This is a genomic window from Mesobacillus harenae (genome assembly GCF_013343715.1).
GTDB classification, from domain to species: domain Bacteria; phylum Bacillota; class Bacilli; order Bacillales; family Cytobacillaceae; genus Mesobacillus_A; species Mesobacillus_A harenae.
On sequence record NZ_JABUNR010000004.1, the window covers coordinates 1 to 112,287 of the forward strand.

Consider the following 112,287-nt stretch of genomic DNA (forward strand, 5'->3'; position numbering starts at 1 on the left):
TGAGGGAACAAACCTCAAAATAGTCTGGTGGCGATAGCGAGAAGGTCACACCCGTTCCCATACCGAACACGGAAGTTAAGCTTCTCAGCGCCGATGGTAGTTGGGGTTTTACCCCTGTGAGAGTAGGACGCTGCCAGGCTGTAATATCGTTCCGCAGTAGCTCAGTGGTAGAGCATTCGGCTGTTAACCGAACGGTCGTAGGTTCGAGTCCTACCTGCGGAGCCATTTTATGGAGAGCTGTCCGAGTGGCCGAAGGAGCACGATTGGAAATCGTGTATACGCTAACCGCGTATCAAGGGTTCAAATCCCTTGCTCTCCGCCATTACCTTTTCAAATTTGTATGGCCCCTTGGTCAAGCGGTTAAGACACCGCCCTTTCACGGCGGTAACACGGGTTCGAATCCCGTAGGGGTCACCATTTTCTTATTTCGGAGGATTAGCTCAGCTGGGAGAGCATCTGCCTTACAAGCAGAGGGTCGGCGGTTCGATCCCGTCATCCTCCACCATTTCTATATTATTCTTTTATCGTCGCGGGGTGGAGCAACAAGCGTTACTTCATAGAATTATCTGCGAGTTGTACCGATCGAACAGCAGCTTGAATAGGCTATATAAGATCGGGACAGTTAGTTGTTCACTATGAGCATAACAGTAACTTTTTATTAGTATCGTCGCGGGGTGGAGCAGTTCGGTAGCTCGTCGGGCTCATAACCCGAAGGTCGCAGGTTCAAATCCTGCCCCCGCAATATGGTCCCGTGGTGTAGCGGTTAACATGCCTGCCTGTCACGCAGGAGATCGCGGGTTCGATTCCCGTCGGGACCGCCATTTTGGCTCAGTAGCTCAGTCGGTAGAGCAAAGGACTGAAAATCCTTGTGTCGGCGGTTCGATTCCGTCCTGAGCCACCATTTTTAAATTAAAAAGGATTATTTCTAGAAATTTATTTTACGTAAGAAATGATCATGTTATAATGGAGGGGTAGCGAAGTGGCTAAACGCGGCGGACTGTAAATCCGCTCCTTCGGGTTCGGCAGTTCGAATCTGCCCCCCTCCACCATCATAATAGGGGTATAGTTTAAAGGTAGAACAGAGGTCTCCAAAACCTCCAGTGTGGGTTCAATTCCTACTACCCCTGCCAATGATTATGGCGATTGTGGCGAAGTGGTTAACGCATCGGATTGTGGTTCCGACATTCGTGGGTTCGATTCCCATCAGTCGCCCCATAAATCATAAACTTAGTGCGTCTTGTTTCTATAAGATCATGCGACTTTTCAATGGGCTATAGCCAAGCGGTAAGGCAACGGACTTTGACTCCGTCATGCGCAGGTTCAAATCCTGCTAGCCCAGCCATTCGCGGAAGTAGTTCAGTGGTAGAATACCACCTTGCCAAGGTGGGGGTCGCGGGTTCGAATCCCGTCTTCCGCTCCAATCTGTTGGCGGCATAGCCAAGTGGTAAGGCAAAGGTCTGCAAAACCTTTATTCACCGGTTCAAATCCGGTTGCCGCCTCCATATTTATCTAAAGCACCTGACCCTTTACATTGAGTATATGGAAACTGAAGATGCAAAAGTCTTCACTATCATAATAGGGCCTGCTACAGCTTTAATGTCCTAAGCTTTTCAGTTTAATATGCCGGTGTGGCGGAATTGGCAGACGCGCACGACTCAAAATCGTGTTCCTTCTGGAGTGTCGGTTCGACCCCGACCACCGGTACCATCTTTATATAGTATGCGGGTGTAGTTTAGTGGTAAAACCTCAGCCTTCCAAGCTGATGATGTGAGTTCGATTCTCATCACCCGCTCCATACATACCTTTGTTTATAACGCAGTGTTTCATTCTTATGAATGAAGTATTGCGTTTTTATTTTGGTATGAAAAAGCTGTTCTTTCTTTGAGGAAAAAAAGCATAAGCACTTTGAACTACCCCGACAAATCATAATGTGAAGCCGGCTGTTTAGCTTCGAAAAGCGCTGGAGGGCCAGAAGGTGAAGTCGTTCTATGACTTCATCAGCTGGACCGAAGCTACTCGAAGGTGTAGGCTCTGGAGCTAGACAGTAGCCAATGTTAAAAATGTTATACTTTCTTTATCTGAAATAAAAAGGATGCTGTCATTAGCACCCTTTAATATTAAATGAAGCCTCGCCACCATGAATTTGTGTGAACATATTCATCAACGATTCAGTCATTTTTATGTTATTCTCTGAACCATTTGAAGGTCTTAGGTAGATAATTTGAACTGCATTCTTTGTCTCTTCCGAAACAGAGGTCCGCTCTGAATCGACAAAAGGGCTGCCAAAAGGGCCATTCTTATCTGAAGATACAATTAAATTATGGAGCGAGTTTACGCGTCCATTTAACCCTGTATACTCTTCATGTTCTTCTCCAATCCTTATAATCGTATCTCCAGCCAGTGTGTCACGGTCATAAATTCCGATTGGTATCTGGTACTCTAGAGAGAAAAAGTTGTTTAAATCAATTGCACTATGTACAGGCTGAAGATAGTTTTTTCTTTTTATCCTTCTGAGTATTGCTTCTGCAGAATGACGATATCGATTGGGGTCCTTTCCGGTCTGTTTAAAAATTTGTCTCCATTCCTGTATACCGTCAAATTCGGTTATATTTTTGTCTAGAAGCTCAAAGTAAATGGATTCCTGGAATAGCTGCAGCCTGCCCTTTAGCATTTGTGGTGAACTTGCTATTTGAATGTCTTTATATTCAATTATTCCAATCGTGAATCCGGGAACCTTCCTGCAAAGTTCAGTAGATATGAGAATTTCCAACGATTCCACCTCCCAAAGTATTCAAAAATAGTTTATCATATAAACCGTGAAGATTTATAATTGGTGATTTTACATTAATATAATGGGAAGGAGGGATAGAGTGAACATTCATGAATTAAAAAAGGACATAGTTGAATACAGTAAAACAATCGGGATCGATAAAATTGGATTTGCTGCCCCCTCTGCTTTTACTGAAATGAAAAATAGGCTATATCGCCAACAGGATCTAAATTATCAGTCAGGCTTTGAAGAGCCAAATATTGAAAAGAGAACAAATCCTAAGCTTATATTTGAAAAACCACATTCAATTATTTCGATTGCACTTGCCTATCCCTCCAGAATGAAGGTTAGGGTTGAAAGTAAGAAAGGGGAGAGGAGAGGCATTTTTTGTCGTGCATCCTGGGGAACAGACTACCATGTTGTTTTAAAGGACCGTCTTAAAAAGCTAGAGGAATATATTATCTCAAAGGTGCCAGAAGCGAAGTTTAAATCAATGGTCGATACAGGTGAATTAGTCGACAGGGCTGTTGCACAACGAGCGGGCATAGGATGGAGCGGGAAAAACTGTGCGATTATAACTCCTGAGTTTGGATCATATGTTTACTTAGGAGAAATGATTACGAACCTGCCTTTTGAGCCTGATACACCTATTGAGGATGGCTGCGGCTCTTGTAATAAATGTGTTGAGGTTTGCCCAACCGGAGCCCTGATCCAGGGAGGTCAGCTTAATGCACAAAAGTGTATTGCTTTTCTTACCCAGACAAAGGGTTTCCTTGCTGATGAATACCGTGAGAAGCTAGGGAACCGGTTATATGGCTGCGATACCTGCCAAACCGTATGCCCTGAAAACAAGGGAAAGGATTTCCACTTTCATGATGAATTGGAGCCAGATCCAGAGATAGCGAAGCCGTTATTAAAACCAATGCTTCATATGAGCAATCGTGAATTTAAAGAAAAGTTCGGACATATTTCAGGATCCTGGAGAGGGAAAAAACCAATTCAGCGCAATGCTATTATTGCTTTAGCCCATTATAAGGATGATACCGCTGTGCCTGATTTAATTAAGGTTATGCAAGAAGACCCGCGTCCCGTGCTCAGAGGTACAGCTGCTTGGGCTCTCGGGAAGATTGGCGGGGAACCGGCAAAGGCGGCCTTATTAGCAGCTGAACAAAATGAAATTGATGGAGATGTTTTAAAAGAAGTACAGAAAGGTCTTGAGTACTACGAAATTTCTTAAGATATGAGCGGATGGAGTAATCCATCCGTTTTTTCTATGCCTTAAATAAAGCCCACTTTCATAAGAATGGTAAGAAAGGGGTGATTGCTGATGCGCAAACAACTTCAACACTTGCTTGAGGAACGGGTACAACAATGTGTTTCTGATAAACGGAACCCTGTCCATCATTGTAAAGTGATTGAACAAAAGAAGGAAAGTAATAGTAAAAGGTCTGCTGAAATAGTAAAAGCAAAAGCAATAGGGAAAATTAACTCTAAAATGGAGGGCGAAGAATTTACGGAGGTTTTTTATAGTGTACATTATCAATATTTGATTAAACAAAAAAATCAAATGTATATAGAGGAGGAAGTAGAAAAAAGAAAAGCTAAATTCTATAAAGGGGTTTTAGTTGAAGATTTTCATGTATATCCACAGAGCCTGGATTCATTAAAAACTACTTCAGAAGACCGAGAGGGAGGGGAAGAGCTAGAGGAAAGGCAATCGTATCGTTATGATCGGTTAAAGGCTGTTCGTTATGCCGAGAGATGGTGGAATGATTATAATCCTGCCTATAAGCAGTTTGATGTGGATTGTACCAACTATATTTCCCAGTGCCTTCATTCTGGGGGAGCCCCTATGCTAGGCTATCCGAATCGCAGTAAGGGATGGTGGATGAGAAGTGATAACTGGAGTTTCAGCTGGTCAGTTGCCAATTCAATGCGCTGGTATCTTCCAGGTGCAAAGACTGGTTTAAGGGCGAGGGAAGTCGGAAGTCCAGAAGAGTTGTTATTAGGGGATGTGATTTGTTACGACTTTCAGGGGGATGGACGGTTTGATCATACAACAATTGTTACGGGAAAGGACGGAAATGGGATGCCTCTCGTTAATGCTCACACAACAAATAGCAGGATGAGATATTGGGCGTATGAAGATTCCACTGCCTATACAACGAATATAAAGTATAAATTCCTAACTATTGTAGACGACCAAAAAGACGGCGCTAAAAAGTAATAATCGCCGTTCAGCCCAATATCAGAACAACCTGCTTGAAGGCCGGCGCCATAGTGGTATAATATCAGGTATAGTTTTTAAATGAGGTGAAAGTAAGTGTCAGTGCATGTAGTTTTATATCAGCCTGAAATTCCATCCAATACAGGAAATATAGCTCGTTCTTGTGCAGCAACTAATACAACTCTGCATTTAATTAGGCCGCTCGGCTTTTCCACAGATGATAAAATGCTGAAGAGAGCAGGACTTGATTATTGGGAACATGTTAATGTAATCTACCATGATTCCTTGGAAGACTTTTTTAAGAGCAACGAAGGTGGAGAGTATTTCTACCTTACCAAATATGGGGAGAAGACTTATACATCCTTTGATTACAGTCAGCCTGAAAAAAATTACTTTTTTATCTTTGGCAGGGAGACTACTGGTCTGCCTAAGGATCTTCGCGAAAAAAATAAAGACCGAAGTTTGAGAATTCCAATGACAGAGCATGTTCGCTCTCTCAACCTGTCCAATACAGCAGCGATTTTGATTTATGAGGCGCTTCGGCAGCAAAACTATCCGAACTTAAGGTAACTCAGCCTGAAGAAATTCAGGCTTTTTACATACTTTAATTTTTACCAAGGAGGGAGCATATAATGAATTCGACCATTGAAACAATGTTAAACCATCGGTCAATCAGAAGTTTTGATGATAAGCCTCTTACAGACGAACAAATCGAGGCAATTGTAAAGAGTGCTCAGGCTGCTTCCACATCAAGTTATGTTCAGGCTTATTCTATTATTGGTGTAACTGACAAAGAGAAAAAGCGACAGCTTGCTGAGGTCGCAGGGAACCAATCCTATGTTGAGGAAAATGGACATTTCTTCGTGTTTTGCGCTGACCTTTACCGTCACGAATTAATGGGCAGCTTCGAAGATAAAGATGTTATACCTGCGGTTGAAAGCACAGAAAAGTTTATGGTCGCACTCATTGATGCGTCACTAGCTGCGCAAAATGCAGCTATCGCAGCAGAGTCTTTAGGTTTAGGGATTTGCTACATCGGAGGGATTAGAAATAATCTTAATGAAGTGGCAAGCATTTTAGGGACACCGAATCGGGTGATTCCATTGTTTGGAATGGCAGTTGGTTATCCAGGAAATCATTCGAGCCAAAAGCCGCGACTGCCAATGGAGCATGTTTACCACCAAAATGTTTATCAGCAGGATGAAAAGCAGTATATAAACCAGCTTAAAGATTACAACGAAGTTATTTCTGCATATTATCAAGAACGGACCGGCGGAAAAAGGAATGATAGGTGGACAGAGCAAATAAGCCAAATGCTTGAAAAAAAATCAAGAATGTATATGAAAGAATTTGTTGAAAGCAAAAAGATGAATTTGAGGTAAAAATAAAGAAAAAGCTGCTGATAGCTATCAGCAGCTTTTATATTGGGGGCTCAAGGCTTCTCAATTACTTATTTTTCACGCCTGGCTTATCATCGTAACCACCAGTGAAGATAGCGGCCAGAAATGTGACAGATACTGCTAGAATTAATAGTAAACCCATTTATGTAAGCCTCCTTTTAACTGCAAATTATACATATAGAGTTATTATAGCCTATAAACTAAAAACTGTGAATGGATAGGCACAATAAATTTCAAAAAGGAGTAATATTGAAAAAGGACAATCCTTCTGTCACAGTTTACGCATGTTCAATTTCCCTCGTGCATAGATTATATTAATCGTCTCTGATAATGCTACGAGGGAGGTCCTTATGGATATATTAAAGAAAATTGAAATGTTCCGAGAGGAAGAGGCTAAGCTTAGATGGGAAGGGACGTTCGGGGAGTATTTAGAGATCGTAAAAGAACAGCCATGGGTAGCTCAATCAGCACATTCACGAGTTTATAATATGATCAGAGACGCGGGAATTGAGGATGACAAAGGTAAGAAAAGCTATTCTTTCTTCAGTCCACAGTTGTTTGGACTGGAAGAAGCCTTAGAACGCCTTGTTGAAGAGTATTTTCATCCAGCAGCCAAACGGCTTGATGTAAGAAAAAGGATTCTATTGTTAATGGGACCGGTCAGTGGAGGTAAATCGACACTCGTCACGATGTTAAAAAGAGGATTGGAAGCATATTCGCTTACAGACCGAGGGGCAATTTTCGGCATAAAAGGATGTCCAATGCACGAGGATCCGCTGCACTTAATTCCACAGAATTTACGTGGTGAATTTTATGATGAGTATGGAATAAGAATTGAAGGGAATTTATCTCCGCTAAACATGATGCGCCTAGAAAAAGAGTACGGGGGCCGCTTAGAGGATGTTCTTGTTGAAAGAGTCTTCTTTTCAGAGGATAAACGGGTTGGCATTGGTACATTTAGTCCGTCAGATCCTAAATCACAGGATATCGCTGATTTAACCGGCAGTATTGATTTCTCAACCATTGCCGAATTTGGATCTGAATCTGACCCGCGTGCCTACCGCTTTGATGGCGAGCTTAACAAGGCAAATCGGGGAATGATGGAGTTCCAAGAAATGCTGAAGTGTGACGAGAAATTCCTTTGGCACTTGCTTTCTTTAACCCAGGAAGGTAATTTTAAAGCTGGAAGGTTTGCGTTGATTTCTGCTGATGAACTAATCGTTGCGCATACAAATGAAACGGAATATCGGTCGTTTATCTCCAATAAAAAGAACGAAGCTTTACATTCTCGGATTATCGTTATGCCAATTCCTTATAACCTTAAAGTGACCCAAGAAGAAAAAATATACGAAAAAATGATTCAGGAAAGTGATGTGTCTGATGTACACATTGCTCCGCACACTTTAAAAGTAGCAGCAATGTTTTCTATTTTAACTCGTCTTAAGGAGCCGAAAAAGGGAGACATCGACCTTGTTAAAAAGATGCGTCTCTATGATGGCAAGAATGTGGAAGGGTACAACTCTGCGGATGTTGACGAGCTGAAAAAGGAATACCAGGATGAGGGAATGAGCGGGATTGATCCACGGTATGTGATCAACCGGATTTCTTCTACTATCATTCGCAAGGAAATTCCTTCACTTAATGCTCTTGATGTGCTTCGGTCACTGAAGGAAGGCTTGGATCAGCATCCTTCGATTACGAATGAGCTGCGTGAGCGTTATTTGAACTTTATTTCGCTGGCAAGAAAAGAATACGACGATATTGCTAAAAAAGAGGTCCAGAAAGCGTTTGTGTACTCTTATGAGGAATCAGCCAAAACGCTAATGGAAAACTATCTTGATAATGTAGAAGCCTATTGCAACAAAGCCAAAATGCGTGACCAATTAACAGGAGAAGAAATTAATCCAGATGAGAAATTAATGAGATCGATTGAAGAGCAGATTGGCATATCAGAGAATGCTAAAAAGGCCTTCCGTGAAGAAATTCTGATTAGGATTTCTGCCTATGCGAGAAAAGGAAAACGATTTGACTACAATTCACATGACCGGCTGAGAGAAGCTATTCAGAAAAAGTTATTTGCTGATTTAAAGGATGTAGTTAAAATTACAACATCGAGCAAAACACCTGATGAACAGCAGCTGAAAAAAGTAAATGAAGTAGTCGCCCGGTTAATTGACGAGCATGGCTATAATTCTACTTCCGCGAATGATTTACTTCGGTATGTGGGCAGTCTGTTAAATAGATAAAACACAAAGGACCTGGCATACCTCCAGGTCCTTTGTTTAGTTACTCATGGAAGGGGTATAAAGGTAGTCAGAGGTGATATAGAATGGATAAGAAGACGGAGTTTGATAAAGACTATGTTCCTAAAAATGGATCCATGGCACCGAATGAAAAAGACATGAAGAACCTCGGAAAACAAATGGAAAATCGGCGAACGAACAAAGAGTTAAAACAGGATTACGACAAGTATCCTGACCCGATCCAATATGATTCAAATAAAAAGTAGCCCTTGCAAAGAAGCAAGGGCTTCTGTTTTTTATAAAATACAAAATAGCGCAAAACCTGTCCATTTTAATAGACCTACATCTAATTGTCTAAATTATTTGTAAATTATTTCGCTTTCCCGCATAGGATAGAGTAATTACAGTTTCCCTTATCTATCCAAACACTCGGGATATCATATGCATGGAAATTGTAAATGTGAAAAAATTAAGGAGGGGTATAAATGACCGATGAAAATCATCATCAATTTGTAATTTCCCAGGAAGATTGGTCCCTCCACCGCAAAGGCCATGATGACCAGCAACGTCATCAGGAGAAAGTCCAGGACGCCATCCGAAATAATCTCCCTGATCTTATTACGGAAGAAAGCATTGTGATGTCTAACGGGCGAGAAGTTGTGAAAATACCAATTCGTTCTTTAGACGAGTATAAGATCCGCTATAACTATGATAAAAACAAACATGTTGGCCAGGGAGACGGAGAAAGTAAACTCGGCGACGTTGTAGCACGAGATGGGTCTAGCGGCAAAAAAGGACCTGGAAAAGGGCAAGGCGCTGGAGATCAGGCAGGCGAGGACTATTTTGAAGCTGAAGTTTCTATGATGGAGCTTGAAGAAGCTTTGTTTAAACAATTAGAACTGCCTAACCTGCAGCGTAAGGAACAGGAAGAACATTTGGTAGAAAATATTGAGTTTAATGATATTCGTAAGACAGGATTAATGGGGAACATTGATAAGAAAAGGACAATGATGTCAGCCTACAAACGAAATGCGATGACAGGGAAGCCTAGTTTTCATCCAATATATAAAGAGGACCTTAAATTTAAAACCTGGAATGAAGTCGTCAAGCCAGATTCCAAAGCAGTGGTGTTGGCGATGATGGATACGAGTGGCTCAATGGGACTTTGGGAGAAGTATATGGCACGCAGCTTTTTCTTCTGGATGACTAGGTTTTTGAGATCAAAATATGAAACAGTAGAAATTGAGTTTATAGCTCATCATACAGAAGCAAAGGTCGTTTCAGAGGAAGACTTCTTTTCGAAAGGTGAAAGCGGCGGGACGATATGTTCATCTGCCTACCGAAAAGCACTTGAGCTTATTGATGAAAAATACAGCCCGCGCAAATTTAATATTTACCCGTTTCACTTTTCGGATGGAGATAATTTAACATCAGACAATGCTCGCTGTGTGAAGCTGGTCGAAGAACTTATGAAGGTTTCCAACATGTTTGGTTATGGAGAAGTTAATCAGTATAACCGACACTCGACTCTAATGTCCGCGTATAAGAATGTCAAAGATGAGAAATTCCGCTATTACATCCTCAAGCAAAAAGCCGATGTATTCCATTCAATGAAAAGCTTTTTCAAGCAAGAAGAAAAAAAGCTTTATGCATAATTGAGAACCAGCCGTGGAGGCTGGTTTTCTCAATCGTTTAAGAAATCATAGAAATTACACTTTGTGAGAAATAGTGTACATCCGGATACGGGTGCCAGTGACTAGTATTTTCACCCGCTTCTTTACAAGACCGCGGTAACTCTTGTATTGAAGCTTTTGAGCAGGTGTTTAGGTCTTTTTGTCGAAATAACATTAGAATAAGGCCTTAGCGAAATGATTATGATTCCTATAATAAAAGCTCTAGGCGTTGGCAATTTAATTCATGCGTAAGTTAATTAACCTTGGTCAGGAAGTCTTAGCATTTATCTAGAAAGCAGTCAATTTAGTTTAAACTAATAACTTGGAAATGAGATTAAGATGAATAAGAAAAAAAGGATTTGGCTGCTGTGCAGTTTAGCTGTTTTGGGATTCCTGTATGTAGCTGCTCTACAATACAAGATCTCACAGCATTGGGAGTCGGAAGCACCCCAGAACGCGGATTATGTGATTATTCTTGGTGCCAGAGTCAAAGGGACTGTACCTTCCCTGGCGTTAAATAGCCGGATACAGGCGGCAGTTGAATATCTTGAAGAAAACGAAGAGGCAATTATCATTGCTTCGGGTGGAAGAGGTCCAGGAGAAGATATTTCCGAGGCGGAAGCAATTAAGAGGGAATTGATAAAGCAGGGAATTAATGAATCGCAAATTTTTTTAGAAGAAAAATCTACAGACACATATGAAAATATAAGAATGTCCAAGGCCTTAATATCTGATCATTCTCAAACAGGTATAGTCGTGACGAACACCTTTCATGTTTACCGCTCGGTCCAGATTGCTAAGGACGAAGGCTTAACTATTGCAGGCCTTTCAGCTGAAACTCCAAGTCAGGCTGTACCTAAGTCTTATATCCGAGAGTATATGGCCATTACTAAATACTATTTGATAAAATATCTTAACAGGAAGGAATAGACTGATTAGGCTTGTTAAAGGGAAAGATTCAAACAAGGAAGAAAATGATCAAATCGAAGCAAACTATGCAAAGCATCAATTTCGAGGAGATGAGCCAAGTGGATGAAAGAACATATAATTGAAGTTCTAAAACAAATTGAAAAAGACTATGAAGTGAAAATCCTGTTTGCATGTGAATCGGGAAGTCGAGCCTGGGGGTTCCCTTCAAAGGATAGTGATTTTGATGTAAGGTTCATCTACATACAGAAGGTTGACTGGTATCTTTCAATTGATCCAAAACGTGATGTGATTGAGATTCCCACCCGTGACTCGCTCTCCAGGCCGGTGCATGAGTTACTGGATGTAAGCGGCTGGGAACTTACAAAAGCACTAAGATTATTCCGAAAATCAAATCCGCCCTTACTCGAATGGATGCGATCAAACATCGTCTATTATAAATCTTATTCAACAATCGAAAAGATGAGTCAGCTGGCTTCAGAAGTATTTGTTCCTGCATCAGGCTTGTATCATTACCTCAATATGGCAAAAGGAAACTTTCGTGACTATTTGCAGGGACAAGAGGTGAAGGTTAAAAAATACTTTTACGTCTTGCGCCCGATCTTGGCTGCAAGGTGGATTGAGCAATTTAATACCATTCCTCCAATAGAATTTGATATTCTGTTAGATGAGCTGCTGCCCGAAGGAGAACTTAAAGAGCAGGTTCGAACTCTCCTAATTCGAAAAAAAGCAGGCGAGGAATTAGATCTGGAGCCGAAGATTGAAATCATTAATCAATTCCTTAACAAAGAAATCGAACGTATAGAAAAGTACGCCAAGATTGCAAAAGTCCATAATGCAGATCCTACAGAACAGCTTAACAGACTCTTTAGAGAAACCTTGAATGAGGTTTGGCGCTTGCCAGAGAAAGGAACTCTAAGTTTGTTATAGTTTTGGACCTATATCAAGACAACATGTATGGGCACGAATCAACCAAAGAAAGATAGGGTTCGCTGATGACTAAAAATATGAAAATTGCATTTTTTACACCGTTCATTAAACAAAATCGAGGAAATGCTACAACAGCAAAAAGAATTATAGCTGGACTACAGTCTGCACAGATTGAGGTAACCGTTTATGCATACGAGGAAGACAAACTTACAGCAGAGAAGGCAGCAGAGCTTCAGGCATGTTCTGTTTTTCATATTCTGCACATAACGAGATTTCTGCAGTGGAAGAGTGCCCACCAATTCGATCTGAATAAGCCGTACATCATTACGAATGGGGGCACAGATGTTAACCATGATTTGCTTAAAGTTAATGATGGCTCTCTGCTTGAATTTTTAGAGAGAGCCTCGGCGATATGTGTATTTACCGATGATGCGAAAAAAAAGATCTCAAATTTAATTGAGCACTCTAATATCGTTACTATTCCTCAGAGCGTGTGGTTTCCTGAAGAAACAACAAGTTTTCAGCCCCCAAGTAAAGACGGATATCCTAAGGTACTCTTGCCAGCAGGACTTCGAAAAGTAAAGGATGTCTTTTTCTTAGTTGAGGAATTAAGTAAATTAAGATCGATATATAGCAATATGAGGTTTGTTATCGCCGGAATCTTAATTGAAGCTGAGGTTTATGAAGAATTAATTCAATACCAACAGAAGTATCCATGGCTGTCTTTTTGTGAAGATATCCCTCTAGATGGAATGAAGAAAATGTATGAATGGGCTGATGTGGTTCTTAATACGTCTATTTCTGAAGGACAGGCTTCTTCTATTTTGGAGGCAATGAAAATCGGTTCTGTTGTATTTGCGCGGCGGAACCCGGGGAATGAAAGTGTAATAACGGACAATGTTAATGGCTTTCTTTTCTCAACGAAAGATGAATTCTTTCAAAAAATAAGAGCGCTATTAGAGAATCAGGCAAAACATCAGCAAGTTATTGAAAAAGCAAAGGATTATATAGAAAGTCACCATAGCCACAGCAGTGAAGTTCAAAGATACATTTCTGTGTACCGCCAATCTATAAGGGAGGCAAATTTCAATGACTAACCCATGAGTAGTGACTGAAAAGGTCGTGTACGATCTCGAAGATGATAGATGGATGAAAAATCTTATGAATCATAAGCCTGATGAGGGTAGAGTAGTGTTAACATTTGACGATGGACCAGGACGCCATTTAGCTGCCATTCTCGATATTTTAAAAGAGAAAGCGGTCCCTGCAGTTTTCTTTTGGAATACAAGACTTTTGTATGATCAAAGGCCGTGGAGACGAGTCATAGATGAGGGACACCTTATCGGTTCGCATTCCCATAAGCATGTTAATCTGACAAGTTTAAATCAGCAAAAGCAATATGATGAAATTAAAACAAGCATAGACAGGATAGAAAGTATTACTGGTCAAAGGGTGAGGTATTTTAGGCCTCCATTTGGCCAATTTAACGAAGATACGGTTGCTGTCTTGAAAAGCCTGGATTTAACACCTGTAATGTGGGAAATAACCTCATATGATTGGGAAAACAAAGCTGAACCGGGTAAGACGGTTTGCAATGTTATCGACCATGTGAAAGCTGGCTCAATCATCCTTCTGCATGAACTAGAACAGACAGTTGAAGTCCTTCCCGAACTGATCGATAGACTCAGAGAGGAAGGATATGATTTCACCTTAATTTAATAATCTTTAATGAATTTTGTGTTAAAGATATTACGCTATACTTGATGAAGGGCTGGCAAGGATTGAACTGCCTCTGATCCCTTCTTCATACTTGGGAGGGAAACCAATGTGCCTAGTCTTGTTTGCCTATAAGCTTCACCCCGAATATAAACTAATTGTTGCAGCAAACCGTGACGAATTTTATGGCAGGCCTACTGCACCTGCCCATTTCTGGCAAGATCAGCCTGAAATTCTTGCTGGGCGGGACTTGAACAAAATGGGCACATGGCTGGGTGTTACCACCACTGGTCGTTTTTCCGCGCTGACAAATTACCGTGATCCAAATGAAAAGTCTGAAGGAAAGCGATCTCGTGGAGAACTGGTCGCAGACTTTTTAAGAGGTGAACAGACCCCTTTCCAGTACATGGAAAGCGTGGCCGCTGATCGGGATCGCTACCCGGGGTATAATTTGTTAGCCGGAGATAATCAAGATCTTTACTACTATTCAAATATACAAAATCAAATCACAAAGGTTGAACCAGGAATTTATGGATTGAGCAATCACTTTTTAAATACTGAATGGCCTAAGGTGGAACAAGGAAGGAAAGGGTTATCAGAGATTGTAAAAGGCACTGAGGATGAAATGACCGAAAAGATCTTTAGCCTTTTGCAGGTTACAGATCCTGTCCCAGATGAAAACCTTCCACAAACAGGAGTATCGCTCGAATGGGAGCGAATTCTCTCCCCCATGTTCATTAGAGCCAATGGGTATGGTACAAGGAGCTCTGCAGTCTTAATGGCGACAGACGAGATTATTCAGTTTACCGAAATGGAGTATATTGACAACAGTGCAAATCGCCAACAATTCAAAGTACATATTGTATAGCCAAATTCTCCTTCAAAGTTAATTACGTTTTAGAGAAAACAGTCTACAGTAAAGTAACAATTCGATAACAATCTGGTAACAACAGAGCTGCACAACAACAATTATGTTACAATCAGGACTAGCTAGTGAAGGGGGAGAAACAGATTGAGTAAACGATTCTTATCCATTTTTATGGTGATTGGTATAAGTCTGCTCGTACTGGGTGCATGCAGCAACTCGGGCGAAAAGGGACAAGAGACAGAAGAAAACAAAGCTGTTGCAACTGTAAACGGGGAAGAAATTCCACGTTCCGAATATGAATCTCTTCTAAAAGATACTGAGGCGATGTATGCTCAGCAAGGAATAGATGTGGATAGCATGACTGAAGAGATGAAAGAGGAAATGTCCGTACAGGTAGTAGACCAGCTAGTTAATACAAGCTTATTGCTTCAAACTTCTCAAGCTGAAGGCATTGAGGTAGATGAAAAAAGTGTTGACGAAAGAATGGAACAAGTCAAAGGACAATTTGAGGACGAAGAAAAATACCAAGAGGCTTTAAAGGAGTCTAAGTTGGATGAAGAGACTCTGAGAAAGCAAGTCCAGGAAGATTTATTAATTACCCAATATATTGACACGAAGGTTGGGCAAATCGAAGTTTCAGAAAGTGAAGTTCAGACTGTATATGAACAATATAAAGAAATGGCCGAAAGTCAGAAGCAGGAAATTGGCGAGTTTGAAGAAATGAAAGCAGCGTTGGAACAGGAAGCAATTTCTGCTAAGAAACAAGAGAAAACAATCGAGATTATAGAAAAACTCCGTGAAAAAAACCAGATTGAGGTTTTGATTTAGTAATTGACCGTTAAGAAGAGTTGCCAGCTTTTTGCTGCTGGCATCTCAGACTGTAGACAAACTCAAAGAATTGAGTTTGCCTACGGTCTTTTTTATTTTAAAATTAGGATAGAATAACCAGTATAGTTGGATGTCCACTTCGGTGGACGCTTTCCCAGGCGTTCCCTCGCTACGATCAGTCCAGGGGAAAGACTGTCCCGCTTTTCCCTCCGTAGTCGCCACCCTCCGCTCCAATCCACTTTATTAAACTTATCAATAAATAATTACCTAGAGGTGACCAACTACGATAACCAAAAATCAGTCCAAACGTTACTTAACGGGCGCTTGCGTATTTGTCATTGCCTAATTTAATTCGGCTTTCAGAGAATGGATAGCATCTATTACCCTTTTAAAGTTTTCCTTATTATTCATGTTATTTCTGGCATGAAGGAGGACTGGACGGACAGATTCAACTGATCGCCCAAAAGAATTCATCCACTCATAACGAGGGAGCATCCAGGTATGGAAATGATGGGTTGTATCTTCGTTGTAAAAATAATATACATACTCGATTCCTAAAACTTCTCTTTGTACCTTTCTGATTTTTGCCATTAGATTTATATAATCTGATCTTTCGTTATCGTTTAACTCATCCAAGCACTTCAAATGTCTCTTGGAGGCGACAATTACCAAACCTTCTATTGGATAGGCGACATCCTGATGAGCATGAAAAAATTGTGTTTCGGTGATGACTCCGCCGTCAGGAGCTATAACACCGTTTACCAAAGCGCAGCTAAGACATTCAACTTCAACACTTTGCCCATTTGCTAGAGTGATTTTTCTCATATATTCCTCCATGGAGCTTTTTATTTTATTTTCATGGTATCATATTATCTCGTACTTGTTCATTCATGCTCAGAGGCTGGCTGTCTAACCATATAAACTGGAGGGGCATCCGGACTGCTATCGAGTGTGCCCAGTTAAATGGATATATCAAACTAAATTACTGCGTAAAGGTTACAGTGCCGCTTTAGACAGCTCGAATTATCTGTAATTGCCCAGGCTATATCAAATGCTGGAATTAAACAATTAAATCTCCCAGAGGATACTAGAATTTACTTACCTTCATCCTTAGATTTAAAAACAAATAGGAAACCTAATAGCTGTATCAAGTTTTTTTTGTTGACAATCATATCGTATCCTCATAAGATTAAAATATCTTATGTAGCGTTCCTAAAGGGGAGTAGCTTTTACAGCAAAGTCGTCATTCCGGAGTTTATCTCTCGGCTTTGTTGGCAACATTCGTTGTTAGCAAGACCTTTACCAGCTGGTAGAGGTCTTCTAGTTTTAAGGGCCTTTGCTGTTATTCAGTAAAGGCTCTTTTAATTGCTAATCCGCAGACCGGTCGCTCCCATGAGAAGGGGAAAATTAGATAAATGATTGGACACGGATAGGTATTAGGGAAATATTGAGAGAATGACAAGCTGCCATTTATCGAATTTTAACAGTAAGACATTAATTCTTTCTAAGGTGAGGAGGACTTTTCATGGAAATAGGAATATTATTAGAATATGGTTGGGTTTTGCTGGTGCTTATCGTATTGGAGGGGCTGCTTGCTGCAGATAATGCCCTTGTTTTGGCGATAATGGTTAAAAACCTGCCTGAAGAACAAAGAAAAAAGGCGTTATTTTACGGTCTTGCCGGTGCGTTTGTATTTAGATTTGCTTCCCTGTTCGCTATATCTTTCCTAGTCGATGTCTGGCAGGTACAGGCTATCGGTGCGCTATATTTGTTGTTTATGGCTATTAATCATATAGTCAGAAAGTTAATTAAACACAAACCTGAAAAAATAGAAGGCCATACTGGGATAGACAAAAAAGAACTAAAGCAGGCGGGCTTTTGGACAACTGTATTAAAAGTAGAACTTGCAGATATCGCGTTTGCTGTTGATTCAATTTTGGCCGCTGTTGCACTTGCTGTAGTGCTTCCTAATACCCCGCTTCCGAATATTGGGGGATTGGACGGAGGGAAATTCCTCGTTATCTTCGCAGGAGGTTTCATTGGGCTGGTTATTATGAGATTCGCGGCTAACTTTTTCGTTAGGTTATTAGAGGAAAAGCCTGGCTTAGAAATTGCTGCTTTTATGATTGTCGGCTGGGTAGGGGTAAAGCTTGCTGTGTATACCCTTTCCCACCCAGAACTGGCTGTTCTTCCGGAAGAATTTGCACATTCAACTGCCTGGAAAGTGACTTTCTATGTTGTATTGGTATCAATCGCAGTTGGAGGCTGGTTTTTATCTAAAGAAAAGAATGTTGCTCGAGAAGAGGGACTTTAATCATTATAAGGACCTTCACCACTATGGTGAAGGTCCTTATTTTCAATGCGCTGGGTGCCCAATCTTTGTCCTGGGGATTACAAGGCCAATCCAAGGGAGACCCAACCTGAGCCTTTTACCGCCGAAGGTTGTTAAAAACTGGGGAACTGGCAAGTGTAACATAGCCATTTGTTATCCGGAATGGTCCTATGTATTGTCACTGGTTTAATGCTTTTCAATCTCAGATTTTTTTGCTATGCTTCACTAGCATACAAAAGGACGGCAGCTTAAATAGAATGAACTTCAGGAAATATAGGACGTGTACATAGGGGAGGTGGTGTTTTTTTGTGAGCTATGCGGTTAAAGCAGTTTTCATTATCATTGGTACTATTTCTATTTTATTGGGCATTTTAGGCATTATAGTTCCACTCCTTCCAACCACTCCTTTTCTACTGCTGGGTGCAGCCTGTTATGTTAGGGGATCTGAAAAGCTGTATCTTCTGCTCATAAAGAATAAGTGGCTTGGGGGATATATAGAGGACTTTCGGGTTCGAAAGGGCATATCACAAAAAAATAAAATCCTAAGCCTTTCTGTGCTATGGGTATCTGTTGGAAGTTCTCTATTCTTTGTGATAACAAGCGGTGTTGCAGCAGTCTTTCTTGTCATTATTGCAGCTGCGGTCAGCGCTTATCTTCTTTCATTTAAAACGCTCTAAGGAAAAGAAAAAGCTGCCAGTGTCTCCTGGCAGCTCTTTTTGTCGTTTAAGAAATATTGTATTTACTATTTACTACGCTGCTTTGATAATAATTTCATCTAGATCAACGCTCTTTATACCGTCTTCAAAAATAAGCTTTGTTTTAAATTTATAAGATCGTTCTTTATTAGAAGGATATATCGATTCTGGAAGCTGAAAAGAAAAGGTAATTGTATTTGATTCCTGTGACCGGATTAACTTTGAGGTTAATATTGTTGATGTTTCAACAGTTGTTTCCGACTCCAAATCGTGATCAATACATACAAGATCGCATTCAATTCGTTTCATCTTCTGCTCAAAAAGGCCTCCATTTATTAAAAATCTCCCTTTAATGCTTTCTCCGGGAACGTATTGTTCTTTGTTAAGCAAGAGATCAATTTTGGCTGAACCTATACCTAACCGGCACATGTATTTTTTTAGCACTGGTTATTCCCCCCTGAAGCTGCAGTAAAAGTAGAATGTAGCTGCATCTGTACATAAAGTATTTCTCTGGACGTAAATAAGAATGCCATAAAGGTAGCATTTTGTACAGAGGCTTACTGAAAAAAATTATGAAGAAGGCTGACCTGAGTTTTGAGGATTTTATTGTCTAAAGGCTTGTAAAGGTTCCGTCCACTTATAAAATTATCATTTTTAAGCCCAGTGGTAACAAGAAGCAGGATTTTCTGATTTTGAAAAGCATTCTCACGTGATTAAATTAAGGATACATACCCGTAGGATATCCCCATAAAATAATTGGTTTTATGGATATACCCTCCAAATTTGGCTAGTAAATACAATGTTCCCTTCTCTAACTAAAAAAAAACTTATAAGGAAAATTACTATAAGTTTGTAGCCTAATTGTAACAAAATGTTCATTTTTTTCTGTTTTCAAATGGATTTAAGATTAAAACATACTATATGATGGAATAAGAATACTATGGTACGAATTGACGGGGTACGATTTGCGCTTTTTGTTCATCATTAGACCCTAGCGACCAATATACTTAGCCCATCCACCTAAACAAGCCAGCATTGTAAATTTCTCTCTTTATGTTTACTATGCAGTCGATGTGCCCCAGGCCATCGACGCTAAACGGGCGCTTACGGGATTTGTAATAGGTAATGAAAAGTTAAATGACTAAGAGGTTAATCTTCGCGGAACGAGCATTTGTTTGCTTGTCCGAAGGTGCTTACGCTTTCAAAAAGATAATGGCAGACAAAATAGCATATGCTATAATCACTTTAACTCAATATTAGAATAGGGGATATATATGACACTTCAAAATGATATTGCTTGGATTACAGACAGTACAGCTTCACTTTCAGAAGAGTTCATAAAAAATAATCACATATATGTTGTTCCTTTAAGTATCATTTTTGGTGAAAAGTCTTTCCGAGAAGGAATTGATATAAAGGAAGAAAGTTTTTATCAAATGCTGGCAGAATCTAAACAGCTCCCAAAAACTTCACAGCCGGCTATTGGCGAGTTTGTGGAATTGTTTAAGGAGTTGAAAGAAAAGTACAAGCATGCTATTGCCGTTCATGCATCCAGCTCCCTGACTGGGACATATCAAGGGTCTCTTACTGCTTCCAGTATGGTTGAATATGATGTAGATGTCATTGACTCTAAAATTGGCTCTTACCCACTAGGACGAATGGTTGAAAGAGGAATAGAGCTTCAGAAACAGGGTAAAACATACGAAGAAATCGTATCTTATCTAAGGACACTGCCTGACAAAGCTCGATTAGTCATGTCACCAGGCAGTCTTGAACAGCTCCACAAGGGAGGAAGGCTTTCAACCACGCAAGTTTTTATTGGAAGCTTGATCAAATTAAAGCTTATTGTTCAATTTGATGATGGAAAAGTAGTGCTTTTTGATAAAATAAGAACTGAAAAAAAGGTAAAGGAACGTTTATTTAATATCTTTAAAGAAGCTTCCCACCTTGTAAAAGAGGCTAGCGTGATCCACGCTAATATAAAAGAAACGGCAGAGGAATGGCGCAGCGAACTGCAGACCTTGTATCCGCATATTTCTTTTACGACTACGATGTTCAGCCCTGTCCCTGGAACTCATACTGGTCAAGGAACCATTGGCCTCGCCTGGATAAATGAATAAGTGTACTTATTAAAGTCTAGCTAACTTATTAATAAGTGATTATGTTAAAAATCTACCCAGCAGAACGAAAACAAACGAACCCAGCTATTATAATGATGGCTGGGTTTTTCTATGGACAGAATTCTGTCAAAAAGATATGAAGATTGCGTGACACAAATGGCAAGAGGCCTTCAGTATGTTTCAAATACACTATAATGATGATGTATAACAAATGGAGGTGCCTTATGAACGTGCTAACTATCGTGGAACTGGAAAACCGGGAAGTTGAAGAAATGTCAGGTGCTAAGCTAGTTTTCATTCAGGAACAAATAGATTCTAATATTATTGAAACTTGTGTTGAATGCTTTAAATATGAAGGATCTGATGAATGTATCCCAACAGAAGACGCCATGCAGACGGTATTTAACAAATTGAAGGAAAACGGGACTATACCTGCACATATAAAGGACTTTTCCTATGAAATGCCATCGTGCGAAAGATTAAAAAAAGCTGTTTATGATGATGCAGACATGCCGCAAAAGGTAGTTTTCTCTTTCGTTTTCTAAAAAATGTATTTGAATCTCCAATACCTGCCCTTCTTTTAAGCTTTCTGCCGTTTTCATGAAGAGAATTTCAGCCTTAGGATTTAACAGTTATACTGAAAAATGAAAATAAACATTGATTAGTGATTCTGTTGTGAAGGACAAAATACGAATTCGTATAGAAAATTTGCACCTGAGTTAAAAAGCAAATTGGTAAGTAAATTAATAAAGAAAATGCTTGGAGATATATGCTCCAAGCATTTTTTATGCAATCTTATGGAAGGTAAGCATCCAAGATAGTCTTATTACGATTCATAATTCCTGCTCTACCCCAACCATAAAAAAGCGAATTCTCACTGACCAGAGGAGGGAATCTGCATGGTTGATAAATAAGCGGAGAAATTCCTCTTATTTAGAAAAAGCATGAAAAATAGCTTAAATAGAGGGAAAGGTTCCGCCTATTTGCTCCAAAAACATGAAAATCGATCATTTTGTTTTACTTAACGGGAAAACTTCCGCTTATAACCCAGAACCGAGCTCTATCCTGCAGTATAACGGAGAATTCTCCGCTTATTTTATAGATCACTGGTTACTGAATTAAGGATAAGCATAGCAATTAGCATATAAACTCTACGATGACAAAGATTCATGCCCAATAGACTGCTAATTGGTGTGCTAATCATTTTTCTATTCGAAAACCGAACCCGTTAGTCATCATTTCGATCAGCGTTTTATTTTTGGATACCAACCATATCTATGATAAATGGGACAGCGGCTAAGAGAGAGTCGGCGGAAGCATCAGCTGCTGATTCATCTGTTCCGATAAAAACTGTCTTGCAGCCAGCCTTTTTTCCTGCTTCAATATCCCGCTCATGATCGCCAACCATTACACTTCCGCTAAGATTAATATCATAACGCTTTGCTAGGTCAATTAGCATACCAGCATTCGGCTTACGGCATTCGCAGCCTGCTTTGGGTTTATGAGGACAGTAAACAATTTCTTTAATCTTACCCCCGCTCTGTCCCAGAAGTGATGACAAGCGATCATGAATTTTCAGCAGGTTTTTTTCCTTTAAAAAGCCAAGACCCACACCGCCCTGGTTGGTGACTATAAAGATATCGCAGCCAGTTTCGCTAAGGATTGCCACCGCTTCAGCAGCCCCCTCTAATAGATAAAGTTCTTCAGGCCGATTAACAAATTTAACACGGCTTGTTAAAACCTCATTCAACACACCGTCCCGATCGAGAAAAATAGCATTATTCAAGGTTGCAGCTTCCTCCAGTCATTTAGATTTCTGTCCTAAGCCAGGAACATGTTTAGGATTCTCTTGTTATTATTGGCTTTCTAGGTTTTTCTAAAACTGCCAGTTTTCTCATCCCAATGAAGAATTGCATCAGCCTGTTTATGTCTCGAAACGAAAGAATTGTCTGTGAGCCAAAAACGCCATGGATAATTAACCGCTTCTCCTGAATTTTCAATACCAATACGCTTACCTTGGGAAATGGACTGAGGCTTAAAACCTGCTGTTATATAAAGAGGTGGCTTTGTAAATGCGCGCCCGTAGTCTGTCATATTTATGCCCAAAGCCCTAGTCAGCTTGCCAGGACCGTTTGTAAGGCTTTTTAAATCAGAAATACCTCTGCGCTGCTTCATAAGATCAATTCCGGCTAAAGGTTCTAAAGCTCGGATGAGAACTGCTTCAGGGTGATTTTTAAACCCGCTTACAACATTTACGAGACAGTGGGTATGCATTAAATAGGTATAGGACATTCCCGCGTTTTGGAACATAACTTCCGTTCGTTTTGTCCGCCTGTTATTGAAGCTGTGTGCAGCCTGATCCTCAGGCCCAATATAGGCTTCTGTTTCAACGATAATCCCTGAAGTAAGACCTGCTTCTGTCTCTTTTACAAGCACAGTGCCTAGGAGAACCTGGGCGAGATCTAATGTAGGCAACAGATAACATTCCTCTGGAATCGGGTTGGAACCTAATTCCCTATTTTCTTTATTAGTATCTTTCATAATCTTCCCCCTTAAAACAGATCCAGTAATGGTTTACCCTATTTTCAAGAATGAAATTGCAAAATGGTCCATTTTTGTTTTAATTGGAGCTGTTAAGTATAATTACACTGATTAGTTTACATAGGAGGTTAACAGATTGGGAGAAAAACAAGTCGGCTATATTGGCTGCGGTAAAATGGCGCAGGCCATGATTGCTGGAATGATTAAGTCAAAGGTCTACAAACCGGATCATATCATGGTGAGCGCACTGACTGATCACACATTAGCATTGGTAAAGGAACGCTTTACCATAAGAGTAACTAGGGATAATAAAGAGGTTGCACGTGAGTCGGATCTAATTATTCTTGCTGTTAAGCCTGGTCAGTACGAATCTATTCTATCTGAAATTAAGGATGAGATTGGCCAGAGCATAATTATCACGATTGCCGTTGGTGTAACTCTGGGCCAAATAGAAAATCATCTTGGCAGAGAGGTAAAGGCTGTTCGAACAATGCCCAACACCCCTTCACTTGTCGGTGAGGGAATGAGTGCAATTTGTCCGAATCAATCGATGACTGCGGAAGAAACCAAGGATGTACTTAGGCTTTTTAACTGTTTTGGCAAAACCGAAACTGTAGTTGAAAAGAATATGGATTTAATACCGGCTATCAGTGGGTCTTCACCTGCTTATGTTTATATGTTCATTGAGGCTATGGCAGATGGCGGTGTCTTGCAAGGAATCCCTAGAGACCAAGCATACAGGCTTGCCGCCCAGGCAGTACTAGGTGCTGCAAAAATGGTCTTGGACACAGGGGAGCATCCAGCAAAACTAAAGGATGATGTGTGTACACCTGGAGGGGCGACAATAGAAGCAGTAGCCTCATTAGAGAAGACAGGATTCCGCACTTCAGTTATTACAGCTATGGAAAAATGCACGGAAAAATCGAGCAGACTACATAATCAAGCTGAAAAAGGGTCATAGTGCTACAGCAGGACATCACCCGCCAGCATAGAAAGAAGAAAAAGAATGAGGGAATAGCTGTTTTTTATATCAAAAATTTAATAACGGGTTTATAATCTTCTTATCTTTAATCATTCTAAGGTTAACAAGGAGAATAAACATTCGTGTGGAAAAAGTGGAGTTTACTGGCGATAGCCGCAGCGTTAGGACTGTTCATTATACCCTATAGCTTTCCGTTTATATTTGCATTCTTGACAGCAATTATGTTCGAGGGAACTGTACAGTTTTTCAAGAGTAAAATCGGGTTCAGAAGATTGCATGCTGTTACGTTTGTGTTTATTAGTTATGTTGTGCTGCTGTCCGTGCTAGGTTTTAAATTGATTTCAGTAATTGCTGAACAGGCCGTAACACTGTCCCAGCAAACGCCTTTCCTTATCAGGGAACTTAATTTGTCTGTTATCAAGCCCCTAATAAGCGAATGGGAGTTTTATTCAAAAAGCTTACCAGCGGATGTTAGCCAATCTGTAGAGAACTCTATTCAAATGAATATCGAATCGTTCGAACTTTTCGTTCAAAGCGCCCTTCAAACTCTTTTAAATATGATTGCAGGAATTCCAGGGTTTCTAATTGAGTTTCTTATATACCTGATCGCATTATTTTTATTCAGTAAGGAACTGCCTCGTCTTAAAGAAAAGGTTTCTTCTTTTATGACAGAACAGACTAGGAGCAGGGTGTTTTTAGTTGCCAGGCAGCTGAATAAAGCAGGGATTGGGTTTATCAAGGCCCAAATTATTTTGAGCTTTATTACTTTTGTTATGGCATTCACTGGTTTAAGTATATTAGGCGTTTCTTATACTGTCATTCTGTCTTTACTCATTGTTGTTGTCGACATTTTGCCTATTCTAGGAACAGGATCTGTGCTGGTTCCCTGGGCGGTTGTTGCAATCTTTCAAAACAATACTTTTCTTGGCATTGGGTTAACTGTTTTATTTTTTGTCATCACGGTTGTCCGAAGAATTATAGAGCCAAAAATATACTCTTCAAATCTGGGTATTTCACCGCTAGCCTCGCTTGTCAGTATGTTTATTGGATTCAAACTGTTGGGCTTTAGCGGACTATTTATCGGTCCCGCCTTGGTTATTATTTTTGATACTTTAAAAAAGGCGGAGGTTTTCAAGCTTGATTTTAAAATTTAGCTTCTCCTGTTATTTTACGGATAGAACAGTTTGAAATAAGACACATTATATCTGTAAAGAAAAGGAGGAAATGAAGCATGAACACTGGCAGAGCGAAGGAAATCCTGGAATCTCCAGAGATTATTAATGTGACCTACGACGGGCAGGCTGTTATCATCCAGCATGTTGATGAACAGACAAAAATGGCCCGAATATATACAAAGGAACAACCCGATAAAGAAAAGGATGTTCCTGTTTTGAATCTAATTGAAGAATAGCTTAACTACTCTGAGAGAATAAATACTTTCTCTCTTTTTTTATGTTCAGATTTTTGGTCAATAGGAAGATATTATTTCTGTATAGCCTTAGGAATTTTATCTTTCTAATATCAGCGCCTGGCTAATTGTCATCGATGTTTAAGCCTCATTAAGCATCTTGCGCAGAGATGCATAGGCTTCTGGCGGCTCGAGATCGTATATGAATTACTGAAGGGAGCATTCCAGGGAAGTTTTGCTTTCCAATTCCCTTCTAAGTACCTTTTAAGCAAACAGAGCTGTCGTGAAAGGAAGAACTCCACATAATGTGGTAAGGAAATTTGGATTTAATGGATGATGTAGGTCCAATAAAATGCGGAGGTTAAATATATCCTGATTTTTACTGAGGAGTACTTGAAAAGATTATAAGATTACGGATACTCTCAAAAGATAAGCCTTTTTAAAAGCCTCGTTTTTGATTTTTCTCAGTTTAAGGTGTGTTTTTTTAGACAAAGACTAGTCATTAACCCAACAAAAAGTATGGTTATAGAGGAATATAGAAACTTTTCCAGACCAACCACATTTATTCCACTGAAAATCACTAAGCTGTCTATGAAAAAAATTAATACACCAATATTGATCAAAAGCACTTTACCAAGAAGCTGAGCTAATAAGTCTGTACCCCCTGTACTCATTTCATATCGAAGCATCAAACCGATTCCACACCCAACTAAAATGCCGCCAAGAATTGCGCTAGGGATAATTCCCAATGGAATTGTTATATACAGACTAGAGAAAACATCGATGAAAAAACTCGATATAACCAGCCCGTAAATACTGTAATAGAAATATTTTCTTTCAAAGATCCACGCCAAAATATAAAGAGGTAAACTTAGACATATTATAGAAATCCCTACAGGAAAACCCCACCAATAATGGACTAAAAGCCCAAGCCCGATTACCCCACCATCTAATAGCTGATGCGGTACTAAAAAGGCGTTTACTCCTATACCGAGCAGCACACTGCCAACCAGTACAGCAATTATCTTTTCCCTCATTTCGAGCCACCTGCCATTCCCTCTGTATAAGGTTATGAAACAGGCTTGTCTTTAGAATTAAAATAGAGAAAAATTAGCAACCAAAAAAAGAACCCGGAGTCCGAGTTCTTTTTGGGGTTTACCTAGGCGTTAAAACTGCTCCCATTGTTTGACGTTTTACACTTGTTTTATCAATGGGGCAGAAATGCGAGCTGATAAAAGAATAGGACAGCAAATAAGTAAAGCAAAGGATGAACTTCACGCCATTTGCCTTTCACTACTTTTAAGAGCGGATATGAGATGAAACCAAGTGCAATTCCTGTAGCAATGCTGGAAGTAAGCGGCATGCTTAAAATGATAAGAAAGGCTGGAAAGGCTTCATCAAGTTCATTCCAGCGAATATGTGAAATGCTTCCCATCATTAAGCTTCCGACAATTATCAGTGCAGGAGCCGTAATTGCCGCCAAGCCAGATACTGCTCCAACCAGCGGTCCAAAGAAGGCAGCCAGTATAAACAAAATGGAGACGGTTAATGTCGTTAATCCGGTTTTCCCTCCAGCAGCAACTCCAGAGGATGACTCAATATAGGCAGAAGTAGGACTGGTTCCAAACATTGCACCAATCGTCGTAGCGATCGAGTCAGAAAGCAGCGCTTGTCTTGCGCGTGGCATTTTATTGCCCTTCATAAGCCCTGCTTGCTGAGCTACGCCGATCATAGTGCCTGTTGTATCAAAAATTGTGACTAATAGAAAAGAAAAGACAACAGCATAAAGGCTGTGCTGAATGACCTCGCCAATTGCTGCAACCGGGTCTAAAACAATTAAGCCTTCTGGGAGAGAGGGCAAGGAAACAAACCCAGCATCAAAAGACAGATGGCCTGTCAGAAAAGCAATAAATCCAGTCACGGCCATTCCGAAAAATAAAGCGCCATTTACATTAAGTGTCATTAGAATTAGGGAGACCGCAAGACCTGCTAAAGCAAGCAATGCCTGAGGTTCATGAAGGTCTCCAAGTCCTACAAGATTAGTGGGATGGTCAGTAATAATCCCCGTCATTCGAAGGCCGATAAACGCAATAAACAAGCCAATACCTGCCGTAATACCATGCTTTAAGTTCTCAGGAATGGCTTCAATTAAAATTTTTCGAAAGGGAGTTAAAGATAGGATGGTAAAAATAACACCCGCGATAAAGACAGCAGCAAATGCTGTTTGATAGGTGATGTCACCATTCCCGACTACCGAATAGGCGAAATATGCATTTAGTCCCATTCCAGGGGCTACTGCGATTGGATAATTAGCAAATAACGCCATCCAGAGTGTTCCAGCCACTGTGGCAATGATAGTTGCTGTAAAAACCTGTTCAAAAGGAACTCCAGCATCGGCTAAAATAATTGGGTTAACGACAACGATATACACCATCGTTAAAAAAGTTGTAATCCCCGCAATAATTTCTGTTTTAGCTGTGGTTCCGTTTTCCTTCAATTTAAACATAGAGTTACCCTCCAGATACGAACGATTTGAATCACATGTAATATATTATTCGTTTTATTTTGATTTATCAAGCCTTGGATTGATTGTTTTTGTGCTACGCATTTCATTTATGGATAAAAACCTTGTATATCACAAAAAATAAACGGAAATAAGACTTAGGAGTGAATCAAGTGGATATTAATCGAGTAAAGCAAATTCTTTCTTCATCGGGAGAGATCGATGTACAGTACAATGGTGCTTCTGTTTGGATCGATAAAGTCAATGAAGATGGAAGAACAGCTACTGTCCATTTAAGGGGTCCATTAGAAGAGCGTACTATCGTTGAAATAACAGAACTTGAAGAGGTTTAATGCAAGGGCCGCTCTGTACAGAGTGGCTTCTTTTTTTTTTAGTTAGTAAGAGTCAAGCCCAATTTTATAAAGATTATAAAATAAAGTTTTGGACAAATTTAATGCGGGAAAAAAGAGACCACAGCCAGAAAATACCGGCAAAAAAGCCGTTTATCATAAATGGAGCGACTGTCCTAGTTTGGGAACAGTCGCTTTTTAATTTTGTACCATAGTGTAGGCTTTGATAAAATTAATATAGCAGGAATTGGAGGAGAAGAAATATGGCAGAAAACATGAAGGAAACGACAATATTACATAATAGCGTTGAAATGCCGAAATTCGGCCTGGGGGTATATAAGGTAGAAGACGGCCTTCGGGTGGAAGAAACCGTTAAGAGTGCTCTTCAAATCGGTTACCGTTCGATTGATACAGCCTCTTTTTATGACAATGAAGAAGGAGTTGGAAAGGCAATAAAGGCAAGCGGAGTTCCAAGGGAAGAACTCTTTATAACAACAAAGGTTTGGAATACTGAACAGGGATACGATAGCACTTTAAAAGCTTTCGATGAAAGCATGAAAAAACTAGAGCTGGACTATTTAGATCTTTACCTGATTCATTGGCCAGTAAAGGACACGTATCTTGAAACATGGCGCGCACTTGAAACCCTTTACCGGGAAGGCAGAGTTAGAGCAATTGGAGTAAGCAACTTTAAGATCGAGCATCTTAATGACCTATTGATGAATGCTAAAGAGAAACCAGCAGTTAATCAAGTGGAGCTTCATCCACACTTAACTCAGCTGGAGCTAAGGCAGTTTTGTAAAACTCAAAATATAAAAGTAGAGGCTTGGTCCCCACTTGCAAGGGGCCGGATACTTAATGAACCTTTGCTTACTGAAATTGCTTTAAGCCATGGAAAAACACCCGCTCAGATAATCTTAAGATGGCACCTGCAAAATGATATTATCATTATTCCGAAATCAGTAACGCCCGCTCGATTAAAGGAGAATTCGGAAATTTTCGATTTCCATCTCAATCAGGATGAAATTGAAAAAATCAATCAAATGAACAAAAATCAACGATACGGCTCAGATCCAGACAGCTTTGATTTTTCTTGATAGCAACAATTGGAGACCAAAACCAGTTTTAATTTTTGGATAGGTTTTGTATTTTACCCCATTTTACAGAAGCATAAAAAATATCTCAGATTAAGAATAATTTTGATATTCCCGTTTTTCCTTTTTTAGAGAGGGAAAAGGAGATAAGTGGATGACAAAAGTGGGCTGCTATGAATTATTAAGCAGGCCACTGTAAACTTATTTTCGAAAGGGGATATTTTTTATGGGAAATGTAAATCTTGCAGTTATTTATTACAGCTCAACAGGGACAAATTATCAACTTGCTAAGTGGGCGGAAGAAGGCGGAAAAGAAGCAGGGGCTAATGTAAAGGTATTAAAAGTGAATGAGACGGCCCCTCAAGAAGCTATAAACTCCAACCCTGCGTGGAAACAGCATCTTGAAGAGACTAGCAATGTACCAACAGTATCTAACGATGACTTAGAATGGGCAGATGCTATTATTTTCAGTGTGCCGACAAGATTTGGTAATCTGCCTGCTCAACTGAAGCAGTTTCTTGATTCGACAGGGGGCTTATGGTTTAACGGAAAACTTGTAAACAAGGTTGTGAGCGGTATGTCCTCGGCTCAAAACCCACACGGAGGACAGGAACAGACGATTACTCACTTATACACCACAATGATGCACTGGGGGGCAATTATAGCAACCCCAGGTTATGCGGACGAATCTGTGTACGCAGCTGGGGGCAACCCTTACGGAACCTCCGTCACAGTTGATCAGGATGGAAATATGAAAGAGGACGTAAGCGAAGCCGTGAAGTATCAGGCAAAGCGGACTGTTCAAATAGGAAAATGGGTTAAAACAGGTATGAACGAGTAAATAATGAACAAACTAAAGGACGGGCACAGCTCGTTCTTTTAGTTTTAAAAAAACCGATATTTTAACTGACTTAAAAGCAGAACACTATTGGAAATCTCTGAGAGTATGTTTTAACTTTGTGTGTACGTGGTATCTTAACTGTACAGGCAGTTCACAGAAACTGTAGGAAATGTATCGCCCTTTTTCTTGAAAATTGATTGTTTGTTAGCTGCAGCTGAGAAATAGTTTAGAGATTATGAAAAAGGGAAATAAAGAATTACGTTGGTAATTAAGCAACGCGGCGGTACAGTGTATTGCAAAGAACTGCTTAAAAAAACTAACACTACAACAATGTTTTAAGGAGGAATGAAAGATGTTAGGATTTCTTTGGGCACTAATTATAGGTGGTATTATAGGTTGGTTAGCTGGAATGATTCTAGGTAAAGATATTCCAGGTGGTATTATAGGTAATATTATTGCTGGTTTCATTGGTGCATGGGTTGGTTCTGCACTGCTTGGAGATTGGGGACCAGTAGTAGCTGACTTTGCGATAATTCCTGCGTTAATTGGTGCAATCGCATTAGTATTTATTGTCAGCCTTGTTCTTAAAGGTATGAGAAAATCAACTGACTAACTAACGTAATAATTTATAGAATAAACAAAAGCACTCCCGTAAAGGAGTGCTTTTGTTTGCTTTTAATATAATTTAAAATCGTATCCACATAATCCGGTGCTTTTAGGTCTAACAATCATTAAGTGCTCATAATGAATCCGGTTCAATACCTTGGAATATTGGCGGGTTATCAAGGAAGGGTGCGATACATATGATCGTTTCTTTCGTTAAAGGGTGAGAGAATTCTAGCTTTGCAGCATGAAGGGCCTGGCGTTTAAAAACAGCTGTACCGCCATACAGCAGGTCACCTGCAAGCGGGTGTCCAATAGTGCTGAGATGCACTCTAATTTGATGGGTACGGCCGGTACCAAGAGTACATTTAATAAGGGTTAAATTGTCTTTTTTAAAGCTCTTTAGTACTTCGTAATGGGTGACGGCCTTTTGTCCGCCTGTTGATACTCTTCTTCGGGTAGCATGGTGCCGATCCCTTCCTATAGGTTTGTCAATGATCCCTTTTTTTTGTTTAATCACACCTGTAGCTAATGCAAGGTAGGTGCGTTTTATATTACGTTCCTCAAGCATTTTATCCATTATAGATCCTGCAAGTGCATTTTTAGCAAACAAAATAGCGCCTGTTGTATCACGGTCAAGACGGTGGATATGACGGATATGACGAAACTCTCCTTTTGCCTGCAAGTAATAGGCAGCTGCATTAGCAAGTGTATTTGTCTGGTTTTGTTCGTTCGGGTGGGTATCAATGCCAGCAGGCTTATTGAACACGATCAAGTGGTCGTCCTCATATAGGACGTGGATGTCCTGAAATCTCGGGATTAAGCCAAATTCTTCTTCCTGAAAGAGCTTTAGTTGTAGTTTTTCACCTTGTGCAAGCCTCTTTGTCCAATCAGGGACATGCCCGTTAACTTGTACCCGCTTTTCCATTCGAAATAGATGGGTAAGTTTTTTCGGTGCTTTCCATACATCACGGAATAAGATTTCTAGAGTATATGTAGTCCACTCTGCTGGAATGGATATTTCATACCAATCCCCTTTTCGGGCTGTTTGCATATTTCTTAGCTCCTTTTGGCTTATCAGCGGTTTTTCACTTTCTATTTTTATCCTTTAAATGGCTTAGACAGGTCTTCAGTTTCTTGTCAACTTTTACCTTGCTATGGGCATAATTACCACGCAATTTTGAAGTGGTAATATGTTATTCTTTATATATATATACAGCATGATTACAAAGGTTTAAAAGGTGGGTTCATCAGTGAAGGTTGTTTTTGCATCAACACCAGGGCAGGAAGAAAAAATCATGGAACTTACAAGATATTTTTACACAAATGTTCTTCCACTCTATTTTTCAGACAATGATATTTTAGAATTTGAACGCGTTAAGGTCTTACATATGACAAGAGAGCATTTGGACAACTTTAGCACACTGGGAGACGCATTTAAAGTTTTGACGAGCCTGCAAACTGTTATTTCCATTTTGGAATCAGCTTCCTTTAAAAATAAGTATGAGCCGATTTTCCAAAAGAACGCCCAGACATTAAGAGAGTATGGCATTTGTTTCCCTTTTTCATTTGAGCAATTTTCAGAAGTGAATTATATGCCTGGTGAGTTAATCAGTGTTTATACTAAAGTGGCTAACAGTATGTTAGTCTAAAATAAACGCCTGCAGCCATTCTGCAGGCGTTTATTTTGTACTTCTGTTATGATAGCAGAAGCGCTCCTTGTTAGACTTGATCAACGTTTCTCTATGAGTTGTGAGGGATAATATTATCCTTATCAGCTTATTTAAATCGCATCTGTCTTGTCAGAATAACGTCAAGAATAGCCTTCCTATCAATAACTATTTTATTGTTATGATATTTGAATTATAATTAAAAGCTATGAGGCTTTAAAGTCTGGTTTTGTTAAAGCCTTTGTGTTAATGATTTCCAATGCAGACATTCGCTTTCCGGGGAATCCGATCCAATTATCGCAGCCGCAAACGAACATGAACTTTAACGTTTGCTATGGTTAAATAAAAGCTTTTATTGGGGGAAAGGTAATGGCAAAGCATACCCTGGTTATTGGTGGCACCGGAATGCTGGGCGGTGCCGTTAAACAACTGGCTGAAAGCGGAAATCAAGTCAGTGTAATCGCTCGGACACAGACAAAATATATAAAAATGATAGACAGCCATAATATAGAAGCTTCAAAAGTTACGTTCTACTCAGCAGATTACGGCCTGCTTCATGATTTTAAAGAACAGGTTAATCAAGCTGTTATGGAGCAGGGAGACATTACACTTTGCATTACTTGGATGCGGAGTAATGCGCTACCAAGCTTTCGATGGATTCAAGCATTTCTTTTAAAGCAACAGACTACTGGAGTACTCTATGAAATAAAAGGCAGCTCAGCTTCGAAAGAATCTTTTAAAGCTTCTAAAAGCAGTTATAGCTTTCGGAGAATAACTTTAGGCTTTGAGCTTAATCAGGGACACAGTCGTTGGCTTACGAATGATGAGATATCAGACGGTGTACTTGAGGCAATCCAGCTTCAAAAAACTATCTATACGATAGGACAAACGGAGCCCTGGGAAAAAAGGCCATCATACTGATTTATAAATTGAAGGAGGGGATCGACATGTCTGAAGAACTAGATTTGACTAAATATGAGAAGAAAATGGTTATCCGAGGAATGGAAAAGAAGGATATAGCAGAGATTTTTGCCTTGCAAAAGGCATGTTTTCCAGGTATGGCACCATGGAAGAAGGAACATTTAGAGAGTCATCTTAATATATTTCCTGAAGGGCAGATTGTAGCTGAGTATGAGGGTGTTATAGTCGGATCCTGCTCTTCTCTGATTATTAACTTTGATGAATACGATGATCGGCATACTTGGGATGATGTAACTGATAATGGCTATATTACAAACCACGACCCCGATGGTTATAATTTATACGGAATTGAGGTAATGGTACACCCTGAGTTCCAAAGGATGAAGCTGGGCCATCGTTTATATGAGGCTCGAAAAGAGCTGGCGCGTCAGCTCAATTTGAAAAGTATCATATTAGGCGGCCGGGTTCCAAATTATCATCTTCATTCGCAGGAAATGACACCTAGAGAATATGTGGACCAGGTCACCTCTCACAAGTTATATGATCCGGTGCTTTCCTTTCAGCTCCGTAACGGATTCACACTCATGAGGATAAATCCAAACTATCTTCCAGACGATACTCAGTCTAATAAATACGCTACATTGATGGAATGGAATAATGTTGATTACAGGCCTACGACTAAAAGGTTTTATAAAACAGCATACCCGGTCCGGATTTGTGTTGTGCAATATATGATGAGGCGGATAAAATCATTTGAGGACTTTGCACATCAGGTGGAATACTTTACGGATGTTGCTTCTGATGCAGGTTCTGATTTTGCGGTCTTTCCCGAGATTTTTACAACTCAGCTAATGTCCTTTTTAGATGAAAAGACACCTTCTTTAGCCGTGCGGAAACTAACAGAATACACTGAACAGTATATTGAGTTGTTTACTGATTTAGCTGTCCGGTATAACGTGAACATCATCGGCGGTTCGCACTTTGTTAAGGAAGATGATGATGAGATATACAACATTGCGTATCTATTCCGCAGGGATGGGACAATTGAAAAGCAGTACAAACTTCACATTACACCGAATGAACGCAGATGGTGGGGAGTCAGCCAGGGAGACGAAATAAAAGTATTTGATACTGATTGCGGGAAAATTGCAATTCAAATTTGTTATGATATTGAATTCCCGGAATTGGCGCGAATTGCAACAGACATGGGTGCAAGGATCATCTTTACCCCATTTTGTACCGAAGATCGTCAGGGCTATTTAAGAGTCCGGTATTGCGCGCAGGCACGTGCTGTTGAAAATCAGGTATACACGGTTATATCTGGTACTGTCGGAAATCTTCCGCAAACAGAAAACATGGATATTCAATATGCGCAATCTGGCATTTTTGCTCCTTCAGACTTTGAATTTGCCCGGGATGGAATTGTTGGAGAAACTAATCCCAATATCGAAATGGTGATGATTGGTGATGTAGATCTAGAGGTTCTTAGAAGGCAACGCCAAGGCGGAACGGTTATGCAGCTCAGAGATCGCAGGCATGACATTTATAGAGTGGAACACAAAAAATAATGAAAAGCTGGAGGCTCTCTTTGGGAGCCTCTGCATTTATTGAAAAACACCTAAATTATTCGTTCCCAATACGGCAAATTGTTTTATAATCTAATATATAACAGAAAACGGGAGGTAAGATATGAGTTGGAAACAGAAGGCAGACAGGTGGCTAAGTTTTGCTTCAATGGATGCAGATCTGAAAAATGAGCTGGATACTTTGAAAGACAATGATAAAATGCTTGAAGAAGTTTTTTATAAAGGCCTGGAGTTTGGAACAGGCGGGATGCGAGGAGAAATTGGCTCTGGCACAAACAGAATGAATCTTTATACTGTCCGGAAAGCATCTGCAGGGCTTGCAGCATATATTGAAGAGAATGGTGCAGAGGCAAAAAATAGAGGGGTTGTTATTGCCTTCGACTCACGCCATAAATCCCCTGAGTTTGCTATGGAAGCAGCTAAAACTCTCGCAACAAGAGGAATTCAAACATACATATTTGAAGAATTAAGACCGACTCCCGAATTATCGTTTGCTGTAAGGCATCTCAACGCATTTGCAGGAATTGTTATTACTGCAAGTCATAACCCTCCCGAATACAATGGGTATAAGGTATATGGACAAGATGGAGGACAGCTGCCTCCTGCTAGTGCAGATGTGGTCATCAAGAAGGTTAATGAAATTGAAGATGAGCTTGCTCTCGAAGTTATGCCTGAAGGACAGCTAAAGGAACAGGGGCTCATCCAAATTATCGGCGCTGAGGTCGACCAGGCATATCTGGAGAAACTGCTAACAATATCAGAAAATCCCGAGCTAGCTGAAGAAACCGATATCAAAGTGGTGTTTACCCCTTTGCATGGAACTGCAAATATCCCAGTGCGAAATGCCTTTTCAGCACTTAAATACAAGAATATAACAGTTGTGAAAGAGCAGGAGCTTCCTGATCCGGAGTTTTCAACGGTAGAGAGCCCGAATCCAGAGGAGCACGCTGCCTTTGAATTGGCAATAAGAGATGGCAAGAAAATATCCGCTGACCTGTTAATTGCAACGGACCCTGATGCGGATCGTCTAGGGATTGCTGTTCAAAACGAACAGGGAGATTATGTTGTTTTAACAGGTAATCAGACTGGAGCATTGCTGCTTCATTATATTCTCACTGAAAAGAAGCGTAAAGGGACATTACCTGAAAATGGAGTAATGCTTAAAACAATTGTGACTTCGGAGCTGGGAAGCCGGATTGCTGAAAAATATAATGTTGATACCATCAATGTATTGACCGGTTTTAAATTTATAGCTGAAAAAATTCAGGAATACGAAAAATCAGGTCAATATAGCTTTTTATTTGGATACGAGGAAAGCTATGGCTATTTAATCGGGAACTTTGCACGTGATAAAGATGCCGTACAGGCTGCTCTACTTGCAGCAGAAGTGAGTGCTTATTATAAATCAAAGGGGCTTTCCCTTTATGAGGCGCTGCTAGGTATTTATGAGGAATACGGTTATTATCGGGAAGGCCTCCAGTCGCTTACTCTTAAGGGTAAGGAAGGGGCAGAGCTTATTCAGAAAACGTTAGAGGAGTTCCGTTCAAAGCCGCTGACAGCCCTGGGGTCGTTGAGGGTTACGGCAATTGAGGATTATCTAACAGGAGTACGTCAAACTAAAGACGGGAAAGAAGAGAAAATAGACCTCCCATCTTCAAACGTAATAAAGTATTTCTTTGAAGATGGCTCTTGGACTTGCTTGAGGCCTTCTGGAACAGAACCAAAGATTAAATTTTATTTCGGTGTTAATGATAACACCCTTGAAGATAGTCAGCAAAAGTTAAAAACCTTGGAAGCTGCATTTATGGAAATTGTTAATGACAAAATGGGAACAGCCAGAGCGGATTAGTTCAGTTCGGGAATCAATCAGCTGAAAAAGGCCAAAACTGCAAAATGTGAAATCAATGTAAGAACCGAAGGGGGCTACCTCTTCGGTTTTTTACAATGATTTTGTTTTCTACGACTTTAGCCCGAGGGAAACTGAGACTATTTTAGAAGGACTGAACCAGGTCTGAAAGGCTATAATTAACTAAAGAAGTAATGGGGAGGAACCAGCTGGGTGGAAAAAAAGACTAGATATTTAGAATTGACTGTATTAAAGGAAATAGCAGAGCTTTTAAATGAAAGTACCGAAGTTTTAAAGCTGTTATCAGAAGTTTTGCAAAAGCTTCTTCATGTAACCGGGCTTGAAACGGGCTGGATTTTCCTTATAAATGAAAAAGGGGAATACCAGCTGGCTGCCCACAAATTCCTTCCCCCGGCACTTTCTATTCAAAATTATGAACCGATGTGCAGTGGGATGTGCTGGTGTATCGACAAATATAATAGGAACAAATTAGATAAAGCCACCAACATTATCGAATGTAAAAGAATTGAGGAGGCACTTGAAGAGCGACGCGGTGATACTCTTGGACTAACACATCATGCAACGGTGCCACTTAGGGCAGGCGAAGAGAAATTCGGAATTTTAAACGTCGGTTCCCCGCATAAGACTCATTTTATTGAAGAAGAGCTGGCACTCCTTGAATCAGTGGCATTCCAAATTGGAACCGCTCTAAAGAGAATTAATCTGTCCCATAGAGAACAGGAAACAGCACTGGCAGGGGAGCGAAACCGGCTGGCTCGCGATCTCCATGATTCCGTTAATCAGCTATTGTTTTCTTTAAGCCTTACAGCTAGAGCGGGTGTGGAAATGACCCCTGATGCGGATGTGAAACACACCTTTAATTATATCCAGGATTTGTCTCAGGAAGCTTTAAGTGAAATGAGGGCTTTAATCTGGCAGCTCCGTCCCGAGGGGCTTGAGAGAGGAATCATAAGTGCACTCAAGGGGTATGCACAGATGCTTGGATTATCCCTTGACACCACCATCACAGGGGTCTCGAATCTGCCCAGCATGGCAGAAGAAGCACTCTGGCGGATTGGGCAGGAAGCATTGGCCAATTGTAAAAAGCATTCAGGGGAGACCTCTGTTAGTCTTGTTCTAAAAATAAAGAAAAATCAGGTTACCATGATTGTTTCCGACAATGGCCACGGCTTTAATTATAACGTACAAACAGAAATTCCATCTCTAGGACTGCGAAGCATGAAAGAACGAGCAGAAGCATTGAATGGGAAACTAAAATTAAACAGTAAGCCTGGCAAGGGTACGGCTGTGACTGTTACGATTCCAATTTAGGGGGAAGAAAAATGGGGATAAGGGTACTAATAGCCGATGATCATCATGTAGTAAGAAGAGGACTGGTCTTTTTTTTGAAAACCCAAAAAGATATTGAAATTGCAGGAGAGGCAAAAAATGGGCAGGAAGCCGTGGAGCTGGCCAGGGCACTTAAGCCGGATATTGTACTAATGGATCTAGTAATGCCCTTAATGGATGGAATAGAGGCTACTAGCCTTATTAAAAAAGAATTTCCCGATATGAAGGTAATGATGCTCACAAGCTTTTCTGACCAAGAACATGTGATACCCGCTTTAGAGGCAGGCGCGTCAGGTTACCAGCTAAAGGATATAGAGCCAGACGAGCTTGTCCTTGCAATAAAAAACCTAATGAGAGGGGAGCATCAGCTTCACTCGAAAGTCACCGATCATTTATTGACTCACATGTCAAATCGACACCGTCAGGAAAAGAAACCAGCTGAAGAACTGACTAAGCGTGAACTCGATGTGTTAAAGGAAATTGCCAAAGGCAAGAGTAATAAAGAAATAGCAGCTTCGCTTTTTATAACAGAAAAGACCGTGAAAACACATGTATCCAATCTTTTAGCCAAGCTAGAATTAGCAGATCGGACTCAGGCTGCCCTTTTTGCTGTCAGGAACAACCTAGTGGAATAATCTGCAACTTTAGTTGTAGATGGCAGGTCGGAAGTTTAAGGCTAACTTATCATGAAAAGATCGGCCTTCGCGATGATGTGGAGGTAAGCTCCTGCTCTTATACTTTAGGTATCCAAACATAAGAGAGAGTGATGGGCGATGAACGTAGAAGTGATTAATGGCTATCCTGGAAAAGCAGCAAGAAGTGAATTTATCTCAGCTATAATTCCGCTTTTTAAAAATGAATTTGATTGGATACATTTTGATTTAGAGCAAATTTATCGATCGGATAAAGCCACGTATGGTTTGAAAAAGTATGTTAAGGGTTCGTTAGCAAAAATAACCTGGCGGGAATCACGATGAATATCTATAGGGACAGCCGATTTTATGCTGTTGTCGGAGCTAATATCTTTTCATCAGTCGGCACTGGGATTACGATGATTGGAATCCCATGGCTGCTAGTGTCCGGGGAAAATGGCGGAGCTTTATACGGGTACCTTACCTTGGTTATGACAGCAATTAATTTTGTTCTAACACCTGCAATTGGCCACCTCATTGATCGGGTTTCTCGCAAAAAAATTTTATTGACTGGAGAAGTGGGAGGGTTTATCTTAATAGCCCTGTTTAGTGTGGCAGGTTTTACAGGAGTTGATTATCACACTTGGCATTATCTTGTTCTATATGGAACAGGTTCATTATACTATAATGTTTTTTATCCTGCGTTTTTTGCCTTTAATCAGGAAGTCTTTCACCCGACACAATATAAACGATTAAATGGAGTAATGGAAATACAAGGACAGCTCTCTAGCGTTCTGGCAGGAGCGTTAGCTGCTGTATTAATAACTAAGGTTGGACTTGAGTGGCTGCTCGCTTTTGATGCAGCAACGTACCTTACAGCTGCACTGCTGATTTACTTAATCCCTTATGTGAATGTGAAGTCAGAGCCAAACGGTGTACAGTTCGGTAAAGAGCTGACAGAGGGTTTTAGCTATATGAAGGCAAACCCATTACTGTTTTGGTTCCTTTTTGCATCTTTCATGCCATTTATCGGGGTGATGGTCACTAATTATGTTTTCCCTGTCTACCTGGAAAGCGTCTTAAAAGCTGATGCCTCAGTTTACGGAATGCAAAGTATGGTTTATGGTATCGGAGCTGCGTTCGCTGGATTGGCAATTCCCTGGCTTACTATTAAATGGGGGAATGAGCAAGTGATGGTTTATACGGTATTTGCCTATATGGCTGCCATCTCGGCTGTGATTTTTGTTAAATCGATTCCTGTTTATTTTGTTCTCATCATCTTAATGGCGTTTGGGAATGCAGGAACCAGAGTAGCAAGGAACTCATATATGATGGAGAATGTTCCAAACCGAATAATTGGAAGAGTAGACAGTCTATTTAGAGGTATCGGGTTAGGCATGAGAATAATCTTAATTGCTATCTTTACGCAGTTAGCTGCGGGACATACTATTTCAAAAAGCTTTTATATCTTGAGTGCTATGATGATTTTCTCTTTTTGCATGGTCATCTTGACCTTCTTTTTATTACAAAAGCAAAAGAGCGCACTGCTACACCCTAAAGTAAGAGGATGAAGCATCTCAAATAAATTGCCCGAATGCAAATTAATACAAAGAACACGGCACCATATAAATGGCGCCGTGTTTTTTATTGGTGGAAATCCCTTACACCTTTAAGTCAGGCCTGGAACCATTGTTTCGATAAACTCATCTTCACTGCTTTCATTGGCATGGTCGATATATCGAAGCAGCGAGTAAAGCTGTTTTTCAATAACAGAATAATCCTTTTCAAAATTATAGGCATGGAGAAAATGTTCAATTTTTTTTGCTAAAAATTGATCTTTTGTCCTAACCATTAAGATCAATAAGTTATCCCATTGTGATCGGTGTGTGTAATAAAGAGCCCTGTCATAGTCTGCTTTCTTCATTTTCATCTCCTCCTTATTAGGAGTTGAAGTTAGTGTATGGAGAAAATCTTATTTTCCTCACTGTAAATGTTGGAGCGTGGTGCTAGTAAAGGACTTTCAACTTTTTCCTGTATAAAAAGAATGCAATTAGTCTGTAATTAGTGCGATATATTACAAAAAGATTTCAATTTGACGTTTTATACATACAAATTTCCGAAAAGAAGAAGCATATACGAGGAGGAAAACATCAGGAGGTATTATGAAAAAAACTTGGATATGGTTTGCAGTAATATTAACTCTTATTATTTTAAATAAAGGAATTTTATGTGATACAGCAAGTGCACAGCATCCGGACTTCCAGAGACACGATAAGATTCTGTCTGCAGCCGCCGAAATCATTGATTATCACGGTGAGTACCTTAAGGATTATAAGTACATGGGGAGAAAGCAAACCAATGGTGACAGGATCTCTGACTTATATCGTTTTAAAACTGTAAAGAATGGTAAGCAGGTACGAGTAACGCTTACTGCTACCTATGATTTACAGAAAGAAAAACTGCTGGACCTGAGTATAAGAGAAGAAGCACTGCAATAACTTAACAGAAGCGCTCATCTTTCCCTTTTTGCAGTCATACATTGTGGTAAGAGGAAAAGGGGGAGAGACGGTGACAGAAGACCAAAAGGCATTGCAAAATGCCATCTCAGAAATTACCGAGATTGCCAAAGGATTCGGTTTAGACTTTTATCCAATGCGTTATGAAATTTGTCCCGCTGATATTATTTATACGTTTGGTGCATACGGTATGCCCACAAGATTTTCTCACTGGAGTTTTGGTAAACAGTTTCATAAAATGAAGCTCCACTATGATTTAGGGCTTTCCAAAATATACGAACTTGTTATTAACTCTAATCCTTGTTATGCCTTTTTATTGGACTCTAATGCTTTAATTCAAAATAAGCTAATCGTTGCACACGTCCTTGCACACTGTGACTTTTTTAAGAATAATATGCGCTTTGAAAATACAAAACGTGATATGGTCGAAAGCATGGCAGCCACCGCTGAGCGAATCAGGCGTTATGAAGTTGAATATGGAAAACATGAAGTGGAAACCTTTCTTGACGCAGTTCTTGCAATAGAAGAACATATAGACCCATCTTTAATGAGGCCAAGACTCCCTTGGAGTATGGATGAAGAAGAAGAGGAAGAAGTCCCGGCAGCTACCCCATATGATGATTTATGGGATTTAGAATCTAAACCCGAACAGGCAACAGATCGAGTCAAAAAGAAAAAGAAATTTCCGCCGCGGCCTGAAAAGGACTTAATGCTTTTTATTGAAACCTACAGCCGTAGTCTGACGGATTGGCAGCGAGATATTCTCACAATGATGAGAGAGGAAATGCTATATTTCTGGCCCCAGCTTGAAACCAAAATTATGAACGAGGGCTGGGCGTCATACTGGCATCAACGGATACTAAGAGAACTGGATCTGACGAGCGGGGAAGCACTTGAATTTGCCAAGTTAAATGCAGGTGTCGTTCAGCCATCGAAAACGGGAATTAATCCCTATTATCTCGGTTTGAAAATCTTTGAGGATATTGAGGAAAGGTATGACAATCCGACAGAGGAAATGATCCGAAGAGGTGTCAAGCCGGGATCCGGACGGGAAAAAATGTTTGAAGTCAGGGAAGTTGAATCCGATATATCATTCTTACGTAACTATTTGACAAAAGACCTTGTGATGCGTGAAGATATGTACCTGTTTCAAAAGCAAGGAAGAGATTATAAAATAGTCGATAAGGGCTGGGAAAGTGTTCGTGATCAGCTTGTTAACATGCGTGTAAATGGGGGGTTCCCATATTTAACTGTTACGGACGGAGATTATCTTGATAACGGCGAACTGTACATTAAACATTGGTATGAAGGTATTGAGCTGGATGTTAAATATCTAGAAAAGGTATTGCCATATATTTCTCAGCTCTGGGGCAGGAAAGCACATATAGAAACGATTGTAGAAGGAAGAAATATGCTGTTTACAAGTGATAAAAAGGGACTTAGCAGAAAGTATCTTTAATTAATTTGAGAAAAAATGATAACCAAGGATGACCAAACATGAACACTTGATCATCCTTGGTTATTAACTTTCTTTCTTTAACTCATGATAGGCTGCTAAAAAGCTTTTATAGGTTTCTTGCCCGTATCGGCTTTTATCCATCCTAAAGAAAAGATCCATTGTAATTTGCTTAGCTGTCTCAATGGAACTGTTTCTGGAATTTTGGACTAGTTTTATATAGGAAATAAAATATTGCTTGCTTAGAGAACCTCCGTGATTAACTGTCATGAAGCAGGCTCCTTTCTGATGAAGATCCTAAAATTGGGTCTGTTGCACAACTTTTTGTATCTTTCATCTGATCAGACCCAGTTAAGGATTCATTTTCTTCAGCTACTGCTTCCCTAATGGTGATATGGCAGCAGTTGTTTTCTTTATCTGAACTTCTTTTTAAAAATTTAAACATTAGATCAGTCTCCTTTTAAATCAGGTAAAAGATAAAACCAGATATTGTTGACATCACAATGACAGACCCAATAAATGCAATAACTAGTTCAGTTTTGAAGATGGATTTTAAAAGAACGACCTCTGGCAGGCTTGCACCAGCAGAGCTGATCATCATTGCCATTACTGGTCCTAGAGCCATTCCTTTAACTATTAGTATTTGTGATATAGGAATCATGCTGGAGAGGCGGATATATAGAGGGATGCCGACTATAGCTGCGACTGGGATAAGCCACCATGAATCATGTCCGAACCATTCCGAGATGATTCTAGTTGGGACTAATCCATTAATCACTGCCCCAATTGCCGCCCCAGCCATTAGGTATGGATAAACGCTTTTAATTAAGGACCAGGTTTCCTTCAAGGCCAGAGACCAATTGAATCTTTGGCTTTTTTCCTCATAGCCGGTCATAATCACGTTTTTCACATACCGTTCAAATCCTAGTTTATCAAGAGAGAACCCGATTAAAATTGAAAAAAAGGCTGTGATAAACGTATATAGCAATGCGACCTTCCACCCCATAATTACCCCCATAATGGTTAAGATCGTAGGGTCAAGGACAGGGGACGAAAATAAAAACACCATCACGATTGAAAACGGAATTTTCTTTTTAAGCATGGTAACAACAATAGGAATGGTAGAACAGGAACAAAAGGGTGTGATAAAAGCGAAGACCACAGCTGCCAGGCTGGCGAGAAAATGATTCTTCCCAGTTAGTTTCTGTTCAATTTTCCCGTAAGGAATAAATCCTTGTAGAAGGCTAACTAAGAATGATATAGCAATAAATAAAGCAGTTAGTTCCAGTGCAATCAGCAAAAAGCTTTTAAGGGTTTCGAGCCACATGTTTTATCCCCTAACAAGCGCAATGACAGCTTGTTGTTGGATCGCAAGTCTGCTTCGCTGCTTTTTTATGAGAAACGAATTTCAGTGCCTTTTGAAACCAGCCTTCATTTTCAGTCGTTTCGTATTTCCAAGCTTCGCGTGCTGCTTTCTCAATTTCTTCCCTCTTTAATCTTGCGAGTGTTTCATAATCTTCATATAACATCTTAAACATCCCTTTCATCAAATTATTTTGATATATTAATCAATTAAAATTGATTTATAACCTTTAAATGAAACCTAGCAGCGGCTAGGTTTAAAAATGCAGCATAGCTCGGGAGACAGGAGGTGATTAAGTTCAGCTTCATTGATCATGTAATAACTCCAGGTGCCTCTCGTTTCTTTTATAATAAGCTTTGCGTCTAACAAAATTTTTAAATGATAAGATAATTTGGATTGCGGCATATCAATCAACTCGCTTAAATCGCAGACACAGCAAGAATTTTGCTGGGACAAAAGGTGCAAGATATGCAAACGCTTTTTATCAGCTAATGCTTTAAATTTAGCTTCATATTCTGAAAATGAAACTTCAGTTGATATATCTTTAACAGGGGAATGTTCTGACATGAAAACGCCTCCTTACATCAAAAGTATTTGATATACTGTATTATAATTCCAATTAATCCAAATTGCAACTGATTAATCAAATAAAATTGATTTAAATTTTTAGGGAGCAACTCCCCGCTAGGAAGGGAGCCTTAGGTGCCTTAGCAGGATTTATTTTTTAAAACTTCCTTCACAGTTGAAACGACATCTTTTGGACTAAAGGGTTTTAAAAGGTAGGCATTTGCTCCCATGGAAAGACCTTCACTTCGATCTTTCTCACTGCCTTGTGCCGTCAAGATAATAACTGGAGTGTCTTTATGAAGACGAAGTTCTTTTAGCACGCTTAATCCATCTTTTCCAGGCATAAAAACATCCAGCAAGATTGCCGCATAATCTTTATTTAAAGCCTTCGACAGTGCGTCTAAGCCGTTATCAGATTCTTCTATATCGTAGTGCTCGCGTTCTAAATACATTTTCAGCAGAGTTCTAATTCTAACTTCATCCTCCGCAATTAAAATATTTGAAATAATGTTTCTCTCCTCCTAAACGTTCTCTTATCTCATAATTTCGATGAATTACTAAAAAAACCTTTAATTATTACTGAATGAGCAGGAAAAACTAATGATTTAGCCTTTAAGAATAATTTTTTTTAAATAAAAGAAATCGTTTGACATTCAAACACATATTTGAATAAACTATATTCAAACGATCTTTTGACTAAGAAAGGAATTATTCTTATGAAAGCACAAGATGTTTGCCAAGTTAATTGTATTGATGAAGAAAAGGTTACAAGGGTAAAAACGAACTTGAAGGATCAAAATCCTATAGAGGTTGCTAAAATTTTCAAAGCGCTATCAGATGAAACCCGTGTCAAAATTGCGTATTCCTTATACTTGGAAGGAGAGTTATGTGTCTGTGATGTTGCTAATATTGTCGGGGCAACAACGGCGACGGCCTCTCACCATTTAAGGATCCTGCGGAAGCTCGGACTGGCAAAGTTCCGCAAAGAAGGGAAGCTTGTATACTATTCCCTCGATGATTACCATGTAAAACAGCTCATCCATCTAGCATTTGAGCATCAAAAGGAGTTGATCAGCAATGAATGAATCATCAGCCCGAGCAGTCGAAAAACAAGTTTATCGCGTTCAAGGTCTCACCTGAGCTAGCTGTGCCAGAAAGTTCGAACAGAACGTAAAGCACCTGGATGGTGTTTCAGACGCAAATATAAATTTTGGGGCCGCCAAGATTACCGTTTATGGAGCGGCAACTATACAAGAGTTGGAGAAGGCAGGGGCCTTTGAAAATCTGAAGATTTATCCTGAAAAGGGAAAAGCCCCCGTTGAACAGAGGGAACCTTTTTGGAAGAGATATTCAGCGTTAATAATATCGCTGTTACTTATCTTTTTAGGTTATGCAGCACAGTTCAAATATGGGGAAGAGAGCCTTGCAGCTGTTGCACCCTTTTTGGCGGCTATTTTGATCGGTGGGTCTTCTCTGTTTAAAACCGGATTAAAAAACTTAATCAGACTTGAATTCGATATGAAAACCTTGATGACCGTTGCTATTATTGGTGCGGCAATTATAGGAGAGTGGGGAGAAGGAGCTGTTGTTGTTATTCTCTTCGCCGTCAGCGAGGCTCTTGAGCGGTATTCTATGGACAAAGCTCGGGCATCGATTAGTTCTCTGATGGAAATCGCCCCAAAAGAAGCAGTAGTCCGTCGAAACGGGAATGAGCAAACCGTTCATGTCGATGATATTCAGATAGGGGATGTTATGCTTGTAAAGCCAGGGCAAAAGATTGCCATGGATGGTGTCGTTATTAAGGGGTTTTCTGCGGTTAATCAAGCGGCCATTACAGGAGAATCAGTTCCTGCTGAAAAAACAGTTGATGATGAAGTTTTTGCAGGAACTTTAAATGAAGAAGGGATTCTCGAGATAAAGGTAACAAAAAGAACCGACGACACAACCATTGCAAAAATTATTCATCTGGTCGAAGAGGCTCAGGCGGAAAGAGCGCCATCTCAGGCATTTGTTGATAAATTTGCTAAATACTACACTCCGGTCATCATGATTGTGGCAGCTCTTGTTGCTGTTTTGCCTCCCTTGTTTTTTGAAGCGAGCTGGAGTGAATGGATTTACCAAGGACTCGCTGTTTTAGTTGTCGGCTGTCCATGTGCATTAGTTGTATCAACTCCTGTTTCAATTGTTACGGCTATTGGAAATGCTGCTAGAAATGGCGTTTTGATAAAAGGCGGAATCTTTTTAGAAGAGACTGGGGCTTTAAAGGGAATAGCTTTTGATAAAACTGGGACGCTGACAAAAGGCACACCAGCTGTTACGGATTTTATAGTAATGGGAAATATAGGTGAACAAGAATTGCTATCGCATGTTACCGCACTCGAATATCGGTCTCAGCATCCATTAGCTGCAGCAGTTATTAGCAAGGCAGAAGATGAAGGGATATCCTTTAAAGAGATAGACGTTGCGGATTTCACTTCTCTAAGTGGAAAAGGAATCAAAGGTGCCATAAACGGCCGGGTATACCATATCGGAAACCCAAGGTTATTTGAAGAACTGGACCCAAACAGTTTAGCGGCTGTAAAGGACCAAATTCAAGCTCTTCAGAATGACGGCAAGACAGTCATGGCTGTCGGAGCTGACGGAAAAATATTAGCTATTATCGCAACAGCTGATCAGATGAGAGAGGGAAGCAGGGAAGTAATTGCGGCACTGCATCAGCTTGGAATCAAAAAGACGATTATGCTAACGGGAGACAACATTGGGACAGCAAGAGCAATTGCAAAACAGGCTGGTGTGACGGATTTTGAGTCAGAGCTGCTGCCTGAAGATAAGTTGAAATTTATTAAGCAAATGAGAGAAGAGTATGGGCGAGTCGCAATGGTTGGTGATGGAGTCAATGATGCCCCTGCCCTGGCGGCGTCAACCGTAGGTATCGCAATGGGCGGTGCGGGAACGGATACTGCTCTTGAGACGGCGGATATAGCATTGATGGGAGACGATCTTAGCAAACTTCCATTCACCATTAAATTAAGCAGGGCAGCACTAAGGATTATTAAACAGAACATCACCTTTTCATTAGGTATAAAAATAGTCGCTTTACTCCTGGTTATTCCCGGCTGGCTTACCCTTTGGATTGCTATTTTTGCCGACATGGGGGCTACTCTGTTAGTTACTCTGAACGGGTTAAGGCTCCTTCGAATAAAGGCCAAGTAAATTTGTCTGAAGGTTAAAGTGTTTCGGGGGATGAATGATGAAAAATAGCTGGAACCAAATTGTTTATCACTGCTGGTCCCCCGTTTATGATTGGTTCTTTAACTCGGGGCCTTTTCTGAAAGCCAGAAAGAAGATATTTGGGAATTTGCTTTTTAATCATGGTGATGAGATTTTATTTATTGGTGTCGGCACAGGGGCGGACATTGAACAAATAAATGTTGAGGGATTAAAGATTACAGCAGTTGATTATTCTGAGGCTATGCTTCAAAAAGCGAGGGAAAAGTTTGATGAAACCAATATCAATTTCCTGCAAGGCGACGCGCAATCCTTATTTTTTCCAAATAACTCCTTTGATTATACGATTGTAAGCTTACTTTTGTCGGTAGTTCCCAACCCCCTCTTAGCTTTATCAGAAGCAATACGTGTAACGAAGCCTGGAGGTCGTATTATTATTTTTGATAAGTTTGCAGCAGATGGGAAAGATCAGCCACTGCACAAAAAACTGTTAAGACCTCTTATTAAGATACTCGGAACAGATATAGGATTAACCTTTAGTGATTTTTATTCAGAGAATAACGCTGAGGCCACGTTGGCAGAAGACAAACCTGTACTGTTTAATGGGATGTATCGAAAGATCATTTTAATAAAAAAGTAATTATGTCTTGGTATCGGAAGCTTGAAATTGATTGGTTAAACATGTGTGTATTTCTGCTCAGGTGGTATTTAGTAAAGAGTAAGAAGTTAACTGTGAGAGGGGATTATAATGGGACATGGTCATAATCACAGCCATAGCCATTCTAATAACAAGCAGGCACTCTTTTGGGCATTTTTGATCATCCTTTCGTTTATGTTTGTTGAAGTAATTGGCGGGATATTAACTAATAGTCTTGCCTTGTTATCTGATGCTGGTCATATGTTAAGCGATGCAGCAGCGTTAGGGCTTAGTCTTTTTGCGATTAAGCTTGGGGAAAAAAAGTCTACGGCAGCTAACACTTATGGGTATAAGCGGTTTGAGATTATTGCAGCAGCTTTAAACGGCCTTACCTTAGTAGTTATTTCTATTCTGATTTTCTATGAAGCTTATCACCGATTGTCCGATCCTCCTGAAGTGTCTAGTATCGGTATGCTATCAGTTTCCATTATAGGGCTATTGGTTAATATAGCTGCTGCATGGATATTGATGAAAGGTGACAAGGACGGAAATTTGAATATTAGAAGTGCTTTTCTGCACGTAATTGGTGATATGCTAGGCTCTGTTGGAGCAATAGTGGCTGCCCTTCTGATTTATTTTTTCGGCTGGGGAATAGCGGATCCGATTGCTAGTGCAATAGTGGCTGTCCTAATTATTATAAGTGGCTGGAGAGTTCTAAAAGACTCCTTTCATGTCCTGATGGAAGGCACTCCCACTGATGTTAATGTTGATAAAATAAAGCTTGCGCTTAAACGGATCCGCCATATCGAGGATATCCATGATCTTCATATATGGTCCATTACTTCTGGAATTCCTATGTTAAGCTGTCATTTATCGATCTCAGAATATGGTAACCATGACGAAATCCTCCATGAAGCACAAGCGATCTTGCATGATATTTTTGGTATTGACCATAGTACTATTCAGGTTGAAACAAGTGAGCATGGCTGTCCTAATTATCATGGAACCTGTAACTAATAAAGGCTATTGTTGTAAACCTATTAGGTGGTAACTCAATTGAAAACCAAAGGAAATAGTTTGATTTTAAAAATCCCCTAAATAATGGAAAGGAGCTATCCATAAAGTCTTGGAGGATAAATTCGAAGATGGTGTAAAATGTGTAAAAAGCATTGGCTGACGCCAATGCTTTTTATTTGCTCCATGAAATTAGCACAATATCGACCTTTACTGTATCATTTGCAGGAATTGCTGAGTCCGTTCTTCCTTTGGAGTAGAGAAGATTTGTTCAGGTGCTCCTCTTTCAATAATGATGCCCCGATCCATAAAAATTACCTCATCGGCCGCTTCACGTGCGAATCTCATTTCATGCGAGACTACCACCATCGTCATGCCTTCACTAGCCAGGTCCTTCATGGCTTTTAGAACATCCCCAACGAGTTCAGGATCTAAAGCTGATGTAGGTTCATCAAATAACATCACCTTAGGTTCCATAGCTAGAGCCCTGGCAATCCCCACACGCTGCTGTTGGCCCCCTGAAAGCTGAAAGGGATAATAGTGTAATTTATCTCCCAGTCCTACCTTTGAAAGAAGCTGCTCTGCTTTCCGGCTAGCGTTTGCAGAAGATTCCTTCTTTACAATGACTGGGCCTTCCATCACATTTTCCAAAGCTGTTTTATGTGGAAAAAGATTATAGCTTTGAAACACCATCCCTGTCAGACTTCTAAATGCCGAAATTCTTTTTTTGGGAACAGTCTTCGAAAAGTCTAGCTGAGAATTACTGATAGTAATAGAACCAGAAGTCGGAGTTTCCAAAATATTGATACAGCGAAGCAAGGTTGTTTTACCAGAGCCGGAAGGACCGATCACGACAACGACCTTGCCTTTTTCAACCTCAAGGTCAATCCCTTTAAGTACCTCAAGATCGTCGAATTTCTTGGTTAATCCTTTAATTGTTATCACGATTGGAATCCTCCAGCGTTATTTTGATACATATCTGTCGAGCCGCCTCTCAATTCTTCCCTGAACGATAGATAGGATAAAACAAATGACCCAGTATATGAGTGCTGCCTGAGTATATAGAAGCAGGAACTCATAATTCGTAGCTGCGATTTCCTGAGCCTTCCTAAACATTTCTGTCACCAAAATCATCGAAGCTAGAGATGTGTCTTTTACTAAGCTGATAAAGGTATTAGAAAGGGGAGGGATTGAAACCCTAGAAGCCTGAGGAAGAATAATCCGTTTTAAAGCCTGCTGGTAGTTCATTCCAATAGAATATCCTGCTTCCCATTGTCCCTTGGGAATGGACTGGATGGCGGCACGAATGATTTCTGATGCATAGGCACCAACATTTAACGAGAAACCGATCACTGCGGATGGAAATGGATCAATGGTAATCCCTACTGTAGGGAGACCGTAAAAAATAATAAATAATTGAACAAGCAAGGGAGTCCCACGGATAGCAGACACATAGATTCTTGCGATTATTTCGAGTGGCTTAATTCCAGAAAGGCGAGCGAGTGCCGTAAGAATTGCCAGTGTCAGTCCTAAAGCGAAACTGATTAATGTTAATGGGATTGTATAAAAAATAGCTCCCTTCAGCAAAGGCAAAAGGGAACTTTCGGCTATATTCGTTAGTCTTTCAAGTCGCTCGGGGTTTGTGAAAATACTATTCAAGTACATTTTCACCAAACCAATTTTCAGAGATATTTGCATAAGTACCGTCTTCAATCATTTCCTGCAAAGCATTATTTACTTCTTCTACTAGAGATTCGCTTCCTTTTCTGAACATTAACCCGCTTTTAGCTGCGTCCTCATGAGTAGCTACAATTTCAACTGGTGCATCTGGTTTCTGCTTCTTAAAGTCCAAGAATGAAAGCTTATCGTTTATAGTCACATCGACCCGTTTAGAATTTAGTAATTCAATAGCTTGATTAAATCCTTCGACACCAACAATCTCAGCCTCGTATGATCTGGCAAGGTCTGCATAGTTGCTAGTAAGCGATTGGGCCGATTGCAATCCTTTGATATCTTCAAATCCGTTTACGTTATCGTTATCGGTCCGAGCTATTAGGACTGCAGCAGAGGTTATATAAGGATCAGAGAAATCATACTTTTCCTGGCGATCGGGACGAATTCCAACCTGGTTTGCGATCATATCGAAGCGCTTTGCATCCAGCCCGGCAAACATGGCATCCCATTGAGTTTCCATAAAAACAGGCTCAACTCCCAGACGATCAGCCACCTCTTTTGCTATCTCGACATCGAATCCAGTGAGCTCTCCTTTATCGTTGTGGAAAGTGAATGGAGGGTAAGTCCCTTCCGTACCAATTAGCAGTTCACCTTCATCCTTTACTTTTGCAAGTAAGTCATTTTCAGATGCCTTTTCAGCAGCATTATTATCTTCTGTATTACTTTCTTGTTCGTTATTTGGTTGGCTTTCATTTGTACCACATCCTGCAGCAACTAGCATAAAACCTAGTAAAAGAGCAAAAAGAAGAGTTAACTTTTTCATTGTATAAAATACCCCCATAATTCATATAAGTTTTCTCGGCATTGATATCTTAATACATGGAAGCCCAGCTGTCAAAACAAAAATTATCCAGATTTAGCATGCAGGAGTATTTTCTGCAGAGATTTGAAAATCATACTTAGTAAAAGGTTTTGATGAACCAGCCAATAGTGACCCGATACTATAATTCAGAGAAACTAAAATAATGATTGGCATTTCTTTTTTTAGGTAATAGAAAGGGAGAGGGCACAATGGCTGATGAGCTGTCTAGCATAACGTTAATGGGGGGATAAAAGTGGAGCAAGACAAGAGCTCGGAGTCCAAATATATTCAGCAGCATCTTGCTAACGAAAGAACTTATCTTGCCTGGGTTCGAACCTCTATAGCGATTATTGGAATTGGGTTTTTAGCATCAAGCCTTCATTTTACAAGTATAAAGGCTGCCAGCATTTTTGCCGATAGAACAGCAGTTCTAGTGAGTTTATTATCATTGACAGCTGGTCTAACTTTACTCTTTTTTGCAGCTGTAAACTATTTTAAAAATAGGAGAAGAATTAACAACCAGACCTTTACCTCCGCAAATAGGTTTATCATTGTTGCAACAGCAGTCATATTTATTATTTTCATCTGGTTATTCATCTATTTAATCGGAATTATTCTATAATTGGACTCCTTTGTCTTTGCTTTATATTAAGAAAGGGGAACAAAAATAAGCAGCAAAATCATTTGATTGTATCTGGTTTTTTGTTTTAAAGAAGAAAACAATGAAAGATAATAAAGCAAAAACTCCGAGGTATCCAAGCAGATAGCCAGGTTCCCGAATGCTGCTCCAAAATCCCAAGCGAAATGACGGATTTAGACCCAGCGATCGAGTATGTGAAGAGCAAATATTCACTCTTGTTACGCAGGTTATCAGGAAGCATTTCTATCGGAAGATTAGCTCCCGTTGTTGACAGCTGCATCACTACAAATACTAGGGCAACAAATCGCCCAACGTTTCCGGCAAGTGCTGTCAAGAAGAGAATGATAGCCGAGAAGGTTTTGCTGACAAATATGGCGAATAGGATATTTAAATAAAGCCTTTACATAAATATAGAGTTTAGTTATGATTGAAATATACCTTTTAATTCTAGGTAGGTGAAAAAATGTTTAATCGTGAACTTTTAAAAGGAAGTACCTCGCTCGTTCTTCTTCAGCTCTTAAATGAAAGAGATATGTATGGGTATGAATTGGTTAAGGAGCTGGCAAAACGAAGCGAGCAGAGCCTTCAGGTAAAGGAAGGTACGCTATATCCAGCCTTGCATAAACTTGAAAAGCAAGAGTATATCCAATGCTATTGGCAAGAGCAGGAGAAAGGACCAGCCCGTAAATATTATAAAATTACAGATGAGGGAAAGAACGTTTTGCTGGAGAAAACAAAAGAGTGGCAACACTTTGTCCAGGTTATGAATAAGGTGATCAGGAGAACGGAAAATGATTCAATCTAAACGGGAGTACTTAGAGCAGCTTAATAAAGAGCTTAGAAACCATCCCGGAAAACAAGAGATAATCCAAGATTACGAGCATCATATTTCAGAATTGATGCTTGAACTTTCAAGGGGGCAGCTTGATGAAGAAGAGGTAATCAAGCAAGTGCTGGTTCAGTTAGGCACACCCGCTGAAATTGCAGTGAGCTGGCAGGAGGAGCTTTCAGTAACTCCTGTAAAAACTCAATGGCTGTTTATTATTGCGAATTTGTTATTTTTTATTGCGGGAACACTGCTAACCGTCATACATAATATGGTTGAGTGGAGCTGGGTAGATATTCTTTGGGAAAGTCTCACCAGTATTCCGTCTCTAATTATAGTGATGTATTTGATATTCTGGGCTCTTCTTGGTTATGAAATAGGGAAAAGCTTTGGACATGGCGGGCGTAACTTAATGCAAAAGACTTTTGTTCTTTCGCTATTGCCGAATGTTGTTCTAATGAACCTTACTCTTTTTAACATCATCCCTCACGATTGGTTTTATCCACTCCTGAATCAACATTTTATCGTGAAATGTGTGGTCTTTACTTTGCTGCTGTATCCTGTTTGCTGGGCAGGCTATCGCTGGGGCAAGTATGAATCTGTTTAACCAGTTCACATACATATCTCGGAGGCATCCTGTGAAGTCGCTTAACAGTGACTTATTTTTTAATAATATACATAGAATTACTATGTATAGTTACTTGTTCATTTTAAGGAGGGAGGTTCGGTAGATCTTCAGCGGAACAGCGAATCAACAACCAAGTTAAAAAGAATCGTTGTTAGAGTTTCATCTGTACATATACATAGAATTACTATGTATTCGAAGGCATTCAACTTCAAATTGATGATGGGAGGAAGACTAAAATGAATATACAGCTTACAAAAGAGGATAAGATATTTTTTATTCTTTGTCTCGTTTTAGGAATAGTTGCAGAGCAATCATTTTTTCACGGCCGGATTGGGGTTTCCTATCTGGTTTTTATTGCTAGTTTTTATAGCGTTTTTTATTGGAAGTATCGAAAATTCTCTTTCTTTAATAAAAAAATGGGATTGCTCTTATTTATGTGTATCTGGGCCTTGTCAACAGGGTTTCTACTATATTCAAACCTAATCCTTTATGTGATAAATAGTTTTATTATCCCATGTCTTGTTATTTTTCACATCATAATTATTACTACCAAATTTCCTGCATCCTGGCACAGTTTTGCATTTGCAGAAAGCACTTTAAGGAAACTTGCTGAAGGTATAAAATACAGCTTTGCTTTTCTTTCCCTCGGTCCAAACCGGATTAAAAATGGATTAAATGAAGAGGCGAGACAAATAGTAAAACGGATTGTAATTGGTTTAGGAATTTCAGTTCCATTATTATTCGTCATAATACAGCTGCTAATTTCTGCTGATGGTCAGTTTGAACAGGTGCTTGGATCCCTCCCTAACTGGATTGCAGGTCTCCAGTTAGGTGATGAACTTTTCCGTTTGGCTGTTATATTTTCCTATACACTTGGATTCTTCGGCTTGCTACAAGTACTGTCAAGGAGGGCGCAACTCCCTGCGACAGTTAAACTTGATATCAGTATCATATGGGATAGTGTTATTGTGCTAACAGTACTAGTTCTCTTAAATCTTGTTTATGGTTTGTTTACTATTGTTCAATTTAGATATTTTTTCGGAGAAGCACTGCAGAGCGGGTATACGTACGCTCAATACGCCAGAAGGGGATTTTTCGAATTACTTATCGTAACGGTATTTAATCTGTCTATCTTAACGGCTGCGTTGTCATTTGTAAAAGAACAAAACAAAGGAATAAAATTATTTATAAAATTATTGCTTACACTTTTAGTTTTATTTAGCGGAGTAATGCTGTATTCAGCAGTTATCAGGTTGTTAATGTATGAAGAATCATATGGCTTTACGTTCCTAAGAGTTCTTGCCCACTCATTTATGATTTTTCTCATGATTATATTGGCTTACACCTTAGCACGGGTTTGGCTAGAAAGACTGTCTCTACGCCACTTTTACATAATTTCTGCTTTACTTTATTATTCAGTGATAAATATTGTAAATATCGATCAGTTTGTAGTTGACCGCAACATGAATCGCTACGAGCAAACAGGTAAAATTGATGTTTCCTATTTAAACAGCCTTTCCTATGAGGGTGTAGCCGGGTTGGCAGATCTATATAAACAGGATAAAAGGGTCCCAATGTTAGGGGGAATCCTAAGGGAACGTAAGCAGGAATTTGAAAATTCGCATGAAAACTGGCAATCTTATAATTTTTCAAGACAAAGAGCATTCGAAAAGTTAGAATCATTGGACCTTGAATAAAAAAATGTCTTTGGGAAATGTTCTCACTACCTTCACAAATTCATCATCAAAGGGTAAACTGTTATTAAGTAAAGAAATCCTATAAGATAGGTGGGAATTAAAGGAATGAGTAAACATCCTAAATCAATCCCTCAACCGCTTGTTCGTACAAACCAGTGGACGATAGTAATTAGTATCCTTGCCACCTGGATCTCAGGGTGGGAGTGGCTTTTAGCCATACCTCTCATAACTGGATTGATGGGCCTGTTCTTTGGCTTTAATCCAATAATGAGAACTGCCGCGCTGTTTCTGAAAAAACATAAGTCACAATATACGCCAGAGGATTGGGACCAACAGCAATTCAATCAAAAAATTGCTGTGTTATGTTTGGGCGGAGGATTAATATCATTTTCTTTTGAATTAAATACATTAGGCTATATTTTAACGGCAATGGTGTTCTTGGCTGCATTCATAGCAATTCTCGGATTTTGTGTTGGGTGTTTCATCCGCTTCCAATGGCAGCAATATTCAGCAAAACGGCGAGTAAACTAATCCTCCTTTAGGGTTTTTGTGCGTATTTTGTAACATATCAATAAGGTTAAAGATGATAAGATAAAGGCAACTAAAGTTTAAGGGAGATTATGATGGATCAAAATTCAAATACAATCTTAAATATGCTGTCTGATGTAAAGGAGTCCATGGCCGCCCTTAATGAAAAGCTTGAGAGAGTTGAAAAACGGCTGGACCAGCTAGGGAAAGTTGATAGTATTGAACACCGGGTCACCTCTAATCAAATTGATATTACCGATATAAAAGACGCTTTGGAACGAATGGAAGAGTTACAGGTTGCCAGAGTTGAAAGAATTGCCACTGAGATTTTGGAAGCATCGGCAAAACAGAATGAAGCGGGGGTGGCATCAGTCCAAAAGCGGCTTGATACACACCTGTTAAAGATAGGAAGAGTTGAAGAGGATATCCTTATCTTGCAAGGAGATAAATAATAATCCAAAGGCTGCCAAGGGCAGTCTTTTTTTGTAGGAAACGAAAAGAGTTCAAGTTTACGGATAATTGTATGGGTTATCTGCATCCAGCTCCAGCGGCCAGCCCGAGTCGCTTATGCATCAATAGAGAAAACAACCCCGGAGTCCTGTCCCACGGCTGCAAAGAAGCGTTTCTGGTAGATGTCCAGCTGATGAAATCAAAGAACGACTTCACCTTGAAGCCCTCCAGCGTTTGTCGAAGCTAAACAGTCGGCTTCACATTAAGGTTTGTCGGAGTATTCAAGGCTCTTGCGCTTGTTCTTTGGCAAATATATGAATAACAAAGCGGCCAAAATGGCGTGTTCACAAAATATTTAGTACTGCAGAGTAAGCAAAGTTATTTTAGGAGTTATGATTAGGTTGTAAATATAGAACCTCTATTAATTTATTATCCTATAGTTCGAGGTGAGCTGTTATGAAATTCGACTTAGTTTTATTGCATGCCCCCAGTGTCTATGATTTTCGTAAGAATCCCTTGCTGGCTGGTCCAATAAGTGATGTGGTTCCATCGTCACCTGTTTTTGAGATGTATCCTATTGGATTGACGAGTATTGCAGAGTATTTAGAGCGGTTTGGCCTCCGTGTGAAGATTATTAACATTGCGAACCGCATGCTGATGGATGAAAATTTCGATGTGGAAAAGAAATTAAGAGGTATGAATACGAAAGCCTTTGGCATCGATTTGCATTGGCTTCCTCATGCTCACGGCAGCATTCAACTTGCGAAGATTGTCCGAAAGCTGCATACTGACACACCGATTATCTTTGGAGGGCTTTCTGCTACGTATTATCATGAAGAACTGATTGAGTATCCTTTCATTGATTTCGTTATGAGAGGAGACTCCACTGAAAAGTTAATGCTCCAGCTTATGATAGGAATCAAAAATAACACCCATCATTTTGGTGCCATTCCAAATTTAACATGGAAAAATAATGGAACTCCTGTTTACAACCCGTTAACTTATGTACCGGAAAGCCTTGATGAGTTTGATATCCCCGGATATCGTTACACTGTGAGATCAGTATTTAAATACCGTAATTTTCTCGATCCACTTCCTTACAAAGGGTGGCTTCAATACCCAAATACAGCTATTTTGACGGCCAAAGGCTGTACGCAGAGATGTTTGATTTGTGGCGGCTCTAAACAATCGTATAAAGATAACTGTAACAGAAAGGCCTTAGCAACACGCTCTCCGGCAAAACTTATTGAGGATATCCTATTTATCCAAAGATTTAGCAGGGCTCCTATCTTTATTCTTCATGATATAAGACAGGCTGGAAATGCCTACGTTGATGAGTTTTTTGAAAGGCTAAGTAAGATAAAATTAAAAAACGAGTTGGTGTTAGAGCTATTTCAGTACGCAAACGAAGAGTACTTTAAGAAAATTAAGAGGGCTGTACCAAATTATAGTATCGAACTGACTTTAGAGACTTTTGATGAAGAGCTGAGGAGATATAATGGTAAGTTTAATTGTACAAATCAAAAGGTGATTAAAACGCTTCAATATGCTTTAACGCATGAATGTAAAAAGGTTGATATCTTTTTTATGGTGGGAATACCCCATCAAGATTATAAAAGTGCTCTTAGAAATGTCGATTTTTGTGAAGAGATTCACAAGGAATGTGGGGAGGATAAGCGTTTATCTTACTTTGTGGCGCCGCTTGCACCGTTTTTAGACCCTGTAAGTTCAGCTTTCGAAGATCCTGATAAATATGGATATAAAAAGTTCTGCCATACAATTGAGGATCATAGGAAGGCAATCGCACAGCCGTCATGGAAATACATGCTCAGCTTTGAAACAGATCATATGACAAGGGAAGATATCGTAAACGCTACATATGAATCAGCTAAAGCACTAAATAGCTTTAAACTGAAATATGGATTAATTGATCAAAAAACATTTGCTGAAGTGAACGGGAAAATTGCTAAGTCTATATCTTATATAACAAGAATTGATGAAATTATGGCACTCCCAGAAGCTGAGAAACAAATAGAATTAGATAAATTGACTATTGAATTGGAGGAAGTTAACCGCTACAGTATTTGCGGAAAAAATGAGCTTAAATGGGAGGTGAAAAAGCACTACGCAGATGTTTTTTCACTTACAGCTATTGGACTGGAGCTTCTTTTAAAGGATATTTTAACAAATATCAAACATCGATATCATTCCTACAATCGCTGGATTGCCAACCGAACCGCTCCTAAATAAAATAAAACCCCTGAAATTTATTTCCGGGGTTTTATGGCTATTCATTTATGATAAAGCCTGTGTTGAGGGAGCGGAAAATTGAATCACCTGATTTTCCGTTTCGAAGTTGTGGCAAATCTCAATATATTTAATGTGATGTGATTCCATTTCGAGCACTTTAAACATATAGCGTTCGAATGAAATAGTATCTCCTTGTTTTACATCGTAGTTTTCAGTCAGTATCCATCCGCCAATGGTATCTATATCCTGATCACTGATCTCAAGACCTAGTAAATCGTTAATTTCCGACACCAGAACCTTCGAATCAACAATATAGTGGTCATCTTTTAATTTGCGAATTTCTGGTACTTCATCCATATCAAATTCATCACGTATTTCTCCTACAATTTCCTCCAGAATATCCTCGACTGTTACAAGTCCGGAAGTGCCTCCGTATTCATCCATTAATATGGCCATGTGGATCCGGTCTTTTTGCATTTTAACGAGCAGATCATGAATAGCGATCGAGTCAATCACTCGAATGATTGGCCGCATATAATGGGACAGAGTTTTGTTGCGGAGGTCCTCGTTTTGGATTAGGTCTGTCATGACTTCCTTAATATTGACCAAACCGACAATATGGTCCTTATCTCCATCAATGATTGGATAGCGGGTGAATTTTTCTTCTTTGACAATCTGGAAAAATGCATCCAGAGTATCTTCCTGAGACATAGAAATAATTTCTGTCCTTGGGACCATGATTTCTTTGGCAATTCGATTATCAAATTCAAAGATTTTATTTACATACTTAAACTCTGATTGGTTAATTTCACCGCTTTTTAAGCTCTCAGAAAGAATAATTCTCAGCTCCTCTTCCGAGTGAGCCAGGTCATGCTCTGAAGTTGGTTTAAGGCCGAACATACTGGTTAGCAACCGGGCAGATCCGTTTAGCCCCCATATGAAAGGGTACATTACTTTGTAAAACCAGATAAGCGGACGGGCCGTCACAAGGCTTACCCACTCAGCCTTATGAATTGCAAGCGTTTTGGGTGCCAGCTCGCCTACCACCACATGCAAAAACGTAATGAAGGCAAAAGCGATTCCGAAGGATAAGACACTAGCAAATGAAAGAGGTATATCCAACCCGATAAAGACAGGGTAGAGAAGATCTTCAATTGCCGGTTTCCCCAGCCAGCCAATTCCTAGAGCCGTTATGGTAATTCCAAGCTGGCATGCGGATAAATACTCATCAAGGTTCGAAATGACTTTTTTGGCAGCCAGTGCGCTTCTATTCCCTTCCTCAATCAGCTGATCAATTCTGGAACTTCTTACTTTAACAATTGCAAATTCGGATGTTACGAAAAATGCTGTTAAAGCAATTAAAATGGCTATTAACACCAAGTTAAATATGTCCAATAAGTTTCCTTAACTCACCATTACAGCAAGTAAGGAGTCACCTCCCAATAATTTAAAAATCTATTAAATTTATTCTCACTGCAGGCTAGTTCGTAGGTGCGAAAGGTAGCCCCATCATACCACCTCAGCTTTTATTTTAAAATTTATTATACCATACACGCAAACTTACCGGATAGCATAAAACTCCTTTCTCTTATTATATGAAAAAGACATTCTTTGTATGAAACAGATATTACAGAAAACTCAATTAGTTAAAAGGCGGCCCTTAAGTATGTAATCTAGTCCAGTCTTTCGCCAGCATCCCATATACTACAAGATCATGAAATTTTCCATGGATCTTCTCGCCGTCCCGAATGGTTCCTTCTTTAGTAAAGCCTAGCCTTTCGGGAATAGCACGGCTTTTTAGGTTCTTGGTACCACACCTTACCTCAATCCGATTAAGACCAAGCTGGTAAAAGGCATGATGGATTAAAGCTGAAGCAACTCGAGTCATAATCCCTTTACCCTGAGTGTCCGCAGCCAGATAATAACCGATACTTGCCGAAGAATTGGCCCAATCAATCTCGTTAAAACCCGCAGCCCCCTTTAATATTCCTTTATATCTGATGCCTGTGTTAAATCCTTTTTCTTCAGAAAACTGACGCAGCCACATGGGAATAATTTCATGATATTGTAACGGTGAGACAATGCTGTCTACCCAAGGAAGCCATTTTCGTAAATGATGTCTGTTAGTATCTACAAGATAAAATAATTCACCAGCATGATGTAATTGGAATAGCTGCAGTTCTATTTCTTTGTCGACTTTTAATGTAAACATGATAACACTCCTTTCAGAAAATGCTTACAGCAGAGTTGTTTAAATATATCCAGTCAGCTAAAGGGATAGACCTTGTTTCCAGGCGGACCTCTATACAAACTGCTGTAATAGGAGCACTAACAATAAGGGTGAGGAAATGCTTTTTAATTCCTGCTTCAGCTGTCCGAATAAACCTCGGATTCGGACTCATCAGTAGCTGCGTATACAGACACAGCCGAAAAAAGTAAAGTTTTATCCAGGAATTTCACAGGTTAATATCGAGAGTTCTGAAAAGAATTAGCAAAAACCGCACTCGCATTAGTGCGGTTTTCGTTATTGTTTATAAAAGATCTGAGTTGTGGGAGTTATGCATTGTCTATAATGTACCTCCGCCTTCGAACCCTGTAAGTGTCCTTTATCTCTCAGGCTTAAGCAGCCAGTTAATATGGCTTAGCGGGTTGCCGTGATTTTTTCATTTATGGCTGCCATTTGGCAATAGTATTACAAAAGTGGTTAGGTCTGTTTCTGATGTACATGTAAGAATTCCTTTATGCTTTTCGATAATTTCCCGGCAAACAAATAAGCCTAGACCTGTACCCAGTTTTTTGGTCGTTACAAACGGCTCGAAGATCGATTTTAAGAGGCTATCTGGAATCATTGGCCCATTATTAGTAATCTCCATTTTGATATGGGTATTGTTTATGGGAGAGCTTTTAATTGTAATGACTGGATCATCACGATATTGGCTCAAGACATCAATTGCATTAAAAATAATATTGATTAACACCTGTCTTATTTCATCTGCGTATCCGCAAATTTCCATGTCTATCTCAGTTTCTTTAATAACCTTAACTTTAGCATCGAGGATACTTGGATATAAAAACGCAAGTACTTCTTCGAGCATGACATTTAAGGAAAACACCGTTTTTTCTTTTCCGATCAATTCTTTTTTAGATAGCAACAGGTACTGCGAAATTTGAAAATTTAGCTGTCCAAGCTCGTTTGAGATAATATCCAAATACTTCATCTCTGGGTGATCCGATTTTAACAGCTGGATAAAGCCCTGAATTGAGGTGAGCGGGTTGCGGAACTCGTGAATAAAGCTTGAGGTCATCTGCCCGAGGATTGTAAGTCTGTCTTTATGAGTAGAGTCTATAAATTGGTTTTTCTCTTCAATTACTTTGTTTTTTTGTTGTTCATAATAAGAAACTGCATAATACAAAAAATAGTCAAAACAATAATTAATTTTTTCAATGGAATATTGAAGAGTTTCCTTTTCTATGTTCAGCTTATTCATGTATTTATATATTACAGACCTGCCAAGATTTGTATTAAACACAAACTCGCCAATGTTTATATTTGCTTCAGCTCGCTCGTCTGCAACCAGAAAGGCTAGTTTTTGCAAGTGATCATCAAGCTCAGCCTCTGATTTGGAAAATACATCTAAAATGATGTTAAACATTGAAGCAGCATTATCCTTAACTTTCTCTTTGTATGGATCATCGTCAGATAACAATACTTTTTTATTCCAATCATCGAGAAGGTTCTCTTTCTCAGTTTCCAAAAATGCTGTTAGTTTTTGATTAGTTACAGATACCAATTAAGTAACCTCCTTAGTTTTGACATTACAGGATATGATTTATGAATTTACTAAGCCCGACAAAGGACTAGTAAGCTTTCGCTATTAACGGTTAAGGTTAGTGCAGGTGAAGAGACATTCTTTAAGAGTATTTAACTTAGTTGCTTAATTTTCAGCAGTGTTGATTGGAGTGAAGGCAATTGATTCCTGGAAAAACCGTGAGCATTCCCTTCGTGCGTGGACTTATTCGAAAAATGATAAATCAGTTCCCTGCTGGAGCAGAAATATAGGATGATCCCATAGGTGTATCAGCGGCGAGGAGGCAGGTTTTTTCAGATAGAGAAAATAACCTCTCCGACCACCCAGTTTAACGGAACCTAACGTATAAGGAACTAGTTATTAGCCAAATATTTTTCAAAACATCTATGACTTATTCGCTAAAGTGGTGTATTTTCCTCTGTCGAAATTTAGGAAATTATATTTTCATCTTTAAATCAGGGCTTATTTCCTATTTTTGAGGATTTATTATTGGCAATGATTCTTGTAAGAATATGATAGCCTGCCCAAAGAAACCTTGATATTTTTGCAGTTTAATAGTATATTCAATAGTGTTAATTGATAAAAAAATACCACAAGGGGAGCTGTGTTATAGCAGCTGAGAGTGAGCGATTGAGTTCTGACCCTTCGAACCTGTTAGTTAATTCTAGCGTAGGAATGTGGATTTGATGGAAAAGCAATAAAAGGCCATCCTATGCCGCCTTTTATTGCTTTTTTTATTGTGTAAATCCTAGGGGAGAAGAACAGAACCTCATTCTATTAGAAGGGGGATATGAATATGAAACAAAAACAAACACTTTTCATTGTAGAAGTGGCCGTTTTCACAGCTTTGGCTTTTCTGTTAGATTTATTGTCGGGATTTTTATTTTCAAGGATTTGGCCGCAGGGAGGATCTGTTTCCATTGCTATGGTGCCGATTTTTTTAATGTCCTATCGATGGGGGATTAAGGGCGGGATGGTTACTGGATTACTATTGGGCCTACTACAGTTTGTACTCGGTTTTTCACAAATTTATCACCCTATTCAAGGGATAGTTGATTATCTTGTTGCCTTTGCTCTAGTTGGACTTGCTGGTGTTTTTGCGTCACAGATAAAAAAGGGCCTACAAAATAGTCAAAAGTTTAAGTGGATTTTCCTTGTATTTATGGGTGTATTATTGGGCAGCGCATTAAGGTATTTGGCCCACGTTTATTCCGGGGTTGTCTTTTTCGGAGAATTCGCGCCTGCAGGACAGCCAGTTGTATTGTACTCCTTTGTATATAACGGAACATATATGCTTCCAAGTGCCATTATAAGCGGTATTGTAGTGATTCTGGTAATGGCGGCTGCTCCAAAAAGAATGGTGCAGTAAACACAGATAGAGCATCAGCCCTTGTTTTAAAGGGCATAAGCATTCAATCGAATATTCTCAAGAAAAGGAAGAGCTGTTGCTCCTCCTTTTTTTTCTGGAACTAATTAAGTTAGATTATGGAATGAATTTTCCCAGACAATTCACCTATTAAAACAGAAGGGCTGTTATAGTGGACATAAGGGACTAACGGAAAAATCAGCAGTAAAGTCAGCTGAATGACAAAACGCCCTTTTTGAACGAAATGACTCAAAACAGGTTATTGGGCATTCCAATTTTCCTCAGTCTAAGTATGTGATGTTTATGTTGATCTTTGACTGGCCGGAGTTTCTTTATGGGCAGGCTTGATGGACTTATCACTGGACCGTTACACGTGGAAATAGATAGCTTGAAGACTTTAGTAAAAAAATAACGAACATTTTGATTTATTGATAATAATAGTGTAAAATTACACCAAATGAATTAAAGAGGATGACGTAATGTATGACCAGAGAAGAAATTATCTTAAGGGTTTCTGAAAAAATTCGGATGATTCGTGCTGAGGTCGGTTATACACAGGATAAGATGGCCGATATTATAGGGGTTTCCAAGAAGACCTTGGTTCAGATTGAAAAAGGGCGAGCTTACGCTAACTGGTCAACTGTTGTTGCCATTTGTGCCTTATTTCGTGAAACAGAAACCATTCAATTTCTATTCGGCAATGAGCCATTAGAAGTACTGGAGACGGTTGCGCATGAGGGTTCAGACTATCGCAAAGAAAAAACATTGGGCGGGAAAGTCTGGTGGCGTGAAATTGAACGGGAAAATGGGTTCATTCTTCAGCAAAATATACTTAGCCAGCATTTTCGAATCTTAGATGAAGACGCTTATCGAATCTTTAGCAGCCTTGACGAAGAAGAATCGAAGGAGAGATTCCAAGAGCTTGTTAAAGCCCCGCTTTAGTGGTCCTTTTTATAGCTAGTCATTGACCATGTCTTGAGTACTTGTGGAGTTTTATTTAGGAAAACGGTTAAGAGAATAATCCAAACAAGCTGATTGTTGCTAGTCCCCAGGATGCTTGTGTTTTTCCGGTAATTGTTTAACATTTTTCAGATGCTGGAGTTTAAGATGGTTTAAAAATGAATATTGTTTTTGGTTTGTTTCGTCTATAAATATAACAGTCTATAAAATAAAAATAATTCAGGAGGGAGAGTATGACACCCCAAACCGCTATTTTTTTAATTTTACCGATGGTTACAATAGCGATTTCAACCTTTTTAAAGAGGATACTTACTAAAGTGCAGTTCGCTAATTTTATAGTAATTCTCTCCATTTACTTTTTCTCTAATATATCGCTATTTATGCTGATTGAAGGTGCTTTTCCAGGCATCGAGATTGTTGGAGCTGGTAATAAAATTAATCTCTTCACTGACTTAGCCTTTCGCCAATGGCTTGATGCTTTGTTAGTGCCAAATACATTCACTTTTTTATATATCATTATTAGTTATGCAGTATTGTTGTTTTTGGATAAACAAGCATTATGGAAAGAGCGGGTCGGTGCTTTAATCAGGAATCATAATCAAGACTTATCATAGAAAAAAGATGGGGAAAACACCCATCTTTTTTTCTTTGTAGAAAATCAGTTTGCTCGTTTCTGTCCATTCGACGAGCGACGGACAGGATGTCCTAGTCAGGCGAGTGCCGCAGGACGCGGCAAGCTACGAGGGTGGCTTTTCTTTGTCCAGCTTCAGCGCCTAGCTCCTCGAGTCGCTTCGGTCCTGCTGCTGAAGTCAAAGAACGACTTCATCTTCAGGCCCTCCAGCGCTTGTCGGAGCTGGACAGGCGCTTCCGGTTTTCTTGTCTAGCTTCGCCTCCTAGGGGCTCGGGGTCATAAGCCAATCGCTTCGGAAGGCAAAGATCGCCTTCTGTCAACGCTCGTCTTATGCCTGTCGCCCCTGGGCAGTCGGCTCCGCTTTTCTTTGTCTAGCTTCGCCTCCTAGGGGCTCGGGGTCATAAGTCAATCGCTTCTGAAGGCAAAGAACGCCTTCTGTCAGCGCTCGTCTTATGCCTGTCGCCCCTGGGCAGTCGGCTCCGCTTTTCTTGTTACCTTGCGATTAGTACTGGGCATGGGGCTTTTTTTGCAATTTGCTCGCTTATACTTCCCAACAGCATCTGTTTTATTCCACTATGACCGGATTCTCCTACTATCAACAGGTCCGCTTGTTCTGTTTCTGCCAAATCACAGAGGGTTTCAGCGGGCCTTCCTTCTAGTGTCCTATAATCAGCATGTATATTCTGAGTAGCTAGTACGGCTTTTGCGTTATAGAAGGCTTGATCTACACTGTTGGTAATCTTAGCATGTGTTGAAGATCCAAATCTGTCTCCATTAAGGGAAGCAGGAGGCAGTTGAATCCCCTCTGTAAGATATCCATTAACTCTAATTGGCTCTGCCACTTTTTCATCTGTGATCTTTTTATTCTCTACTTCTTCTTCAACTACGTGGGCAACGATTAAATTTAATTCCGGGTTGTCCTTTTTAAAACCCTTTGCAAACTCAAGTGCCTTATTACTTCCATGAGAGTTATCATAAGCAATGATTATACGGTTGAATGGACTACTCATAAAGTTAATCACCCTTTCTGCATTAAAGAACTTACTAATGCCTTTACCCAATTTTTATTTAATAAATTCATTGTTGAAATTCAGACCCGCAAAAAAAGCCAGCTTTCGACGAATATTGTGAAAAACATATCCCTATAGAGGTGAGACAATGAAAACCACAATAAGCACCAGTGTCCATCCTTTGATAAAGAAATGTCTCCAGCATCTTGAGGTTATTGATGCTAATGCTAAGACAAAACAAATCGTATATATGTATATGAGGAAGCTCCTGCAGGAACAGCAACAAAATACAATGATTCATTTTGATGGAGCAGAAGAAATGGATGGAGACTTAAGTCAGCACTTAAAGTAACAGAGGATATGAATTAATTGTTAACAGAGCTCCATTGTAAAAACGCTTTGGCCTTCTTAGCCAAAGCGTTTTTACTTATTTATCAAGCAGGAAAATTTTATCTCCGGTTTGAATGGCGCCTTTTTTAAGAACGGAAGCATACACACCAAAGTAGTTGTTTCGGGTTTCCACAATCGTCTTTAACAATGTCAGGTCCAGTGAATTATTAGTAGGGTCCATAGCAATAATGGTACATCGCTCACAATGACGCTTTATTTCTAGTTCTGCCTCCCCTAATACTAACTTTTTACCAAACCATGTATCTTCAATATATGGAATCTTATCAATTAGTGAGATATGGATATTGGAGCGAAATCGGCGATGGTCAACTTTTTCTCCCCATAATTCTTCTAATCTAGTAAGAGAAGCATCGGTTGTTAGCAATAAATGCTCCTCTTCAATAGCACCTAAGGGAACCATAGAGGAGTATTTAATAGGAGAAGTCTTTTTCCCGGATAGACTCTCAAGTTCGTCTTGAAGTCCAAGATCGCCCCATTCATAAATCTTTCCGAATGGAGACTTGATTTTAGGAGATGGTATTTTTGAACTTTCTTCTGAATCAGTAAATTCAGCGGAGTACAGCAGCATAGGTGGGAGTTGTGTGGCTGTTAGGAACTTTCCAGGCTCGGAGGCATCTTGGAATGCATGACTTCGATCTCCATATAAGCCATATGATTCAATTATGGTCCTCTTCACACTTTGCCCTCTAAAGGATTTAACAGGGTGGCGAATAATCTCTTTAATCTCTCCGATTAACATTTTTCCATCCCCTTCAACAGAAGTTTTCATTAATAAATCTCAGTCTAATAGGTATTTAGCTTTGCAGTTATTGCACCATACTTTACCACAAATCTGCGAGTGGGAAATATTACTCGCATGCTTCATGCAGATTAAGAGTGTTACCAATCTGCTTTTTGGGTATAAGAGAGTGACTTATAACTAATATTTTTAAAAGGTTGGGGTGCTCCATGAGCAATAATTATTCGATATTGGCAAGATTTATGCGGGGATGGAAACGGCTGCACATGAACCAGGTAATCATGTTATCAGCATCGACGGCCGTTCTAGCTTTTTTAAGCTTTTTTCACGTGTATTCTGAAAGTGCTGATATAAGTGAAATAAACAACAATGTCAAACAGCCTACTGTTATTTATGACCAGAACGGGGAGGTTGCCAGTAAAATCTCGGCTCATAAAAATGAAGGAGTTAGTATTGATCAAATACCCGATCATGTAAAAGAGGCTGTAATTGCAACGGAAGATCATCGCTATTACGATCACAGCGGAATAGATTTAATCGGCATTTCGAGAGCATTCTTACAAAACGTTAAAGCTGGAAGAATTGTTGAGGGCGGAAGCACGATAACACAGCAATTAACAAAGAATGCTTTATTGACTTCAGATAAAACTTATAAGCGGAAAGTGGAAGAATTTTTTCTGGCAAGAGAAATTGAAAAGGAATATTCAAAAGACGAAATTTTACAAATGTATTTGAACCGAATATATTTTGGGAATGGCGCTTGGGGTATAAAGCGTGCTTCTCAAAATTACTTTTCTAAAGAGGTGGAGCAGCTGTCGATAAGTGAAGCTGCTTTGCTAGCAGGCCTTATCAAAGCTCCGGAAGGCTTAAATCCTTATGAATTTTATGACGAGGCTGTTGAAAGACGGAACACAGTATTATATATGATGAGAAATCATAAGTTTATTACCGAGGAAGAATATAAAGAAGCTATTGATGAAGAAGTTGCTTTAAATGAACTTAAGGGCGATCCGCTTCGAGGTAAGCATCCTTCTTACGTTGACCATGTTTTTGAGGAAGCGATTAAAAGGTATAACTTAACCCAGGATGATCTTTTAACAGGAGGATTCAAAATATACACAGAGCTTGATGTGAACATGCAGGCAGCTGTTGAAGAAACCTTCCAAAAGGATGAGCTATTTCCTGAAGCAACTGAGGAGCAGATCGTACAGAGCGGTACGGTTTTAATAGATCCTAAATCCGGAGGAATTCGAGCATTGGCAGGAGGAAGAGACGAACATTTCTTCCGTGGCTATAATCGAGCTACCCAATTGAAAGCACAGCCAGGCTCTACCATGAAGCCTATTGCGGTATTTACCCCAGCTATTGAAGAGGGTTGGGATATTAATGAGAAGTTAAAAGATGAAGAGATGGAATTCGGCAATTATAAACCAAGTAATTATAACGGCAAATATAAAGGTGAAGTACCGATGTATGAGGCGGTCAAGGACTCATTAAACATTCCAGCTGTATGGCTGCTTAATGAAATCGGAATTGCCAAAGGTTTAGATGCTTCTAAAAGATTTGGTATTCCATTGGAGAAAGGTGACCGCAATCTTGCCCTCGCCCTCGGTGGTTTAGAACAGGGAGTTTCCCCGTTAACAATGGCACAGGCATATTCAGCTTTTGCCAATCAGGGAGTTCGATCAGAAGCGCACGCTATTACAAAAATTGTCGACCGAAATGGAAATATAGTCGGTGAATGGGAAGAAACAACAACAAAGGTAACATCGAAGGAAACAGCTGCGAAAATGACTGCAATGCTTCTTGAGACGGTTGAGGATGGAACTGGAAAGGGAGCTAGAATTGAAGGAAGAGAAATTGCCGGAAAAACTGGTTCAACACAAGTCCCGATTAAGGGTGTAAAAGGTGTAAAGGATCAATGGTTTGTTGGATATTCTCCAGAGCTAGTCGGAGCGATATGGGTGGGCTTTGATAAAACCGATGAGAATCACTACTTGACAACAACTAGCAGCGAAGGGGCTGCAAAAATATTCGGCGATTTAATGGCTGGTGCACTTCAGGAGATTGAACCATCATCCTTTAATGCACAAAGTATTGACTCCTATATTGAAAACATTGAGGAAGATAAAGAAAAGGATGAAAAGAAAGCAAAAGAAGAGGAAACGAAAAAGGAAATAAAGAAAGAAAAAGATACTGAAGATAAAAAGAAGGAAAAACAAACAGAAGCAAATAGTGCTGCAGAAGCCACAGATAATTCAACTCCGGCTAGCAGTGCTATAGCAACGCAAGAAAAGAGTAAAAAAGTCATGCCAAAAAAAGAGAAGCCCAAACAAGAAGACTTGAAGCAAAAAAAGGAGTCAAAAAACCAAGAAGTCTCTAAGAAAGAAGTCTCTAAGAAAGAAGAACCAAAGAAAGAGGAACCAAAGAAAGAGGAACCAAAGAAAGAAGAACCAAAGAAAGAAGAACCAAAGAAAGAAGAACCAAAGAAAGAAGAACCAAAGAAAGAGGAACCGAAGAAAGAGGAACCAAAGAAAGAGGAACCGAAGAAAGAAGAACCAAAGAAAGAAGAACCTGCTGAAGAAAAAGAAGAAACTGATTCAGGTAATGAGGCATCAGCAGCGTCAGTAGATGGCAAAGAAAACGGAGAGTCGGATGGTGAGAAGGAATCAGACAGTGATACCGATGGTGGTGGCTCAGAAAGTGCTAGTGATACCGATAATGACAAGCAAAGATAATTAACATACAGCAACATCTAGTTTAAAAATAAGCTGTTTATGAGGAGAAAGTAGTCTTCCTCAAACGAACTTGCTTAATAAGTAAATAAGAATAAAAAGCCGTTGATTTGAAATTAAATGGATCCGTTTTGAGGTGCTTTTCTAAAATAAAGCACAGTCCTTCCTTTTGACATCCAAAATGGCATATAAAAAAGAAAAACTCGCCACTAAAACGGCGAGTTCAGACTGTAGACAAACTCGATGAAAATCGGTTTGTTTACAGTCTTTTTTTGGTTCGTGGTGGAATGGCGCTGTTGATTTCCGTTCCAGGCGCTACGCTTTCCGCGGGGCCGGCGCTGAGCCTCCTCGCCGCCGTTGGCGTCTGCGGGCTCTCACCTGTCCAGCTGATCTCGCAGGAGTCTACGCGCCTTCCACTCCAATCAACAGGGCTCCTAAACTTAAGGTAGAACTATACCAAAGTCTATTTTAAAATAGAACTGTATAACGCTTGAGATGATGAAGTTGCTTTCGAAAAATAATCCAATTCAACGAGATCAATTAGAGGATGGTCGCTTTAGATCAACTTGTTCCTCAGGAACATCTAGTCAGCAAAATATCAAAAAGGGGTTCGGAATGAGAACATTCCAAACCTCTTTTGTCGACAAACTGAATTCGCCACTAAAATGGCGAGTTTTCTTTGTTATAAATTAGAGGTTCTCATTAAACTATAGCACCCGTTTAGTAGAGTAACTATTGAGGAAAGTTTAATAATTCAAAAAATCCAGGATCAGGTTTAGACTCTTTAACTCCTTTTTCAGATTGAAAATATATTGTCTTCTCATCTTCATAAAGAACCTTTACCTTTAAATTTCCGAATTCAATCACACTTGTTTTGCTTCTAGGTAAAGTATCTTCTTTATAATCGTATGCTTCTGTATTGATAAACCCTATAATTCCACTAATTCTAGCTTTATCTCTTACTTCTAAGCATTTACTGTCAAATTCGTCTTTATAAATACAAATCACCTCTGGGATCTCCTCTATCCACGATGAACTGACTACGATTGGATGCTTATCAAACATCACTTCAGTTTGGTCTTCGAATTTATTATAGTGGGCTGTAAGTGATAACTCACCGTCAAATCCCTTTTTTCTCCAATTGGAATAAAATCCAGACCAGTCATTATCTGAGTCATTGTCGTTAAGGGAAGAATCTTTATATTCAATTTTCCATCCCAGTTTAGGAAGTTCATTTAGGTAGTAATCATAAATATCAGTCCAATGGTCACCATTCATTACGTAGTTGTGTTCAGTAGGTTCTAAACCATCAAATAAAGGAATATCGTCGCGTTCTTCAGAGATAATAGACATCCCCTTATAGGTATCATCAGTGGCTTTTTGATAAGCAAACAAACCCATCACAATTAAAATCGCAATAAATCCATATAAAAATAATCTTTTTTTGATCACTTAATTTCTCCTTGTCTTTATCACTGTTTCCTTAATAAAAATTGAAACTATTCATCTAACATAAATAGGCATAAACTAAAACTAAATCTGGTATTGAAGAGGTTCTATTCCATGTACCTTCCCAAAAATATGTTTTCCTACTAGATTCGGTATAATTAAATAGATCTCCTGCTTGTTCAACTCTCCTGCTCCGTTAGTTCAATAAGTCTGTATTTCGATAAACCAGGCAATAATTCCTCTTAAAAGAGAAGATAAATGGGAGGAGTTAGGTTGTTAATATCAAAGGCGTGGGAAACATATGCAGCGGATAAACGATTTGAGGGCTTTTCTCCATATACAATCAAAGCCTATGGCATTCAGGCAAGGTTGCTTGTTCTGTATTTCAAGGATGAAGAAATATGCTCCATTAGCACAGAAAATTTGAAGGAATACCTTAATGATTCAGCGGCGACCTTAAAGCCATCCAGTATGGCACACAGGATACGGTTTATGAAATCCCTGTTCCGCTGGTGCCACGAAGAAGGCCATATACCATTTAACCCTGCGTTAAAGATAAAAGAACCGAAGGTTGGAAAACGCATCCCGAAGTTCTTGACCGAAAGGGAAATCGAATTCTGCGTGAAGCGTGCGTTAGTCCGATGGAAAAAGCGTTGTTTGAATTTATGTTCTCGACGGGATGCAGGATTGGTGAAATTGTTTCGCTGGAACGCAACTGTATTAATTGGTCCAATCGCTCAGCCATTGTAAGGGGAAAAGGGGATAAGGAACGTGAGGTCTATTTCAATATAAGAGCGGAAATCTGGCTTAAGCGATACATCGATGAGCGTAAGGATGTTGATCCTGCCATTTTTGTGACAGAGCGGCTGCCTCACAGGATGAGTATTGCCCAAATGAGATATGTCATAAAGCGAATCTCATCTCGTGCAGCTATCGATAAAGAAATTTATCCTCATCAACTCAGACACAGCTATGCAACCCATTTGTTGAATAACGGAGCCCCTGTTGAAGTGATACAAAGTCTTTTGGGCCACGAGAAAAGTGAGACAACCCGAATATATGCCCAGCTAAGCGGAAGGTTAAGGCAAGAGTTTTATCAAAAATATTTCTAAGCAAAAGAAGCGACGCTGTTGGCGTCGCTTTTGTATTTTTGCACCCGTTCGTAATATAAGGTTAGCCAGATATTTCTGGTTGACCTTTTTATTTTTGGTCTTAATATTACGGTAGTCGGGGTAGAACGTCGCACCCGTGGGTTAAATCCCGTCAACTAAACTGTTCACCCCCTACTTGTATAAACATGTTTCAGGCTGGTTGGGACAAGGATCCCGTTTAACAAGCGAACCTATGACATTACAAGAAGCCTTAGGGGATACCGACAAGTTGTTTTACACAGGAGGAGATTTGATTATGAATCCAGTCATTGGTCTGGATGTTTCAAAAGGTGAAAGTCAGGTTCAAGCATTTTTAGACAAAGGCAAACCTTATCGTAAGAGCTTTAGCATCAAACACAATACTGATGGTTTAGGTAGTTTATTAGAGTTCCTTCATGAAGTAGAGAGTTCAGCTGGTGGTCATCAACCTACGGTCGTTTTAGAATCAACAGGACACTACCATTTTCCTGTAATTCAATTTTTTGAGGAGCAAAATTATGTTTATATTGTTGTCAATCCACTTATCTCATATCGAGCCAAAAGTTCGAGTTTACGGAAGGTAAAAACGGATGCAATTGATGCTTATCACCTTTGCGAACTGTTTTATAAAGAAGAGTTAGAGCCTTATAAAAAAAGAGGAATTCAACTTTTAAATCTTCGTAATCTAACAAGACAACAAGAAAGTCTTGCCGAAATATCAGCACAGACTAAAATACAGCTGCATACCCTTTTGGATCAGGTATTTCCTGAATATAGTGGAGTTTTTGGAAGTTTATATTCCAAAGTCTCATTGCTTACATTATTAGCATTTCCTACTTCAGAAGTAGTGTTAAGTGTGAGTGAAAGAGAAATAACAGAGAAAATAGCATCGCTATGTATGAGTCGTTCAGATGCATGGGCAAACGAAAGGGCTAAAAAATTAAGGGAAGCAGCCCTTCGTAATCCGTTTCAAAACAACCTCTACCAGAGTAATATTTTTAATCTAGAGTTATTAGTCAAGATCGTTCTTCAATACCAAGAGCATCTATCTAAGATTGCAGTAGAAATAGATGCCCTCGCTAAAGAAATTGAAGAATATCATATACTTCAGTCTATCCCTGGAATTGGAGAGAAAATCGCCGCCACGATTATCTCCGAAATTGGTGAGATAGATCGGTTCAATGATGCCAAAAAGCTCGTTGCATTCGCTGGAGTAGATCCAAGTGTTTTCTCTTCTGGTAAGTTTACCGCATCTGTAAATCGAATTACCAAACGAGGTTCTAGTAGGCTTCGTCATGCCTTGTATATGGCTGTTCAAAGTGGTATTCGTGATGCTCGTAAAAAGAAAACGACTGATGAAATCATCGCACGCAATAAAAGGTTAAGAGAATTTTACGATAAGAAACGCGAAGAAGGAAAACCCTTCAGAGTAGCAGTTATTGCATGTGTTAATAAGCTCTTACATTGGATTTTTGCCTTACTAAAAAGCAGAACTACTTTCCAAGATACAGCTTAAAAACTATATCTAGCTAAATACAACAAAACCTTCCAAATAAAACATAGAGGAAGGTTATTTGGCATGAACATTTTTAGTATATCATGACGTTATTAATCATTTTATTAAAAAATGTTGACAAACTATTAGCTGGTTTAGTTTTACAAGAAACTAAAACTCTCCTATATTCATTATCCCACCATTAATTCCACATTCCTTAATTCCGTCAAAAAGCAACCCAAGACTTTCCGTTCCGTCTACTGGTGCCCCTTCCCAATCACCCCTTTTAAGAAAGTGGCAAAAGCCGTTATCATCATAGGGAATTTCATCAACGAGTTCCCAAAAAGGACAATATTTAAGCCCTCCACCTTTTATGGGTTCATAACATTTGTCACCATATGGGATGTGCTTTGCTGGTTCTTTTAATAAATTATATAGGAAGCCTTTTTCCATTTTAATCACCAGTTTATATCAATATACTGTGCAGAATAATTTAACTAACTGCCCTTTATTTCAACAATAAAAAAAGCAGTATTTAAGACATCTTTGCGGGGCAACCCTTCCTAATTGTGAAGGTATGTAAGTTAGCCCAATTTTCTGGTGGAAAAGATTATTTTGTCCGAAATACAAGATTGGTTATTGTTCCTATTATCAAAGTAGGGATTAAGGGAGGTATTGCGAAAAGCATAAATGCCTCCAGCATATTTCTTGGGGGAAGCATCGACATCACCAAAAATAGGGCTACAAGTATGTAGGTAATTAAGTAATCCCTTTTTCTGAATTTACGTCTTCTAATACTGTTACTCATAAGCCACCAACCATCTAATAAATGTTCTTAATTAATTCCCTTATACGCCACACTTTAAAGTAAATTATATACAACAGTTTTGCAGCAGTAAATACAACAAAAGTAGTATGTAAAATTATTGAACTAACCTGCCCCTATACTTTAATAAGTAGTTCTACAAAAAAGTGCTTTAATCTTTCCAGGATCAAAGCACCCTTTACTTGAATAAGTAAAGAGTTTTATTGGCTTGTTTTTGTTGAATAAAAAATCAAGTCGTATTTCTTTTAAATAAAGAGCCAATTACAACAATACCGATTAAAGAGATTACCAAATGAGGTGTAGCAAATATCCAATGTGCTACAAAATTGCTTGGTGGTGTTCCGTCGGATATACCACTGCCATTAAAGGTAAACCATAAAAATATAACAGGTGCTTGAATTAACACCAGGAAAAAGACTATGGCCATTTTTACAAAGTCGGATACTCCATTCTTGTTGATTCCTAAGAATACAACAATTCCTCCAATAATCAATGCTAAAAGACCCCAAGTAACAACTATAGACTCTGTTGGACCAAAAACGCCTAATACATAAAGCAATCCTGTTAGTAGCGTTACTAACCCTAACAAAACTTCTGATTTAGCTAAGTTACTCACCTTTTAACCCCCTTATTGCCCCATCCCTCCCTGGGTCAAGGCGTTTACCAAGGTATTTTACCTGACATTCTTATAACTTTACCATCAACTTCAGACCTAATCTTTTTCATCCCATTTTTCTGATAAAACGCTACTGCGTTTTGATTACTTGGAGAAACCCGAAGATGATATTCCTTAAGGGAATTGGCTTTGAAGAAGTTAAGGGCATAATCGTGGAGTTTAGATCCTAATCCCATCCCCCGTTTTTCAGGAATAAGATAATATAGATTAACATATCCAATATCTTTTCCTTCATATTGTTTCATTGTCAGCTCAAGCTGGCCAATCGCTATATCATTTTCAAACACTAATACAAAGCCCTCTGGATATTTTGCTGACTGTTGTTTTAACCAATCAAGGTATTCTTGTTCCTCTCCGAAATCCATATCAGTCCCAAAGCTAACAACAAAGGAGTCTCTGCGAAAAGGAATTACATACTTCTGATGTTGGTGTATATCAATCGGTTTGAAATCCATAATACGACCACCTTCTTAATGTATATAGATCCGTAATCGCTATGAAAATAAGCCTATTCCTTCTTCAACTATCCTGCTTCGTTAGTGCAATTAGAAGCAAAAAAGCGTTAATCTATTTCTAGAGCTCGCTCCCGTAAATTCAAAGAAATTATTATTCCTTATTTACTAAATCAAACAGGCTTGTGTTAATGCCCTCTAAATTACCACCTATAACTTCTAACATATCAATAATTTGAGCTAGCCAAAATGCAATGCTAACTGAGCTAAGTGCAATTACAACTAGGGAAAACACTTTTATAAGTTCTAATGTTTTGTTGTCTGTTTTCACTTTTCCACCTTTTTTCCTTCTTTTTTGAAATACCATCTATGCAATTTCGACTCTATTCTATATAAAACCTTTAAACTTAATACATTAATTTTCCATATACCTTCTTCAACTAAACTGTCCCATTAGTTCAATAAGAAAATGGTATTACCGGCAGCCAAGTGACATCAAAAATGACGGCTATTTTGGCACCACATTTTAATCGTATAATACTTATTGTCCATTATAAATTATAATGTCATTTGGTATGTCAAAAAGGAAGCAAATAGGTTAACCCCTTAATAAAGAAAGAAACTGACGTGTGCCAATGCGCACGTCAGTTTTAATGTCATTTACTACAAAGCACCCGAAACCGGAACCTTTTAGATTTGAAATCACGGCTCTTTTTTTAAATTAGAGAGGGGAATTATGTCACTTGTCTTGGATGGAGCGAATAGTTTTAATGGACATCCCTGGTTTAACCCACTCACGAAAAAATACGGAGGCATACTTGAGGAGTCAGGTCCTGTTGGAAAAGCAACAGCCGGCGTTTTTGGTCCTCTTTGGGAGATAACAGATCCCAGCAGCTTAAGCAGATAGTGCTGAAAGGAACATAAAAGCCCACCCGCTATTATTAAGCAGGTGGGCTTTTAGTACCGTATGAATTCCGGTTGCTAAAACATACTTATAATAAATCCAATAACTACGATTGCACCGATGATCATTAATATCGTTCGAAGCATTTAGTTCACCTCATTTTCTAGACTTGGAATGATCCTGTTGATTCCAGGATGCGTTTTCGATTAACACGGATTACAGAAGTTTCGTTCGTTAACTTTTTCGTTAACTTATTTAAACATTCCTCCACTTCAGTACCCTCAACAATAATTTTAAGAGTTGTCTGAGGCTTGACTGTTAGAAGAAATGATACGAGTTTAGTCAAGTTTGACGCATCTACAGCTTTTTGCTGATTATATAAATAAGTAGTGCCACTCAGTTGCTTAGCAGTCTGGTAAACCTCAAGCATTTTTCTCATAGTGAATTTCTTTTGGACAATAACATTTGAAGACATTATTTCTTTCATTTTGGTGGTCTCCTTTTGTTTTTTATATTAGAAAATAATCTTAGATTAGGACAGCTGTCCAGCAGTTCAAGAAACTTGGTTTTTCTTATGTGCTGGTAGTATTTATTTACCCGGTAATCTAGTTTTAAAACCTGCCTACTATATTACTTAGATATTTATTGTTCATTCTATATGCGTTATACAACTATAATTATTTACAAAAAGTCGAACACATTGGATTAGTATTACTTGTTTTAGAGGGGCATTAGTTTCCGGTAAGGCCTATAGAAGAGAACAGTTTCGTTCTGTATAATTATCCTGTAAATGGTAATCTTTTGAAAAGTGGCAGTAAGAACAATGTTGATCTCTTTACCTTTGTTGATGATACCGTCGTGAGAGTTTGACTCCTCGAATATGCATTCTCAATTCTGCGTAGGCAAAAGCAGTGTCGAAAAAAAGACCCCACTGGAGCGGGCTGCGAGAAGTTAGAAACTGTTAGCTAACTCTGAACAAAAACAGCGTGTTCCTGCCAAAGCTTTTTCTCTTGTATTCGTAAACGAGTAAACGGGCTCCGAAAACGTTCGTAGAAACGAGAACCCTTCAGCGAATAAACAATTTAGTTTAATAAGAAATATATAAAATTAACCTGAACGATAATGATCACCTAGCCGTCTAAAAGGTAAGAGAACCCACTGCTTTGTTTCCGGTCAAGTATCAATGATTGTTCGGAGGCTTTCATTAAAATTGCTCTTTGAAAAAACGGCTGAAAGTGGGGACGGAAGGCAATGGATGAAAAGAAACTAATCGACAGTGCAAAAAAAGGAGATGAACGTGCGTTTGCAGCCTTATTTCAGGAAAACTATCCTTTTTTGGTTAAATACCTGATTAAGATAACGATGAACTCTCACATTGCAGAAGAAATTGCCCAAGGGACAATGGCAAAATGCGTGGAAAAAATTCATCTATATAATGGCAACGCAAAATTCTCCTCTTGGCTTATTTCAATCGCAACTAATTTATATATTGATCAGTTACGGAAACAAAAACATGAACAAAATTGGCAGAAGGACGAGTCTGCTAGGCGAAAACTGCAGTGGCAGCTTGAAAGCAGAAAAGAAGAATGGACAGATGCTCTAACTGCTCTTGGTAAGTTAGCTCCGGCTGCTAGGGTTTCTATTGTGTTAAAGCACTATTACGGTTATTCGTATGATGAAATTGGCCGCTTTCTTAATATATCCCCAGGGACAGTGAAATCAAGAGTCCATCACGGTTTACTTACTGTTAGAAAGGAGTTGGCAGCAGATGGCGGATCAGAAAAAATTTCCTCCAGACGACCAGCAGGAAAATGAGAAAGAGCTTTTAAGTACGATTTCTGAAATCTCAGAGGGTTTAAATAAACTTGAAAAGATAGTTCCTGACCAGTCTCCGCAGTTGGATTGGTTTGAATATATGATTTATTCTCAAAAACAGCAGTACAGGAAAAGGCTCGTAAAAGAATTAGCTGTATTCCTATTTATTGCCCTGTTTATAGTTGGAGGGATGCTGTTTACAATTCTGGAAATGCCTAAGTTGTTTCTAATGCTTCAAGGTGCAGTCATTGTTTTTATAGTTCTTTATGGAAGCATTCGGATAAAAAAGCAGGTGAACATGTGATGAAAGAGGACTTAACACCAGTTCAGATGACTGTTTTACTAGTTTTTACTGCTGTAATCTTGCTTTGTCAGAGTATTTTCTTATTCTTAAACGCTAGGAAGCACGGACATAATTATTGGTTATGGGGAATTGTTGGGCTAATTCAGGCACCTGTTCCTCTTATTATATACCTGCTGTTTGTAAGGAAAATTTGGAGGAAAAGCTATTAGCAATAATAAGGGGCGGTGGTGTAATGAAAAACTACAAGCAGCTGTTGCTAACAGCTGCTATGGCAGGTCAGGTTATTGCCATAATAATGCTGTTCATTAATATTAGGGCAGCAATATGGCTTTATTCAATTTATCTAATTTTATTTCTGGGTGTTTTTCTGCTGCTTATAAAAGAAAGAAGAAATGAGAAAAAGGAGGATGAAAAACATGATCATAGTGACTACTGATTTCGTGCCAGGTGCAGATATCAAGGAATTAAAAGGTTTCGTTAAAGGCAGTACCGTTCAATCTAAACATATCGGTAAAGATATTTTGGCCAGTCTGAAAACAATTGTCGGAGGAGAAATCCAGGAATATACCGATATGATGACAGAGGCTAGGCAAAAAGCAATATCAAGAATGGTGAAAAACGCCGAGGACAAAGGAGCAAATGCAATTATATGCGTCCGGCTCGAAACATCGGCGATTATGGCAAATGCATCAGAAATCATTGCTTACGGCACAGCGGTTTTCGTGGAATAAATGGCAGTTGACGCTTTTGAAAGGGAAATGGAGCTAACCCCAACAGAAAAAAACCGAGCCCTTACTTTGCAACATGAATTCACTCAAATTAATCAGGTTTAGTGAACAATCGACGGGGTCTCAACTGTTAAAACTGAACGAAAATAGCTCTTTAAGATAAGCCATCTAGCAGGGTAGGAAAAGATAAAATCTTCCCATATTTCATACGAGTGAATGATAAGATAGTCTAACTCAACCCTGTTAAGGCGAAGATCATATAAAAGTGCATGGGGAATCGTATAATAGCTATTCAATTGATAGGAATTTAAGGTCACAGCCTCAATGTTATGCGAATTCAAGAAAAGTTTTAATTCAGTCTCCTGCATTAGAATGCTCTCCTCCCGGCTTAATCCTGTTAAAACGGGCCGTTCGTTAATTAGGTAGATTCCTTTCAAGTTAACCAGCCTCCTTAGACAATATTATCTTTATGGCCAGTTGGCTAAGGAAAAATACTATCATTTACCTTGTTAGAGTCGACTGTACTAATCTTCACAAAATATTGCTAATTTTTTTAAGAACGGCTTTGCCCTATGTGATAACTTAAAAATAGATGGATACATGTATTCACAAAAGGGGGTTCTTTTAATGGAGGAGTATTCAATTACGCTGAGCATCGCGAGTATAATGGTTCTTTTTTATTTCATTGGTTACACTATTTATAAAGCCTGAAAAGGAACTTAAAGATTAGAATATTGTTAGTAAAAGCTAAAGCCCTGCCGCCCGGGGTTTTAGCTTTATTTTTTTCTCAAGAAAAGTGAAATTTAAAAACCCATTATTTTGCAATTTTAACCTGAAGAGTTATTCTATTGGTATAAACGACTTAAATATATAAAACAGGGAAAAGAAGAACGTATAATCCGAAAATAGGAGGCGTCCGCTTTGGCAGAATTTCGAATTGAAAAGGACACACTTGGTGAAGTAAGGGTACCGGTTGATAAGTATTGGGGGGCCCAGACCCAGCGGAGTAGAGAGAATTTTAAAATTGGTGAGGAGAAAATGCCCAAGGAAATCGTCTATGCGTTTGCTCAGGTCAAGAAGGCAGCGGCTGCAGTAAATGTACAGTCTGGCAAACTGTCAGATGAAAAAGGATCTGCAATTTCTATGGCCTGTACTGAGATAATCGAAGGGAAGTTTGATGCTCATTTTCCGCTTTCGGTCTGGCAAACAGGGAGTGGTACACAAACCAATATGAACGTAAACGAAGTTGCTGCAAGAAGAGCAAATGAGATTCTCGCAGAGTCAGGATTAACTGTAACTATTCATCCGAATGATGATGTAAACATGTCACAGAGTTCAAACGATACATTTCCGACGGCTATGCATATCGCTGCAGTAAAAGGCTTGGCAGAACAGCTGCTTCCTGCGCTTCAAGCTTTAAAAAGCACACTTAAACTTAAGGAAGCGGCTTTTAATGAAGTGATTAAAATAGGACGGACACACCTTCAGGATGCTACTCCCTTAACGCTAGGCCAGGAGATCAGCGGCTGGAGGGCGATGTTAGAAAAAGATGAAAAAATGATTACAGATACTCTTGTTTATCTTCAAGATCTTGCGATTGGCGGAACTGCTGTAGGAACAGGTATTAACGCGGAAAAAAACTTTGGCAGCAAGGTTGCTGAAAAAATTCATAAGCAAACAGGATATCCTTTCCGCTCTTCAGAAAACAAATTTCAGGCACTGACGAGTCATAATGAATTGGTTCACGCACATGGCAGTCTCAAAGCACTGGCTGCTGATTTAATGAAAATAGCCAATGATGTTCGTTGGCTTGCAAGTGGGCCTCGAAGTGGAATAGGTGAAATATCAATTCCTGCTAATGAGCCGGGAAGCTCGATCATGCCTGGGAAGGTTAATCCTACCCAAAGTGAGGCATTGACAATGATTTCTTGCCAGGTAATTGGCAACGATACCACAATTGGGATGGCTGCCAGCCAAGGTAATTTTGAATTGAACGTATTCAAGCCAGTTATTATTTATAATTTTATGCAAAGTGTAAAGCTTCTAGCAGAGGGGATGAGATCTTTCAATGACAAGTGTGCAATCGGAATCGAAGCAAACCTGGACATTATTTCTGGTCATGTTGAAAAATCCCTGATGCTTGTAACTGCATTGAATCCCCACATTGGATATGAAAAGGCAGCTCAAATTGCAAAGTTTGCTTTTAGTGAGAACCTTACTTTGAAAGAAGCTGCTGTTCAAAGCGGTTTCTTATCTGAGGAACAATATGATGATTGGGTAAAGCCAGAAAAGATGATTTAAGTGCCGCACCTAACTCGGCCAGTTAAAAGCCCCCTTCGAAGGAAGGGGGCAATCCAAAATATGAAATTTTTTATGAATTAGCCGAAAGGTTCTTGGGTTAATCTTTTTAAATCGGCCATTAACAAATGCTGCTAGAAAATCTTAACGAGATTGTCCGCTCATCTGCTGTTGTGCCATTGAGACAAGACGTTTAGTGATCTCTCCACCTACTGAACCATTTGCGCGTGAAGTTGTGTCAGCTCCTAATTGAACACCAAACTCTGAAGCAATTTCCAATTTCATTTGGTCGATCGCTTGTTGAGCACCTGATACAAGTAGCTGGTTTGAATTAGATTGATTTGACATCGTAACATCTCCTCATTTTTATTTTATGGTTGGGTTAGCCGGGATTGCACCGGCTCGCAAAATAGCTGCCTTACTAAGGCTTAACCCAGTAAATTAATAATAAGAAGCTTATTTAATAATGTATTATTGATAATTTGAGAGAAAATATACGGCTCTGGAGAAGGCAATTCTTTCCTCTAGATTCCCGTAGGTACATACCTTGGCCAAAAAACACATAAACTACTAACGAATAAACAGAAGGGAATGTGAAAGATGGGGATGTGCCCTTTATGCAACGGATTCAGGAATGTCGATGTAGCTTGTCCATCTTGCGGGAGCAAGATGGAAAACACGGGGAAAGAAATGGATTATTATGATGATTACAGTGCATACATGCCAATTGATCAGATGAAACTATTTGATGGGTATCCGAATGATTTTAAAAATGGGGAGTGCCCACATTTATTCAAATGTCCTTCATGTGGGAAAGATAAAATCGAAATGATCAAAGAATAAAAACCCCATCATTCTTGATGGGGTTTGTTGCATTACTAGCTATTAACGAATTCTTTGTTCTGTCTCAGCATCAAAAAAGTGAACCTTGTTCATATCGAATGCTAGCTCCATTGTTTCGCCAGGCTGGATATCTGTACGGGAATCAATTCTTGCTACAAAATCTTGCCCTTCGTATGTGGAGTATACCATAGTCTCAGCACCTGTAAGTTCAGCAACATCAACATGTGCTTGAATTTTAGAACCTTGAGATGCTTCAATGAAAACCGGCTCATCGTGCAAGTCTTCAGGTCTTGCACCAAGGATGATAGTCTTGCCAACATATCCCTGTTCCCTAAGGGCTTTCATCTTTCCTTCAGGTACAGCTATTGAACCATTACCAACCACAAACTTCCCTTCTTCAAGCTGCCCGTTAAAAAAGTTCATAGAAGGTGAACCGATAAAACCGCCAACAAATACATTTTCAGGCTTTTCGTAAACGTCCTTTGGAGCACCGACCTGCTGGATGATTCCATCCTTCATAACGACAAGGCGGGTTGCCATAGTCATCGCTTCAGTTTGGTCATGAGTAACGTATATAGTCGTCGTATTTAAGCGGCGGTGAAGCTTAGCGATTTCAGCACGCATTTGAACACGAAGTTTAGCATCAAGATTAGATAGCGGCTCGTCCATTAGGAAGACCTTCGCATCACGAACAATTGCCCGGCCAAGAGCAACACGCTGGCGCTGTCCACCCGATAGAGCTTTCGGTTTGCGGGAAAGGTATGGTTCTAGTCCAAGAATTTTTGCAGCTTCTTTAACACGACGATCAATTTCATCTTTAGCAAACTTGCGAAGCTTTAATCCAAACGCCATGTTATCGTAAACAGTCATATGCGGGTAAAGCGCATAGTTTTGGAAGACCATTGCGATATCGCGGTCCTTTGGCGGCACGTCGTTTACGCGCTTGCCATCGATAAAGAAGTCACCCTTTGATATTTCCTCGAGTCCTGCAATCATTCGCAAGGTAGTAGATTTTCCACAGCCTGAGGGGCCGACGAAAACGATAAACTCCTTATCTTGTATGTGGAGGTTGAAATCGCTTACAGCAGTGACTTTATTGTCATATAACTTATAAATATGTTCTAACTTTATCTCAGCCATTTATATTTCCTCCTAGAGGGATAATGTATTATTTTTAGTTTAATCGAACCTGAAGCGAAGAACTACGGACATTGTGCACAAATTTTATGTAAGCCCTTTTATGCAGTTTGCAATTACCCTAAAAAGGAGGGATTTTATGAATTAGACAAAAGAAAGCTTTCAGATTAACGTTTCTTCTAAAAAGACAGCGCTATAAGACACCCTTCTAACAGAGTTGGGTTCTTAAAAAACAATTTAATCTAATTCTAGAAGAAGGCAGGAAAGGTAAACAGTTATAGCTCCATTGAAATCCTTAAGGTTGATTCCGGTCTTTTCCATGAATTTATCCAGCCTATATTGCAGGGTATTACGGTGTATATATAGTTTTTTTGAAGCCAATGAGGCATTAGAATTGTTCTCCAGGAACACTTTAAGTGTTAAGGTAAGTTCCTTATCCTCTCGAATGTGTTCGAGAATGTCCCTTGAAACAATTTCTTTCATTTCATCTGGAATATTAACATTCAGCCAGGCAGGAAATATCTTTTCAAAAGTTAGTAGTCTTTCCCGAGAAAATAGTCTTAATCCCTTGGAAAAGACGGTTTGTTCGGATTGGAATGCTTTCCGAAGAGTCTCACTTGTTTTTCGGTACTTTCCTAATAGAAATGTAATTTGAGTAAAGAAATCACCTTCAAATGCTGCTGCGATCGAAAGTAAGTCCTCTTCAGTAATTAACGGGTCCTTTTGTTCTTCAACAATTACTCCTTTGTTTTCCTCAAGCCAAATTACATGACAGTGGTCTGGAAAAAGATTTTTAAATGCTTCAGCAATTTCACGCTGGTTTAGCTCATTTTTTTCGTATCTAAAATGGATAAATCTTACAATTTTATTTTCTGAACCTGGTAACCCTTTGCCCTGAATCAGAAAGTTATACCAATCGCTAGCTTTGCCGTACATCTTGGAAGAGGGAAGTTGATAATGATCAAAAAGGGTCTGTAGCAATTCAACTTGCCCTGGCTCTAAATCTGTCTGAGGGATTCCAATCCACGTTTGGGCCTTGTTATCCTTGAACCAGTAAAACCCCGCTATGTGTTTTTCTGTCAAATCTTCTGTTATAATAGCATTTGAAAACATTATTTTAAGTTTATTAATCATTTATAGTCCTCATATTTCATGGATTTGTTTAGCTTTATTATAACAGCTGAGATGCCTTGAAAAACACAGCTCTTGTAACAAAGAGGTAATCAAACGCCAAAATATAACAATATATGTAGTATCCGATAATTAATGAAAGAGGTGCAGGTTATGGATTATTCACCAGAAATGAAAAATCGTCTTAAACGCCTTGAAGGACAAGTACGAGGGGTCATTCGTATGATGGAGGAAGAAAAAAACTGTAAAGACGTTGTGACTCAACTATCAGCTGTTCGCTCTGCAGTCGACCGAGCGATCGGATTTATTGTTGCTAAGAACCTTGAGGCCTGTATCAGAGCTGCCGAGGATGAAGGCAAAAGTACTGAAGACGCCGTTCAGGAAGCTGTAAATATGATTGTAAAAAGCAGATAAGACACCACATCCAACTGGATGGGTGTCTTTTTTTAGAAATAATAGGCTCAACCGCACTTTCGTGTTTCTTATTACAGGTCGGTTCATTCAGCCCTATTTGGGTTTATGTCCCTGGTGATAAATTACTATTTAACTGAATTAGGGGGGGCTTCCTGCTCAAGTGTTCTAGCTTCTTCGATATTAACAGAATCTTGCCTTCCATGAACAGAGCCACCCGAAAGACCTTCATTAATCATCCGGTCTTCATCGAGAAAGGCTTTATTTTTCCCCTCAAACCTCGTATCCTTTGCAGCCTTTTTCTGGTTCCTCACATTATCTCTCCTTTCTGACCTAATTAATAATCATAGGTTACCGGAAAGATTGGGAAGTCATACATCCCAGAGAGATTAGAAAAGGAAATTAAGAACCTTTAATATATCGTTATTTATCATAAACATGGTAAAGCATTAATTCATGAATCTGGCTTTCCAGCTTACTTTGTGATTCAGCATCAGGCTTATTAGATGTCCATTCAATTTTTCCGTCTTGGTGATAGATTCCCATAAGTTTCTTTTTATGAAAATAAAGTGAAAACCGCCATCCAGGCAGCTGAGCATTATCAAATAAAGGCTTAAATTGAAAATGTGTGATCATGATTTTCCCTCCCTATTTATATTGTAACTCGATTGGTGACTGGAATCACAGTTAAAAATATTTAGATGATGAATTTCTATAATAAAATAGTGGAGTGGGTGATTCATCTATTTATAGGAGGTTTGCATAGTATATACAATGATTGGGCAGAGGGATTGGCGCGGCGGGCTTAAATAAATACAAGAGGGTGTCCCAAAAGGTACCAACTTTTGGGCACCCTCTAAATTTTTAGGAAAGCTTGTAAAAATGGTCCGTTGATTTCCGTTCTAGGCGCTTCGCTTTCCGCGGGGCTGGCGCTGAGCCTCCTCGCCGCCGTTGGCGTCTGCGGGGTCTCATCTGTCCAGCTGATCCCGCAGGACTTTGATTGGGCATCCTCGAGTTTGCCCACGCACGAAGGAAATGCGATAGCACAAGGGAGGCATCCGTGAATTCACATCACACGAAATTATGCGATAGCATAATGAGGAATTTCGAGGAGTCTTCGCGCCTTCCACTCCAATCAACTCAGGTTCCTAAATGGAATATCTCTCTATCTCTTATGAATCCATCAAATTAAACCCAGAAACTGGATAAACAATAAAAGAGGCGACTCTCAGGTCGAGTTTATTCAACCTTTTGAGTCAGCCTCATATGTTTCATATCCGCTTTTCCATAAAAATAAATCAACCAGATGCAGAACCCTGGTATTTTCTATTGATGCTTCATCAAAACTCATAGGCTTAGAATTTATTTCATAAACAACATAATTCCCTGTATCTGTTAATCCTATGTCCATAGAAAACTCCCCATAAAATCCAAGCTGTTCTGATAGAATAGTTCCGGCGTTCTGGCTAATCAGGCTAAGATTTCTTTCATGCTGTTCAGCCAAGATACCATCAAACGGGATAATTTTCCCGCCGGCGGGAACATGCGTAGTCAGGTCCTGTTTTGTTGCCTGCCTGATTCCGATGCCTGAAACCTGGTATCCACTTTTCCCGCAGATACTAAGGACTCGGAAATCATATCTTTGATTATTAATTTTATCAGCAGAAATCTCGGGCTGGGCGATATAGGAACGCTTCAGCAACATTTCCCCCTGCATCTCCCAATAGTCCATGAAGTTGGGATAGTGCTGCACGTCTTTTATGCTTTCTGCAAGAATGTTCTGCTCCTGACCAAGGCTTAACCGATAAATTCCGATGCCCTTTGCCCCGTTAACCGGTTTTAGATAGACTCTTTTGTGCTTTTCTAAGAAGTCCTGCAACTGGGCTGCAACATTAATTAGGATCGTTTCTGGGAGCATTTTATCAAAGAAAGGATCTTTGTTTAAGATCGTATAAAGCTCAAATTTATTAATAAAAGCGGGGTTAAAGAAAGGAATGCTATTCTTCTTTATCTTTCTTACCGCAGCTTTAAAGTTTGAAGAAGCTTCTGCTTTTCGGAAAGGTACCCGATTGTAAACTAGATGAGGGAGAGGGGCGCTTACTCTGAACCATTTTTGGCGTCCTGGTGAATAAATGTAGCCAGTAATCCCTGTGTCAGTGATGCTTTCAGGGGTAAACACAATGGACAGCCCGCCTTTCTTGGTTAACTCGACCTGAAGATCCGTAAAAAGTCTTATATTACCAGCTAGTTTCCCATTATTGGTGAGTGAACTCAGTATGCCTATGATTGGACCAGCATTCCTGCCTTTAGTTTTCAAATTAAAGGATAATTCCTGTGGATCTTCACTAAGGCTCATAAATGGGACAGGCTGTTTATCCATTCCCATTGTGAGAATTGCTGCTGTATTTGCTTCATGGTGGTACCACTGTTTTTTTTCTAGATGATACGATATTTTCATCGGAACAAATCAGCTGGCTTCTTTATCGCCTGCTCTGATAAATAGATACCAAAAGCTATAGGCAGTTTTCTGGTCAGTAAATCGAAATCCCTCAGCTGCGGGTGTGTAAAAATAGATCTCCCAGGTTTAGAATTGGCTTCAAACAGCCAGACCTTTCCATCTTTATCAATCCCCAGGTCAAAACCTATTTCTCCAATTATCCCTTGAGTAGTAGCTTCCAATGACTTGCTCAAGTTCAGGGCTGCATACGTAAGTTCAGCTTCATAATATTTTTGGTCCGACTCAGATTCGAAAAGTTCATTGATTGTTTTAATGACTCCTCCACTGTTAATATGAGTAGTTACACTTCCTGGGCCAGCAACCTTAGCTGCAATTGCAGTTACCTTCCAATTTCCGTTTTCATCTCTATTGGTATGAACTCGAAAATCAACAGAACTTTTATTTATTCGAATCAAATGAATCCCTTGCTGGACGAGCATATTCGATAATTTCCTTTTTTTAAAGACATACTTCATCAAGCCTTCAAGGCTTTTGAACCGTGTGAGTTTATTTAAGTCGTCTTCACCCTTGAACCGGCAATAATAACTCTCATCATGTTTGTTATAAAGAATTTGGTGAACACCAATCCCTAGGCTTCCATGGTTGGGTTTAATAAAAACGTGGCCATAATCAGCCAGCATTCTTTCAATCTCAGTAAATGAGCTGAATAGATGAGTCTCAGGCAGCAAAGAAGAGACCATCGGATCCTGCTCTAGTCGTTCAAACACATCAAGTTTACTGAAAAAACCTGGATTATACCAAGGGATAAGATAATCCTCCTGAAGTCGTGTCTTTATTTTAGACAGTTCTGTTTTTCGTTCTGATCTTCGGTTTGGAAGTCTGTCGTAAATAACATTAGGAAAAGGAAGCGGAATTTGCTGCCAGCCAGTGTGGAGGTGTACATAGGCTTGGATAAGCCCATTTTCCCAGTCGATATGTTCTTCACCGAACACATAAGGAAGAGCACCCACCATTTTATTCACTGATAAAAGCTTAGCGAAGAATAAAGACCTAGCCCCAATCGGTCTTGATGGGAAGGTAGTAAACCCCGAAGTGAAAATACCAATCAGGGGCCCAATATATAAAGTAGCATTATCAATGATTAAATGGAGGTTAATATTAAGATCGGGAAAATGAAGTGCTGACTGAAGTTCTGGCCGCATTATCACTATATTTTTCCCGCCTGGGTGAGGCTTACAGGTGACGTCAGCTGTTTTTCCCCCAAATGCGATTTTTTCTATCGGCTGATTTATTTCTAAGTCAGCTGGATAATATAAATCCACGTTATTCATCATATCGGAAATTTTAATTGGATAGCGTTTTCTCATGACCGTTAACCACCTCTGAATTGAATTCTGTTTTGAAAAGAGTTTTGCAATATCCAAGAGGGGCAGTATATAGTACCTGCTTTATATCAGGATTGGTTTCTGTTACCACTTTTCTGCCAGGCTTGGAGTTCACGTCAAGTATCCACAAGGAATGGTCTTTAGCAACTCCTATATCTACACCGAGTTCAAATAAAGGCGGGAAGTGGTTCTCAAGAATAGGAGGAAGTTTTACCAAAATTTCCTCTAACTCATTACCTAGATAGGACTTCATTGGCTCCCTAACTGTTCTAAGCCATTTCCTATACTCTGTAACCTGGCCTCCGGAACTAAGGTTGGATAAAATTCCGCCGGTATTCCCTGTCCTAATGCCACGGCCTCTTTCTTCCCAATTTCCATTCCCGCTCTTTTGAAGCAGAGTTCGGATATCGATCGGCTGATCATTTATGTTTGTTAGCGGAAGATAAGGCTGAAGCAGGTATGTTTTTTTTGCTAACAGCGGAGTAAGCCACTTTATGGCTTTTTCTTCTGTTGGAAAAGTCCTGCTTACGTAAGAACCTTGTTTTTCGGTTGCTGCTAGAATTCCTTCAGGAGTTTTTTCGAGACAATAGATCCCATGCCCCTGTGAACCAGTAGCTGGTTTAAGAATGACTTTGTTTAGTTTTTGTAAAAGCCCGCTTACTTTTTGAGGGTTATCAGCAATAATCGTTTTAGGAAGGTAAGGAGCCAGTTCCGATCCTGAGAGAAGCTGATAAATTTCCCATTTGTTTGGGAGACCATAACCAAGAAACTTAAGGTCTGATCTTTTTTTGAGCCAGCTGACGATCGATAAACATTGTCTGGAATGCTGGTCATCCCCATAAAAGCAGCGGTCATAGATAATATTCGGCAGAGGGAACTCAGCGCTTTTCCAATCCATCAGTTCAATGTCAAATATTTCACCAGTCACCTGATGGGAAACTGGGTTTATTTTTGAAGGAACAAATCGATAGCAGAGGATTCCAAATTCCTCTGCATTTCGAGCAATTTCTGTAAAATAGCCTGCTTCACTTTTAAGATTAAGGTTCATTAAACCCAAGGTAATCATTGGGATGGCTCCTTTCAAACGTTATCTTTTTAAATATTGTCCAGTGCAATACTCAATAATGGCTTTGGCTGAGGGCCTGATAGTATTGCTCTTATCCTCAAAATTTTTTGATGGCTTTGAGTTAACCTCTATAAGCCATAATCTTCCGTCCTCATCTACCCCCATATCGATGCCGAGTTCCACGACTAAACCATCTGCCTGCCTATCTATTGATTCAGCAATTTCTGCGGACAATTCTTTCATTTGGGCAAGCTGCTGCCTTGCCGTCTCTAAATCGAACATTTGTGATAAGGCTTTTAGCGGACGGATGATTTCTCCGCCTCTAGCGATATTGGAGACAAATTCCGCTTCCCCTGATAGTCTCGCTACAACTGAAGTGGTTCGCCATAAATTTTGCTTGTTTTTATGGCAGAGAACTCGAAAGTCAATTTTTCGATTGTCAGGTTCAACTAAACGGATCCCTTGTTGAATGATGAAAGACTTTTGCTTTATTTTCGCAGTTACATCCTCAGCTAACTTATCGAGTGTGCTATAGCAAAGCGGCTCTTTTTGCTGCTGGGAGGAGAACTGGAGAATATATAGCTGGTCATTACGGGAAATTCTTATAATATTACGGCCTTGACTGCCATGGATGGGCTTAACATAAACCTCTCCAAACTTTTGAAGTAAACTTATCAAAGCCTCTTTTGAAAATAGCTCTGCCTCAGGGAGATATGGCTGTAAATGCTCTTCAAGCCTTAAGTAGCTGTGTACTTCAGCCTTTGATAAAAAACGGAAATTGAACAATGAAGTTTTATGAATGTCAGCCTGCTGAACAAGGCTTTTGAAGTCTTTCTCAAACTCAAGACGACGGGAGTGAATCCTGTTATAGATAGCGTCCGGGAAAGGAAGCTTCGCCTTTCTCCAGTTACTTTCCTCATAAAAGTAACCGCTCACTTCTTGTTCGGAAACGCCGTTTAATGAAAAAATGTAGATAAGCCCGCCTAAATCCTCAATCCCTTTATTCAGCTCTTCGCAAAAAGTATGAATTGAACGAAAATCTGGTTCTCCAGAAGGATTTATATAAATAGAGGTTAAGATGCCAATAATAGGTCCAATATAGAGTGTTTTTTGCTCAGTGGAATATCGAAGCAGAAAGCGTCTATCCTTAATTGGCATAGACAGACTTATCAGCAGCTCGTCAGATAGCTGGACCTCATCATCAGCACTTTCTTCAGTGTAAATATGCACCGCAGCCTTTTTTTTACCTGCGGCTAACTTTATACTTGAATCATCCATTCCAAGCTTCTTAAACAGGTTTTTACTGATTATGATCGTGTAATCATGTGGAAAATCTAATGTGCGGCGGCTTACTTTTATTGATGAATATGATATGTTCATAAGGACTCCTCATTTGCTCGTCAAAATAAGTGCCTTTATAATGAAAAATAGGCAAATGCTGATAAAGTATCCTATGAAGAGCAGAACAAGATTGTGCTATAGAACTAGATGGAAGGTAGAGGTATATGCACTGGATATTAATTATACTCATTATGATGATTATTGGAGCGTTGATCGGAGGGGTAACAAACTCTCTCGCAATAAAAATGTTATTCCGTCCTTATAAAGCCATTTATTTGGGGAAATGGAGAGTTCCATTTACACCTGGACTTATCCCGAAGCGCCGGGAAGAACTTGCTCATCAGCTTGGAAAAATGGTTGTGGATCATTTGCTGACTCCGGAGAGCTTCCAGCGGAAATTAACTGAGCCTGGATTCCAGGAAGATATGACGTTGGTATTCCAAAAGGAATTAGAAAGACTGCTTGATACGAAACAAACACCTGCAGAATTGCTCCAGTCTTTTGGCGTGGCAGAAGGAACCTTAAGAAGTGAAAGATGGCTGGATAATTTTATCGAAAGCAAGTATGAGGAAACCATGAACCGCTTCCGTCCTTTAACTTTAAGAGAGACTCTGTCACCTGAGCTAATACAAAAGGCTAATACAGAAATCCCTGGGTTCGCCAAGCTTCTAGTTGCCAAGGGTACGGATTACTTCTCTAGCAAGGAAGGGAAGGCACGTATTCAGAGTATGCTTGAGGAATTTGTCAACGAGCGTGGGGGAATGTTAAAGAGCATGCTGCAAATGTTTTTAGGAAATGCCAGCTTGGCAGATAAAATCCAACCTGAAATAATTAAGTTCCTAAATAGTAAAGGCACTGAAGAACTCATAACTTCACTAATGAGAAAAGAATGGGATAACATTCTTGAATGGGAAACAGAGAAGGTGGAAATGTACTTTGATAGAGACAGTGTCGTGAAAACTATTAAAGAATATACCCGTAAAGTTATTAACATGGAAGAGTATATGAATAAGCCTGTTACAATCCTGTTTTCCTCCTATAAAGAAATGATTATTGGGAATTTTGCTCCGAAGGCAGTGACAATGATGGGCCAGTGGCTATCAGAACGTATTGGGGTGATGATGGACAAACTGCATCTAGCTGAGATCGTACGAGAACAAGTGGAAACTTTCTCGGTTGAAAGACTTGAAGAACTGGTTCTCTCAATTACCCGTGATGAACTTAAGATGATCACCTATTTAGGTGCATTACTTGGCGGTTTGATTGGTATTATTCAGGGATTGCTTGCTCTTTCACTTTAGAGACAAAGGGTAAACGCCTCGCAATTAAAATTATAGTCTGTTATAGTGTAGGGGAGTTTTGAAACAAAAAGGAGTGAACGAAATGGGAGTCAATTTACATGATTCTGCATACGATCTCGAAAAGGCGGTACGCCAGAGTGATGAATATGCAAACTTAAAAAATCTGTATACTGAAATCAACGAAGACGAAACAGCCCGGAGAATGTTTGAAAATTTCCGGAACATCCAAATGGAATTGCAGCAAAAACAAATGACTGGCCAAGAAATCTCTCAGGAGGAAGTAGAGCAAGCACAAAAAACAGTTGCTCTAGTTCAGCAGCATGACAAGATTTCAAAATTAATGGAGGCTGAGCAGCGGATGAGCACAGTTATCCAAGAGATAAACCAAATCATCATGAAGCCTTTAGAGGAATTATACGGCAATCCAGAAAATCAATAATTCATCTAAACTCCCGGTAAACAGCCGGGGGTTTTTTATTGATTACGAATTTATAAAAGGTCGTGGATAATCATATCGTTTCTGCATCCATTCCCCCGACTAGTGTTCTGCGCACACCCCCGAGTGATGTCAAAATCGATGGCTCCTGCTCTACGATTAAGAAAACGCCGTAGAGAATAATCTTTCCAGTTAATTGCCCCCGCTGTTTATACAAAAGAGATAGACCAAACATAACTTGTTCTATTTATGTCTGTTTTTTCATAAAAGTAAGGTAAGGCATGAAAAAACATCACGAACGGAGGCAAATAAATGATTTACCGTCTTCTGGCACTAAATGTTGATGGGACGATACTCCAGACAAATGGGAAAATCCACAAATCTACAAAAGACGCAATTGAATATGTTAAGCAAAAGGGTGTCTATGTAACATTGGTAACTTCGAGAAGTTTTCCTTCCGCCAAAAAGATCGCCAAGGCACTGAAACTGGATTCTACGCTGATCACCCATGGTGGTGCATATATTGCCAGTGAACAAGGCAAACCACTCGTAGAAAAACGAATACCAGAAGAGATTACCTATGAAATAGTCACTTTTCTTGAGGGCTTTCCTTGTCAAATCCGAATTGTTCATGAGCGATTCTCGCTGGCAAATAAATATAAACTCAATCATAATCTCCTTTCTAGTACAGTATTTACTACAGGTGATCCAATTTTGTATTCCCAACAGTTTGTCGATTCGGTAAGTGAAGCATTGCTTGATGAACAATTGTCTCCTCCAAAAATAGAGGTGTATTTTGAACATGAGGAAGATCTTGCTGACGCTAAAGAAGCTTTGAAAGGAATGTTTACAGAAATAGACATGTTATTAATCAACCCATTGAGGATGGACATCTCCCCGGCTGGTGTATCAAAGCTGACAGGCTTAACACAGCTTGGCAATAAACTTGGTATTACATTAAAAGAAACGGTTGCAATCAGCAGCGGAGATGAAGATATAGACATGATCAAAGCAAGCGGCCTTGGTGTAGCAATGGGTAATGCGTCAATGGAATTAAAAAGAGAGGCTGACTGGGTGACTAGGACATCGAACCAGCAGGGTGTCTCATATATGGTAAAAGAACATTTTCGAAAACAACATCCCATTGAATTTCTGCGCAGGATGAATATCCTAAAGCAATAAAGCGAGAGCCTGCCGATGTTGGCGGGCTCTTGTTCATAATACCGGGTTGTTTCAGCAAATTTAAAAGAAGTGATTTTGCTTCCGGAAGATTTATAAATACAAAAAATCAAAATAGTATGTAAAATGGTTTTTAAATCTATATTTTACCTATATAATAAATTTATAAGAAGTTAAAAGGAGGGATCACTTTGGCAGTAGACTTTGAAACAAACACAGTTAATCTATCAATTAACGGCAGGGTAGCTGTGCTGGAAATGAATAGACCAGAAGCCATGAATGCATTGGATCTCGAGATGATTAAGAGCCTTGTTTATAAGCTAAAGGAAATCGGCAGTTCCGATGATGTTGATATTGTTGTCCTTAAAGGTGCAGGACGTGCCTTTTGTGCTGGCGGAGACATTAAAACGATGCTTTCGGGAACGGATGAAAACGGTTTCTACAGTGTGATGGACAGCATCAGTGAGCTTGCTGTTACTCTATACAGCATGCCAAAGATTACGATCAGTGCAGTTTCTGGTGCGGCAGCCGGCTTGGGCTTAAGCCTTGCCCTAGCATCAGACTACATAATTGCTGAAAAATCCAGTAAGCTTGCGATGAACTTTATTGGAATCGGCCTAATCCCGGATGGCGGCGGTCACTTTTTTCTAGAGACACGGCTTGGCGAGGCAAGAACTAAACAGGTTATTTGGGAAGGGAAAACGATGTCTGGAGAAGAGGCCCTTGCTATCGGAATGATAGATGAGACTGCCGAAGATCTTACTGCTGCCGTTTCCGAGCGCGTTGATAACTGGCTGAATAAACCTGTACAGGCAATGATTAAGACGAAAAAGATCCTTGCAGATAAAAATCGTCCAGGACTATTAAGAGTTCTTGAATTAGAAAAGATTGGACAGTTTAAGATGCGTCAGACTGAAGACCATCAAGAAGGCATCCGTGCTTTCTTGGAAAAACGTTCTCCAAAATTTATCGGGAAATAGATCGTCGATTAGAGACTGTCTATTTAAATAGAACGTAGTAACATCCAGCCCTCGGCTGGATGTTTTTTTTCTTTGTACAAAGAAAAAGCAAAGAGGACTGATCTCTTTGCTTTTCTCTGCTCTATTTTGTATTTTACTCACGCAAACTTACTTTCTAGGGGCGAAAGATAATCAGCTTTCCCCTCGGAGAAGTACACCGGTGTGTTTTTTCTGATAAACTTTTTTCTTCAATAAGCTTTGCGCCTAGTTCCTTTGCTTCATCATCATTGCTAGCTTGAAAAGATTCATCTAGAATTTTTTCTCCATTTTTTTCAAATGCTGTTAACTTATAAATTTCCATTTTCTAATCACCCTTATTAAAAAATTCTGATAGTTACCATTATTGTTGCATAATTTCAAAAAAAGTGCAAAATAAAAATGTGAGTATAAAAGGAATCTTTTTCCACTAAGATTGTATTTAATTATGGTACAGGGGAGTGTATATGGTGTTAAAGCTTGAAAATGTGACTAAGCGTTTTGGCCGCTTTACTGCAGTTGATCAGTTATCTATCGCAATCCCAGAAAAGGAGATGTTCGGGTTTCTGGGAGCCAATGGGGCAGGTAAAACAACAACATTTCGCATGATTCTTGGGCTGCTTGACCCAAGTGAAGGCGAAATTACCTGGGACGGCAAGCGGGTCGATTATTCAACTAGCCCAAAAATTGGTTATCTTCCTGAGGAGCGCGGGCTTTATCCAAAACTTAAGGTAAGGGAACAAATTGTCTATCTTGCAAGATTAAGAGGTATGCAAAAACAGGATGCACTAAAGGAGCTAGATTATTGGCTGGAACGTTTTAAGGTTCCTGAATACGCAGGAAAAAAGGTCGAGGAACTGTCAAAAGGGAATCAGCAAAAAATCCAGTTTCTAGCCGCGGTTATACATAAGCCGAAGCTATTGATCTTAGATGAACCATTTAGCGGATTGGACCCAGTAAATGTGGAGCAGCTAAAGGAAGCGGTACTAGAGTTGAAAAATAAAGGCACGACCATTGTATTTTCCAGCCATCGTATGGAGCATGTAGAAGAGATGTGCGAGCATTTATGCATTATGCATAAAGGGAGTCCCGTTGTTCATGGGTCGTTAAAGGAAATTAAACGGTCTTTCGGAAAGAAAAATTTAGTGGTCCATGCTGATTTTGAATTGTCTGATTTGAAGAATTACCCTGGTGTAACAAGAGCAAAGTATACGACTGAGGGTGTTCACTTGCAGATAACCGGTGAGGATGTTGCTGAAAATGTTTTAAAGGATATAGTCAGTAAAGGGTTTGTTCGGAAATTTGTTTTAGAAGAACCTTCGTTAAATGATATTTTCATAGAGAATGTAGGTGCCTCTTATGAATAATTTCTTTATCATTTTAATTCATACGTTTTTAACCAAACTGAAAACCAAATCGTTTATTATTACTACTGTGCTAACGATAGTGATTATGCTTGCTTTAACTAATATGCAAAACATTATTAACTTTTTCAATGAGGATGGCCAAACAGATACTGTTGCAGTTATTGATGAGACGGGCCAGCTATTCTCACCATTAAAAGAGCAGCTAGAGCCATTAAATGAAGATCTTAACCTCGAACTCTTCAGCGGCTCTATGGTGGAGGCAGAGGGAGAGGTACAGGCAGGAACATACACAGGGGTTCTGAAACTGAGTTTTGATCAGGATAAATTGCCAGAAGGAGCCTATAAATCAAATAGTATGGCAGACTCAGTAATTCCCTCTGACCTCCAAACAAGTCTGCAGCAGCTCAAGACGATGACAGCGGCCTCACAGATCCAGTTGACTGCAGAGCAGCTTAATAAGCTGTACGAGCCGGTCAAGTTTGAAAGAACAGCGCTTGAGGAGGATGCAAAAACAGAGGAAGAGCTGAACCAGGCTAGAGGCCTTGTGTACGTTCTGCTTTTTATTATTTATTTTGCCGTAATTATGTATGCAAATATGATTGCAATGGAGGTCGCTACAGAAAAGTCATCAAGGGTTATGGAGATTCTGATATCAAGTGTTTCTCCTATCAAGCAAATGTTTGCAAAAATCCTTGGAATTGGCCTTCTTAGTCTGACCCAGCTCGCTGTGCTCCTGGTTGTCGGTTATTTTTCTATTAAGCGCAACCTCAATAATATGCAAGGCGGCTTCTTTGAATTCTTCGGATTTGGAGATGTTCCTGCTTCAACCATTACGTACGCAGTGATATTCTTTATTCTTGGGTATTTTCTGTATGCTACCCTGGCAGCATTCCTCGGATCGCTAGTAAGCCGTATCGAAGACGTCCAGCAGATGATTACACCAATGACCCTATTGGTGGTAGCTGGGTTTATGATGGCAATGTTTGGTTTAAACGAGCCAGAAGCCCCATTTATTAGAATCACTTCGTTTATTCCATTTTTCACACCAATGTTAATGTTCCTCCGTGTGGGAATGCTTAATATCCCAATTTGGGAGTCAGCTTTAGGGATTGCGATTCTTGTTGCGACAATTACTGTCCTCGCCGTATTTGGTGCCCGTGTATATCGTGGCGGAGTATTAATGTACGGACAGTCCAACTCTTTTAAAGATATTAAAAAAGCACTGCAAATTACTAAAAAAGAATAACGAAAGAATAACTTATCAGCCTGACCTTAGACTGCAGACAAACTCTAAGAATTTTGAGTTTGCCTTCGGTCATTTTATTTTCAAAAAAGTAGAATACTAGTGCTAGTGTGGTTAGATTTCCACTCCGGGCGGTCGCTTTCCACGGGCGGGGCCGAGCCGAGCCGCTTTTTCCCGCCGGGGTGGTCACCCTCTGCCCCAATCCAATTTATTGTTTAATCAAGTGACCAATTATGATGAACACAACCAAATAATCAGTTTGATGAGCGTAAACAGATAGCCCAGCTGTTGAGGATTAGTTTCACACGGCTACTTAGCTTGAGTAAGCCATTGATTTTTCGGTTTATAAAATAGAACAAATATATACAAGACAAAAAGATACCCAACAAGCTTCTCGTTGCCCTGTGTCGACAATCTGAACGCGTTAGCCTGATAGGCTAGTTTGAAGAAAATACCAACTACGTACTTGTTCGAGAATAGGTTCTATGCGAGCAATTATTCCTCTGTGCTCTGGATATCTATAAAATTACCTCTATATTTAAATTCTCACTATGATAAGAACGTGCATTCGTATTTTATGGGTGGTAAAATAGAATAAAAGAAAACTGAGAGGAAAAAGCCTATGAAAGCTATAAAGTTTATCCATGCTGCCGACCTTCATCTAGATAGCCCAATGGTAGGTCTTAGGCATTTGCCGGCTCAATTGTTCAAACGGCTGCAGGAAAGTACATTTACCGCTTTGGAAAATATCATCAATGCAGCGATTCGATATGAAGTAGATTTTGTAATTTTAGCTGGAGATTTATTTGACGGTGAGGATCGCAGTATAAGGGCACAGTCACGTTTAATGAAAGAACTGGGCAGACTTTCTAAAAGAGACATTCCTGTTTATCTAGTACATGGAAATCATGACCATTTAGGAGGATCTTGGGTGAAAATGAGCGTTCCGGAAAATGTTCATGTATTTTTAGAAAATGTGGAGACTAAGTTCTACGAAAAAAACGATGGAACAGCTGTTCATCTATATGGTTTCAGTTACTCAAAGCGGCATGTGGAGGAACGAATGATTGACTACTATGAGCGAGAAGAAGGAGCGGACTTCCATATAGGCATTCTTCACGGGCACTACGAGGGTTCCAGCCAGCATGGAAAATATGCCCCTTTCTTTTTAAAGGATTTAACTTCCAAACGATTTGATTATTGGGCACTGGGCCATATTCACCAACGGCTAGTCCTGTCTGAGCAGCCGCCCATTATTTATCCTGGCAATCCTCAGGGGAGAAACAGAAAGGAACAGGATGAAAAAGGCTGTTATTTAGTAGACTTGAGTTCTGCTGGTTGTTCAACGAAGTTTATCAACACAGCTGATATTGTATGGAAAGCCGTCTCTGTTGATTGTGGGCAAGTCCGGAATTATGATGATTTGTATAAAGTCTGCAGGGATATAATGGAGGAGACAAGACAAAAAGGCAAAGGAACACTGCTTTCATTACATATAAAAGACCTCTCTCTAACTCTAGATAGTTTAACGGAGATTATAGAAAACGGAGAGCTTTTAGAAATACTTAATGATGAAGAAAAAGATGAGGCATCGTTCGTATGGGTATTCAAATCGGACTATACAGAAGCAATTGATACAAACCGTGATGCCTATAAGGAACAGGGTGATTTTTACTCGGATCTCTTTTCGGCAATTGACCGATTAGAAAATATAGATGAACCCCTTGAACCGTTATTCCAGCATTCGTCTGCACGGAGATATTTGAGTCAACTATCTGCAGATGAAAAGGCAGAGCTTCTAAATCAAGCAGAAAAGACGATACTTCAGCTGCTGCACAAAAGCAGCTTTTAATTAGGGTGGTGATCCGATGAAAATAGTTGAACTTCATATATATGGCTATGGGAAGTTAGAAAATTATAAGCTGGAAAGTCTCCAGAACCTGCAGATTTTATATGGAGAAAATGAGGCTGGTAAATCAACGATTATGTCTTTTATTCAAAGCGTTTTATTTGGTTTTCCAACCAGACAGCAGGCCGAGTTAAGGTACGAACCGAAACATCACTCCAAATATGGGGGTATGATTAAGGCTGAATTTCACGGAATAGGAACAGCTGTTATTGAACGAGTGAAAGGAAAATCATCAGGTGATGTAACCGTCCTATTAGACAATGGGGAAACAGGCGGAGAGGATTTACTCCAGAAGTTATTGGGAAGCATTGATAAAGGCCTTTTTCAGTCCATTTTCTCTTTTAACCTGCAAGGTTTGCAAAATGTCCAGGGAATTAAAGGGGAGGATTTGGGGAGGTATTTATTTTCTGCAGGTACGCTCGGTACTGATAGCCTTTTTCAGGCTGAAGGGATACTAGAAAAAGAGATGGAAAAAAGGTTTAAACCGGGAGGAAGAAGGCCCTCTATTAATGAACAACTAAGGGAATTGCGGCAGCTTCATACTAATCTAAAAAAGGCAGAGGAACAAAATGACAGGTATCAAGCCTTAGAGATGGAACATGAGGATCTTGAAGGGGAAATTGCGCGATTGAGTGAAACAGAGGACCAGTTACTGAAGCAGGCTAAAGACTGGGAGGAGGCCAGGCGCCTGCTGCCAATAATCTTGGAGGAGGAAAAGTTGAACCAGGAACTTTCCCTATTAGGAGAGATTTCGTTTCCGGTTGATGGAATTCAACGTCTAGACCGGCTGGACCAACATTTAAAACCGATAGAAGCAAGGCTGGCTGCCCTTTATGAACGTGAGGAGGTATTGAGAAACGAAGCCCAGAATGTGTATCCTGATTTTTCAATCCTTGAATCGGAAGCTGAAATTCATTCAACTTTACAGAGAATCTCAGATTATGAACATTTTGAGAGAGAAAGGCAGGAACTTCATTCAAAAGCTGAAAACCTTTTTGATGAAATAGAGAGGAACCATGATCAACTTAACCTAAACTTGGATGAAGAATCATTGGCAGCTATAAATACAAGTGTATTCGTAAGAGATAAAGCTGAGGAACTGCAAAAAAGGTATACTCGTTTATTGGATAAAAAGCAAGAATTAGAAGATGATTTCCAATCAGAGAAAACAGTTCTTGAAGAACTCGAGCATACTGTAGTGGAATTAAAGGGTCAGCTGCTCAGTGAGCAGGAGCATCAGGTTTTGTCGAAAAAAATAATCATTTATGATAATAAAAATCTGGCTAAGCAAGAACTGGAACAAATCCGGTCGCAAATTAAAAATATATCATCACGATACAGGATGGAGCATGATCTTATCCATCAGCACGATAAAAAGGTAAAACAACAACAGGCTGCCCTCGGCATCTTGTTTTCTCTGCTTTTCCTATATGGCTTTCTACAGCCCAACTGGGTGATAGCAGGTGCTGGTTTGGCTGGGTTGTTGTTTCTTTTTATCAGCCTAGTTCAAGCTAGGAAAATGCAAACGCCATTCTCTGCCTCAGAGGCTCCTAACGACCTATATGAGCGGGAAAAAGAACTTTCAGAGCAAGTTAACGAAATGAACAATGGGGACGAAACGAATGCACGGGTGAAACTTTCCCAGGATCAAATGCTGCGGGAACAGGTTCAATTACAATCCATTAGGCTTAGTGAGCAGAATAAACGATATGAAAAACGAATTAAAGCTTTCGAATTATGGGAATTAGAGTATAACAATCTGGAGCAGGAAATTTTAAAACTTGGGAATGAGCTTTGTCTCCCTGAAGAGATTAGCCGGAAACATATATATGATGCGTATCTGTTAATTGATAAACAGAAAGGACTTTATCGGGAGAGAAAGCGTGCCCGCGAGAGAGCAGATACTTTAGCCTCTTTTCAACAAGAGTTAACCACATCTGTTTCAAAACTGGCCAAAAAGTTTCTAAAAGAACCTGCACTGCCTATACAAGAAGCTGCTATATCGTTGAGGAAAAGGGTAAAGGAAGAATCAGAAAATCTAATTAAATACGAAGAGACAAAGAAAAAGCAATCAGAGACAGAGGAAGAAAAACAGACACTAGAAGAAGAAAAACGGCACCTCAGCCAGGAAAGAGCTGCTCTTTTCAAGGAAGCTTTTGCAGAAACAGAGGACCAGTATCGAAAGGCAGCAAACATGGCTGCTCAGAAAAGGGAGTGGAAAAGGCGCATTTCCGATATTAGCTTCCAACTAAGTTCCGCTCAGTTTGACCAACAGGTTAAAAAAGGGATTTTGGAAGGAGTACAGGTTGATCTAAAGATTAATTCTATTAAAAAAACAGTCCTAGAGATAAAGGCGGTACTAGCTGATAGGAGAGAAAAGTTAGCCTCAGTTAAACATCAAATGCGCATACTTGAAGAGGGTGGCCTATACGGTGACCTCCTGCATAAGTTTAAACAGCAGAGGCACGAGTTTGAAGAGGAAGCGAAAGTATGGGGCCGATACGCTCTTGCCAGAGAAGTCTTATCCAAGACGATAGAACAATATAAAACTGAAAGGCTTCCGCAGATGCTTTCCAAAGCAGAAGAATACCTCCTGTTTTTGACGAGTGGAAAATATAAAAGAATTATCCCTTTGAAGGAGGGAAGCGGCTTTCAAATCGAACGGGAGGACCACACCCTATTTTATGCGAATGAGCTTAGCCAAGCAACAACAGAGCAAGTGTATGTATCACTTAGGCTGGCTCTTGCTGTGACGGTTTACGGAAACCATGCTTTTCCCATCTTGATAGATGACAGCTTTGTAAATTTTGATCATAATAGAACAAGAAGGATTCTTGAGCTTTTAAAAGGGCTTCCAAACAACCAGGTCATTTTCTTTACATGTCACAGCCATTTGACTGAGCAGTTTGAACGTAGTCAAATAATTGAATTAAATGGGCTAGGCAGTAAACTTATAGGGTGAAGTAACAGGAAGATAAGTGAACAATACCCCTGAGAAGGCTCTGCACATGCTGGCAGACATGGGAGGGGACTAAGTAGTCCGTATCCATAAGTAGTCTAAACTAGAAACAAGAAAAACAACTAAAGGCGAAGGGAGAGGGCAAAATGAGTAAGGGCATTATCAATTATGAAGTTGGCGAACAGGTCGAAATATTTCTACTAATTAAAAGTTCTATAAAAGGAATCGCCAGCAATGGGAAACCTTTTTTATCTCTAGTACTTCAGGATCAATCAGGTGATATTGAGGCAAAGCTATGGGACGTTTCTGAAGGTGATGAAACAAGATATGGTCCAGAAAATATTGTGAAAATCTCGGGAGACATTCATAATTACCGGGGAAGGAACCAGCTTAAAATCAGGCAGCTGCGTCCTGCTTCCGCCTCTGACTCTGTCAAACTATCTGACTTTCTGGAAACAGCTCCTGTAAGTCGGGATGAAATGGCAAGCAAACTTACACAATATATCTTTGATATGAAGAATCCTAACATTCAAAGAATTACCCGGCATTTGCTAAAAAAGCATCAGAAGGAGTTTATGGATTATCCTGCTGCAACTAAAAATCACCATGAATTTGTTTCTGGTCTTGCCTACCATGTTGTGAGCATGTTAGACCTTGCAAAATCAATAGCCGGTCTTTACCCGAGCTTGGATAAAGACTTGTTATATGCGGGTGTGATATTACATGACCTTGGAAAAGTTATGGAACTTTCCGGACCAGTTTCAACAACCTATACAATAGAAGGAAACCTTCTTGGTCATATTACAATAATGGTTAATGAAATAGGAAAAGCAGCAGATGAGCTCGGAATTGGCGGTGAAGAGGTCATGGTTCTCCAGCACCTCGTTTTATCTCACCACGGAAAAGCAGAATGGGGAAGCCCAAAACCTCCAATGATTAAGGAAGCTGAAATTCTTCATTATATCGATAATCTTGATGCAAAGATGAATATGCTCGACCGTGCTTTATCAAGGGTGAAACCAGGGGAATTCTCTGAACGGGTTTTTGCTCTGGAAAACCGTTCTTTTTACAAACCAGTGTTCCACAAATAAAGAGTTAAATAATGAAATGCCCTCCTTGAGAGAGGGCATTTTTGCGTTGTATAGAATGGCGTTGATGCATATTATTTCATAAGCCGCATATCCATGTATAGAAAACATGGACAACCTATAGAACGGGGGAAAAAAGAATGGCGGTTCCACTTTGGATATTTGCGGTAATTGCTGGGATCATTTTCAGCGCTATTATGGCAGTTAAGACAGGTCGGGAAGAAAGACTGCAAGAAATGGAAATTATTCAAAGAGAAGGGGAAATATACATGAAACGCCTGGAAAAAGAAAAGGAAAACAGAGGGGGGAAAGAGCATTCTCTTGGTGCCTAGAATAAGTATAAGTCTGTAATGACATTATTTTAAATATTACAGAAAAAAAGACTCTATCCGTTAGATTTTAAGGGATAGAGTCTTCTTTATAAACAATCTTCATAAGCTTAAGGGCTTGTCTAGATTATTGTTGAACCGCTGGTGCTGGTTCTAAAACACCTTCTAAATCCTCGTCCTTTACTTTAACATTTGCGTTCTCTAATTCACGCTGCATTGCTTCCTGAAACTTTTCTTGATCTAACTTTGAAAGTTTGACTTCATATTCTAGGTCGTCTTTCATTTCTTCGAAAGATTGTTTTTCTTTCTTTTCAGTGACCTGAATGATGTGCCAGCCGTGTTGGGTTTCTACAGGCTCGCTGATTTCGTTTACATCCAATGAATACGCAGCTTCTTCAAATTCCGGCACCATTTTCCCAGGTCCAAAGAATCCAAGATCTCCACCTTGTTCTGCGGAAAGTGTATCAGTGGAATGTTCTGTAGCAAGTTCTTCGAAGTTACCTCCGTTGTCTAGCTCTGCCTTAATTTCCTCTGCTTTTGCCTTATCTTTTACAAGGATATGGCGTGCCTTGATTTCAGGCTTGTACTCTTCATAACGTGCCTGTATCTCTTCTTCAGTCGCTTCAACATCTTTTAGTGCTGCTTTTTCCATTAGAAGCTGATCTTTTAAAACCTCTTTAAGCTCTTCTTCATCTGCAATTTGATTAGAGGCTAGAACCTGATCAAAGTTAGGGCCTAATTCTGCTTTTAATTCTTCGACCTTTTCGGTTAACTCGTCATCAGTGACTTCATACTTATCAGATAATACTTTCGTATATAAAAGCTCCTGAAGGGTTTGCTGTCCATATCTTTCTTTCATTACTTCATAAAGCTCTTGCTGTGTAATGTTACCGGCATCAGAACTTACAACCACTTCTGAGTTACCGTTATCATCATTATTACACGCACTTAAGCTTATAACCCCGGCTGCGAGTGACAGGGATAAAATCCATTTTTTCATATGAACACTCCTAAAAAAAATTGTAGTGGCTATCCAAATCCACAACTTTTACTATATCACAAATTTCCAGAAGTACAAAAACAATATTTTAGTGTGAATTTTATGGTTGATCTGGGCTATCGTCCACCCACTTCTAAGTATCTGTCATAACATATAACAAACAGCCAAGGGGATTAAGTTCCTGAAACAGGGATCTGATGGAATTACGTGACTTTAAGTCTGATTCGGCCTTTTGGTTAGAACAAATTAGGTAATATCGGGACACCTGCCTATTCCCAATAAAAAGTTTTGAATAAGATATCATATCCAGCTTTAAAGGAGGTGTTATTATGAGCGGAGCATACGGAGGAGGATTTGCGTTAATCGTAGTCCTGTTCATTTTGTTAATCATTGTCGGCGCAGCCTGGCTTTAATTAAGGGCTGAGTGAAATTTGTATAGAGAAGGACCCGCCGGACAGATCTGTCTGGGCGGGCTTCTTCCTGGAGGATTGGGCCTTTAATTGGACTTCAACCCTGTGAACACCAAGGTTACACACAAAAAAAGCGGTGAGAATTCTCACCGCTTTTTTTGTGCCGTTACGTATACAATATCTCAACGAAAGATGAAATTAATAATATAGTAACTAGTACATTAATGGTTCTAAATACTTTAGGCTGACGCTCCTCAGGAATTTCTTTTTGGACGCATAGGGAGTTGGTCATTTTATTAATATAGAATAAGATAAACATAGCAAATAAACTGAACGCTATAAAAACGGAGATCATCGTCGATTCCCTCCCTAACCAATCTTTTTATGTTAATTACAATAACAAATATTAATGGAAAAAGATAGTTTTTTGTGTTGGGGCTATGAATTCAAAATAAAGGAATACGGCTTTCTGCCTCGTCAGCCAAGGTTTTTGTGTTAAAAAAAAGGCTGAATGAAACTTGGAGGTTGATTTAAGATTATTGGAAGTGCACGAAGTAAAATGCCGTTGGCGCCACTGGATTTGGCATGGTTAGGCGGCCGGCTCGTTTACCGCATAAGGGAAGCTACCTGGATTAATCCATGCAGTACCTGCTGTGCCCGTTTCGGGATGGCTACAAGGGTTTAATTACCCCTCTGCACTAAAAGCGCCTGTGGAGATCCCTTGGCCTTTTACTCCTCAGGATATTAATGGGAATCCTCGAATTAACATGCAGGAAGAGTATGAGTTAATTCGAGGAATTCAGGTGCCTTGGTCCAAATTCCCTTTAATACAGCCAAATAAAAAAGACCACTATAAATAGGGTCAAGTTTTTGAATAACAAGTCCATATGAAATTGACCCCGAAGAGAGAGCGGCATCCTCTGAAGATGCCGGTTAGTAAGTTGGAATTAAACTCATCCATTCATGCTTTTATAGACTAAAATTTCGATCCCATCTTCGCTTTCTTCGATATAAGAATCACGTGGAGATCCGAATATACATTTACCACTTATTAAATCTGGAAGGCAAACGCCGACATGATAAGCAAGCAAAATGGTAAAATAATGGGTATATTCAGGGAAGATGTTAGCCCCATATACAAGCATTGTATTAATAACGACAAATGGCATTGCTAAAGCCAGCATAAAATATTTCTTTTCGACGGGTTCTTGAGCCTTTATATGAATAATAGGGAAAAGTCCGTATTTGAAATTCATGGTTTTTTTAATGTTTCCGCCAAGATGCAGAACCGGCAATAAGTGAAGCAGTTTATGTGCTGGGTAAATGAGCCACAGAGCAGCCAGGAATAATAAGAAATTGCCATCCTGGAATGGTGCATGGGAAAAGAATGATACCGGTACATAGAGCAAAACAAAAGTAAACAACATTGTTAAGGAAGACAATATAAATAGCCTTTGCGCTCCATATTGTTTCGAGTAGTTTACCGCCTTCCAGCAATTCATCAAAATCAGCCTCCATAGGGAGAATATATTAAACTTGAAAACTTACCTAGATACTGTACGATGAAAGGAAAGAAAAATCAATAAAAACTTTTCGTCCAATTTCGCGGATGTGTTATCCCCGGCTTATGGAGGGAAAATAGCCTAGCAAGAGCTGATCAAGAACCAGTATAAAAAGAGAGGGATATTTAATATGAATTATGAGGATCTTTTGGAAAGAATGGCTAAATTGGAGTTTCATCAAAAGCTGTTGCTGAAAATGGTTTCCCATTCAAAAGATGAGTTTTACAAGCTAATTATTGAAAAGTCTTTATCACAAGAGGAGGTTGGCAGGTTACTGGAAGTTTGTGAACAGATGAGCAAAGAAATGCAGAAGCAGAAAGCGGAGGGGTTTGTACATTTTCTTCCGCTTTATAAGGATTTTGAAACCGCGTTGGAGCCGAGGCTCGGGGTTATGGAATTAATCGATACAATGTTGGCCCAGGGCCTGTATGTTCCATTAATGAGGGAGTTTAAAAAATACACTGAAACTTAGACCAACTCTTTACCTTCTAATATTTTTTTCTTTTTTAGCTTTCCGTTTTCATCGGTGAACTCGCCTTCAATGTTCTCAAATGACCTTTCGAATATTTCCATGAAGTCATCTCCGTATATGTTCCTGACAATAGCCATCATCTCTATAATATCGGGAAATTTCCCATAAAGATCCCTTAGAGGCATTGCCCCAGAAAACACAGCGTTTTTATTAGGTTCATAGCTTTCCATTAACTCAAGCAGGATCGATTCACCTAATTCTGTTAATTGGACATAAGTATTCCGTTTATCATTTTCTTTTTTTGAAAATTGCAGGAGACCTCTTTCCTCCAGCTTTTTTGAAAAATTAAACGCTGTAGAAACATGCATGACACCGAATTTTGCGACATCTGATATAGAAGCTCCGTCTAAGTGATAAGCAATCCAAAGAATATGATGCTCATTAATGTTTAAATCAAACGGTTTAATCCATTGCTGCCAGTCCTTTTCGATTGATTTCCAAAGGGCTTTGCTCAGCTGGGCAATTCTCTGGCTGAAGATCATAGCTTCTTTCATTGAATAATTGTTTTCTGACATCTCCCTATCACCTACTTTTTTATTTCTATTATCATTATGCCAATAAAACAAAAATTAATAAAGATATAAATTTACAAAATTTTTAGAAATTAAAAATTTTTATTGTAAAATGGAACAAAAAGCTATTCTCATAGAATATAAATTTGACTAAAAAGGGAAAAATCCTTCTCCCTCCCGAAAAAAAGGGAAGAGAAGGATTTAGCTTTGTTTGTTATTTGAAGCCAGGTCTGCTTCTAATTCTTGTACGGCAAGCTCAATTGCTTTGATTTCTTTCTGCAATTCTTCTTTATTAGGCTCTGTTTGCAGCTGCCATTCATATACCGCAAGCTTTACGTCCTCAACAAATGCTTTTATTGATTCTTTGCCTTCCTTTGATGCTTTTGATGAACTTTCTTTTAAGTCCTTCAAGCTGTTTTTTAGCTCCCGGATTTCGGCCATCATAACGTCCTTGCTGTGCTTCAAGCTCTGCCTTGTTTCTCGTCCGGAAGTTGGAGCAGATAGGAGACCTGCGATCCCGGCTGCAACACCTCCAACTATTAAACCTTTAACTAGGGATTTAGCCTTCATTTTTATCACCTCTTATTTCTATGCCTGCTATAGAAAATTTCTCCATCAACAGGGGAAACTCCTTTTTAACATACCCAGTAATTTCAATAAAAAGTACCTTTTTTAAAATCTTATGAAATTATACCTGGTTCTTTGTATTTTCACTAAAAAGCATGGGAATAAACCCATCAAGTTTCATAGCATAGTAAATTGCTGCATATATTTTATAAACCAGAGATCGAGCAAATAATTGCAATTTTGACTCCCATTAATGTTTTAAAAACCAACAAGGCAATTTAACAAAGCCAATTTAGAAAGCGGGGGTACGAATACAAATGGACGGAGTTATATTTGGATTGTTCGCATTGAGCTTTATACTATATTATGGCATGTGCCATTACATTCTTGCCTCTAATCGGCCTGGTATATACCCTCCTAAAACATTATTAAAGAAGAGGGCGAAAGCACTGGCTGCAGGAGGAACGATTGTTTTACTATTGGCTGCCTTTATCTATTATTTGAGATGATGATCAGGGTAGAGTTTGTAAGAAATTAAGATTTTTTTCGTAAAAAAAAAGAATCCGTAATTAAACGGATTCTTTTTTGAATTTGTTATGCTTGAACACCTGTAAAATTCGTTCTTTTGAAAATGGATGTCGCAACTGGATACAGAATCACCATAAATACAGTGTTAAATGCAGCGGCTGGCAGAACAACTCCAGCAAACAGTGCAACAAATGGTCCTGGCAGGCCGACAATGACTAGAGCAGCTGACAGGAACACAATTCCAGATACAATCGTACCGACTGCTGTTAGGATAGAAACGCTGACGATGTTTGTTTGGAATTTTTTTAGGGCAAGAAATAATCCGAAAAATATAAAGGCCGTTACAGGCTTATCAATAATATTCGGAAAAAGACCGCCTGGGAAAGTCGTGGTCAGTCCGGAGATCAAACCGGTAACCGTTCCTAACAAAAACACACTCTTTTTATCAGGGAAAAGAACAATCCCTAAAAACATCATTGAAAGCATCATGTCCGGTTTCATTCCAAGGAAGAACCCAGGGACAACAGCGTGCAAAACAGCACCCATTCCAATCAAAAGTGAAAGTGCAACAAGATTTTTCGTATTCATTTTCTCATCTCTCCTCTGCTATACTAACCTAGCTAATTTTCTTTTCCTGCAGTGCACTATTGCCTGCAGCGAAAAGTTAGTAACATTATATCATATATTTTAATAGAGTAAACGATAAAGTTTTCTGTTAATTCTGTGATTGAAACACCTTCATAAAGTCGACTAATTTTTCTACGTGGTCAAGCGGGACCGCATTATAAATGGAAGCCCTGCAGCCTCCCACTGAACGGTGGCCATTTAACCCAATAAAGCCATTCTCTTTTGCTTGAGAAAGGAAGTTTGCTGTTAGCTCCTCGTTATCCAAAGTGAAAGTAACATTCATTTGTGATCTCGAGCCAGGATCCGCATGTCCCTTATAAAAGCCGCCGCTTGAATCAATAGCATCATAAATTAGGTTTGATTTCAATAAATTAATTCGTTCGATCTCATCAAGTCCGCCTAGAGATTCCGCCCATTCAAGAACAAGCTTTAACAGGTAGATTGCAAGTGTTGGCGGTGTATTGTAAAGGGATCGGCTGTCTGAGTGTGTACGGTAATTTAGCATTACAGGTAAATTATCTTGGGATCTGCTCAACAAGTCTTTACGAACGACAGCGACGGTTACTCCTGAAGGTCCCAGGTTTTTTTGAGCACCTGCGTAAATAAGCCCATATTGACTAACGTCTATCTTTCTGCTAAGAATGTCACTCGACATATCAGCTACTAACGGGATGTCCTTAAAATAAGGAATGTTCTGCCATTGCGTTCCGTAAATAGTATTATTGGTGGTAATGTGCACATATGCAGCACTGTCATTCAAATCAACACCAGTCATATCAGGAATCACTTTATAGCTGCCGTCCTTGCCGGTTGAAGCAATTGAGGCCTTACCGATTTTTGT

At 39.5% G+C, this 112,287-nt stretch carries 119 protein-coding genes, 15 tRNA genes, 1 rRNA gene, 1 pseudogene and 1 riboswitch (1 of these 137 only partly in view); of the genes and pseudogenes, 89 read left to right on the top strand and 47 right to left on the bottom strand.

From position 1 onward, the window contains the following. Positions 1–23: 23 nt before the first annotated feature. The 16 genes from rrf (at position 24) to HRJ06_RS05810 (ending at position 1,795) form a co-directional block, all read left to right on the top strand. Positions 24–139: ribosomal RNA gene (gene rrf / locus HRJ06_RS05735) — 5S ribosomal RNA — on the top strand. An 11-nt stretch (positions 140–150) separates the two neighbouring features. Further along, positions 151–225, top strand: a tRNA-Asn gene (locus tag HRJ06_RS05740). 6 nt (positions 226–231) lie between these two features. Continuing rightward, positions 232–322 (top strand) — tRNA-Ser (locus tag HRJ06_RS05745). Positions 323–342: 20 nt separating this feature from the next. Next, positions 343–417: transfer RNA gene (locus HRJ06_RS05750), tRNA-Glu, on the top strand. 12 nt (positions 418–429) lie between these two features. After that, a tRNA-Val gene (locus HRJ06_RS05755) sits at positions 430–505 on the top strand. 163 nt (positions 506–668) lie between these two features. Next, positions 669–742 (top strand) — tRNA-Met (locus HRJ06_RS05760). 3 nt (positions 743–745) lie between these two features. After that, positions 746–821, top strand: a tRNA-Asp gene (locus tag HRJ06_RS05765). Between the two features lie 4 nt (positions 822–825). Then, positions 826–901 (top strand) — tRNA-Phe (locus HRJ06_RS05770). Positions 902–965: 64 nt separating this feature from the next. Continuing rightward, positions 966–1,049: transfer RNA gene (locus HRJ06_RS05775), tRNA-Tyr, on the top strand. Between the two features lie 7 nt (positions 1,050–1,056). Further along, positions 1,057–1,130 (top strand) — tRNA-Trp (locus HRJ06_RS05780). Between the two features lie 9 nt (positions 1,131–1,139). Then, positions 1,140–1,215, top strand: a tRNA-His gene (locus HRJ06_RS05785). A 52-nt stretch (positions 1,216–1,267) separates the two neighbouring features. Next, positions 1,268–1,342 (top strand) — tRNA-Gln (locus tag HRJ06_RS05790). Positions 1,343–1,345: 3 nt separating this feature from the next. Then, a tRNA-Gly gene (locus HRJ06_RS05795) sits at positions 1,346–1,420 on the top strand. 7 nt (positions 1,421–1,427) lie between these two features. Then, positions 1,428–1,502, top strand: a tRNA-Cys gene (locus HRJ06_RS05800). Positions 1,503–1,622: 120 nt separating this feature from the next. Continuing rightward, positions 1,623–1,707 (top strand) — tRNA-Leu (locus HRJ06_RS05805). Positions 1,708–1,721: 14 nt separating this feature from the next. After that, positions 1,722–1,795 (top strand) — tRNA-Gly (locus tag HRJ06_RS05810). Positions 1,796–2,101: 306 nt separating this feature from the next. Here HRJ06_RS05810 and HRJ06_RS05815 read toward each other — a convergent pair. Further along, a complete protein-coding gene (locus HRJ06_RS05815) occupies positions 2,102–2,770 on the bottom strand; it encodes a B3/B4 domain-containing protein (RefSeq protein ID WP_174730276.1) in 669 nt (222 codons plus the stop codon). Positions 2,771–2,870: 100 nt separating this feature from the next. On the opposite strand from HRJ06_RS05815, the gene queG reads away from it, so the two are divergent. From queG to HRJ06_RS05880, 13 genes are all read left to right on the top strand, one after another. After that, complete coding sequence (queG, locus tag HRJ06_RS05820; RefSeq protein WP_174730279.1) at positions 2,871–4,007, top strand: tRNA epoxyqueuosine(34) reductase QueG; 1,137 nt, start codon at positions 2,871–2,873, stop codon at positions 4,005–4,007. 90 nt (positions 4,008–4,097) lie between these two features. After that, positions 4,098–4,997 (top strand): amidase domain-containing protein, encoded by a 900-nt coding sequence (locus HRJ06_RS05825; protein ID WP_174730282.1) that lies wholly within the window; start codon positions 4,098–4,100, stop codon positions 4,995–4,997. Positions 4,998–5,093: 96 nt separating this feature from the next. After that, complete coding sequence (gene trmL, locus HRJ06_RS05830; RefSeq protein WP_174730286.1) at positions 5,094–5,567, top strand: tRNA (uridine(34)/cytosine(34)/5-carboxymethylaminomethyluridine(34)-2'-O)-methyltransferase TrmL; 474 nt, start codon at positions 5,094–5,096, stop codon at positions 5,565–5,567. A gap of 62 nt (positions 5,568–5,629) precedes the next feature. Further along, on the top strand, positions 5,630–6,379 hold the full coding sequence (gene nfsA, locus HRJ06_RS05835) for an oxygen-insensitive NADPH nitroreductase (protein WP_174730289.1): 750 nt from the start codon (positions 5,630–5,632) through the stop codon (positions 6,377–6,379). A 368-nt stretch (positions 6,380–6,747) separates the two neighbouring features. After that, positions 6,748–8,643: a PrkA family serine protein kinase gene (locus tag HRJ06_RS05840; RefSeq protein WP_174730292.1), complete on the top strand. Its 1,896-nt coding sequence runs from the start codon at positions 6,748–6,750 to the stop codon at positions 8,641–8,643. 83 nt (positions 8,644–8,726) lie between these two features. After that, positions 8,727–8,906, top strand: a complete 180-nt coding sequence (locus tag HRJ06_RS05845; RefSeq protein ID WP_174730295.1) for a hypothetical protein — start codon at positions 8,727–8,729, stop codon at positions 8,904–8,906. Positions 8,907–9,125: 219 nt separating this feature from the next. Then, on the top strand, positions 9,126–10,295 hold the full coding sequence (gene yhbH / locus HRJ06_RS05850) for a sporulation protein YhbH (protein WP_174730298.1): 1,170 nt from the start codon (positions 9,126–9,128) through the stop codon (positions 10,293–10,295). A 357-nt stretch (positions 10,296–10,652) separates the two neighbouring features. Next, positions 10,653–11,243, top strand: coding sequence for a YdcF family protein (locus HRJ06_RS05855; RefSeq protein WP_174730301.1), 591 nt, complete (start codon positions 10,653–10,655; stop codon positions 11,241–11,243). A 102-nt stretch (positions 11,244–11,345) separates the two neighbouring features. Continuing rightward, complete coding sequence (locus tag HRJ06_RS05860) at positions 11,346–12,170, top strand: nucleotidyltransferase domain-containing protein (RefSeq protein ID WP_174730304.1); 825 nt, start codon at positions 11,346–11,348, stop codon at positions 12,168–12,170. Positions 12,171–12,235: 65 nt separating this feature from the next. After that, positions 12,236–13,267: a glycosyltransferase gene (locus HRJ06_RS05865; protein WP_174730308.1), complete on the top strand. Its 1,032-nt coding sequence runs from the start codon at positions 12,236–12,238 to the stop codon at positions 13,265–13,267. Positions 13,268–13,319: 52 nt separating this feature from the next. After that, positions 13,320–13,889 (top strand): polysaccharide deacetylase family protein, encoded by a 570-nt coding sequence (locus HRJ06_RS05870; RefSeq protein ID WP_174730311.1) that lies wholly within the window; start codon positions 13,320–13,322, stop codon positions 13,887–13,889. Positions 13,890–13,995: 106 nt separating this feature from the next. Then, the gene (locus HRJ06_RS05875) at positions 13,996–14,754 is read left to right on the top strand and encodes an NRDE family protein (protein ID WP_174730313.1); all 759 of its coding nucleotides are present in this window, start codon (positions 13,996–13,998) and stop codon (positions 14,752–14,754) included. 144 nt (positions 14,755–14,898) lie between these two features. After that, on the top strand, positions 14,899–15,582 hold the full coding sequence (locus tag HRJ06_RS05880) for a SurA N-terminal domain-containing protein (protein WP_174730316.1): 684 nt from the start codon (positions 14,899–14,901) through the stop codon (positions 15,580–15,582). 342 nt (positions 15,583–15,924) lie between these two features. Here HRJ06_RS05880 and HRJ06_RS05885 read toward each other — a convergent pair whose 3' ends face one another. Further along, on the bottom strand, positions 15,925–16,407 hold the full coding sequence (locus tag HRJ06_RS05885; protein ID WP_174730319.1) for an HIT family protein: 483 nt from the start codon (positions 16,405–16,407) through the stop codon (positions 15,925–15,927). 700 nt (positions 16,408–17,107) lie between these two features. Here HRJ06_RS05885 and HRJ06_RS05890 point away from each other — a divergent pair. Continuing rightward, positions 17,108–17,896: a TerC family protein gene (locus HRJ06_RS05890; RefSeq protein WP_174730322.1), complete on the top strand. Its 789-nt coding sequence runs from the start codon at positions 17,108–17,110 to the stop codon at positions 17,894–17,896. Positions 17,897–18,222: 326 nt separating this feature from the next. After that, positions 18,223–18,591, top strand: a complete 369-nt coding sequence (locus HRJ06_RS05895; protein ID WP_174730325.1) for a DUF454 family protein — start codon at positions 18,223–18,225, stop codon at positions 18,589–18,591. Positions 18,592–18,663: 72 nt separating this feature from the next. On the opposite strand, the gene HRJ06_RS05900 is transcribed toward HRJ06_RS05895, so the two are convergent. Next, on the bottom strand, positions 18,664–19,053 hold the full coding sequence (locus tag HRJ06_RS05900; RefSeq protein ID WP_338421058.1) for a sporulation protein: 390 nt from the start codon (positions 19,051–19,053) through the stop codon (positions 18,664–18,666). 830 nt (positions 19,054–19,883) lie between these two features. Here HRJ06_RS05900 and HRJ06_RS05905 point away from each other — a divergent pair. Both HRJ06_RS05905 and HRJ06_RS05910 read left to right on the top strand, forming a co-directional pair. Beyond that, positions 19,884–20,729 (top strand): DegV family protein, encoded by an 846-nt coding sequence (locus HRJ06_RS05905; RefSeq protein ID WP_174730327.1) that lies wholly within the window; start codon positions 19,884–19,886, stop codon positions 20,727–20,729. 224 nt (positions 20,730–20,953) lie between these two features. Continuing rightward, the gene (locus tag HRJ06_RS05910; RefSeq protein WP_174730330.1) at positions 20,954–21,274 is read left to right on the top strand and encodes a hypothetical protein; all 321 of its coding nucleotides are present in this window, start codon (positions 20,954–20,956) and stop codon (positions 21,272–21,274) included. 707 nt (positions 21,275–21,981) lie between these two features. Here the strand turns inward: HRJ06_RS05910 and HRJ06_RS05915 are convergent. Both HRJ06_RS05915 and HRJ06_RS05920 read right to left on the bottom strand, forming a co-directional pair. Beyond that, positions 21,982–22,515, bottom strand: a complete 534-nt coding sequence (locus tag HRJ06_RS05915; RefSeq protein WP_174730333.1) for a D-glycero-alpha-D-manno-heptose-1,7-bisphosphate 7-phosphatase — start codon at positions 22,513–22,515, stop codon at positions 21,982–21,984. Between the two features lie 80 nt (positions 22,516–22,595). Next, the gene (locus tag HRJ06_RS05920) at positions 22,596–23,270 is read right to left on the bottom strand and encodes a DNA-3-methyladenine glycosylase (RefSeq protein WP_174730336.1); all 675 of its coding nucleotides are present in this window, start codon (positions 23,268–23,270) and stop codon (positions 22,596–22,598) included. 136 nt (positions 23,271–23,406) lie between these two features. Here HRJ06_RS05920 and proC point away from each other — a divergent pair, with 136 nt between their 5' ends. From proC to HRJ06_RS05935, 3 genes are all read left to right on the top strand, one after another. Continuing rightward, positions 23,407–24,231, top strand: coding sequence for a pyrroline-5-carboxylate reductase (proC, locus tag HRJ06_RS05925; RefSeq protein WP_174730339.1), 825 nt, complete (start codon positions 23,407–23,409; stop codon positions 24,229–24,231). 143 nt (positions 24,232–24,374) lie between these two features. Next, a complete protein-coding gene (gene ytvI, locus HRJ06_RS05930) occupies positions 24,375–25,406 on the top strand; it encodes a sporulation integral membrane protein YtvI (RefSeq protein WP_174730342.1) in 1,032 nt (343 codons plus the stop codon). A 77-nt stretch (positions 25,407–25,483) separates the two neighbouring features. Continuing rightward, positions 25,484–25,663 (top strand): H-type small acid-soluble spore protein, encoded by a 180-nt coding sequence (locus HRJ06_RS05935; protein WP_174730345.1) that lies wholly within the window; start codon positions 25,484–25,486, stop codon positions 25,661–25,663. 461 nt (positions 25,664–26,124) lie between these two features. Here HRJ06_RS05935 and HRJ06_RS05940 read toward each other — a convergent pair whose 3' ends face one another. After that, entirely contained in the window at positions 26,125–26,697 is a 573-nt protein-coding gene (locus HRJ06_RS05940) for a YitT family protein (protein WP_174730348.1), read from the bottom strand. 170 nt (positions 26,698–26,867) lie between these two features. Beyond that, positions 26,868–28,166 carry an NCS2 family permease gene (locus HRJ06_RS05945; RefSeq protein WP_174730351.1) on the bottom strand — a complete coding sequence of 433 codons (1,299 nt, stop codon included), beginning with the start codon at positions 28,164–28,166 and terminating at the stop codon, positions 26,868–26,870. A gap of 170 nt (positions 28,167–28,336) precedes the next feature. On the opposite strand from HRJ06_RS05945, the gene HRJ06_RS05950 reads away from it, so the two are divergent. The 4 genes from HRJ06_RS05950 (at position 28,337) to HRJ06_RS05965 (ending at position 31,061) form a co-directional block, all read left to right on the top strand. After that, a complete protein-coding gene (locus HRJ06_RS05950) occupies positions 28,337–28,516 on the top strand; it encodes an H-type small acid-soluble spore protein (RefSeq protein ID WP_174730354.1) in 180 nt (59 codons plus the stop codon). Between the two features lie 260 nt (positions 28,517–28,776). Continuing rightward, positions 28,777–29,610, top strand: coding sequence for an aldo/keto reductase (locus HRJ06_RS05955; protein WP_174730358.1), 834 nt, complete (start codon positions 28,777–28,779; stop codon positions 29,608–29,610). A gap of 223 nt (positions 29,611–29,833) precedes the next feature. Beyond that, positions 29,834–30,448 carry an NAD(P)H:quinone oxidoreductase gene (gene wrbA, locus HRJ06_RS05960; RefSeq protein WP_174730361.1) on the top strand — a complete coding sequence of 205 codons (615 nt, stop codon included), beginning with the start codon at positions 29,834–29,836 and terminating at the stop codon, positions 30,446–30,448. A 352-nt stretch (positions 30,449–30,800) separates the two neighbouring features. Continuing rightward, positions 30,801–31,061 carry a GlsB/YeaQ/YmgE family stress response membrane protein gene (locus HRJ06_RS05965; protein WP_174730364.1) on the top strand — a complete coding sequence of 87 codons (261 nt, stop codon included), beginning with the start codon at positions 30,801–30,803 and terminating at the stop codon, positions 31,059–31,061. A gap of 126 nt (positions 31,062–31,187) precedes the next feature. On the opposite strand, the gene HRJ06_RS05970 is transcribed toward HRJ06_RS05965, so the two are convergent. Further along, a complete protein-coding gene (locus HRJ06_RS05970; protein ID WP_174730367.1) occupies positions 31,188–32,105 on the bottom strand; it encodes an RluA family pseudouridine synthase in 918 nt (305 codons plus the stop codon). A 199-nt stretch (positions 32,106–32,304) separates the two neighbouring features. Between HRJ06_RS05970 and HRJ06_RS05975 the strand changes: the two genes are divergently transcribed. From HRJ06_RS05975 to HRJ06_RS06010, 8 genes are all read left to right on the top strand, one after another. Beyond that, positions 32,305–32,703 carry a DUF5365 family protein gene (locus tag HRJ06_RS05975; protein ID WP_174730370.1) on the top strand — a complete coding sequence of 133 codons (399 nt, stop codon included), beginning with the start codon at positions 32,305–32,307 and terminating at the stop codon, positions 32,701–32,703. Between the two features lie 387 nt (positions 32,704–33,090). Continuing rightward, on the top strand, positions 33,091–33,642 hold the full coding sequence (locus tag HRJ06_RS05980) for a Rossmann-fold NAD(P)-binding domain-containing protein (RefSeq protein ID WP_174730373.1): 552 nt from the start codon (positions 33,091–33,093) through the stop codon (positions 33,640–33,642). 26 nt (positions 33,643–33,668) lie between these two features. Further along, the gene (locus HRJ06_RS05985) at positions 33,669–35,210 is read left to right on the top strand and encodes a bifunctional GNAT family N-acetyltransferase/carbon-nitrogen hydrolase family protein (protein ID WP_174730376.1); all 1,542 of its coding nucleotides are present in this window, start codon (positions 33,669–33,671) and stop codon (positions 35,208–35,210) included. 121 nt (positions 35,211–35,331) lie between these two features. Continuing rightward, the gene (locus HRJ06_RS05990) at positions 35,332–37,077 is read left to right on the top strand and encodes a phospho-sugar mutase (RefSeq protein WP_174730378.1); all 1,746 of its coding nucleotides are present in this window, start codon (positions 35,332–35,334) and stop codon (positions 37,075–37,077) included. Positions 37,078–37,287: 210 nt separating this feature from the next. Further along, entirely contained in the window at positions 37,288–38,406 is a 1,119-nt protein-coding gene (locus HRJ06_RS05995; RefSeq protein ID WP_174730381.1) for a histidine kinase, read from the top strand. An 11-nt stretch (positions 38,407–38,417) separates the two neighbouring features. Next, complete coding sequence (locus HRJ06_RS06000; protein ID WP_174730384.1) at positions 38,418–39,059, top strand: response regulator; 642 nt, start codon at positions 38,418–38,420, stop codon at positions 39,057–39,059. Positions 39,060–39,197: 138 nt separating this feature from the next. Beyond that, positions 39,198–39,401, top strand: coding sequence for a hypothetical protein (locus tag HRJ06_RS06005; RefSeq protein ID WP_174730387.1), 204 nt, complete (start codon positions 39,198–39,200; stop codon positions 39,399–39,401). Continuing rightward, a complete protein-coding gene (locus HRJ06_RS06010; protein ID WP_174730390.1) occupies positions 39,398–40,627 on the top strand; it encodes an MFS transporter in 1,230 nt (409 codons plus the stop codon). Before HRJ06_RS06005 ends, HRJ06_RS06010 begins: the two co-directional genes overlap by 4 nt. Before the next feature lie 98 nt (positions 40,628–40,725). On the opposite strand, the gene HRJ06_RS06015 is transcribed toward HRJ06_RS06010, so the two are convergent. Further along, complete coding sequence (locus HRJ06_RS06015) at positions 40,726–40,980, bottom strand: YhdB family protein (protein WP_174730393.1); 255 nt, start codon at positions 40,978–40,980, stop codon at positions 40,726–40,728. A 238-nt stretch (positions 40,981–41,218) separates the two neighbouring features. On the opposite strand from HRJ06_RS06015, the gene HRJ06_RS06020 reads away from it, so the two are divergent. After that, on the top strand, positions 41,219–41,554 hold the full coding sequence (locus HRJ06_RS06020; RefSeq protein ID WP_174730396.1) for a DUF3889 domain-containing protein: 336 nt from the start codon (positions 41,219–41,221) through the stop codon (positions 41,552–41,554). 70 nt (positions 41,555–41,624) lie between these two features. After that, complete coding sequence (locus tag HRJ06_RS06025; protein WP_174730399.1) at positions 41,625–43,031, top strand: SpoVR family protein; 1,407 nt, start codon at positions 41,625–41,627, stop codon at positions 43,029–43,031. A 63-nt stretch (positions 43,032–43,094) separates the two neighbouring features. Here HRJ06_RS06025 and HRJ06_RS06030 read toward each other — a convergent pair whose 3' ends face one another. From HRJ06_RS06030 to HRJ06_RS06055, 6 genes are all read right to left on the bottom strand, one after another. Continuing rightward, positions 43,095–43,298: a hypothetical protein gene (locus HRJ06_RS06030; protein ID WP_174730402.1), complete on the bottom strand. Its 204-nt coding sequence runs from the start codon at positions 43,296–43,298 to the stop codon at positions 43,095–43,097. Continuing rightward, positions 43,288–43,473 carry a hypothetical protein gene (locus tag HRJ06_RS06035; protein WP_174730405.1) on the bottom strand — a complete coding sequence of 62 codons (186 nt, stop codon included), beginning with the start codon at positions 43,471–43,473 and terminating at the stop codon, positions 43,288–43,290. Before HRJ06_RS06035 ends, HRJ06_RS06030 begins: the two co-directional genes overlap by 11 nt. Before the next feature lie 15 nt (positions 43,474–43,488). Next, entirely contained in the window at positions 43,489–44,355 is an 867-nt protein-coding gene (locus HRJ06_RS06040) for a permease (protein WP_174730409.1), read from the bottom strand. A 10-nt stretch (positions 44,356–44,365) separates the two neighbouring features. Further along, positions 44,366–44,557 carry a hypothetical protein gene (locus tag HRJ06_RS06045; protein ID WP_174730412.1) on the bottom strand — a complete coding sequence of 64 codons (192 nt, stop codon included), beginning with the start codon at positions 44,555–44,557 and terminating at the stop codon, positions 44,366–44,368. A gap of 74 nt (positions 44,558–44,631) precedes the next feature. Continuing rightward, the gene (locus HRJ06_RS06050) at positions 44,632–44,958 is read right to left on the bottom strand and encodes an ArsR/SmtB family transcription factor (RefSeq protein ID WP_174730415.1); all 327 of its coding nucleotides are present in this window, start codon (positions 44,956–44,958) and stop codon (positions 44,632–44,634) included. A 140-nt stretch (positions 44,959–45,098) separates the two neighbouring features. Continuing rightward, positions 45,099–45,467: a response regulator transcription factor gene (locus tag HRJ06_RS06055; RefSeq protein ID WP_338421062.1), complete on the bottom strand. Its 369-nt coding sequence runs from the start codon at positions 45,465–45,467 to the stop codon at positions 45,099–45,101. Between the two features lie 207 nt (positions 45,468–45,674). Between HRJ06_RS06055 and HRJ06_RS06060 the strand changes: the two genes are divergently transcribed. From HRJ06_RS06060 to HRJ06_RS06075, 4 genes are all read left to right on the top strand, one after another. Further along, positions 45,675–46,043 carry an ArsR/SmtB family transcription factor gene (locus HRJ06_RS06060; protein ID WP_174730418.1) on the top strand — a complete coding sequence of 123 codons (369 nt, stop codon included), beginning with the start codon at positions 45,675–45,677 and terminating at the stop codon, positions 46,041–46,043. Continuing rightward, positions 46,036–48,171 carry a heavy metal translocating P-type ATPase gene (locus HRJ06_RS06065; protein ID WP_174730421.1) on the top strand — a complete coding sequence of 712 codons (2,136 nt, stop codon included), beginning with the start codon at positions 46,036–46,038 and terminating at the stop codon, positions 48,169–48,171. Before HRJ06_RS06060 ends, HRJ06_RS06065 begins: the two co-directional genes overlap by 8 nt. A gap of 34 nt (positions 48,172–48,205) precedes the next feature. Then, complete coding sequence (locus HRJ06_RS06070) at positions 48,206–48,826, top strand: class I SAM-dependent methyltransferase (RefSeq protein ID WP_338421059.1); 621 nt, start codon at positions 48,206–48,208, stop codon at positions 48,824–48,826. Positions 48,827–48,934: 108 nt separating this feature from the next. Then, a complete protein-coding gene (locus tag HRJ06_RS06075) occupies positions 48,935–49,840 on the top strand; it encodes a cation diffusion facilitator family transporter (protein WP_174730424.1) in 906 nt (301 codons plus the stop codon). Between the two features lie 207 nt (positions 49,841–50,047). Here HRJ06_RS06075 and HRJ06_RS06080 read toward each other — a convergent pair whose 3' ends face one another. From HRJ06_RS06080 to HRJ06_RS06090, 3 genes are read right to left on the bottom strand one after another with little or no spacing between them, the layout of a single operon-like run. Beyond that, positions 50,048–50,782: an ATP-binding cassette domain-containing protein gene (locus HRJ06_RS06080; protein ID WP_174730427.1), complete on the bottom strand. Its 735-nt coding sequence runs from the start codon at positions 50,780–50,782 to the stop codon at positions 50,048–50,050. 18 nt (positions 50,783–50,800) lie between these two features. Next, entirely contained in the window at positions 50,801–51,502 is a 702-nt protein-coding gene (locus HRJ06_RS06085) for an amino acid ABC transporter permease (RefSeq protein ID WP_174731145.1), read from the bottom strand. Next, positions 51,489–52,334: an amino acid ABC transporter substrate-binding protein gene (locus HRJ06_RS06090; protein ID WP_174730430.1), complete on the bottom strand. Its 846-nt coding sequence runs from the start codon at positions 52,332–52,334 to the stop codon at positions 51,489–51,491. The genes HRJ06_RS06085 and HRJ06_RS06090 overlap by 14 nt, the downstream gene beginning before the upstream one ends. 292 nt (positions 52,335–52,626) lie before the next feature. Here HRJ06_RS06090 and HRJ06_RS06095 point away from each other — a divergent pair, with 292 nt between their 5' ends. From HRJ06_RS06095 to HRJ06_RS06125, 7 genes are all read left to right on the top strand, one after another. Beyond that, positions 52,627–52,995 carry a DUF202 domain-containing protein gene (locus tag HRJ06_RS06095; RefSeq protein ID WP_174730433.1) on the top strand — a complete coding sequence of 123 codons (369 nt, stop codon included), beginning with the start codon at positions 52,627–52,629 and terminating at the stop codon, positions 52,993–52,995. A 481-nt stretch (positions 52,996–53,476) separates the two neighbouring features. After that, entirely contained in the window at positions 53,477–53,818 is a 342-nt protein-coding gene (locus HRJ06_RS06100) for a PadR family transcriptional regulator (RefSeq protein ID WP_174730436.1), read from the top strand. Further along, a complete protein-coding gene (locus tag HRJ06_RS06105) occupies positions 53,805–54,446 on the top strand; it encodes an HAAS signaling domain-containing protein (protein WP_174730439.1) in 642 nt (213 codons plus the stop codon). Before HRJ06_RS06100 ends, HRJ06_RS06105 begins: the two co-directional genes overlap by 14 nt. Before the next feature lie 257 nt (positions 54,447–54,703). Continuing rightward, positions 54,704–56,164 carry a DUF4153 domain-containing protein gene (locus HRJ06_RS06110; protein WP_174730442.1) on the top strand — a complete coding sequence of 487 codons (1,461 nt, stop codon included), beginning with the start codon at positions 54,704–54,706 and terminating at the stop codon, positions 56,162–56,164. A 105-nt stretch (positions 56,165–56,269) separates the two neighbouring features. Further along, a complete protein-coding gene (locus HRJ06_RS06115; RefSeq protein ID WP_174730445.1) occupies positions 56,270–56,695 on the top strand; it encodes a DUF4395 domain-containing protein in 426 nt (141 codons plus the stop codon). Between the two features lie 89 nt (positions 56,696–56,784). Then, complete coding sequence (locus tag HRJ06_RS06120; RefSeq protein ID WP_174730448.1) at positions 56,785–57,144, top strand: hypothetical protein; 360 nt, start codon at positions 56,785–56,787, stop codon at positions 57,142–57,144. A gap of 454 nt (positions 57,145–57,598) precedes the next feature. After that, complete coding sequence (locus HRJ06_RS06125; protein ID WP_174730451.1) at positions 57,599–59,392, top strand: TIGR04190 family B12-binding domain/radical SAM domain protein; 1,794 nt, start codon at positions 57,599–57,601, stop codon at positions 59,390–59,392. Positions 59,393–59,437: 45 nt separating this feature from the next. Here HRJ06_RS06125 and HRJ06_RS06130 read toward each other — a convergent pair whose 3' ends face one another. The 3 genes from HRJ06_RS06130 to HRJ06_RS06140 all read right to left on the bottom strand — a co-directional run bounded on the left by HRJ06_RS06130 (position 59,438) and on the right by HRJ06_RS06140 (position 63,183). After that, complete coding sequence (locus HRJ06_RS06130) at positions 59,438–60,787, bottom strand: hemolysin family protein (protein ID WP_174730454.1); 1,350 nt, start codon at positions 60,785–60,787, stop codon at positions 59,438–59,440. Between the two features lie 265 nt (positions 60,788–61,052). Further along, a complete protein-coding gene (locus tag HRJ06_RS06135; RefSeq protein WP_174730458.1) occupies positions 61,053–61,604 on the bottom strand; it encodes a GNAT family N-acetyltransferase in 552 nt (183 codons plus the stop codon). Between the two features lie 451 nt (positions 61,605–62,055). Then, positions 62,056–63,183, bottom strand: a complete 1,128-nt coding sequence (locus HRJ06_RS06140; protein WP_174730461.1) for a histidine kinase N-terminal domain-containing protein — start codon at positions 63,181–63,183, stop codon at positions 62,056–62,058. Positions 63,184–63,786: 603 nt separating this feature from the next. Next, a riboswitch (TPP riboswitch) is annotated at positions 63,787–63,894 on the top strand. Between the two features lie 103 nt (positions 63,895–63,997). On the opposite strand from HRJ06_RS06140, the gene thiT reads away from it, so the two are divergent. The 3 genes from thiT to HRJ06_RS06155 all read left to right on the top strand — a co-directional run bounded on the left by thiT (position 63,998) and on the right by HRJ06_RS06155 (position 66,141). After that, entirely contained in the window at positions 63,998–64,570 is a 573-nt protein-coding gene (thiT, locus tag HRJ06_RS06145; RefSeq protein ID WP_174730464.1) for an energy-coupled thiamine transporter ThiT, read from the top strand. A gap of 480 nt (positions 64,571–65,050) precedes the next feature. After that, the gene (locus tag HRJ06_RS06150) at positions 65,051–65,509 is read left to right on the top strand and encodes a helix-turn-helix transcriptional regulator (protein WP_174730467.1); all 459 of its coding nucleotides are present in this window, start codon (positions 65,051–65,053) and stop codon (positions 65,507–65,509) included. Positions 65,510–65,760: 251 nt separating this feature from the next. Next, positions 65,761–66,141 (top strand): hypothetical protein, encoded by a 381-nt coding sequence (locus tag HRJ06_RS06155; RefSeq protein ID WP_174730470.1) that lies wholly within the window; start codon positions 65,761–65,763, stop codon positions 66,139–66,141. Between the two features lie 508 nt (positions 66,142–66,649). Here HRJ06_RS06155 and HRJ06_RS06160 read toward each other — a convergent pair. After that, on the bottom strand, positions 66,650–67,168 hold the full coding sequence (locus HRJ06_RS06160) for a universal stress protein (RefSeq protein ID WP_174730473.1): 519 nt from the start codon (positions 67,166–67,168) through the stop codon (positions 66,650–66,652). 148 nt (positions 67,169–67,316) lie between these two features. Between HRJ06_RS06160 and HRJ06_RS06165 the strand changes: the two genes are divergently transcribed. Continuing rightward, positions 67,317–67,520, top strand: a complete 204-nt coding sequence (locus tag HRJ06_RS06165; RefSeq protein WP_174730476.1) for a hypothetical protein — start codon at positions 67,317–67,319, stop codon at positions 67,518–67,520. Between the two features lie 75 nt (positions 67,521–67,595). Here HRJ06_RS06165 and HRJ06_RS06170 read toward each other — a convergent pair whose 3' ends face one another. Beyond that, the gene (locus HRJ06_RS06170) at positions 67,596–68,318 is read right to left on the bottom strand and encodes an MOSC domain-containing protein (protein ID WP_174730479.1); all 723 of its coding nucleotides are present in this window, start codon (positions 68,316–68,318) and stop codon (positions 67,596–67,598) included. A gap of 209 nt (positions 68,319–68,527) precedes the next feature. On the opposite strand from HRJ06_RS06170, the gene HRJ06_RS06175 reads away from it, so the two are divergent. Then, complete coding sequence (locus HRJ06_RS06175) at positions 68,528–71,056, top strand: transglycosylase domain-containing protein (RefSeq protein WP_197969868.1); 2,529 nt, start codon at positions 68,528–68,530, stop codon at positions 71,054–71,056. 729 nt (positions 71,057–71,785) lie between these two features. Here HRJ06_RS06175 and HRJ06_RS06180 read toward each other — a convergent pair. Beyond that, positions 71,786–72,505: a hypothetical protein gene (locus HRJ06_RS06180; RefSeq protein WP_174730482.1), complete on the bottom strand. Its 720-nt coding sequence runs from the start codon at positions 72,503–72,505 to the stop codon at positions 71,786–71,788. 270 nt (positions 72,506–72,775) lie between these two features. Here HRJ06_RS06180 and HRJ06_RS06185 point away from each other — a divergent pair. Both HRJ06_RS06185 and HRJ06_RS06190 read left to right on the top strand, forming a co-directional pair. Continuing rightward, positions 72,776–73,614: pseudogene (locus HRJ06_RS06185) on the top strand (tyrosine-type recombinase/integrase). A gap of 295 nt (positions 73,615–73,909) precedes the next feature. Beyond that, positions 73,910–75,148 carry an IS110 family RNA-guided transposase gene (locus HRJ06_RS06190; protein ID WP_174730486.1) on the top strand — a complete coding sequence of 413 codons (1,239 nt, stop codon included), beginning with the start codon at positions 73,910–73,912 and terminating at the stop codon, positions 75,146–75,148. Between the two features lie 150 nt (positions 75,149–75,298). Here the strand turns inward: HRJ06_RS06190 and HRJ06_RS06195 are convergent, their stop codons facing one another. The 4 genes from HRJ06_RS06195 to HRJ06_RS06210 form a co-directional block, all read right to left on the bottom strand. Next, positions 75,299–75,580 (bottom strand): hypothetical protein, encoded by a 282-nt coding sequence (locus HRJ06_RS06195; protein WP_174730489.1) that lies wholly within the window; start codon positions 75,578–75,580, stop codon positions 75,299–75,301. A 602-nt stretch (positions 75,581–76,182) separates the two neighbouring features. Beyond that, positions 76,183–76,569 carry a hypothetical protein gene (locus HRJ06_RS06200; RefSeq protein WP_174730492.1) on the bottom strand — a complete coding sequence of 129 codons (387 nt, stop codon included), beginning with the start codon at positions 76,567–76,569 and terminating at the stop codon, positions 76,183–76,185. Positions 76,570–76,613: 44 nt separating this feature from the next. After that, positions 76,614–77,084: a GNAT family N-acetyltransferase gene (locus tag HRJ06_RS06205; protein ID WP_174730494.1), complete on the bottom strand. Its 471-nt coding sequence runs from the start codon at positions 77,082–77,084 to the stop codon at positions 76,614–76,616. Between the two features lie 151 nt (positions 77,085–77,235). Next, positions 77,236–77,412: a hypothetical protein gene (locus HRJ06_RS06210; RefSeq protein ID WP_174730497.1), complete on the bottom strand. Its 177-nt coding sequence runs from the start codon at positions 77,410–77,412 to the stop codon at positions 77,236–77,238. A gap of 405 nt (positions 77,413–77,817) precedes the next feature. Here HRJ06_RS06210 and HRJ06_RS06215 point away from each other — a divergent pair, with 405 nt between their 5' ends. Continuing rightward, positions 77,818–77,988 (top strand): hypothetical protein, encoded by a 171-nt coding sequence (locus HRJ06_RS06215; RefSeq protein WP_174730500.1) that lies wholly within the window; start codon positions 77,818–77,820, stop codon positions 77,986–77,988. Between the two features lie 160 nt (positions 77,989–78,148). On the opposite strand, the gene HRJ06_RS06220 is transcribed toward HRJ06_RS06215, so the two are convergent. Beyond that, entirely contained in the window at positions 78,149–78,472 is a 324-nt protein-coding gene (locus tag HRJ06_RS06220) for an HPr family phosphocarrier protein (protein WP_174730503.1), read from the bottom strand. A 764-nt stretch (positions 78,473–79,236) separates the two neighbouring features. On the opposite strand from HRJ06_RS06220, the gene sigY reads away from it, so the two are divergent. The 4 genes from sigY to HRJ06_RS06240 all read left to right on the top strand — a co-directional run bounded on the left by sigY (position 79,237) and on the right by HRJ06_RS06240 (position 80,835). Beyond that, on the top strand, positions 79,237–79,800 hold the full coding sequence (sigY, locus tag HRJ06_RS06225; RefSeq protein ID WP_174730506.1) for an RNA polymerase sigma factor SigY: 564 nt from the start codon (positions 79,237–79,239) through the stop codon (positions 79,798–79,800). Then, a complete protein-coding gene (locus HRJ06_RS06230) occupies positions 79,754–80,104 on the top strand; it encodes a YxlC family protein (protein ID WP_174730509.1) in 351 nt (116 codons plus the stop codon). Before sigY ends, HRJ06_RS06230 begins: the two co-directional genes overlap by 47 nt. A gap of 232 nt (positions 80,105–80,336) precedes the next feature. Continuing rightward, positions 80,337–80,540 (top strand): hypothetical protein, encoded by a 204-nt coding sequence (locus HRJ06_RS06235; RefSeq protein WP_174730512.1) that lies wholly within the window; start codon positions 80,337–80,339, stop codon positions 80,538–80,540. Further along, positions 80,521–80,835 (top strand): YbjQ family protein, encoded by a 315-nt coding sequence (locus HRJ06_RS06240; RefSeq protein ID WP_174730515.1) that lies wholly within the window; start codon positions 80,521–80,523, stop codon positions 80,833–80,835. The genes HRJ06_RS06235 and HRJ06_RS06240 overlap by 20 nt, the downstream gene beginning before the upstream one ends. A gap of 98 nt (positions 80,836–80,933) precedes the next feature. Here HRJ06_RS06240 and HRJ06_RS06245 read toward each other — a convergent pair whose 3' ends face one another. Then, positions 80,934–81,269, bottom strand: a complete 336-nt coding sequence (locus HRJ06_RS06245) for a hypothetical protein (protein WP_174730518.1) — start codon at positions 81,267–81,269, stop codon at positions 80,934–80,936. 484 nt (positions 81,270–81,753) lie between these two features. Here HRJ06_RS06245 and fumC point away from each other — a divergent pair, with 484 nt between their 5' ends. Further along, positions 81,754–83,133, top strand: coding sequence for a class II fumarate hydratase (gene fumC, locus HRJ06_RS06250; protein WP_174730521.1), 1,380 nt, complete (start codon positions 81,754–81,756; stop codon positions 83,131–83,133). A 141-nt stretch (positions 83,134–83,274) separates the two neighbouring features. Here the strand turns inward: fumC and HRJ06_RS06255 are convergent, their stop codons facing one another. Further along, positions 83,275–83,478, bottom strand: coding sequence for an alpha/beta-type small acid-soluble spore protein (locus tag HRJ06_RS06255; RefSeq protein ID WP_174730524.1), 204 nt, complete (start codon positions 83,476–83,478; stop codon positions 83,275–83,277). A gap of 321 nt (positions 83,479–83,799) precedes the next feature. On the opposite strand from HRJ06_RS06255, the gene HRJ06_RS06260 reads away from it, so the two are divergent. Then, positions 83,800–83,973, top strand: a complete 174-nt coding sequence (locus tag HRJ06_RS06260) for a hypothetical protein (RefSeq protein ID WP_422392714.1) — start codon at positions 83,800–83,802, stop codon at positions 83,971–83,973. 42 nt (positions 83,974–84,015) lie between these two features. Here the strand turns inward: HRJ06_RS06260 and HRJ06_RS06265 are convergent, their stop codons facing one another. Beyond that, a complete protein-coding gene (locus tag HRJ06_RS06265; protein WP_174730529.1) occupies positions 84,016–85,113 on the bottom strand; it encodes an ABC transporter ATP-binding protein in 1,098 nt (365 codons plus the stop codon). Positions 85,114–85,347: 234 nt separating this feature from the next. After that, positions 85,348–86,244, bottom strand: a complete 897-nt coding sequence (locus HRJ06_RS06270; protein ID WP_174730532.1) for a PucR family transcriptional regulator — start codon at positions 86,242–86,244, stop codon at positions 85,348–85,350. Positions 86,245–86,394: 150 nt separating this feature from the next. Here HRJ06_RS06270 and HRJ06_RS06275 point away from each other — a divergent pair, with 150 nt between their 5' ends. Then, a complete protein-coding gene (locus tag HRJ06_RS06275; protein WP_174730535.1) occupies positions 86,395–86,655 on the top strand; it encodes a metal-sensitive transcriptional regulator in 261 nt (86 codons plus the stop codon). 125 nt (positions 86,656–86,780) lie between these two features. Here HRJ06_RS06275 and HRJ06_RS06280 read toward each other — a convergent pair whose 3' ends face one another. From HRJ06_RS06280 to HRJ06_RS06305, 6 genes are all read right to left on the bottom strand, one after another. Continuing rightward, the gene (locus HRJ06_RS06280; protein WP_174730538.1) at positions 86,781–86,966 is read right to left on the bottom strand and encodes a hypothetical protein; all 186 of its coding nucleotides are present in this window, start codon (positions 86,964–86,966) and stop codon (positions 86,781–86,783) included. Between the two features lie 109 nt (positions 86,967–87,075). Further along, a complete protein-coding gene (locus HRJ06_RS06285; RefSeq protein ID WP_174730541.1) occupies positions 87,076–87,288 on the bottom strand; it encodes a YheE family protein in 213 nt (70 codons plus the stop codon). A gap of 607 nt (positions 87,289–87,895) precedes the next feature. Next, positions 87,896–89,110: a YheC/YheD family endospore coat-associated protein gene (locus HRJ06_RS06290; protein WP_174730543.1), complete on the bottom strand. Its 1,215-nt coding sequence runs from the start codon at positions 89,108–89,110 to the stop codon at positions 87,896–87,898. After that, positions 89,107–90,477, bottom strand: a complete 1,371-nt coding sequence (locus tag HRJ06_RS06295) for a YheC/YheD family endospore coat-associated protein (protein WP_174730546.1) — start codon at positions 90,475–90,477, stop codon at positions 89,107–89,109. Before HRJ06_RS06295 ends, HRJ06_RS06290 begins: the two co-directional genes overlap by 4 nt. Further along, positions 90,455–91,561, bottom strand: a complete 1,107-nt coding sequence (locus HRJ06_RS06300) for a YheC/YheD family endospore coat-associated protein (protein WP_174730549.1) — start codon at positions 91,559–91,561, stop codon at positions 90,455–90,457. The genes HRJ06_RS06295 and HRJ06_RS06300 overlap by 23 nt, the downstream gene beginning before the upstream one ends. A gap of 21 nt (positions 91,562–91,582) precedes the next feature. Further along, entirely contained in the window at positions 91,583–92,941 is a 1,359-nt protein-coding gene (locus HRJ06_RS06305) for a YheC/YheD family endospore coat-associated protein (protein ID WP_174730552.1), read from the bottom strand. A gap of 125 nt (positions 92,942–93,066) precedes the next feature. On the opposite strand from HRJ06_RS06305, the gene HRJ06_RS06310 reads away from it, so the two are divergent. From HRJ06_RS06310 to HRJ06_RS06325, 4 genes are all read left to right on the top strand, one after another. Further along, positions 93,067–94,203, top strand: coding sequence for a DUF445 domain-containing protein (locus tag HRJ06_RS06310; RefSeq protein WP_242035147.1), 1,137 nt, complete (start codon positions 93,067–93,069; stop codon positions 94,201–94,203). An 82-nt stretch (positions 94,204–94,285) separates the two neighbouring features. Further along, positions 94,286–94,642 carry a YlbF/YmcA family competence regulator gene (locus HRJ06_RS06315; RefSeq protein ID WP_174730555.1) on the top strand — a complete coding sequence of 119 codons (357 nt, stop codon included), beginning with the start codon at positions 94,286–94,288 and terminating at the stop codon, positions 94,640–94,642. Positions 94,643–94,951: 309 nt separating this feature from the next. Then, positions 94,952–95,821, top strand: a complete 870-nt coding sequence (locus HRJ06_RS06320; RefSeq protein WP_174730558.1) for a Cof-type HAD-IIB family hydrolase — start codon at positions 94,952–94,954, stop codon at positions 95,819–95,821. A gap of 188 nt (positions 95,822–96,009) precedes the next feature. Next, a complete protein-coding gene (locus HRJ06_RS06325) occupies positions 96,010–96,798 on the top strand; it encodes an enoyl-CoA hydratase (RefSeq protein ID WP_174730561.1) in 789 nt (262 codons plus the stop codon). Between the two features lie 154 nt (positions 96,799–96,952). Here the strand turns inward: HRJ06_RS06325 and HRJ06_RS06330 are convergent, their stop codons facing one another. After that, on the bottom strand, positions 96,953–97,138 hold the full coding sequence (locus HRJ06_RS06330; protein WP_174730564.1) for a YhzD family protein: 186 nt from the start codon (positions 97,136–97,138) through the stop codon (positions 96,953–96,955). 142 nt (positions 97,139–97,280) lie between these two features. Between HRJ06_RS06330 and HRJ06_RS06335 the strand changes: the two genes are divergently transcribed. From HRJ06_RS06335 to HRJ06_RS06360, 6 genes are all read left to right on the top strand, one after another. Then, the gene (locus tag HRJ06_RS06335) at positions 97,281–98,180 is read left to right on the top strand and encodes an ABC transporter ATP-binding protein (RefSeq protein ID WP_174730568.1); all 900 of its coding nucleotides are present in this window, start codon (positions 97,281–97,283) and stop codon (positions 98,178–98,180) included. After that, on the top strand, positions 98,173–99,426 hold the full coding sequence (locus tag HRJ06_RS06340) for an ABC transporter permease (protein WP_174730571.1): 1,254 nt from the start codon (positions 98,173–98,175) through the stop codon (positions 99,424–99,426). The genes HRJ06_RS06335 and HRJ06_RS06340 overlap by 8 nt, the downstream gene beginning before the upstream one ends. A 619-nt stretch (positions 99,427–100,045) precedes the next feature. Further along, entirely contained in the window at positions 100,046–101,275 is a 1,230-nt protein-coding gene (locus HRJ06_RS06345; RefSeq protein WP_174730574.1) for a metallophosphoesterase family protein, read from the top strand. A gap of 16 nt (positions 101,276–101,291) precedes the next feature. Then, on the top strand, positions 101,292–104,294 hold the full coding sequence (locus HRJ06_RS06350) for an ATP-binding protein (RefSeq protein WP_174730577.1): 3,003 nt from the start codon (positions 101,292–101,294) through the stop codon (positions 104,292–104,294). Between the two features lie 143 nt (positions 104,295–104,437). After that, positions 104,438–105,382 carry a 3'-5' exoribonuclease YhaM gene (gene yhaM, locus HRJ06_RS06355; RefSeq protein ID WP_174730580.1) on the top strand — a complete coding sequence of 315 codons (945 nt, stop codon included), beginning with the start codon at positions 104,438–104,440 and terminating at the stop codon, positions 105,380–105,382. 137 nt (positions 105,383–105,519) lie between these two features. Further along, the gene (locus tag HRJ06_RS06360; RefSeq protein ID WP_174730583.1) at positions 105,520–105,711 is read left to right on the top strand and encodes a sporulation YhaL family protein; all 192 of its coding nucleotides are present in this window, start codon (positions 105,520–105,522) and stop codon (positions 105,709–105,711) included. Positions 105,712–105,835: 124 nt separating this feature from the next. On the opposite strand, the gene HRJ06_RS06365 is transcribed toward HRJ06_RS06360, so the two are convergent. Continuing rightward, entirely contained in the window at positions 105,836–106,708 is an 873-nt protein-coding gene (locus tag HRJ06_RS06365) for a peptidylprolyl isomerase (protein ID WP_174730586.1), read from the bottom strand. A gap of 329 nt (positions 106,709–107,037) precedes the next feature. On the opposite strand from HRJ06_RS06365, the gene HRJ06_RS06370 reads away from it, so the two are divergent. After that, the gene (locus HRJ06_RS06370) at positions 107,038–107,121 is read left to right on the top strand and encodes a YjcZ family sporulation protein (RefSeq protein ID WP_174731149.1); all 84 of its coding nucleotides are present in this window, start codon (positions 107,038–107,040) and stop codon (positions 107,119–107,121) included. A 163-nt stretch (positions 107,122–107,284) separates the two neighbouring features. Here HRJ06_RS06370 and HRJ06_RS06375 read toward each other — a convergent pair whose 3' ends face one another. Both HRJ06_RS06375 and HRJ06_RS06380 read right to left on the bottom strand, forming a co-directional pair. Then, positions 107,285–107,473, bottom strand: a complete 189-nt coding sequence (locus tag HRJ06_RS06375; protein WP_174730589.1) for a hypothetical protein — start codon at positions 107,471–107,473, stop codon at positions 107,285–107,287. A gap of 598 nt (positions 107,474–108,071) precedes the next feature. Then, positions 108,072–108,620: a DUF3267 domain-containing protein gene (locus HRJ06_RS06380; RefSeq protein ID WP_174730592.1), complete on the bottom strand. Its 549-nt coding sequence runs from the start codon at positions 108,618–108,620 to the stop codon at positions 108,072–108,074. Positions 108,621–108,810: 190 nt separating this feature from the next. Here HRJ06_RS06380 and HRJ06_RS06385 point away from each other — a divergent pair, with 190 nt between their 5' ends. Next, a complete protein-coding gene (locus HRJ06_RS06385; RefSeq protein WP_174730595.1) occupies positions 108,811–109,152 on the top strand; it encodes a DUF1878 family protein in 342 nt (113 codons plus the stop codon). Here the strand turns inward: HRJ06_RS06385 and HRJ06_RS06390 are convergent. Beyond that, positions 109,149–109,727: an HTH-type transcriptional regulator Hpr gene (locus tag HRJ06_RS06390; protein WP_174730598.1), complete on the bottom strand. Its 579-nt coding sequence runs from the start codon at positions 109,725–109,727 to the stop codon at positions 109,149–109,151. The two genes, HRJ06_RS06385 and HRJ06_RS06390, sit on opposite strands and share 4 nt — an antisense overlap. Before the next feature lie 198 nt (positions 109,728–109,925). Then, the gene (locus tag HRJ06_RS06395; protein ID WP_174730601.1) at positions 109,926–110,294 is read right to left on the bottom strand and encodes a YtxH domain-containing protein; all 369 of its coding nucleotides are present in this window, start codon (positions 110,292–110,294) and stop codon (positions 109,926–109,928) included. A 314-nt stretch (positions 110,295–110,608) separates the two neighbouring features. Here HRJ06_RS06395 and yhzF point away from each other — a divergent pair, with 314 nt between their 5' ends. Next, entirely contained in the window at positions 110,609–110,800 is a 192-nt protein-coding gene (yhzF, locus tag HRJ06_RS06400) for a membrane protein YhzF (RefSeq protein WP_174730604.1), read from the top strand. 85 nt (positions 110,801–110,885) lie between these two features. Here yhzF and HRJ06_RS06405 read toward each other — a convergent pair whose 3' ends face one another. After that, positions 110,886–111,407: a tryptophan transporter gene (locus HRJ06_RS06405; protein ID WP_174730607.1), complete on the bottom strand. Its 522-nt coding sequence runs from the start codon at positions 111,405–111,407 to the stop codon at positions 110,886–110,888. A gap of 127 nt (positions 111,408–111,534) precedes the next feature. Continuing rightward, positions 111,535–112,287, bottom strand: partial view of a 3-phosphoserine/phosphohydroxythreonine transaminase gene (gene serC, locus HRJ06_RS06410; RefSeq protein WP_174730610.1) — the 3' portion only. 330 nt of this gene lie beyond the right edge of the window; 753 of the gene's 1,083 nt are visible here — the last part of the coding sequence; its start codon lies off the right edge, out of view — the gene reads right to left on this strand; it ends in the stop codon at positions 111,535–111,537.

Excerpts from the sequence above, each read along its gene's own strand:
- HRJ06_RS05825 (WP_174730282.1), top strand. The coding sequence starts at position 4,098 with ATGCGCAAACAACTTCAACACTTGCTTGAGGAACGGGTACAACAATGT.
- nfsA (WP_174730289.1), top strand. The coding sequence starts at position 5,630 with ATGAATTCGACCATTGAAACAATGTTAAACCATCGGTCAATCAGAAGT.
- HRJ06_RS05840 (WP_174730292.1), top strand. The coding sequence starts at position 6,748 with ATGGATATATTAAAGAAAATTGAAATGTTCCGAGAGGAAGAGGCTAAG.
- HRJ06_RS05845 (WP_174730295.1), top strand. The coding sequence starts at position 8,727 with ATGGATAAGAAGACGGAGTTTGATAAAGACTATGTTCCTAAAAATGGA.
- yhbH (WP_174730298.1), top strand. The coding sequence starts at position 9,126 with ATGACCGATGAAAATCATCATCAATTTGTAATTTCCCAGGAAGATTGG.
- HRJ06_RS05855 (WP_174730301.1), top strand. The coding sequence starts at position 10,653 with ATGAATAAGAAAAAAAGGATTTGGCTGCTGTGCAGTTTAGCTGTTTTG.
- HRJ06_RS05860 (WP_174730304.1), top strand. The coding sequence starts at position 11,346 with ATGAAAGAACATATAATTGAAGTTCTAAAACAAATTGAAAAAGACTAT.
- HRJ06_RS05865 (WP_174730308.1), top strand. The coding sequence starts at position 12,236 with ATGACTAAAAATATGAAAATTGCATTTTTTACACCGTTCATTAAACAA.
- HRJ06_RS05870 (WP_174730311.1), top strand. The coding sequence starts at position 13,320 with ATGAAAAATCTTATGAATCATAAGCCTGATGAGGGTAGAGTAGTGTTA.
- HRJ06_RS05875 (WP_174730313.1), top strand. The coding sequence starts at position 13,996 with ATGTGCCTAGTCTTGTTTGCCTATAAGCTTCACCCCGAATATAAACTA.
- HRJ06_RS05885 (WP_174730319.1), bottom strand. The coding sequence starts at position 16,407 with ATGAGAAAAATCACTCTAGCAAATGGGCAAAGTGTTGAAGTTGAATGT.
- HRJ06_RS05890 (WP_174730322.1), top strand. The coding sequence starts at position 17,108 with ATGGAAATAGGAATATTATTAGAATATGGTTGGGTTTTGCTGGTGCTT.
- HRJ06_RS05905 (WP_174730327.1), top strand. The coding sequence starts at position 19,884 with ATGACACTTCAAAATGATATTGCTTGGATTACAGACAGTACAGCTTCA.
- HRJ06_RS05910 (WP_174730330.1), top strand. The coding sequence starts at position 20,954 with ATGAACGTGCTAACTATCGTGGAACTGGAAAACCGGGAAGTTGAAGAA.
- HRJ06_RS05920 (WP_174730336.1), bottom strand. The coding sequence starts at position 23,270 with ATGAAAGATACTAATAAAGAAAATAGGGAATTAGGTTCCAACCCGATT.
- HRJ06_RS05935 (WP_174730345.1), top strand. The coding sequence starts at position 25,484 with ATGAACACTGGCAGAGCGAAGGAAATCCTGGAATCTCCAGAGATTATT.
- HRJ06_RS05940 (WP_174730348.1), bottom strand. The coding sequence starts at position 26,697 with ATGAGGGAAAAGATAATTGCTGTACTGGTTGGCAGTGTGCTGCTCGGT.
- HRJ06_RS05945 (WP_174730351.1), bottom strand. The coding sequence starts at position 28,166 with ATGTTTAAATTGAAGGAAAACGGAACCACAGCTAAAACAGAAATTATT.
- HRJ06_RS05955 (WP_174730358.1), top strand. The coding sequence starts at position 28,777 with ATGGCAGAAAACATGAAGGAAACGACAATATTACATAATAGCGTTGAA.
- wrbA (WP_174730361.1), top strand. The coding sequence starts at position 29,834 with ATGGGAAATGTAAATCTTGCAGTTATTTATTACAGCTCAACAGGGACA.
- HRJ06_RS05965 (WP_174730364.1), top strand. The coding sequence starts at position 30,801 with ATGTTAGGATTTCTTTGGGCACTAATTATAGGTGGTATTATAGGTTGG.
- HRJ06_RS05970 (WP_174730367.1), bottom strand. The coding sequence starts at position 32,105 with ATGCAAACAGCCCGAAAAGGGGATTGGTATGAAATATCCATTCCAGCA.
- HRJ06_RS05980 (WP_174730373.1), top strand. The coding sequence starts at position 33,091 with ATGGCAAAGCATACCCTGGTTATTGGTGGCACCGGAATGCTGGGCGGT.
- HRJ06_RS05985 (WP_174730376.1), top strand. The coding sequence starts at position 33,669 with ATGTCTGAAGAACTAGATTTGACTAAATATGAGAAGAAAATGGTTATC.
- HRJ06_RS05990 (WP_174730378.1), top strand. The coding sequence starts at position 35,332 with ATGAGTTGGAAACAGAAGGCAGACAGGTGGCTAAGTTTTGCTTCAATG.
- HRJ06_RS06000 (WP_174730384.1), top strand. The coding sequence starts at position 38,418 with ATGGGGATAAGGGTACTAATAGCCGATGATCATCATGTAGTAAGAAGA.
- HRJ06_RS06005 (WP_174730387.1), top strand. The coding sequence starts at position 39,198 with ATGAACGTAGAAGTGATTAATGGCTATCCTGGAAAAGCAGCAAGAAGT.
- HRJ06_RS06010 (WP_174730390.1), top strand. The coding sequence starts at position 39,398 with ATGAATATCTATAGGGACAGCCGATTTTATGCTGTTGTCGGAGCTAAT.
- HRJ06_RS06015 (WP_174730393.1), bottom strand. The coding sequence starts at position 40,980 with ATGAAGAAAGCAGACTATGACAGGGCTCTTTATTACACACACCGATCA.
- HRJ06_RS06020 (WP_174730396.1), top strand. The coding sequence starts at position 41,219 with ATGAAAAAAACTTGGATATGGTTTGCAGTAATATTAACTCTTATTATT.
- HRJ06_RS06030 (WP_174730402.1), bottom strand. The coding sequence starts at position 43,298 with ATGACAGTTAATCACGGAGGTTCTCTAAGCAAGCAATATTTTATTTCC.
- HRJ06_RS06035 (WP_174730405.1), bottom strand. The coding sequence starts at position 43,473 with ATGTTTAAATTTTTAAAAAGAAGTTCAGATAAAGAAAACAACTGCTGC.
- HRJ06_RS06040 (WP_174730409.1), bottom strand. The coding sequence starts at position 44,355 with ATGTGGCTCGAAACCCTTAAAAGCTTTTTGCTGATTGCACTGGAACTA.
- HRJ06_RS06045 (WP_174730412.1), bottom strand. The coding sequence starts at position 44,557 with ATGTTATATGAAGATTATGAAACACTCGCAAGATTAAAGAGGGAAGAA.
- HRJ06_RS06050 (WP_174730415.1), bottom strand. The coding sequence starts at position 44,958 with ATGTCAGAACATTCCCCTGTTAAAGATATATCAACTGAAGTTTCATTT.
- HRJ06_RS06060 (WP_174730418.1), top strand. The coding sequence starts at position 45,675 with ATGAAAGCACAAGATGTTTGCCAAGTTAATTGTATTGATGAAGAAAAG.
- HRJ06_RS06070 (WP_338421059.1), top strand. The coding sequence starts at position 48,206 with ATGATGAAAAATAGCTGGAACCAAATTGTTTATCACTGCTGGTCCCCC.
- HRJ06_RS06075 (WP_174730424.1), top strand. The coding sequence starts at position 48,935 with ATGGGACATGGTCATAATCACAGCCATAGCCATTCTAATAACAAGCAG.
- HRJ06_RS06085 (WP_174731145.1), bottom strand. The coding sequence starts at position 51,502 with ATGTACTTGAATAGTATTTTCACAAACCCCGAGCGACTTGAAAGACTA.
- HRJ06_RS06090 (WP_174730430.1), bottom strand. The coding sequence starts at position 52,334 with ATGAAAAAGTTAACTCTTCTTTTTGCTCTTTTACTAGGTTTTATGCTA.
- HRJ06_RS06100 (WP_174730436.1), top strand. The coding sequence starts at position 53,477 with ATGTTTAATCGTGAACTTTTAAAAGGAAGTACCTCGCTCGTTCTTCTT.
- HRJ06_RS06105 (WP_174730439.1), top strand. The coding sequence starts at position 53,805 with ATGATTCAATCTAAACGGGAGTACTTAGAGCAGCTTAATAAAGAGCTT.
- HRJ06_RS06110 (WP_174730442.1), top strand. The coding sequence starts at position 54,704 with ATGAATATACAGCTTACAAAAGAGGATAAGATATTTTTTATTCTTTGT.
- HRJ06_RS06115 (WP_174730445.1), top strand. The coding sequence starts at position 56,270 with ATGAGTAAACATCCTAAATCAATCCCTCAACCGCTTGTTCGTACAAAC.
- HRJ06_RS06120 (WP_174730448.1), top strand. The coding sequence starts at position 56,785 with ATGATGGATCAAAATTCAAATACAATCTTAAATATGCTGTCTGATGTA.
- HRJ06_RS06125 (WP_174730451.1), top strand. The coding sequence starts at position 57,599 with ATGAAATTCGACTTAGTTTTATTGCATGCCCCCAGTGTCTATGATTTT.
- HRJ06_RS06135 (WP_174730458.1), bottom strand. The coding sequence starts at position 61,604 with ATGTTTACATTAAAAGTCGACAAAGAAATAGAACTGCAGCTATTCCAA.
- thiT (WP_174730464.1), top strand. The coding sequence starts at position 63,998 with ATGAAACAAAAACAAACACTTTTCATTGTAGAAGTGGCCGTTTTCACA.
- HRJ06_RS06150 (WP_174730467.1), top strand. The coding sequence starts at position 65,051 with ATGACCAGAGAAGAAATTATCTTAAGGGTTTCTGAAAAAATTCGGATG.
- HRJ06_RS06155 (WP_174730470.1), top strand. The coding sequence starts at position 65,761 with ATGACACCCCAAACCGCTATTTTTTTAATTTTACCGATGGTTACAATA.
- HRJ06_RS06160 (WP_174730473.1), bottom strand. The coding sequence starts at position 67,168 with ATGAGTAGTCCATTCAACCGTATAATCATTGCTTATGATAACTCTCAT.
- HRJ06_RS06165 (WP_174730476.1), top strand. The coding sequence starts at position 67,317 with ATGAAAACCACAATAAGCACCAGTGTCCATCCTTTGATAAAGAAATGT.
- HRJ06_RS06170 (WP_174730479.1), bottom strand. The coding sequence starts at position 68,318 with ATGTTAATCGGAGAGATTAAAGAGATTATTCGCCACCCTGTTAAATCC.
- HRJ06_RS06175 (WP_197969868.1), top strand. The coding sequence starts at position 68,528 with ATGAGCAATAATTATTCGATATTGGCAAGATTTATGCGGGGATGGAAA.
- HRJ06_RS06190 (WP_174730486.1), top strand. The coding sequence starts at position 73,910 with ATGAATCCAGTCATTGGTCTGGATGTTTCAAAAGGTGAAAGTCAGGTT.
- HRJ06_RS06195 (WP_174730489.1), bottom strand. The coding sequence starts at position 75,580 with ATGGAAAAAGGCTTCCTATATAATTTATTAAAAGAACCAGCAAAGCAC.
- HRJ06_RS06205 (WP_174730494.1), bottom strand. The coding sequence starts at position 77,084 with ATGGATTTCAAACCGATTGATATACACCAACATCAGAAGTATGTAATT.
- HRJ06_RS06215 (WP_174730500.1), top strand. The coding sequence starts at position 77,818 with ATGTCACTTGTCTTGGATGGAGCGAATAGTTTTAATGGACATCCCTGG.
- HRJ06_RS06220 (WP_174730503.1), bottom strand. The coding sequence starts at position 78,472 with ATGAAAGAAATAATGTCTTCAAATGTTATTGTCCAAAAGAAATTCACT.
- sigY (WP_174730506.1), top strand. The coding sequence starts at position 79,237 with ATGGATGAAAAGAAACTAATCGACAGTGCAAAAAAAGGAGATGAACGT.
- HRJ06_RS06230 (WP_174730509.1), top strand. The coding sequence starts at position 79,754 with ATGGCGGATCAGAAAAAATTTCCTCCAGACGACCAGCAGGAAAATGAG.
- HRJ06_RS06235 (WP_174730512.1), top strand. The coding sequence starts at position 80,337 with ATGAAAAACTACAAGCAGCTGTTGCTAACAGCTGCTATGGCAGGTCAG.
- HRJ06_RS06240 (WP_174730515.1), top strand. The coding sequence starts at position 80,521 with ATGATCATAGTGACTACTGATTTCGTGCCAGGTGCAGATATCAAGGAA.
- HRJ06_RS06255 (WP_174730524.1), bottom strand. The coding sequence starts at position 83,478 with ATGTCAAATCAATCTAATTCAAACCAGCTACTTGTATCAGGTGCTCAA.
- HRJ06_RS06260 (WP_422392714.1), top strand. The coding sequence starts at position 83,800 with ATGGAAAACACGGGGAAAGAAATGGATTATTATGATGATTACAGTGCA.
- HRJ06_RS06265 (WP_174730529.1), bottom strand. The coding sequence starts at position 85,113 with ATGGCTGAGATAAAGTTAGAACATATTTATAAGTTATATGACAATAAA.
- HRJ06_RS06270 (WP_174730532.1), bottom strand. The coding sequence starts at position 86,244 with ATGATTAATAAACTTAAAATAATGTTTTCAAATGCTATTATAACAGAA.
- HRJ06_RS06275 (WP_174730535.1), top strand. The coding sequence starts at position 86,395 with ATGGATTATTCACCAGAAATGAAAAATCGTCTTAAACGCCTTGAAGGA.
- HRJ06_RS06285 (WP_174730541.1), bottom strand. The coding sequence starts at position 87,288 with ATGATCACACATTTTCAATTTAAGCCTTTATTTGATAATGCTCAGCTG.
- HRJ06_RS06290 (WP_174730543.1), bottom strand. The coding sequence starts at position 89,110 with ATGAAAATATCGTATCATCTAGAAAAAAAACAGTGGTACCACCATGAA.
- HRJ06_RS06295 (WP_174730546.1), bottom strand. The coding sequence starts at position 90,477 with ATGAGAAAACGCTATCCAATTAAAATTTCCGATATGATGAATAACGTG.
- HRJ06_RS06300 (WP_174730549.1), bottom strand. The coding sequence starts at position 91,561 with ATGATTACCTTGGGTTTAATGAACCTTAATCTTAAAAGTGAAGCAGGC.
- HRJ06_RS06305 (WP_174730552.1), bottom strand. The coding sequence starts at position 92,941 with ATGAACATATCATATTCATCAATAAAAGTAAGCCGCCGCACATTAGAT.
- HRJ06_RS06310 (WP_242035147.1), top strand. The coding sequence starts at position 93,067 with ATGCACTGGATATTAATTATACTCATTATGATGATTATTGGAGCGTTG.
- HRJ06_RS06315 (WP_174730555.1), top strand. The coding sequence starts at position 94,286 with ATGGGAGTCAATTTACATGATTCTGCATACGATCTCGAAAAGGCGGTA.
- HRJ06_RS06320 (WP_174730558.1), top strand. The coding sequence starts at position 94,952 with ATGATTTACCGTCTTCTGGCACTAAATGTTGATGGGACGATACTCCAG.
- HRJ06_RS06330 (WP_174730564.1), bottom strand. The coding sequence starts at position 97,138 with ATGGAAATTTATAAGTTAACAGCATTTGAAAAAAATGGAGAAAAAATT.
- HRJ06_RS06335 (WP_174730568.1), top strand. The coding sequence starts at position 97,281 with ATGGTGTTAAAGCTTGAAAATGTGACTAAGCGTTTTGGCCGCTTTACT.
- HRJ06_RS06340 (WP_174730571.1), top strand. The coding sequence starts at position 98,173 with ATGAATAATTTCTTTATCATTTTAATTCATACGTTTTTAACCAAACTG.
- HRJ06_RS06345 (WP_174730574.1), top strand. The coding sequence starts at position 100,046 with ATGAAAGCTATAAAGTTTATCCATGCTGCCGACCTTCATCTAGATAGC.
- HRJ06_RS06350 (WP_174730577.1), top strand. The coding sequence starts at position 101,292 with ATGAAAATAGTTGAACTTCATATATATGGCTATGGGAAGTTAGAAAAT.
- yhaM (WP_174730580.1), top strand. The coding sequence starts at position 104,438 with ATGAGTAAGGGCATTATCAATTATGAAGTTGGCGAACAGGTCGAAATA.
- HRJ06_RS06360 (WP_174730583.1), top strand. The coding sequence starts at position 105,520 with ATGGCGGTTCCACTTTGGATATTTGCGGTAATTGCTGGGATCATTTTC.
- HRJ06_RS06365 (WP_174730586.1), bottom strand. The coding sequence starts at position 106,708 with ATGAAAAAATGGATTTTATCCCTGTCACTCGCAGCCGGGGTTATAAGC.
- HRJ06_RS06370 (WP_174731149.1), top strand. The coding sequence starts at position 107,038 with ATGAGCGGAGCATACGGAGGAGGATTTGCGTTAATCGTAGTCCTGTTC.
- HRJ06_RS06375 (WP_174730589.1), bottom strand. The coding sequence starts at position 107,473 with ATGATCTCCGTTTTTATAGCGTTCAGTTTATTTGCTATGTTTATCTTA.
- HRJ06_RS06380 (WP_174730592.1), bottom strand. The coding sequence starts at position 108,620 with ATGAATTGCTGGAAGGCGGTAAACTACTCGAAACAATATGGAGCGCAA.
- HRJ06_RS06385 (WP_174730595.1), top strand. The coding sequence starts at position 108,811 with ATGAATTATGAGGATCTTTTGGAAAGAATGGCTAAATTGGAGTTTCAT.
- HRJ06_RS06390 (WP_174730598.1), bottom strand. The coding sequence starts at position 109,727 with ATGTCAGAAAACAATTATTCAATGAAAGAAGCTATGATCTTCAGCCAG.
- HRJ06_RS06395 (WP_174730601.1), bottom strand. The coding sequence starts at position 110,294 with ATGAAGGCTAAATCCCTAGTTAAAGGTTTAATAGTTGGAGGTGTTGCA.
- yhzF (WP_174730604.1), top strand. The coding sequence starts at position 110,609 with ATGGACGGAGTTATATTTGGATTGTTCGCATTGAGCTTTATACTATAT.
- HRJ06_RS06405 (WP_174730607.1), bottom strand. The coding sequence starts at position 111,407 with ATGAATACGAAAAATCTTGTTGCACTTTCACTTTTGATTGGAATGGGT.